Raw genomic sequence first — 115,343 nt, 5'->3', positions numbered from 1 at the left:
AATCTCCCCGACCCTGCTCTCTGACCTCGTGCGCCTGGCCCTTGTGTTGTCCGAACAGATGACCGCCAGCGAGGAAGAAACCCGCCAGCTGATCGCCGTCGTCCAAAAGGAACCACAGCTGATGCTGCGGATTATTGGCGCCTCGGAACAACGCGAAGGCCAAATCGCGCGGATGCTTGCGGTCCGGGAGCAGGTTCCCCCGGACCACCCGGTGGTCCGGATGGCGGTTCTTCTGTTCGGCAGCATCACCCGCAAAACGAGCGCCGCCTACTTCTCGGCGGACAACACCCGCCCGTACCGGGAGATGCTGCTCGACAACGTCGCGGCAGCCCGCACCTTTTTCTCGCAGACCCTGGATATTGACCCCGCCCCCTCCACCGAAGGACCCCAATGAGTTCTGCCGTCACCACCCCGGCAGCGCCCACGCCGCTGCTCCTGACCCAGAAACGGATCTGGATCATATTTTCCGCGCTGATCGCGGGCATGCTGCTCTCAAGCCTCGACCAGACGATCGTCTCCACCGCCATGCCCACCATCGTTGGGAAACTCGGCGGCGTGGAACACCAAGCCTGGATCACCACGGCCTATCTGCTGGCGACCACGATCGTTATGCCGATCTACGGCAAGTTCGGCGACATCCTGGGCCGGCGCAACCTTTTCCTGGTTGCCATCGCCCTTTTTACGCTGGCTTCGGTCGGCTGCGCCTTTGCCACTGACTTCTGGGGCTTCGTGATCTTCCGCGCCGTCCAGGGCCTGGGCGGCGGCGGTCTCATGATCCTCTCCCAGGCGATCATCGCCGACATTGTTCCGGCCAAGGACCGCGGAAAGTACATGGGCCCGCTCGGCGCCATCTTCGGCCTGTCCGCAGTGGCCGGTCCGCTGCTGGGCGGCTATTTTGTGGACCACCTGACCTGGGAATGGGCCTTCTACATCAACATCCCGATCGGCATCGCGGCTTTTACCATCGCGTGGTTCACACTGACCCTGCCGAACAAGAAGGCCGAAAAGCGGATCGACATCCTGGGCGTACTCCTGCTGTCCGCGGCCACCACTTGCCTGATCTTCTTCACCGATTTCGGCGGCAAAAAGGATGAAGGCTGGGATTCCCCGCTGACCTGGGCCTTTGGTGCCGGCACCGTGCTGGCCGCCGTGGCATTTGTTCTCGTGGAGCGCAAGGCCGAGGACCCCATCATCCCGCTGAACCTGTTCAAAAACCGGATCTTCGTGAACTCCACGGCGATCGGCTTTACCCTTGGCCTGGGCATGTTTGCCGCGATCGCGTTTGTCCCCACGTTCCTGCAGATGTCCGCCGGCACCTCCGCCGCGGAATCCGGGCTGCTGATGCTGCCGATGATGGTGGGGCTGATGGGCATGGCAATCTTCTCCGGCATCAGGATCTCCAAGACCGGCAAGTACAAGATGTTCCCGATCCTCGGCGCTGTCCTGACCATTGCCGCAATGCTGTGGCTGACCACGCTCACGGCGGCGACCCCCATCTGGATCATCTGCGTCCAGCTTTTCATCTTCGGTGCGGGCCTGGGCTCCATCATGCAGGTGATAGTGCTGGTGGTGCAGAACTCCGTGCCCGCTGAACAGATCGGCACGGCAACCAGCACCAACAATTACTTCCGCGAAGTGGGAGCCTCGCTGGGTGTGGCCGTCTTCGGTTCCATCTTCACCGCCCGGCTCTCGGAGTCACTGGCCCGGGCATTCACCGGGGCAGGCGCCTCGGCCGAAGAGGCCTCACAGTCCACCCGGACCCTCGATCCGCAGGCCCTGAGCCAGCTCCCGGCCCAGCTCAAGGACGCCATCGTCAACGCCTACGCCGATTCGCTGGCCCCGGTGTTTTGGTACCTGCTGCCGTTCCTCGCGATCGCCCTGGCGCTGGCGCTGACGCTGCGGCAGATCCCGCTCGCTGACACCGCCGGCATGGTAGCCCGGGGCGAAGCAGTGGGCGGCGAGGAAGCAGACCGTTTGGAGGCCGAACGCCGGGCCGGGACCAAAGCCGTTGCGGGTCAAACTGATGCGGCACCGGCAGCGGAACTGCACAGCCTGGACCGCTAGACGCCGGAGCTTAGCTTGCCGGGACGCCGTACCCCTTTGGGTTGCGGCGTCCCTGCGTGCGTGCCGGGCCGGCGGCTGTCAGCGCCGGAAGTGCGCGTCCCCGGCCGCTGGTGCGGCACGTTTGATGCTCTCCAGATGCCCGGGCGGCAACTCGGGAAAATCCTCCGGCCGGAACCAGTCCACGGCGAGGGACTCGTCGTCGTTGACACGCGCATCCCCGGAAATGTAGCGGCACCGGAACACCAGGGTCAGGAAGTGGCAGACGTCGCCGTTCGGATAGGTGGTGGGCCCGACGGAGTCCACCGAGACAAGCCGTTCAGCCGCGGCCACAACGCCGGTCTCCTCCAGGATTTCCCGCAGTATGCCCGCGGCAGCCTCTTCCCCGGGCTCCAGAATCCCGGTGATCAGTCCCCATTTGCCGTTGTCCGCCCGCTGGCCGAGGAGGACCCTGCCGTCGTCGTCGAACACAACGGCCCGGGCTCCGGGAATCCAGAGGCTCTCATGGCCGATCCTGGCGCGAAGCTTGAGAATGAAGTCGGGGGTAGCCATACCCCCAGCCTAGCCAGCGGACGCTGTAGTCCCCGCCTTAGCCGGCAGGCAGGAGCAGCATGGCCGCCGCGGTGCCGGCCAGCATAAACGGTCCGAAGGGAATGCTCGATTTGACCGTCCCGCGCCGCGAAACGATCAGCGCCAGGCTCCATAGTCCGCCGAGCAGGAACGCAGCGAAGGTCCCGGCAAAAACGTGCTGCCAGCCGAGGAACCCCAGATACATTCCGAGTACCCCGGCGAGCTTAACGTCGCCAAATCCCATCCCCGGCGGATACACGGCCCGGAGCAGGAAGTAGAAAACCCACAGCGCCGCTCCCCCGGCCACCACACGCAGTCCGGGCAGCCCGAAGAGTCCGGCACCGCCGTCCGGCACCGCCGCCAGCGCGGGGGCGCCCGCCGCCGCATGGGCGGCCACCGAACCCAGCAGCAGCGCAGCGGCGACCGCGTAGGCCGGAAACACGATCCGGTCCGGTAGCAGATGGTGCCTGACGTCGATGACGGCGAGCCGGACGGCTGTCACCGCCAGGAAGAGGCACGCCAGCAGCACCAGCCAGAAGGCCAGCGGCGCCACTTCCCCCAGCCCGCCGAGTCGTTGGATCATCCTCGGATGCTACGGGAAATTCCGCTGCCGTGGCCGGGCACGCGCGTAAACTGTGGATATGGCCGGATGGGAAAGTTCGTACGCGCGCGGGCCAAGCGGCCCCGGGGACCCCGGGGAGCAGGCCGCCGCGTTCCGTAACCTGTGCCGTTCCTCGCCATGGCGGTGGCAGTCCCTGCGCTTCGAGTACGTGGACCGTCCTCTCGCCGACGGTTCCGCCGCATCCCTTAACGGCAATCCCCAGGGCCTGGTGCGTGCGTGGCTGCGCCGCCCCGGAGCCCTGCGGCTGGAGTCCGCGGACGGGCTGGTCCTGCAAAGCACCACCGGGATCAATGATTCCCGTGACGTGTTCTACGTCAGCTCGACCAGGAAGACCTGGCTGCTGCCGCCCCACCTCGTTACCCCGGTCTACGATGACCGCGGCCTGGTCCGGCGCCGCCCCGAAGCCGCCTACGGCGAGCCAGGCTTCGGCAACGGCCGATTCGCCGCAGCCCTCGACCCGGTGGAACTGGCAGGCAACGCCCCGGTGCCGTTGGAGTTTCCCGCGGCCAACGCCGTGGAGCTTGGCACCATCAAGGACGTGATGCACGAGGGCCGCCCAGCACTGGAATGCACCGTAACCCCGAACCCCGGCTACCGTCCCGGCGACCCCGGGGCGCCGCTGTGCCGGCCAGGGCGCACCCTGGTAAGGATCGACGCCGGCACGGGCGTCTGTGTGGCGAGCCGCTGGCTGGAAGTTGGCGGGCCCGGCCACGAACCGGACGGGTATGGGCATTGGCTCCGGATCCTTGCCGTGGACGAGTACATGCTCGATGACCTGTTCCTCGCCGAGTCCATGAACCTGACGGATGTCCGCAGGCACATTAGTTGGGAAATCCCGGCCGGCTGACGGCGCGTATGACTGGCCGGGTGCGCGCGGCGCGGCTAGGCTTCCCGGATGACTGAACTCGCCCGCTTCTGGCCGCCCTTCGGCCTCACCCTGACCACACCCCGGCTGGTGTTGCGGCCGATCCGGGACGAGGAGATCCCCGCGGCTGCGCAGGCTGCCTTGACCGGCATCCACGAACCGGGCCGCAGCCCCTTCAGCAACCCGTGGGCGGAGGCTCCGGCCGAGGAGCTCGGCCGGAACATGGCCCAGTGGTACTGGCGGTGCCGCGGAAACATGTCCCCGCAGGAATGGACCCTGCTGCTGGGCATCTGGCTCGACGGCGAATTCATCGGCTGCCAGGACATCGAGGCCAAGGATTTCGCCACCCTCAAGACGGTGAGCACCGGTTCCTGGTTGAAGCAGGGCGCGCAGGGCACGGGGCTTGGCAAGGAGATGCGGGCCGCGGTAGCCCTCTACGCCTTCGACTGGCTCGGCGCGGAGGTCGCGGAATCCGAAGCGGCCCTCTGGAACCAGCAGTCCCTCGGCGTCTCCCGTTCCCTCGGCTACGAACTCAACGGCGTTGCGCGCGCCGCCTGGGGAGGCCGGCGCCAGGAAACCCAGAAGGTCCGTCTCACCCCCGCCACGTTCAACCGCCCCGACTGGACGCTGCAGGTCCAAGGCCACGAACCCACGGCGAAGTACCTGGAGATCCAGAGCTAGCCGAAGCGTGGCAGCGGCGTCCCGCCACCGCTTAGACACCTCCCGTCGCTCCGCTGCGGTCGCTGGGCGACCTTCGCTTCGCTTTGGTCGGCGATGCGCTCCTTAGCGGAACACCGCAGCCCCGCGAAGGTGTGACGCTTTCCAGCCGCGCCGGGGGTCCTTCGCGTAGGAGCGCATCGCGACGCGTGCTGCCCCAAAGGTCGCCCAGCGACCGAAGCGGGCGGCAACCGTCGTGTCTAAGCGACGGCGAAGGTGCCGCGGCCCGGCGAACCCAGCCACGGCCCCCCGCACAGGCGAGCCAAAGACCGAGGACTTAGATCTCCGCCCCTTCGAGCAGTTCGGTCACCAACGCGGCGATCGGCGAGCGCTCCGAACGGGTGAGGGTGACGTGGCCGAAGAGCGGGTGTCCCTTGAGTGTCTCGACGACGGCGGCCACGCCGTCGTGCCGGCCGACCCGGAGGTTGTCGCGCTGGGCGACGTCGTGGGTGAGGACAATCTTGGAGTTCTGCCCGATCCGGCTCATCACTGTCAGCAGCACGTTCTTCTCGAGCGACTGGGCCTCATCCACGATCACAAACGCGTCATGCAGCGAACGCCCGCGGATGTGGGTCAACGGCATCACTTCGAGCATGCCGCGGTCCATCACTTCCTCCACGACTTCCTGGCTGACCAGTGCCCCGAGCGTGTCAAAGACGGCCTGCGCCCACGGGTTCATTTTCTCCGCTTCGGAACCGGGCAGGTAGCCAAGCTCCTGGCCGCCCACGGCGTAGAGCGGACGGAAGACAATCACCTTGCGGTGTTCCTGGCGCTCCAGGACCGCCTCAAGCCCCGCGCACAGGGCCAGCGCCGACTTCCCGGTGCCGGCCCGGCCGCCGAGGGACACAATACCGACCGCGGGGTCCATCAGCAGGTCGATCGCCAGCCGCTGTTCGGCTGACCGCCCGTGCAGCCCGAAGACGTCCCGGTCACCCCGCACCAGCCGGACCTGTTTGTCAGCCCCTACCCGGCCCAGGGCAGAGCCCCGCGGCGAGAGCAGCACCAGGCCGGTGTTGGTCGGCAGCTCCGCGGCTTCCGGGATGAAGACGGGCTCGTGGCCGTAGAGCGTCGAGACGTCCTGCTCGCTGGCATCAATTTCCGCGACGCCGGTCCAGCCGGAGTCCTTAACGAGTTCGTTGCGGTACTCGTCGGCCTGCAGGCCCATGGCCGACGCTTTGACACGCATTGGGAGGTCTTTGGACACCACAGTGACGTCCCGGCCTTCGTTGGCAAGGTTCTTGGCGACGGCGAGGATCCGGCTGTCGTTGTCCCCGCCGCGGAAGCCGGCCGGGAGCACCTCGGATGAAATGTGGTTCAGCTCCACCATCAGCGTGCCGCCGTCGTGGCCGAGCGGGATGGGTCGGTCGAGTCCGCCGTGCTGGACCCGCAGGTCATCGAGGAGCCGGAGCGCCTTGCGGGCGAAATAGCCGAGCTCGGGATCGTGGCGCTTGCCTTCCAGTTCGGTGATGACGACTATCGGCAGAATCACTTCGTGTTCCGCGAAGCGCAGCAGGGCCCGCGGGTCAGAGAGCAGCACCGAGGTGTCGATCACGAAGCTCCGGGCCGGTTCCGGTTGTGCTGTTCCTTCCCCGGAAACAGCAAGACCGGCTCCAGCGGCGCTCTGCCCTGTACCGGTCTCTGCGGTGGCTCGCTTGGCGCGAGAGGTAGCTTTCTGTCCCTGGTCGCTCGCAACGTCGGGCAGTTGTTCAGAAATAGCCACATCGACTCCAGCCCCGGGGCGTATGCCCGGAATTGTTAGTGGTGAGGCGGCTCGGCCTTGAGGCCGGACACGGCCTCCCATACACCCGGTGCGAACTTCCGCTCCATGTACTGGCCTCCCCGATCAGCCGGCGGCTTGCCTGCTGATGGGATTAACGTACGTCCCGCGGGCGGCGTTTGGTTGTCCATTCCCCGGCGATTCCTGTTGCCATCGGGTGAACACGGGATGACGCGTCAGGAGCCGTAGCGCCGTTGCCTGCCGGCGTAGTCGCGCAGGGCCCGCAGGAAGTCCACTTTCCGGAAGGCCGGCCACAGGGCTTCGCAGAAATAGAACTCGCTGTAAGCACTTTGCCACATCAGGAACCCTGATAGCCGCTGCTCCCCGGAGGTCCGGATCACGAGGTCCGGATCGGGCTGGCCGCGGGTGTAGAGGAAACGTGAGATGTCATCAACACTGAGTTCCTCGGAGAGTTTCCCGATGTCCGCACCGCGTCCGACGGCGTCGTGCAGCAGTTCCCGGACGGCATCGACGATTTCACGGCGACCGCCGTAGCCGACGGCAACATTGACGTGGAGCTTCTCGCGCGCCGGGGTACGGGCCGTGAGCCGGTTGAGCCGGGCGGCGAGGTAATCGGGGAGCAATTCCGGTGCACCCATGGCGTGGACCGAAATCTCGGCGTCCCCGTCCAGCCTGTCCAGCGTGTTGGCAATGATACCCATCAGCAGGTCCAGTTCTTCGCCGGAACGGCTCATGTTGTCAGTGGACAGCATGTACAGGGTTACCACCTTGACGCCCAGTTCCTGGCACCAGCCGAGGAACTCGTGGATCTTGTCGGCACCGGCCTGGTGTCCCTGGCTGGTTGGAGCGTTGAACTGCCGCGCCCAGCGGCGGTTGCCGTCCACCATGACGCCGATGTGCCGGGGGATGCGTTCCGGGTCCAGGGAGCGCTGTAACTTGCGCTCATAGAAGCCATAGAGGAACCCGGGCATTTCCATCCGGAGTTTCACCTGGCTTCCTTGAAGTACGACGTCAGTGCACAACCTAGGCTACCTGCCGCGGTGCCGGCCGTGGCGCATGAACGTGACGATTCTGCACCGGGCATCTTGTTACTCGAAGGTAACTTACTGCGCCGTAGTTTATTATTGCGGCATGGAAAGCAACAGTCCCGAGCCCCGGCCGGATGAGCCTGCGGAGCGCGGGACCGGCCCGATGGACGACGCTGCCGTGCGACTGGCCGAACTCCTGATGATCAAACCCAAGTGGCGCGGCTGGATCCACACCGTGACGGCTCCGCTGGCACTGGCAGCGGGCCTGGTCCTGGTGCTGCTGGCACCGACGCCGGACCTGAAGATTGCGTCCGCGGTCTACGCCTTCACCGGTGTCCTGTTGTTCGGCATCAGCGCCATCTACCACCGCGGGAACTGGTCAGCGGGCGTAAAGATCGTGTTGAAGCGGCTGGACCATACCAACATCATGCTGGTCATCGCCGGCAGCTACACGCCGCTCGCCTGGGCGCTCCTGGACCGGCCCAAAGCCGAAGTGCTGCTGTGGGTGATCTGGACCGGGGCCATCCTGGGCGTGCTGTTCCGCTTGCTGTGGACGGACGCGCCGCGGTGGCTGTACGTGCCGATCTACATTGCACTGGGTTGCGGCGCGCTGTTCTACCTGCCGGACTTTTTTACCGCCAATGTCGCCGCTGCCGTGCTGATTTGTGCCGGCGGTGCCCTCTACATCACCGGCGCCGTCTTCTACGCGATGAAAAAGCCGAACTTCAGCTATGAACACTTCGGTTTCCACGAGCTCTTCCACGCACTCACGGTTTTTGCTTTCGCTGCGCACTACATCGCCATTGCCATAGCCGTGCTGAGCTAGAGTCCGCATCCACGCCCCGCGGCACCGGGGAGGTGCGCAAGCTGTCTTCGACGACGGCGCCACCCTACGGTGCCGGACCGCGGCTGGGGAGTCGTCAGTGGTTTCCGGGTTCTGCCTTGCCGGTGGTCTCCGGGCTGTCCGCGGGCCGGCCGGATTCACGGGCTGCGGGGGTCTTCGCAGCTCCGTCATTGGCGGCTGCTCCGGCGGCGGCCATGCGTTCCTCCTCCACCTGGGCGCGGTACCGGACCCGGCGGATCCGCCGGACCATGTCCACAATCAGGAGCGCCGTCAGCACCACGATAAAGGCCGTCAGGAGGAACCCGAGCAGGCCGGGCGTGACCTGATCCTGGGAGAGGCCCTCACGCAGTGACGGCGACGGGGCGGGAGCCGGGGAGGTTGCCAGGGCGATAAGCAAGGGATGCACGGTGAGGACCTTCTGTGGGGCTGGTTGGCGGTCCGGCGGGGCGGGACGCGGAGCTGCGTTGGAACGGCTTCCACGACGTCTTCTACACGTCATAGAAAAGCCCTTTAGCTCTATCTTAGCCCGGCGAAGAAGTCCTTTTCCGGCAGTTCCGAGCTAACCCGGGATTGGATCAGCGAGTAGTCCTCCCAGGGCCAGACCCGGCGCTGCATTGCCGGTGTGACGGCGAAGAAGAAGCCTTCCGGGTCAACCTGGGTGCGGTGGGCACGGAGCGCGTCGTCGCGGGCTTCGAAGAAATCCCCGCACTCGATCTGGGTGGTCGTCGGATGGGTGGGCGCCGGCGGGGTGTGGCCTTCCGCGTCGGCTTCGAGCCAGGCAGCGATGCGCTCGGCGTAGGGCGACTGGAGACCGGTTTCCTCCAGCGCCACATGCAGGGCATGGAAACGTTCGGGGCTGAACGCACGGTCGTAGTAGAGCTTGCTCGGCGCCCAGGCTGCGCCGGCCTCCGGGTAGCGGGCCGGGTCACCTGCGGCTTCGAAGGCCTCGACGGCAACACGGTGGGCCATAATGTGGTCCGGGTGCGGGTAGCCACCGTTCTCGTCGTAGCTCAGGATGACTTGGGGCTTGAAGCTGCGGACCAGCCGGACGAGGGGCGCTGCCGCCTGTTCCAGCGGCAGCGTCGCGAAAGAGCCAACCGGCAACGGCGGGAGCGGATCACCTTCGGGCAACCCGGAGTCGACGAAACCGAGCCAGCGCTGGCGGACTCCCAGTACCGCGGCGGCACGCGCCATCTCCAGGTTGCGGGCTCCGGCCATATCGCGTTTGGGGTGCGGCATGGCCGCCATGGCCGGATTCTGGATGTCACCGCGCGAGCCGTCCGTGCAGGTGGCCACCAGGACGTCAACGCCGGCTGCGGCGTACATGGCCATCGTGGCGGCACCCTTGCTGGATTCGTCGTCGGGATGCGCATGGACGGCCAACAGCCGGAGCGGCGCTGACGAGGTGGTGGACGCTGTCATCGTGGACGGCTCCTCTTTCATCTTCAGGGACAGGAATATTGGCGGGCACAACAAGCCGGATCGGCGCCACGGTGAACAGCGCGCCCGATCCACACTAAACTGAAGCAGTGACTTCCAAGGATCAGCCTGCCGCGCCCGCGCCGGTATCTCCCAGCCTAGCCAATCGTTACGGTGGTCAAAAGCCGGCGCTGAGCCGCAAGGCAAAACGCGCCATCCTCGTGCTGGCCCTCGCGGTCGGGCTGGCCTTTTTGGCATGGGTCGCGGCGTCCAACGCGACAGCGAGCGTCACCTCCAAGGACATCGGCTACAGCACCCCGGACGCCACGGTCGCGGAGGTCGATTTTCAGGTCACCAAGGAACCGGGCACGGCAGCGAAATGCGCTGTCAAAACGCTGGATGCCAAGTTCGCCGTCGTCGGCTGGAAGGTCGTGGACATTGCCCCCAATGCCGCCGACGCGGGAACCGACGGCGGGCGCACCACCTCCCACCGCGCCACTGTGCGCACCGAGTCCCAGGCCGTCTCCGGCCTCGTGGACACTTGCTGGATCCCTGACGCAAGCAAATAGCGCAACGTACGGACTCGGTTCGGGAACACGGTGTGATCCAGGCCGCAGCAATCTTTGGTTTATCCAAGGGATTGACTACAATGGATCAATACCTTTGCCCCGCTGAGCTGGTTACTGCGTCCTAAAAGTGGCCACCGTGGCGGGGTCTTTGCTTGTTTGACCATAAAGGAGAAGTCCGTGTCTACCACCAACAGCGCAACTGCAGCTTGGCTTACCCAGGAAGCTTTTGACCGCCTGAAGGCAGAGCTGGACCACCTCTCCGGCCCCGGCCGGGCGGAAATCGTCCAGAAGATTGAGGCCGCCCGCCAGGAAGGCGACCTCAAGGAAAACGGCGGCTACCACGCGGCCAAGGAGGAGCAGGGCAAGATCGAAGCCCGCATCCGCCAGCTGACCGCGTTGCTCCGGGACGCCCATGTGGGCGAATCCCCTGCCGATGACGGAATCGTCGAGCCCGGCATGATTGTTGTTGCCAAAATCGCCGGCGACGAGGAGTCGTTCCTGCTCGGCTCACGGGAGATCGCGGGTGACTCGGATCTTGACGTCTTCAGTGAGAAGTCCCCCCTGGGCGCTGCCATCGTCGGCCACAAGGAGGGCGACAAGCTCAGCTACACCGCCCCGAACGGCAAGGACATCACGGTGGAGATCATCTCCGCCAAGCCGTACGCCGGCTGACCTGCCCTGAACCGCCAGCAGCAAACGACGCCGGCCCTCCCCCACGGGAGGGCCGGCGTCGTTCGTTGCCAGGTTGCCGCTAGTTCGCGCGGGTAGCGGCCCGGGGCGAACGCAAAAGCAGGGCTGCGAGTACTCCGCCGATTGCGCCGCCCAGGTGCGCCTGCCAGGAGATGAACGCCGTCACAGTGGGCAGTACACCGAACAGGATGCCGCCGTAGCTCAGGAAGAGCACCACCGAGAGCAGGATCTGCCACCAGTTGCGGTTGAAAAAGCCGCGCACCAGCAAAAACGCGAGGAGCCCGAAAACCAGGCCCGACGCCCCAACCGTGACGCGCAAACCGCCGATCAGCCACACCGCCGCGCCCGAGGCCAGCCAGCTCAGCGCCAGTGTGGTAAAAAACACCCGCAGCCCTGAGAGCAACACCAGGAAACCGAAGATGATCAACGGAAGTGTGTTGGAGAACAGGTGCGCCAGGTTCGCGTGCAGCAGCGGGAACGTCAGGATGTCCAGGATCCCGTCGGGGCTGCGCGGCCGCAGGCCGAACACGCCATTGAGCGAATGCTGCAGCAGGGTGTTGATGATCTCGATGACGTAGAGCACCAGCACAAACGAACCCACGACCAGCAATCCCGTGCGGGCACGCCCGGCTGTGGTGTCGCCGGCACGCGGCCTGCCGCTGGTGGAGTTAAGCACAGTGGTCCCCTAATGCACAACGATCGGTTGGAAGCCTTCGGCCCGCAGCGCCGCGAGGACTTTCTCGCCGTGCTCGTGGCCCTTTGTTTCCAGGTTCACCGTGATGGACACATCGCCCATACTGATCGAACCGCCCACCCGGGTGTGGTCCAGACCCGTCACGTTGGCGTCGTTCTCGGCGATGATCCGGGCGATCGTCGCCAGTGAGCCGGGACGGTCGTCAAGCATCATCCGGACGGTCATGTACCGGCCGGCGGCGGAGAGCCCGCGCTGGATGACCTTGAGCATCAGCATCGGATCGATGTTCCCGCCGGAGAGCACCACGGCCACGGTGCCGGGATTTTCGATCTTTCCTTCCATCAGGGCAGCAACCCCCACGGCCCCGGCCGGCTCCACCACCATTTTGGCCCGTTCGAGCAGGAAGATCAGCGCCCGGGCGAGGGCGTCCTCGCTGACGGTGACGACGTCGTCGACAAGTTCCCTGATGATGCTGAAGGGCAGCTGGCCCGGCCGGCCGACGGCGATGCCGTCGGCCATCGTGGACACGCGTTTGAGCGGGACTAGGGCGTCCGCGGCGAGCGACGGCGGGTAGGCGGCGGCGTTCTCGGCCTGGACGCCGATGATCCTGATCTCCCGGCCGAGTTCCTTGGCCCTGGCCTTTACGGCCACGGCCACCCCGGCGAGCAGCCCGCCGCCGCCGACGCCCATCAGGATGGTGTCGACCTGGGGCAGCTGTTCCAGGATTTCCAGCCCCACGGTGCCCTGCCCGGCGACGATGTCGACGTCGTCAAAGGGGTGGACGAAAACTGCGCCGGTCTCGTCCGCATAGCGTTTGGCTTCGGCGAGGGCCTCGTCAACATTATGGCCGTGCAGGACCACTTCGGCCCCGTGGCTGCGGGTCGCGGCGAGCTTGGGCAACGCGACGCCGAGCGGCATGTAGATGCGGGCATTGATGCCCAGGCTCTTGGCGGCAACGGCCACGCCCTGGGCGTGGTTGCCGGCCGAGGCCGCCACCACGCCGCGCTTCTTCTCCGCCGGGGAGAGTTTGGCCATCCGGACGTAGGCACCACGGACTTTAAAGGAACCGGCCCGCTGCAGGTTCTCACACTTGAGGAACACCTCGCCGCCGACCATCCCGCCCAGGGCGCGGGAGGATTCAACGGGCGTCCGCGTAATGATCCCGTCGAGCAGCTTCTGCGCCTCCAGGACATCGTCCAGCGTGACGGGCAGGCTCTCGAGGGTGTTCACGAACTAGTCTCCTTCTGTTGGCTCAGTACCGGCATCGTCGCCGCGACCGGCGGCTGCGCCCGGCAGCCGGGCGTCCCTCACGGTGGTATCGGCGCCGGCTGCAGGAACAGGGAAGCCCTGCTGGCCCGCGGTGGCCGACGCACTTTTATGTTCCCACGTTCTGCCCGCAATGTAGCGAATCGACGAGTTTGCTACGGCGAGGATGGGAACGGAGAACAGGGCTCCGGGAATCCCGGCGAGATAGGAGCCTGCGGCGACGGCGAGGATCACGGCCACCGGGTGCAGCGATACAGCCTTGCCCATAACCAGCGGCTGCAGGATGTGGCTCTCCAGTTGCTGGACCAGCAGGACGATGCCCAGCATAATCAAGGCGTTGACCCAGCCGTTGGCGACGAGGGCCAGCAGGACGGCAACGGCGCCGGTCACGAGGGCGCCGATAATCGGGATAAAGGAGCCCAGGAACACCAGCACGCCCAGCGGCAACGCCAGCGGCACACCGATAACTGCCGCACCCACACCGATCCCCACCGCGTCCACAAAGGCCACGAACATCTGGATCCGCGCGTAGCTCACCATCGAGGACCAGCCCACCCGCCCGGCCCCGTCCGTCGCGGGGCGGGCCTGCCTGGGCAGCAGCCGGACAAGGAAGGCCCAGATGCGGTCCCCTTCCAGCAGGAAGAAGATGAGGATAAAAAGCGCCAGGACCATTCCGGCAGCGAAATGCCCGGCGGTGCTGCCGAAGGACAGAGCGCCGTTGAGGATGCTGCTGCTGTTGTTCTGCAAGGCGGCGGTGCCGTCCTGCAGGTACTGGTCGATCTGGGCCGCCGTCAGGTGCAGCGGGCCGTCCGCGAGCCAGACCTGGACTTTTTGGACTCCGGTCAGGGCCTGACTCCACAGTTCGGCGAAACCGGACGTGAGCTGCCGGCCGACAAGTGCCAGGGAACCGCCGATCACACCGATAAAGCCCAGGACGGTGAAGGCGACGGCGAGGCCGTTCGGGACGTGGCTTCTCCGGAGCAGGTCCTTGACCGGGGCCAGCAGCCCGGCGAGGAGGGCCGCAACCATCACCGGAATCACCAGAAAACTGATCCTGCCCAGCAGCCACACGAGGGCACCGGCCACAACAATGATGAGCAAGAGCCGCCAGGACCAGGACGCCGCGATCCGCACGCCGTACGGGATGTCCTCGTCGATTTCCCGGTCCGTGACGGACCGCAGCGGTGCGGCCGGGCCGTGTGTGGTCGGCCGGTTCGGCAAGGCGGCATCGTCAGCTGGCGTCATAGCCCAATGATTCACCAGCGCCGCCCGGATGGGAAACCCGGAGCCCGCTCAGCGCTTGAGGTCCGCGCTGATGCCCCACGTCATCGTGAACGGTTCCCCCGGGTCCAGCCAGCGGAGACCGTCGCCGCTGTTAAAGGCATTGGCCGGCCCGGTCATGGGTTCAAGGGCCACCGCTTTGGTCCGGCCGGGAAATTCGGTAGTGACAAAAACATGGACGTAGCCGCAGTTGGCCTCCTGCCAGAGGGTCACACTTTGGCCGTCCGGCGCGCTGAGGGTGTGGCGGGCGATGCCGCCGTCGAACTCCAGATCCGTGTAGGCAGCATCGATATCCAGTGCCGCGACGGGCCGTCCGGCACGCAGGTCAAAGTCCCCGCTGGCCGGTTCGGTGCTGCGCGGAATGAGCCGGCCGTCCGTCACGAGCCTGGTGCGGGCGCGGACCGTGAGCGTGAGCTCCTCGCCGGGCAGCTCCCCCAACCGGAGATAGGGGTGCGCGCCCAGGACAAAGGGGGCCGGTTCCTGCGAGTCGTTGACGAGGCTCTGCCGCACCACCAGGCCCAGGTCCCCGGCGAGTTCGTAGCGGACCCGGTGGCGGAGCAGGAATGGATAGCCGTGCTGGGGAAAGATCACTGCTTCGAGGGTGACCGAGAACTCCGATTCCTCCACCAGCATGTAAGCGGTGTTGCGCAGCAGCCCGTGGCTGGCGTTGTTGCGCGAGACCTCGGTGATGTCGAGCTGTTGTTTTTTGCCGTTGAGGTACCACAGCCCGTCTTCCACCCGGTTGGCCCAGGGCGCCAGGGTGATGCCGGTGGCACCGGGCGGAATCTCGGCCTCGCCGTAGCTCTCGGTCAACTGGGTGCCGCCGCGGCTGTAGACCCGAAGGCCGGCTGCCAGTTCGGTCACCACGGCCAGGGCGTCACCGCGCCGCAGCTCGTATTGCCTGCCGGAGGCATAACGCCGCGCCCTGCCGCCGCCTGCCGCGGATTCGTTGTGGGGAACGAAGCTCGTCTGATCCATGCGCACCACCGTACAGACCGGCCCGGCAATCCGTATAGCGTGGACCCATGAGCCGCATCACGTTAGCCGCACAGCCATGACCCGGCCGCCGGGCACTGGCGAACTGGCGGCCCGGTTCCACAGCGCGTTCGGGGTGGCCCCCGACGGCGTCTGGCAGGCCCCGGGCCGGGTCAACCTGATCGGCGAGCACACCGATTACAACGAGGGGTTCGTGCTGCCGTTTGCGATCGACAAGGCAGCCCGGGTGGCCGTCCGGATCCGGCCCGATTCGACCCTCCGGCTGCTGTCCACGTTCGGCAACCAGGGAATGACGACGGCCAACGCCGGCGCCCTGGACCGCGGCACGGCCCGAGGCTGGACGAAGTATCCACTCGGTGTTCTCTGGGCACTGCAGCAGCGCGGGCTCCCGGTCCCGGGCCTGGACATCCTCCTGGCCTCGGACGTACCCCGGGGGGCCGGGCTGTCCTCGTCCCATGCCATTGAATGCGCCGTCATTACGGCGCTGAATGAACTTACTGCTGCCGGGCTGGGTGTGGACGAGATGGTGCTGGCCACCCGGCAAGCGGAGAACGACTTTGTCGGCGCGCCGACCGGCATCATGGACCAGACCGCCTCCTTGCGCGGCGCGGCCGGGCAGGCCGTGTTCCTGGACTGCCGGGACCGGAGCTTCCGGCTCGTGCCCTTCGATGCCGAAAGCGCCGGGCTGGTCACGCTTGTGATCGACACCAAGGTGTCGCATTCCCACTCCGCCGGCGGCTATGCCGCCCGGCGGGCCGCCTGCGAACTCGGCTCGGAGGTCCTCGGGGTACAGGCCCTTCGCGACGTCGAACTCGAGGACCTGGCGGAAGCTGCTGGACTTCTGGACGACAAGACGTTCCGTCGGGTGCGGCACGTTGTGACGGAAAACAACCGTGTGCTGCAGATCCTCGAGCTGCTCGGCAGCGCCGGGCCCGCCGCGATCGGGCCGGTGCTGGATGCGTCCCACGCCTCGATGCGCGACGACTTCGAGATCTCCTGCGCCGAGCTGGATCTCGCGGTGCACGCCGCCCGTTCGGCCGGCGCCCTCGGCGCCAGGATGACCGGTGGCGGCTTCGGCGGCTCAGCGATTGCGCTCACCCCGGTGGCGGCCCAACGGCAGGTCCGTGCCGCCGTCGAACAGGCCTTCGGCGCTGCCGGTTTTGCACCGCCGGACATCTTTACCGTGCGTCCCGCCGCAGGAGCCCTGCGCCTGGCCTGACCGGAGCGTAGGCTGGGCGCATGCCAGAAGCAGTCATTGTTTCCACTGCCAGAAGCCCCATCGGACGCGCTTTTAAAGGCTCGCTGAAAGATGAGCGGCCCGACGACATCGCTGCCGCCATGGTCGCCGCGGCACTGGCCCGGATTCCATCGTTCGACGCCGCTGATGCCACCGGCCAGGGCCTGGACGATCTCTATCTTGGCTGTGCTGAGCCCAGCGGCGAAGCGGGTTCCAATATGGCCAGGGTGGTCACCATCCTGGCCGGGCTGGACAACGTCCCGGCCGCCACAGTCAACCGGTTCTGCGCCTCCAGCCTGCAAACGCTCCGCATGGCCTTCCACGCGATCAAGGCCGGCGAAGGCCGGGCATTTGTGGCGGCGGGAGTCGAAGCGGTCTCACGGTACCGGGACTGGGCCGGCGCCGGCGAGACGGACGCAAGCACACATAACCCGCTCTTCGATGCCGCCCGCCAACGCACGGCTGCGCGGGCCGCATCGAATACACCGTGGACGGATCCGCGGCTGGGCGGGCGGATGCCGGACATCTACATCGCCATGGGCCAGACCGCCGAGAACGTCGCCACGACGTACGGCATCAGCCGGGCCGACCAGGACGACTGGGCCGTGCTGAGCCAAAACCGCACCGAGGCAGCCATCGCCGCCGGATTCTATGCCCGCGAAATCACCCCCTACACGCGCAGGGACGGCACCGTGATCGACCGGGACGACTCCCCCCGGGCTGCGGTGACCCTTGGCTCGGTCAGCGCACTGCAGCCGGTGTTCCGCGCTGGTGGCACCGTTACTGCCGGGAACGCCTGCCCGCTGAACGACGGGGCCGCCGCCCTCGTGGTCATGAGCGACCGTCGGGCCGCCGAACTCGGGCTGACGCCGCTGGCCCGGATTCTCTCCACCGGCGTCAGCGCCCTGTCCCCCGAGCTGATGGGACTGGGCCCGGTAGAGGCCAGCAGGCGGGCTCTGCAGCTCGCCGGGCTGGGCATCGGGGATATCGACCTCGTGGAACTCAACGAGGCCTTCGCCGTCCAGGTCCTCGCCAGCGCCAAGGAGCTTGGCATCGACCACAGCAAACTCAACGTCAACGGCGGCGCCATCGCGTTGGGGCATCCGTTTGGTATGACCGGCGCCCGAATGACCACCACCCTGTTGAACGGGCTCAGGGAGCGGGATGCCCAGCTGGGTCTGGCCACGCTCTGTGTTGGCGGCGGCCAGGGCATGGCCGTGGTGCTGGAGCGGCTCAGCTGATGCCCTCGGGCCCGGCGCACAAAAAGCGGCCCCGGCGCACAAAAGCGGGCCCCGCCAAGTGAACTGGCTGGGCCCGCTTTCTGAGCTCACGGCGGCCGGTGTGGCCTGACTCTGTTAGTCGTTGCCGCGCAGGATCGCCAGCAGCCGGATGATCTCCACGTATAGCCATACCAGCGTCACAGTGAGGCCGAAGGCGGCGGTCCAGGAGAAGCGCTGCGGGGCGCCGCTGCGGACGCCGGCTTCAATGCTGGTGAAGTCCATGATCAGCGAGAACGCGGCCAGACCGATCGCCAGCACGCCGATAAAAACACCGAGGGGAATGCCGAAGATCTCCACGCTGGTCCGGAGCCCAAACGGCTCCTGGACCGCGCCGGTCCACATCATCACCATGTTGATGAGCGCGAAGACGGCGTAGCCAATCAAGGCAATCATAAAAAAGCGCATGGCCTTCGGTGTGGCCCGAACCTTGCCGCTCCTGAAGAGCACCAGGGTCACAGCGAACACGGAGAGAGTGCCGATCACGGCTTGCAGTCCGACACCCGGGAACATCCCGTCGAGGATCCGCGTCAGGCCACCGAGGAACAACCCCTCGAGTCCCGCGTAGGCGAGGATCAGCGCCGGTGAGGGCTGCTTCTTGAAGGTGTTGACAAGGGCGAGGACAAAACCGCCCAGCGCACCGGCAATCATCAGCGTATAGGCCAAGCCCTCCGCCACCACGAGCGTGACTGCGGCGCCGGCGATCACGGCGCCAAGGCAGACAGCGGTCTTTATGATGACATCGTCATAGCTCATCCGGCCCGTGTCCGCGGGGCCGGCGGCGGGCCGGTTGTACATGTCCTGGAGCTGGTCCTGCGTCATCGCCTGGGGGGACGCGTTCCAGCCGGACCGGCCGTGGGCGCCCTGCCCGAACGCCTGCGGGGCAGGCGGTGCCTGGGTTGCTCCACGGAAGTTCTTTCCGTTGAAGACTGGGTTTCCGCCAAGTGCCATTGAAGCTGTCCTCCATATAAAGGGGTGTGGTGATCCGGTGGTGAACTGTTCGTGTCAGCTAAGTACACGCTACCAATTCCAACCGCTGACGGGCAGCGTTAGTTCCCGCCAGCGCTTGGCTGCAACCCGACTGTGACCTCCCTGCCGCCGGGCCGCGGGCCGCGGGCACCGTCGACCGACGACTGTTTAGGCATACTCCAGATCAACAAAAGTTTACTTTAGGCCGGGTAAACCACCCCGTCGCCGATGCTTCACGGTTGTTACCTGATCGCGACGTTCTGCCTGCTCCGGAGGGCATTCATTGCCCCGGACGGGCTGTAACATGGGCCAAATAGGGTGACGGATATCACAAGCTGGACATCTCGACCGCATCGCACCAGGTTTTACCTTCCGTCACCTTGACTGTTCGCATCGGTTGCAATGGCGCAACCCACACCACCCCATGTGGAGGTTTTCATTTTGAGAAGCACACCGAGAGGCCTGTCGCAAAGACGGCGCGGCAGATTGCTGAAAGCTGTGGGGGCCGTTTTTGCCGCCGTCGCCGCACTGCTGCTGATCGTCGCGCCGGCATCGCAGGCCACGAGCCCCGCACCGGCACCATCACCGTCGGCAACCACGTCTCAACCGACCGGGACGTTTACCAACAACATCAGCGGATTCCTGCGCGGCGACGACCGCACCCCGCTTGTCGGCGTAGAAATCAGTGCCACCGGCGACGGCTTCACCGGGTCGACGAAATCCGCGGAAAACGGTTCGTGGTCCATTGGTGTCCCGAAGCAGGGAACCTATGAGGTCAAACTCAACGAATCCACCCTCCCGGACGGCCGCAAGCTCGCAGCCGGCCAGGAGAACCCCCGCCAGGTCACCTTTAGCCAGACGTCGAACCTTTCGGTGATCTTCGCCTTCGGTGAAGGCATCGTCGTCCAACAGCAGGACTTTGGCAAGAACCTGGTCAACCGCCTGGTGGCGGGCCTGAGTTTCGGACTTCTGCTGGCCCTCGCATCGGTGGGTCTGTCGCTGATTTTCGGCACTACCGGGCTGACCAACTTCGCACACGGCGAAATGGTCACCCTCGGCGCCGTCCTGGTCTTCGCTTTCAACGCCATGAACCTCCCGTTCTGGCTGGCCGTTGTGCTCGCGCTGCTCGGCGGCGGCCTCTTTGGCTACTTCCAGGACGCTGGCCTGTGGAAGCCGCTGCGCCGCCGGGGCACCGGCCTGGTGCCCATGATGATCGTCAGCATCGGCCTCGCCCTGGCCGTGCGCTACGTCATCCAGTTCTTCTTCGGCGGCGCCACCCAGCAGCTGCCGTACGCACAGAGCACGGAGATCCAGATCGGGTTGATCTCCATTTCCCCCAACAACCTGTGGTCCCTTGTGATCAGCGCCGTGGTGATCGCGCTGCTCGGGATCATCCTGCTCAAGACCCGGCTCGGCAAAGCCACCCGCGCGGTCGCCGACAACCCGGCGCTGGCGGCGGCTTCGGGCATCGACGTCGACTCTGTGATCCGGATTGTCTGGGTCACCGGCGGCATGCTGGCCTCTCTCGGCGGCATCCTGTGGGCCTACTACCGGCCCGGCGTCACCTTCGATATGGGATCGCAGATCCTGCTGCTCATCTTCGCCGGCGTCACCCTGGGTGGCCTTGGCACGGTATGGGGCGCCCTGATCGGATCCATCATCGTCGGTATCTTTGTGGAGCTGACCACCGTGTTCGGCCTCGCCGCCGACCTCAAATACGTGGGAGCACTGTTCATTATGATTATTGTCCTTCTGTTCCGGCCCCAAGGCATCTTGGGCCGGCGCGAGCGCGTGGGTTAGGAGACAGCCATGGACTTCGGATTCATATTTTCCAGTGCTGCCGGTGAACTGTTCAGCCCGACGACGGCGGCATACGCCCTCGCAACCCTCGGCCTTGCGGTTCACTTTGGCTACTCAGGCCTGCTCAACTTCGGTCAAGCCGGCTTTATGGCGGTGGGCGCCTACGGTTTCGCCATCTCCACCCTGACCTTCGGCGCCCCGTTCTTCGTCGGGCTCCTCATCGCCGTGGTGTGTTCAGCCATCTTCGCCCTGCTCCTCGGTATCCCCACCCTCCGGCTGCGGGCCGACTACTTGGCCATCGTGACAATCGCGGCGGCGGAAATCGTCCGCTACATTGTCACAACCAACCAGCTGACCGCCGTCACCGGTTCGGCCAACGGCCTCGCCGCTTTCGAAGGCGACTTCTATGCCATGAACCCTTTCCCCGAAGGTTCCTACCTGGGGATGAACAACCGCGACTTCTTCATCCGGGTTGTCGCCTGGACCGTGGTGGCCCTTCTCTGCCTGGTGATCTGGCTGCTTATGCGCAGCCCCTGGGGCCGAGTCCTTAAGGGCATCCGCGAGGACGAAAATGCTGTCCGTTCGCTGGGCAAGAACGTGTACGCCTACAAGATGCAGGCTTTGATCATCGGCGGCGTCCTCGGCGCCCTCGCAGGCATGATCTTCACCCTCCCCCGCGGCGCAGTCCAGCCGGCGAACTACGGGACCGAACTGACGTTCTTCCTCTACACCTGCCTGCTGCTTGGCGGCCTGGGCACGGTGCTGGGGCCGGTGATTGGCGCCATGATCTTCTGGGTCGTCCTGTCCCTCACACAAGGCATCCTGTATGGCCTGATCGAATCCGGCGCCGTCACCTGGCTCAACACGGTCCAGGCCGGGCAGCTGCGGTACATCCTTGTGGGTGTCGCGCTGATGCTGTTGATGATCTTCAGGCCCCAGGGTGTCCTCGGCAACAAAAAGGAGCTGGCTTTCGCATGAGCACGCAGAGCGATACACCCCGTCCCGCGGATAACCCGGAAGAAATCGACTACATGACGGATTCGCGGCCGATCGCGGCCGGGGAGACTGCTCCGGGCTGCAAAAAGCGCGACCCGATCGTGGTGGCCGAAAACGTCACCCGCAGCTTCGGCGGCATCAACGCCGTCGACGTCGAGTACCTCGAGATCCCCCGGCACAAAATCACCGCACTCATCGGGCCCAACGGCGCCGGCAAGACCACGCTGTTTAACCTGCTGACCGGCTTCGACACACCCAACACGGGCAAGTGGCAGTTCGAAGGCAACAGTCTGGCCGGCGTCTCCTCCTACAAGGTGGCCCGGATGGGCATGGTCCGCACCTTCCAGCTGACCAAGGTGATGGGCAAGCTGACGGTGATGGAAAACATGCGTCTTGGTGCCTCCAACCAGTCCGGTGAACGACTTTCCAAGGCCCTGTTCAAAGGAATCTGGGGCGGCCAGGAAAAGCAGATTACCGCCGACGCCGACGTGCTGCTGCGGAAGTTCAAGCTGGACGCCAAAAAGGACGACTATGCTGCGTCACTTTCCGGCGGCCAGCGCAAGCTCCTGGAAATGGCCCGTTCGCTGATGGTCAGGCCCAAGCTCGTGATGCTTGACGAACCGATGGCCGGCGTCAACCCCGCGCTGACCCAGTCGCTCCTGGACCACATCAAGAACCTCAAGGCTGAGGGCATGACCGTGTTGTTTGTTGAACACGACATGCACATGGTCCGGCACATCGCCGACTGGGTGGTGGTGATGGCCGAGGGCCGGATCGTAGCCGAAGGTCCGCCTGCCGACGTAATGAAGAACCCCGCCGTGATCGACGCCTACCTGGGCGCCCACCACGACGTGGATCTCGGCGATTCGGAAGGCATCAAAGAGCTCGCGGCCGAACTGGGGGCCGACGAGGAGTCGATTGTGGGCACCGACAACGCCGGCATCATCTCCCTGGATATCGTCGGTTCCGAAACGGACGCGCCGGCGGACGGCAACGGTGCCGCGCACGGCAGGCGCAGCGCAGATGAGCCGAACAGCACAGAAAAGGACACCCAATGAGCGCCACCAGTGCGGCCCCCGCCGCTACGCCAGTCCACGACGAGGATTCGGTCGTCAAGGTCACCGACCTGGTGGCGGGCTACATCCCCGGCGTTAATATCCTCAATGGCTGCAGTATCGAGGCCCGCAAGGGCGAGCTCATCGGCATCATCGGCCCCAACGGAGCCGGCAAGTCCACACTCCTGAAGGCGATGTTCGGCCTGGTGAAGGTCCACTCCGGTTCCGTTGTGGTCCGCGGCCAGGACATCACCGGGCTTAAGGCCAACAAGCTCGTCAGCCGGGGCATCGGGTTTGTGCCGCAGAACAACAACGTGTTCGCGGCGCTGACCATCGAGGAGAACCTCCAGATGGGCATGTTCCAGCGGCCCAAGGACTTTGCCGAGCGCTTCGACTTCGTCACCGGCCTGTTCCCGGAACTTGGCAAGCGGCGGGCCCAGCGCGCGGGATCACTCTCCGGCGGTGAACGCCAGATGGTGGCGATGGGCCGGGCCCTGATGATGGACCCGGCAGTGCTGCTGCTTGACGAGCCCTCCGCCGGCCTTTCCCCGGTCAAACAGGACGAGACCTTCCTCCGGGTCCACGAAATCAACCGTGCGGGCGTCTCGGTCATTATGGTCGAACAGAACGCCCGGCGCTGCCTGCAGATCTGTGACCGCGGCTACGTCCTGGACCAGGGCAAGGACGCGTACACCGGCACCGGCCGGGAACTGATGAAGGACCCCAAGGTCATCCAGCTGTACCTGGGTACGCTCGCCGACACCGTCGAGTAGTTCTCCGCAACTCCGCAGCAACAGCAGGGGCCGTCACCAACCGGTGGCGGCCCTTCTGCGCGCCCGGCGCCGCCAGCTCCGCACTCACGGGACCGGCGGGATCCCCGGTCCCGGATGCGACCGCCGGGTACCGGGTGCGGCCGCCAGTCCCCGCGCAACGGCGGCGGCGCCACGCCGGCGCAACGGCTGCGGCCGCCGGGTCCCCGCCGGGGCAACGGGTGCGGCCGCCGGCGTCCCGGCGCAACGGCGGCAGCGGCGCCACGCCGGGCAGCATCGCCACGCCGGGCGGCATTGTTGGCAGCCTTCCTCCCGGGCATACAATAGGCCCCCGCCCATTGGGCGGGGGCCTTTTGCGGCTAGGGAAGGGCGAGCTTACAGCTTGCCGAATTCTTCCTTGACCGGCTTGTAGGTGTTGTCATCCTGGAACTCGTAGATGCCGATGTAGGCCTCTGTCGGGTCGCCGGCGTCGGAGAACGTTACGGGGCCGGACTGGCCGTCGTAGTCGATGTCCTTGCCGTTGCGCAGCAGGGTGACGCAGGAGGGGAAGTCGTTGCACTTTTCGCCGCCTTCAGACACGTCCTTCAGGTGCGCCGCGATGTCAGTTCCCTTGGTGCTCTTGGCTTCCTCTGCTGCCAGTGCGATCAGGTTCACGGCATCGTAGGACTCGCCTGAATAGCTGTAGTCCTTCAGCGCGGGATCGATGGCCAGCAGCTTCTTCTTGAAGTCGTCCTTGGCGAAGGTGCCCGGGATGGTGCCCTGGGCGCCCTTCAGGGTGCCTGCCTGGAAGTCCTTGCTGTAGTCGGACATGTTGCCGTCCACCATGAACATCTGGGTGGGCTTGACGCCCTTGCCCGTCATCAGCGGAACAATGCTCTTGGCCTGGTCAAAGGTGATCAGGGCGATGGCATCCGGCTTGGCCGCAAGCACCTTGTCCACCTGGCTGCTGAACTGCGAATCGCCTTCGTTGAAGAGTTCCTGGGCAACAACCTTGCCGCCGGCTGCCTCAAAAGCGGACTGTACGTTCTTGGCCAGGCCGGTCCCGTACGCGTCGTTCAGGACGATCATGCCAACGGTCTGGGCGCCACAGGTCGCCATGTAGTTGCCGAGGACCTTGCCCTGGAGAACGTCCGACGGGGCGGTGCGCCAGAACAGACCCTTGTCATCCCAGGCGGTGAAGTCCGGGGAGGTATTTGCCGGCGAGAACTGGATGACGCCTGCGCCGGTGATCTGGTTGATGACGGTCTTGGAGACACCCGAGGAAGCGGCACCAATGACTGCGCTGACACCCTGTCCGAGCAGGGCGCTGGTGGACTGCGTGGCGATATCGGTTTTGGTGTCACCGGAGTCGCGGTGGATGATTTCAACGGGCTTGCCCAGCACACCCCCGGCGTCATTGACTTCCTTGATACCAAGGTTGACGCCAGCGATTTCGGGCGGGCCGAGGAACGCCAGCGACCCCGTTGTCGGCAGGAGCGATCCAAGCTTAAGAGCGGTTTCGGTGGTGGTCGTGGAGGCCGGAACGGCCCCGCCGGCTGCGGCGGTCGACTTGGCGCCGGCAGTGGCGCTCGGTGCGGGGCACGCGATGCCTGCAGCGGCGTTGGCCGAAGCGGTTCCGGATCCGGACGACGACGGGGTGGACGAGCCACCACAAGCCGTAGCCAGAAGGGCAACGCCGATGCTAAGCGCGGTCAGCTTAGCGATGCGGGGTGCCGCCTGGGGGAGTGAAGTCATTTACAATCTCCTCGATCTAAAGGTGCGAACGGCCTTTGATGCGAAAGATCAGGTGTTCCTGATTTACCTTCAAGCTAGTGCACTTCCGGCCCGATCCAAAGTGACTACGGTCACATCCTTATAACACTCGTTGCATAGAGGAAATCTGGCCAGGAATCGGCAGGCGCCATAAAGTGTGCCCCAGGTGGGACTCGAACCCACAACACGCGGATTTTAAGTCCGCTGCCTCTGCCAATTGGGCTACTGGGGCGCCCGGTCCATAATAGCCCGCCGGGCGCTGGTCTCAGCGATGCCAAACGCCTCGGCGTAGTGGAAGCTTCCGCTCACCCCGCCCGGCCAGAGTGCCAGCGGCAGCAACTGGAAGTGCGGACCCCAGGCTGCACAGGGTGGCTCAACCCCGAGGGATGTCGATGGCACAAAGCCAAAGCGCGAGTAGTATTCCGGGTCGCCGAGCAGCGCGATGCCCCGCTCCCCCGCAGCGTTGGCCCGGGCAATGGTCTCCTGCATCAGCGCGCTGCCAATGCCGTGGCGCTGCAGTCTCGGCAGCACACCGATCGGCCCCAGTCCCAGCAGGTCCAGTTCGCCCGCGCGCCCGCGGGTGCTGATCACGTGCCCCACGACGGCGCCGTCGAGCTCCGCAACGATGCTGAACTCCGGCAGGAATTCGGCACAGTCAAAGAGCGCACCCACCAAACGGACTTCCCCGGGCCCGCCGTCGGCCGGCAGGCCGCTGACCGGGGAGACGACGAAGGCGGCGGCGGTGAGGGCGAGGATGGCGGACCGGTCCGCGGGCCGCCCTGTGCGGAGCACCAGCTCCGGGGCAGGCGTGTGCTCGCCGTGCGCGGCGGCCAGTTCGTGCAGCGCCTCCAGCGCCCGGTCGGCATCTGCGACGGGGACCAGGATGTGGTCGTGATGGAAGCCGGCGAGGACATTGCAGCTGATTTTTGCGTCCGTGAGGGCGGTGCTGACGGCTGCCGTCAGGCCGATGGCGTCAAGCGAGGAATGTACCTGGAGGGTGATCCAGGCGCCGACGAAGTCGTAGGACAGTCCGAGGGTGTCAGCGTCCTTGCGCGGCAGGACAACGGTCATTCCTTCCGCCTCACGAACGGCGGCTTCGATCGTCCCTTCAAGCGGCCGTCCGTGCGGCCAGAGGGTGTAGACGAACTCGCCTCCGCGCAGTTCCGGGCGCATCGTGGCGAGCAGGGTGTGGAGGTCCGTTGCGGCTGTCATGGAGCCAGTCTAGGGGCCCACCCCGCCGGGGTTGGCCCGACGCCGGCCGGCCCGCACCCTTCCCAGGTGGACCTACGGGCGACCTTCCGGTTAACGACGGCGGCGGCCGCGCCCCGCAGGGGAACGGCCGCCGTCGACGGCAGGTGCTGGCTACTTGGCGTCAGCCGACACACTTTCCTTGCTGCTGGCCGGGCTGGCCTCTGCTGCCGGCTTCTCAGGGGCGGGAGCCGAGGCCGGCTTGGGCGCGGGCGTTGCCGCAGCGACGAATGCGCCGCGGGGGTTGTCCAAGTCGATCAGCTGGGTCGTGTCGCGGCCCATAAAGAAAGCCAGGATCCAACCGAAGATCACCCGGACCTTGCGCTCAACGGTGGGCATGGCGAATCCGTGGTAACCACGGTGTGCCAGCCAGGCAAGCGGTCCCTTGAGTCCGATCCGGCCCAGAAGGTTGATGTTTGCAACACCCTTCCATTCGCCGAAACCGGCGACGGCGCCCAGGTTTTTGTGTTTGTAGTCCGTGAGCGGCTTGTCCCAGCGGGAAGCCCACAGGTTCTTGGCCAGGCGCTTGGCCTGGCGCAGCGCGTGCTGTGCGTTCGGGACGCAGGTACCGTCCGGCAGGCCGCTGCCCGTAAGGTCCGGCACTGCCGCGACGTCGCCGGCGGCCCAGGCGTTCTCGATGATGCCTTCGTCCCCGGCGATGCGCAGGTCCGCGAGGACACGGACGCGGCCGCGGGGTTCGAGCGGGAAGTCGGTGGAGCGGACCATGGGGTTGGCCTGCACGCCGGCGGTCCAGACGAGGGTGTCGGCCTGGAATTCCTGGGCCGCCGTCTTGTCCGGAAGGTTGATCAGCTTCAGGGAACCCTCGGCGTTGTCCAGCGAGGTGTTAAGCAGGACTTCGATGCCGCGGCTGCGCAGGTGCTCAACCACCCAGTCCGCCTGGCTGGCGGTGACCTCAGGCATAATGCGTCCCATGGCCTCGACCAGGACGAAGCGGACTTCCTCCTGGCTGATGCGGGAGTTGTTCTTGACCGCGGCGCGGGCGAGGTCTTCCATTTCGGTAATGCACTCGATGCCGGCGAAGCCGCCGCCGACAACCACGAAGGTCAGGGCGCGGGCGCGTTCGGCGGGATCGGTCATCAACGAGCCGGCTTCGATCCGGTCCAGGACCTTGTTGCGCAGGGCGACGGCTTCCTCAATGGTCTTGAGGCCGATGCCCTTGTCCGCAAGTCCCTTGATCGGGAAGGTGCGGGTGATAGCACCGGCGGCCACCACAACGTCGAAGTAGGGAATCTCGAAGTTCTCGCCGCCGTCAGCCGGGGCGATCACTGCCGTGCGGTTTTCATGGTCGATCGAGGTGACGCGGCCCTGAATGAGCTCGGTCTGCTTGAGGTGCTGGCGGTGCGAGACGACGGCGTGCCGTGCCTCGATGTTTCCGCCGGCAACCTCGGGGAGGAAGGGCTGATAGGTCATGTACGGCAGTGGATCAACCACGGTGACAATGCCACCGGCGTTAGCGATCTTCTTCTGCAGTTTGAGGGCTACGTACAGGCCGACGTATCCGCCGCCGACGACGAGTACCCTGGGACGGTCCTGGAGCTGAGGGGAGAGTGCCATTCCCCAAGAATACCGTACTTTGTGAAAAACTTCACTAACTATGGTTTTCCGTTGGAATCCACCGAATCGAGCACACCGGTATCGGCGGCGGCCGGGCCGTCGGGGCTTCCCTGGCCGGCCGTCCGGGCGCCACGGCGGAGCTGGAAGGCTGCGGCGGCCAGGATGCAGAGGAAAAGCCCGCCGAAGCCCAGCACCACCATGGCCGGCACGGCAGCATCGAGCTCGGACGGGCGCTCCGCGACGGGGACGGTGGGTTCCGGCAGGGTGGGCGCCGCGCTGGAGGGCGCGGCCGGTGCCGGCGCGGGCGCCGTCGGCAGGTTTCCCCGCCGGTGGACCCGGATCCAGTCCGAAATCGTGCCCAGTGGATTGATTTTGGTGTCCGGCACGTCGGCCTTGAGCGCCGCCTCGGCGTCGAGGATCCCGAACCCGTATAACGGATCCTTCCCCGGAGCGCCGGCGTCCTTGGCGGTGGTGACTATTCTGTTGATGACCTGGCTGGCCGTCATGTCCGGCCATTTGGAGCGGATCAGCGCCGCGACCCCGGCCACGATCGGGGTAGCACCCGAGGTGCCGGCCCACTCTGCGTAGCCGCCGCCGGGCAAGCCTCCGATCAGGTTTTCCGCGGGCGCCGCAACGCCGATGCTGATGCCCTGGGATGAGGAGTCAATACTGGCAATTCCCTTGCGGTCCAGCCCGGCGACAGTCAGCACGCCCGGGATGGTGGCCGGCGCACCGACCTGGACGTTTCCGCCCCCGCGGTTACCCGCAGCGGCAACAATCACCACGTCCTTCTGTTCGGCGTACAGGAATGCCGCGTCCCAGCTCTGCGGCCACTCGGGCGAGGTGCTGCCAAGGGAGATATTGATGACGCGGGCGCCGTTATCGACCGCCCAGCGGACGGCCTGGGGTATCTGGTCCTGGTCGGTCTTACCGCCGGGGTTCGGCGATCCGAGCCAGGTGGAGACGGAGAGCAACTGCGCTTCGGGCGCGACCCCCACGATGCCGTCCGGCGCGACGGACGGGCCGGGGCCGGCACTGGGTGTGGCAGTTGCACCGGCAGGCTGATGTCCCCGGCCCGCCAGCATGGTCGCGACCAGGGTTCCGTGCTCGGGCTTCGCGCCGATGCTCTTCTGGCCGTCAGGACTGCCGGCGCCGGAGATGTCGACGCCGCCGGCAAGCACCCCGGCCAGATCTGGGTGTTTACCATCCACGCCGCTGTCAATCACGGCAACCTTGACGTTGGCGCCCCTGGAAACTTCCCAGGCCTTGGTGATGCCGGATTCTGCCAGCCAGTATTCCTTGTCGCGCCAGGGGTCGGCGTGCGCGGCAGGGGCAGCCGTCAGGGTGGCAGCCAAGGCGCCGCCGGCAAGGGCCACGGCCATCAACGCGGAGGCGGTCCGGCGGGGCCGGGCTGTTGCTCTGGTCATTCGGGTCCTATCGGCGGGTCAGCTTTGGGCGCTGCGGTGTGGTGGCGGCGCGGAACGCCGGGCGGGATGCGGGGACGGTGTGAGGCCGGGTGGCGCGTCCGGCCAACGCAGTCAAGCCAAGCGGCCGCTTAGCTGATACTCAAGGCAATTCCATCAAGAATATCGTGTTCGCTGGTCACTGCCGTCCCGACCCTGCCCTGGGTTACCGCGGCCAGCCGATCCACAGCGCGCCGCCAGACGAGGGCACCCGCGCCGATGACATCTACCCGGCCCGGGTGCATGTAGGGCAGGACGGCCCGGTCCGCACGTGACATCTCCAGCAGTTCGGTGCAGGCCCGGCGTATAACGTCGAGCGAAAGTTCGGTGCCGTGGATCGCAGCGGAGGAGTACTCATCCAGCGCGAGCGCATGGGCGGTGATGGTGGTGATGGAACCGGCCACCCCAACGACGGCGGCAGTTTGGTCCAGCGGGACTGCACCGGCGGCCTCATCGAGGGCAGCGTCGACGTCTGCCTCCGCAGCGGCGATCTCTGCTGCCGTGGGCGGGTCGCTGCGCAGGTGGCGTTCGGTCAGCCGCACACAGCCAATGTCAACGCTCCTGGCGGCAATAACACCGCCGGCGTTGCCCAGCACAAACTCGGTACTGCCCCCGCCGAGGTCCACCACAAGGACGGGATCCGCGCCCCGGGAGGGCAGGACGCTGCTCGCGCCCGCGAAGGACAGGGCGGCCTCGCTGTCCCCGCTGATGACCTCAGGTTCGACGGCCAGGAGCCCGCGGATGCCATCAACGAAGACCTGCCGGTTGCGGGCATCGCGGGTGGCCGAAGTCGCCACAAAACGGACTTTGGTGGCCGCGTGCCGGCGGATCTGCTCGGCATAGTCGCCGGCGGCGGCGAAGGTCCGGTCGAGGGCCTCCCGGGAGAGTTCGCCGGTGGCGTCCACGCCCTGGCCGAGCCTGACGACGCGCATTTCGCGTACAACGTCGTTCAGCCGGGGTGCCGGGCCGGCCGTGTCCACATCCGCGATCAGCAACCGGATCGAGTTGGTGCCGCAGTCGATGGCGGCGACGCGGGTCATTTGCCGGCTCCGGCGGTTCCGGTCCCGGTTCCGGTCCCGGGCGTGATGCCGGGGTCCTCGGGACGTGCCTTGCGGACCGGGGCCGGCCGGCCGACGATCGCCGGCAGCCCCTGCGGGCCGTGCCTGCTCAGGTCCTGGGAGGGGGCCTCGCCGCCGGTGTGCCAGGCGCCGTCGCAGTAGCAGCGCTCCTGTGTCCACCATTCGCTGATGGCCGCGATGGCCTCGTCGCCGAGCGGATTCACACCCGGTCCGGCTGCGAGCGACTGGCCCACCAGGACGTGCAGGCATTTGACGCGGGTGGGCATACCACCGGCGGAGATGCCGTCAATTTCGGGCACGGGACCGATTCCGGACCTGGCGCCGATCTCCGCACGGGATGCGAGGTAGGCCCGGTGGGCAGCCCGGTAGTCCAAGGCCAGTTCCGCGTCCGCCACGAGCCGTTCGTTCATCTCGTTCATCAGGCCGGCAGCTTCAAGCCGCGAGACCGCGGACGTGATGACCGGGTGGGTGAGGTAGAAGGTCGTGGGGAAGGGTGTGCCGTTGCTCAGCCGTGGGGACGTGGCCGCCACTAGCGGGTTGCCGCAGACGCAGCGGGCCGGGATCTCCACGACGTCACGCACCGGGCGTCCCAACTGCCGGCTCAGGACATCGAGGTCACGGGCCGAGGGCCGGCCGGTTTCCGCCACGGACCGGGCCGTCTCAGGGGATCCCGGATTCACTGCAGTCGGGGTCTGGTCCACTCGGTTCTCGTCCACGGGCGCGGCACCTTCCTGCCCTGTCTGGATTGTCGGTCCGACGATCCTGCGGCGGGCGCCGCTTTTTTTAGTCTGTTGCCGAGCGCCGGATCGAGTCCCAGAGGGAATCGACCCAAGGCAGCTCGGCCGGGTCTTGTTGGGATTGTGCCCCGGCCGCGCCACTGCCCGCCCCGGCAGGTAAATCGCTGCCGAAGACCCAGTAGCCCGTTTCGCCGGGCATAACCATGTTAATGCGGTCCCGGGCCTGTTGCTTTACATAGTTCGGATCCTGCCACCGCGAGACCTGGCGTTTAAGCTCATTTTGCTGCGACTGCTTGGCGGAGATGTCCGCCTGGAGTTCGGCTATTTCGCCTCGTTTTTCAATGAAGATCTTGACCGTGGGCGCCAGCATGATCGTGATGGCAATCATCACGACCAAAAGCGCCAGCATGCGTCCGGAGAAGGCTTTCGCCGGCACGGGGTCGAGGTGTTCTCCGCCGGCTTCGGCACCGGCCTTGGACGTGCCCGTGCCGCTCGTGGCCGCTCCGGGCACAGCGTTGCGCGGGGCAGGTGTACGGCGTGCAGCGCCGGCCTGCCGTGTCGAGGGTGCAGTGCCGGCGTGCTGGCCCGCGGTGCGGCCGGAACCGCGCCCATCCGCCGCGGCGTTGCTGCCCTCGTGGCCCGCTGATCCGCGGGAGCCGCCGAAATCAGCCTCGATGACGTCGCCGGTGGCCGGAGACTTCGGGGCCGCGGGCGTGGCCCGGGGAACCTTGGGTCGGCGGGTAGCCATCTCACTCCTGTAATGCCAGGTTCTCCCCCGGCTGGCTTGCTGCATTCAGTGCTGGGTCCCGCGGCCCGGGGCACAGGCGAGGGGCCGGGGTGCTGCTCCGCTCGTACGGTGCCACGAGGCCGGTCTCAAAAACAAACCGGTAGCCATGGTCTTTCAACCATAGCCACCGGTTTTGTGTTCCTGCGGTTATTAGCCCTTGAAACGCGGGAAAGCGCTGCGGCCGGCGTAGCGTGCGGCGTCGTCGAGTTCCTCTTCGATCCGCAGCAGCTGGTTGTACTTGGCGACACGCTCGGACCGCGCCGGAGCCCCGGTTTTGATCTGCCCCGCGTTGGTGGCAACGGCGATGTCGGCGATTGTGGTGTCCTCGGTCTCGCCGGAGCGGTGTGAGGTGATGGTGGTGTACCCGGCGCGCTGCGCGAGGGAAACGGCATCCAGGGTTTCGGTCAGGGAACCGATCTGGTTGACCTTCACCAGCAGCGAGTTGGCGGTTGCCGAATCGATGCCGGTCTGCAGGCGTTCGGGGTTGGTGACGAAGAGATCGTCACCGACGATCTGGACCTTGTCGCCGATGGCGTCGGTGAGGGTCTTCCAGCCTTCCCAGTCGTTTTCGTCCAGCGGATCCTCGATGGAGACCAGCGGGTAGTCGGCCACGAGCTCGGCGTAGTAGGCGCTCATCTCCGTAGAGCTAAGGGATTTGCCTTCGAACTGGTAGGCGCCGTCCGTGAAGAACTCGGAAGAGGCGACGTCCAGGGCGAGTGCAATGTCCTGGCCCGGGGTGTAGCCGGCGTTCCGGATGGCTTCCTGGATGAGGTCCAGGGCAGCCCGGTTGGAGGGCAGGTTGGGCGCAAAGCCGCCCTCGTCGCCGAGGCCGGTGGACAGGCCCTTTGCCTGCAGGACCGCTTTGAGCGCGTGGTAGACCTCCACGCCCCAGCGCAGTCCTTCGGAGAAGGTCTCGGCGCCGAGCGGGACAACCATGAATTCCTGGATGTCGACGTCGGAGTCGGCGTGCGAGCCGCCGTTGAGGATGTTCATCAGCGGCACGGGCAGGACGTGGGCGTTCGGTCCGCCGAGGTACTTGTACAGCGGCAGGTCAGCGGAGGCGGCGGCGGCGTTGGCGACGGCCAGGGATACGCCCAGGATGGCGTTGGCGCCGAGCTTGCTCTTGTTGGCGGTTCCGTCCAGGTCAATCATCGACTGGTCGATGCTGCGCTGGTCAGTGGCGTCTAAACCGATCAGGGCCGGGGCGATCTGGTCGATGACCGCGTCGACGGCCTTCTGGACGCCCTTGCCGAGGTACCGGCCTTTGTCCCCGTCGCGGAGTTCAACGGCTTCGTGCTCGCCGGTGGAGGCTCCGGAGGGAACTGCTGCACGGCCGATCTGGCCGTCCGAGAGCAGGACTTCAACTTCTACGGTGGGGTTGCCACGGGAATCGAGGATCTCGCGGGCGTGGATGGCATCGATAAGCGCCATGGATAGGCTCCTTTGGGTGAAGCGATCTGCTGGGAATCTGATGGGATATTAGGCTGGGAATCAAGCTGAAAAACCGACGTCCTCGTCGCTACCAGCCTAGTCGAGAGTGGGATAAGTTACAGAAAGCTATCCGGCGGCGGACGTCATTTTGGCCGATTAGGGTGACCGCGGCGGGTGTTGGCCGTCCTGGAAGCGGCGGTTGGCACCGCGGAGGGCCCGTTCGGCGTCCAGGCCCCGGGCCCGGGCGGCGGCCGCGATTGCGAACAGCAGGTCCCCGAGTTGCTCTTCCGAGGGCGGAACCGCTATCCCTACCGGCCCGGTTGACGGCGGGAAGCCGGACCGTTCGGCGCGGTCCTGGAGTTTTTGCGCCCGTGCCAGCGCGGGAAGGGCTGCGGGGACACCGCCGAGGGCTCCGTTGGCTTCCGGGCTGGCGGCGCCGGCGGGGACGAGCCGTTCCGAGCGCTTAACCGCGTCCCAGGTTCGGACGATTTCCTCAACCGTGGCCGGAAAGGACTCCTGCAGCGAACCGTCCCGGCGGAACACATGCGGGTTGCGCCGGACCATTTTGGCCGTGAGTCCGCGGGCCACGTCGTCGAGGTCGAAGGCGCCGCGTTCCTGGGCGAGCCGGGCATGGAGGACCACCTGAAGCAGGACGTCGCCAAGTTCGGCTTTCAGCTCAGCGTCGCCACCGGCCGTCTCGATGGTTTCGGCCACCTCGAAGGCCTCCTCAAGCAGGTACTCCACGAGGGATTCATGGGTGAGGGCAGCCATCCAGGGGCAGTGGGCGCGCAGCGCGCCAATCGTCGCCGCCAGCGTTTCGACAGCACCGGCCGTCCCGCGGACCCCGGCTGCCGCGGGCCCGCCCAGCGGCGGGCGCGCGGCGTCCTCCAGGCTAGCCAAGGTCGGCGTAAGCCTCGTTGATGTACTCGACGAGGGCTTCCTTCTCCTCCAGCGGCAGGAAAGCGGCCTCGGCCGCGTTCAGCGTCAGTTCCAGCAGGTCATCGAGGTCGTAGTCGAAAGTCTCGACCAGCAGCTCGAACTCGTCCGTGAGCGTCACGCCGCTCATCAGCCGGTTGTCGGTGTTGATGGTGACGTTGAAGCCGAGCTGGTAAAGCATGTCCAGCGGGTGGCTTTCGATGCCCTCGCCGAACCCTGCGACGGCGCCGGTCTGCAGGTTGGAGGAAGGGCAGATCTCCAGGGCGATGCCGCGGTCGCGGACCCAGCTGGCCAGGTCACCCAAGGTCACCATGCCGATGTTGTCATCGAGCTCGTCCCCGGCACCGTCGGCATCGTCGTCTGCTTCGAATTCAACGGTAACGTCCTCGGCGATCCGGACGCCGTGGCCCAAGCGCAGAGCGCGGCCGTCGACCAGCGCCGATTGGATGCTTTCAAGGCCGGCGGCTTCCCCGGCGTGCACCGTCGCCGGGAAGTTGTGCTGGGCAAGGTAGGTGAAGGCGTCCTTGAACCGGGATGGCAGGAAGCCGTCTTCGGCGCCGGCGATGTCGAAGCCGACGGCACCGTTGTTGCGGTGGCGGACCGCCAGTTCCGCGATTTCCTGGCCGCGGTCGGCATGGCGCATGGCGGTGATGAGCTGGCCGACCTGGATGTCGCGGCCGGTCTCGGCGACGGCGTCCACACCGGCCTCCAGGCCGGCCTGCACGGCTTCGACGGCCTCGTCCAGGCTCAGGCCCTGCTGGAGGTGCTGTTCGGGGGCCCAGCGCACTTCACCGTAGACAACACCGTCGTCGGCGAGGTCTTCGACGAATTCCTGGGCGACGCGGAAGAGTCCGGCCTTGGTCTGCATCACGGCGATGGTGTGGTCGAAGGTCTCCAGGTAGCGGACCAGGGAGCCGGAGTCCGCGGATTCGCGGAACCACTCCCCCAGGGCGACAGGATCGGTGGAGGGCAGGGTGTGTCCCGCGGCCTCGGCAAGTTCAATGATGGTGGCCGGACGGAGTCCGCCGTCCAGGTGGTCGTGAAGGGAAACCTTGGGGAGGCCCTTCAGGTCAAAGTCGAGGTCAGGGGCAGCGTCAAGAATTATCTCAGTCACGTTCCAACCTTAGGGTCCGATGCCGTGCAATACCAGCCGGGCCCGGAGCCAGGAATCAGGCTTCGACGTCCGCCGGTGTCTCCCGGGTCTTGGGCGCCGGTGCAGTGCCGGAAGCCTGGCCCGGCGAGCGGGCGGCGCCTGCCGGGGCGGGTCCGGTCTTGGCTTCAGCGTTGGCGGATCGGCCGGCTGCCGTGGCGGCGCCCCGGGCGTCGCGCCAGCGGTGCAGCCAGGTCAGGAGGTGGTCGACGACAATGCCCAGCACAATGGCGAAGGCGATGGCGATGCCGACGCCCAGCAGGGGGTGTTCATGGACCCAGTTGCCGGCGAGGATGCCAACACCGGCCGAATACGCGACCCAGGTGACTGAGGCGCAGATGTCCAGGATGACGAACCGCCGGCGCGGGTAGGCGGTGGTACCGGCAATCCAGTTGACCGCCACGCGTCCGACCGGAATGTAGCGGGCCGTGAAGATCAGCATGGCGCCACGTTTGTCCAGTTCGTAGCGGGCCCAGTTCAGCGCCCGCTGGACCTTGGGCCTGCGCATCCAGCGGAAGCGCTCGACGCCGACGTGCCGTCCCAGCAGGTAGGCCGTGTTGTCGCCGGCAATAGCGCCGACGGCGGCCGCTGCCATCACAAACCACATGTTCGGCTGCCCGGAGGTCACGGAAAGGGCGCCCAGGGCGACGATCAGGGTTTCGCTCGGCAGTATCGGCACAAATCCGTCAATGAAGCAGAAGATCGTCAGAATTGGAAAAATCCACCATTGACCCGCGGCATGGAGAATTGCCTCATTGATAAATTCCACGCGGGCGTTGCTCCTAGGAAAGTGGTGAAAAGCGCTCTTCAGTGTCCCATGTCGGAAACGGATACGCTACGTTCCCGGCGGATGAATCTCCCGGTTTCAGCGCTCAGTCGTTTGGGACCCGGCAGGCGGGGCCGGCAGTCCGGGCTCCACGGGAAGGGTTCCGCGGAGCCTGCGGATGAGGACGTCCACCAGGATGCCCAGGCCGATCGCGCAAATCACGGCGACGATGACCCCGAGCAGGTGGTTCTCCGCAAACCATTGGCCAAAAAACAGTCCCGTTGCGACCGAGTACAAGGCCCAGAGCACCGCGGAGAGCACCGTCAACCCAACAAAGCGCGGACGCGGGAACCCGGTGGCGCCGGCCGTCAGGTTGACCGCCACCCGGCCGATCGGGACGAACCGCGCCACCAGGACCAGGGAGGCGGGCCGTTTGCGCAGCTCGGTGCCGGCCCAGCGGAACGCACGCTGCATACGATGCCCGCGCGACCAGGCCCAGCGCTGCGTGCCGGTGTTGCGGCCGATCAGGTAGGCGATGTTGTCCCCGAGGAACGCGCCCGCGGCCGCCGTCGCGGCGAGCAGCAACGCGTTGGGAACACCGGCGCTGGCCGCCACCGAGGCCAGTCCGACGACCACGGATTCGCTGGGAACAGGCGGGAAGAAGCCGTCAATCACGCAGCACACAAACACCAGGAGGAGCACCCAGGGTTGGCCTGCGGCGGCAAGGATGAAGTCGTTGATTGCCTGCACGGTTTCCTAACAAACAACGGGAGGACTGCTGTTGTGCAAGTGTACTGCCGGCTTGCCCTATCACTTGTGGCGGCCAAACCCGAGGGTTCGGCCCACCGCCGATAGGGCAAACCGGCGGCTAGGCGATGCGGTCGATGATGAGCTGCTGCGCCGGGCGGGAGCCTTCCGGGGCAATCACCACGGCATGTTCGAGGGCTTCCCTGGCCCGTTCGAACTTCTCCGGGGTATCCGTCAGCAGCGTCATCAGCGGTTCGCCGGCTTTGACCGTCGCGCCGGGTTTGGCGTGCATCCGCACCCCGGCACCGGCCTGGACCTGGTCCTCCTTGCGCGCGCGTCCGGCACCAAGGCGCCAGGCTGCGACTCCGACGGCCATCGCGTCGAGCTCCACCAGCACGCCGTCGGCGGGCGCGTAGAGCACTTCGGATTCCCTGGCCACCGGGAGGGTTGCCCGCGGGTCGCCGCCCTGCGCCTCGATCATGCGGTTCCAGACGTCCATCGCCCGGCCGTCCTTCAGCGCCGCCCGGGGATCGGCGTCGTGGACGCCTGCGCAGGCGAGCATCTCCTCCGCCAGCCGGACCGTGAGTTCCACAACGTCCTCCGGTCCGCCGCCGGCAAGGACCTCCACCGATTCCTCGACCTCGATCGCGTTGCCGGCGGTGAGGCCCAGCGGTGTGTTCATGTTGGTCAGCAGGGCCACTGTGTTAACACCGGCGTCCTTGCCCAGGGCCACCATGGTCTCGGCGAGTTCGCGGGCGCGCGCCTCGTTTTTCATAAACGCGCCGCTGCCGACCTTGACGTCCAGCACCAAGGATCCGGTGCCCTCCGCGATTTTTTTGCTCATGATCGACGACGCGATCAGCGGGATGGCCTCGACGGTGCCCGTGACGTCCCGCAGGGCGTAGAGCTTCTTATCCGCCGGAGCCAGCCCGGCCCCGGCTGCGCAGATGACGGCTCCGACGTCCTGGAGCTGCGCCAGCATTTCCTCGTTGCTCAGCGCGGCGCGCCAACCCGGGATCGACTCGAGCTTGTCCAGGGTGCCGCCGGTGTGGCCCAGGCCGCGACCGGACAGCTGCGGGACAGCAACGCCGAAGACCGCCACCAGGGGTGCCAGCGGCAGGGTGATCTTATCTCCGACGCCGCCGGTGGAGTGCTTGTCGGAGGTGGGCTTTACGCTGCCGTCGGGCCGGCGCAGGCTGGAGAAGTCCATCCGTTCACCGGAAGCGATCATCGCCGCGGTCCAGCGTGAAATCTCGGCCCGGTCCATGCCGTTAAGCAGGATTGCCATGTTCAAGGCGGCCATCTGCTCGTCGGCGATCGCACCGCGGGTGTACGCGTCGATCGTCCAGTCAATTTGGGCGGGACTGAGCACACCCTTGTCACGCTTGATGCGGATGATGTCGACGGCGTCAAACGATTCGGTCATGTTCGGTGGTGTCACCGGGGTTCCTCCAGGTGTTGGGGGCCAAAAGCATCGGGAAGGACCTGGCCCATGGTCTTGATTCCCTGCGTGGTCATAAGCTCCATGTCGGGAGCCCTGAATTCATAGAGCAACTGCCGGCAGCGACCGCACGGCATCAGCACGTTGCCGCCGGCGTCGACGCAGTAGAAGGCACGGAGCAGGCCGCCGCCGGTCATCTGCAAATTACCGACGAGGGCGCACTCGGCACACAGCGTCAGCCCGTAGCTGGCATTTTCGACGTTGCAGCCGCTCACAATCCGGCCGTCCGCGGTGAGGGCTGCTGCCCCGACCGCGAACTTCGAATACGGCGCGTAGGCATTGGCCATCGCGGTGACCGCGGCGGCCTTGAGGGCCGCCCAGTCAACGTTGGTGCACTCCATCGTCAACCCTTCACATACGGTATGCCGTCGGCCGCCGGCGGCCGGGACCGGCCAACGATTCCGGCGACCGCAAACACGGTTACGAGGTAGGGCAGCATTGCCATAAACTGGCTCGGCACCGGGGTGCCGATGATCGTCACAATGCTCTGCAGGTTGTCGGCGAAACCAAACAGCAGCGCTGCGAAGAACGCCCCCAACGGATTCCAGCGCCCCAGGATCATCGCCGCGAGGGCAATAAAGCCGCGGCCACCGGAGATCTCCTTCGTGAAGCTGTCGATCGCCACCAGCGTGAAGAACGATCCACCGATACCGGCTACAGCGCCGCCGAGCGTGACGTTCCAGAACCGGGTTGCGTTGACGTTGATGCCCAGGGTGTCGGCAGCCTGCGGGTGTTCGCCGACGGCGCGGACCCGCAGGCCCCACTTGGTCTTGAACAGCGCAATCCACACCACGATCACGGCCACGTACATCAGGTAGCCAACAACGGACTGCTTGAAGAGGATGGGTCCGAGGACCGGGATGCTGGACAGCCCCGGAATTTCGATGATGGGAAGCCGCCCCGGCGAGTTAAACATTTCCTTGTCCGCCTGCATCACGGTGCTGAACAGAAAGCCCGTGAGGCCCGAGATCAGGACGTTGAGCACCACACCGACGATGATCTGGTTGACCACGTACTTGATGCTGAACACTGCCAGCACCATCGAGACGAGGGCTCCGGCCACGGCTGCCGCGAGCAGACCCAGGTACGGGCTGCCGGTCAGGCTGGCAACGATAGCGGCGGTGAAGGCACCGCCAAGCAACTGGCCTTCAATGGCGATGTTCACAACGCCGGCTCGTTCGCACAGCACCCCTGACAGGGAGCCGAAGACAATCGGTACGGCGAGGGTCACGGATCCGGCGATCAGGCCCGCCAGCGAGATGCTGGGGGTCCGGGCGCCGCCGACCACCCAGACCAGGAAGGCCACCACGAACAGGACCGTGAACAGGACAGGCAGCCAGCGCGGGGGCCGCTGGATTTTTGTCTTGAGGAACATCGCGTAGCCGGCCAGGGCCAGCAGGATCACGGACAGCACCAGCCCGGTGAGGTAGGCCGGCGCCTCGATAGCCGGCAGCTGGAAGAAATCCCCGCCGGAGGAGATGCCGAATTTTGCCGTCTCGTGCGGGCCCAGCAGGCCAAAAAAGACGAATGCGATGACGGCCAGGACCAGCAGCGTCACGGGCAGCTTCCAGGTGACCGGTTTGGCGGAGACCGTCGGCTTCCTGTTCGCCTCTGGACGCGGGCGGTCCTGCTCTTGCTTACGGGGTTCTCCCGGGACGGGGGACGTTGTTGTTGTGCTCATGCTGCACCTCCGGTGGCTGCTGCCTGCTGGGACTTGCCGGCGGATACGGCCTTCTTTTTGCGCGGGTTGAGCCCAAAAACGGCCCGGACCAGGGGTGGCGCCGCGATGAACAGCACAATGAGCGACTGCACCACCAGCACAATGTCTATCGGGGTTCCGGTCTGGATCTGCATCTGGACCGCACCGGCGCGGAAGGCGCCGAACAGCACACCGGCGGCGAAGGTGCCCCACGGCGTCGAACGTCCCAGCAGTGCGACGGTAATGGCGTCAAAGCCGTAGGTCGCCGCTACACCGTCGGTGAGTACTTTTTCGGTTCCCGCTACCTGCGCGACGCCGGCCAGTCCGGCGAGGCCGCCGGCGATCGCCATCACCAGGATGGTGGCGCGCGGGACGTTGATGCCTGCGGTGAGGGCCGCATTTGGGTTGGCTCCCACCGCGCGGAACTCGAAACCGATGGTCGAGCGGTTCAGCAGCCACCAGACGAACACCGTTGCCGCGATGGCCAGCAGGAAGCCAAGGTGCAGCCGGTACTGGCTGCCGAAAAGCTGCGGATATACGGCCGACGGGTCCAGCAGCGGTGAGATAGGTGTGGTTTCCCCGGGACGCTGGAACGCCGGTGTGTCCAGGAGGTAGCGCACCAGGTACAGGGCAATGTAGTTGAACATGATGGTCACGATGACCTCATGGGCCCCGGTCCGCGCTTTAAGCACGCCGACCAGGCCGCCCCAGACGGCGCCGCCAACGACGCCGGCAAGCACCACAAGCAGCAGGTGAAGGCCCACCGGCAGCTCCAGCTCGAAACCGACCCAGGCGGCCACGATGCCGGCCATGATGATCTGGCCCTGCGCGCCGATGTTAAAGAGTCCCGCGCGGAATGCCAGGGCGACACCGAGGCCGGCGGTGATCAGCGGAGTGGCGATGGTGAGGGTTTCCAGCAGCGGGGCGAACTGTCCGCCCAAGCCGCTGCCCCGCGGGTTGAATACCGAGCCCTGGAAGAGCGCGACGTAGGAACTTGTCGCGGCTGACCAGACGGCGGCGAGGAAGTCGGCCGGGCGGGCAAAGAAGTAGCTCGACGTCGCCGCGACCTCCTTGTCGGTGCTGGCAATAAGCAGTCCCCCAAGAATCAAGGCAAGGAGGACAGCCAGTGCTGTCACAATGCCGTTTCCGGTGAAGATCTGGCGCAGCACCGAATCCGAGTCCCCCGCAGCTGCAAGGGAGCCGCTCTGGGCCGAGACGGGAACCGCCGATGGCCGCATTGCACCGCCGGCTGTGTCCAGGGATGTGGCCAGGGCTGCGTCATCTGCGGGGGCCCCGGTCTTCGTTTCGGCCACAGCGGCCGGCCCGGTTTCCGGGGCGTCGAGGGGTTCCGGATTCAGGTCCGGATCCGGTTCGCTCGAGCGTCGAGGCTCGTTGTTTTCACTCATGGTCGTCTCCTACGGCGCCGGAGCCGGACTCGGGCACGGTCGGCGCGGCGGGCGCCTGGTTCTTTGCTGGGGGTGCGGCGGGGCTCTCTGCGGGCCCGCCGGGTGCGGGCTTACCCGCGGAATCGGCGTGTGCGTCCTGCGGGGAGAGCCCGGCCATCATCAGGCCAAGGACGTCGCGGCCGGTGCCGGACGGGACAATCCCGACGATTTTGCCCTTGTAGAGCACTGCGATCCGGTCCGCGAGGTCGATGACTTCATCGAGTTCGGTGGAGACGATCATCACGGGCGTGCCAACGTCGCGCTCGGCCACGATGCGCTTATGCAGGAACTCGATGGACCCGACGTCCACGCCGCGGGTGGGCTGGGAGGCGATGAAGAGCCGCAGCGGCCGGGAGAGTTCCCGGGCCATCACCACTTTCTGCTGGTTTCCGCCGGACAAGGTGCCAGCCGCGAGCGAACCCGAGGGAGTGCGCACGTCAAACTCCTCGATCCGGCCCTTGGCGTTCTCCAGGACCTTGGCCGGCCGCATGCTGATGCCTTTGGCGAACGGGGCCTGGTCGTATCGGTCAAGAATCAGGTTTTCGGCAATCGAGAAGGTGCCGATCAGGCCGTCAACGTTGCGGTCTTCCGGCACGAAGCCGACCCCGGCGTTGAGGACTTCCTTGACGCTGCGGCCAATAAGTTCCGCACCGTCGAGCAGGATGGAGCCATGGACCCGGTCCTGGAGGCCCAGGATGGCCTCGGTCAGTTCGGTCTGCCCATTGCCCTGGACGCCGGCGATGGCGAGGATCTCACCGCGGGCGATGTCGAAGCTGATGCCGTCCACCACGTGCTGGCCGCTGGGCGCAATCACCGTGAGGTCCGTCACCTGGAAGGTCGTCTCCTGGGGCTTCGCCGGGGCCTTGTCCAGGGTCAGGTTCACGGCCCGGCCCACCATCATGGAAGCAAGTTCCGTCGTCGAGGCGCCGGGATCGGCGGTACCAACGACCTTGCCCCGCCGGATCACAGTGATGGTGTCCGAGACGGCTTTGACTTCACGAAGCTTGTGCGAGATGAAGACAATCGATGTGCCGTGGCTCTTGAGCTGGCGCATAATGTCCAGCAGCTCATCGGTGTCCTGCGGGGTCAGTACGGCAGTGGGTTCATCGAGAATCAGGACCCTGGCGTCGCGGACGAGTGCCTTGATGATTTCTACGCGCTGCTGCACCCCCACCGGGAGGTCCTCCACCAGGGCATCGGGGTCGACGTCAAAGCCGTACCGGTCCGAGATTTCCCGGATCTTCCGCCGGGTGTCATCCAGGTTCAGGAACCCCCCGGCCGTGGTGGTTTCCGCTCCCAGGGCGACGTTTTCCGCGACCGTAAAGACCGGAACGAGCATAAAGTGCTGGTGGACCATCCCGATGCCGGCGGCCATGGCGTCGCCCGGGCCGCGGAAGGTGACGGGTTTGCCGTCGACCAGGATCTGGCCCTCGGTCGGCTCGTACAGACCGTACAGGACATTCATCAGCGTGGACTTGCCCGCGCCGTTTTCGCCGAGCAGACAATGAATCTGCCCGGGCTCAACCACCACGTCAATGTGGTCGTTGGCTACCAGGGAGCCGAAGCGTTTGGTGATCCCCTTGAGTTCAAGTTTCAAAACTCTGACCAATCTAGAAGTATCCGGCAGTCGTGGCCCGGACGGATGATGGGGCCGCAGGATCAGCCTAGTGCCTGCAGCCGGAGGCGGAGCCGGTCCGCTCAACGAAAAGCGCCACAGCCCGTGCGGTGATGACCGGACGGGCCGTGGCGCTTAGCGGCGGAAGCTAGAGCTTCGGGCTGGCTGCGGATTCAACCTTCAGCTTGCCGTCGGCGATATCCTTTTTGATCTGCTCCAGCTGGGTCTTCACTTCGGCCGGGACCGCGGAGTCCTGGTCGTGGAACGGCGCCAGCTGCACGCCGTCGTTCGCGAGGGTGCCAACGTACGGCGTGTTGGTGAACTTGCCGTCCTTGTCTTCCTTCACAACGGTCTCGACAGCCTCGCCCATCTGCTTCATCACGGAGGAAAGCATAATGTCCTTGTAGTCCGGTGCCGTGAGGAAGCCGTCGGAGTCAACCCAGATGAGCTTAACGTCCTTGCCTGCTGCCTTGGCTTCCTTCAGGGCCGCGCCGGCACCCTTGCCAACCGGACCGGCGACGGGCATCACGATGTCAGCGCCCTGGTCCAGGAAGTTCTGGGTGAACTGCTTGCCCTTGTCCTGCTTTTCGAAGTCACCGGTGAAGGAACCGTCCTGCTTGGCCTTGTCCCAGCCGAGCACTTTCACGGTCTTGCCGTTTTTCTCGTTGTAGTACTTGACGCCGTCGGCATAGCCGTCCATAAAGATGGTGACGGTGGGGATCTTGATACCGCCGAAGGTGGCGACCGTTCCGGTCTTGGTGGTGCCGGCTGCGAGGTAGCCCGCCAGGAAGGCGGCCTGGGCCGTGTCATAAATGATCGGCTTGACGTTGCTGATCGGGGTGTCATAGCCGAAGTCGATAATGGCGAAGTGTTTGTCCGGGTTCGCCGTGGCCTGGGCCTTGGTGGCGTCGCCGAGCAGGAAGCCGACAGTGACTGTCAGGTCGCAGCCGGCCGTGACCATTGCCCGCAGGTTGGGCTCGAAGTCGTTATTGGTCTTGGACTCGGCCTGGTTGACCTTGATGCCCAGATCCTTCTCGGCCTTCTTCAGCCCCTCGTAGGAGGACTGGTTGAATGACTGGTCGTCGAATCCGCCCGAGTCGGACACGATGCAGCCGGTGTAGTTGCTGGCCGAGGCGGAGGCACTGCTGCTGGCTGTCGGTGCGGCCCCGCAACCGGTGAGTAGCAGCGCAGCCGCGCCGGCGGTGGCGACTCCTGCCACCGAACCGCGCTTGAAGGTTGCACGCAGAGAGTTCTTCAATTTTCCTCCAGGAGAAAAGAGTAGGCGCTACGACGGAAGCTCAATGAGTGTCTGTTGGCGGGGTTGCCGCTGAAACGCTGTTTTCACTGATGGATTTCGCAGCACTGCGCCGAAGCGCACTGATGAAAGCAACTTTAGTGTCCTCTAACACGTCCGTGTACCGCAGTTCACAGGGATTTCCCAGATTGTTGAGAACTTGTTACCAAGCGGTAGACAAAAAGCCCCGCACCGGGTGGATTCCGGTGCGGGGCTTGCGGCCTGCGGGCAGGCGGGGTGTGCGGTTAGAGCCGGACCAGCATCTTGCCGGTGTTGGCACCATCGAGGAGGTCCATAAAGGCCTGCGGTGCGTTCTCGAGTCCGTCCACGATGGTCTCGTCGTAGCTGACAGTGCCGTCCGCGATCCAACCGGACATGGTCTGGACAAACTCGCTCATGTGCTGCCAGTAGCCGCCGACCAGGAAGCCCTTGAGGGTCAGCTGCTTGCCGATGGCGAGCATAAGGTTGCGCGGGGCCGTCGCGGGCTCGGTTGAGTTGTACTGCGCGATGGCGCCGCACATGGCGACCCGGCCACCGACGTTGAGCACACTCAGGGCTGCTTCGAGGTGTTCGCCGCCGACGTTGTCGAAGTACACATCGATGCCCGCTTCGCCTGCGGCGGCGGTGAGCTGGTCAACAACGGGTCCGTCGTGGTAATTGAAGGCGGCATCGAAGCCGAGTTCGAGCAGGCGGGCCACCTTTTCCGGGGACCCAGCGCTGCCGATCACGCGGGAAGCGCCCATGGCCTTGGCAATCTGTCCCACCAGCGAGCCGACGGCACCGGCCGCGCCGGAGACGAAAACGGCGTCGCCGGCCTTGAAATCGGCCACCTTGAGCAGGCCCGCGTACGCCGTCAGGCCGGTCATCCCCAGCGCGCCGAGGAACGCGGAGGCGGGTGCCAGGTCCGTGCGGGCCGGCGAGGTGGCTCCGGCGTCGAGCACGGCGTATTCACGCCATCCCAGTGAATGGACGACGGCGTCGCCCACCTTACGGTCCGCGGAGCGGGAGGCAATTACTTCGCCCACGGCGCCGCCTTCCATCGCGACGTCCAAGGCAAAGGGCGCCGAGTAGGACTTGACGTCATTCATCCGGCCGCGCATGTAGGGGTCCACGGAGATAAAGAGGTTGCGGACCAGGACCTGGCCGTCCTGCAGTTCGGGCAGCGCCGTCTCGGCGATGCGGAAATTCTCCGGTACGGGACGGCCGTGCGGCCGGGATGCCAGCTGGATCTCCCGCGTGGCGGCGGGAAGGACTGTGGTTTCGGTGTCGGTGCTCATGCGGCTACCTCCATGATGTTGATGTCGACAGTGATGTTGCCACGGGTGGCATTGGAATAGGGGCAGACTTCGTGCGCCTTGGCCACGAGGGCCTCGGCGGTGGCCCGGTCCACGGCGGGCAGGGCGATCTCGAGTTCTGCGGCGATGCCGTAGCCGGCTCCATCGGCCAGCGCGCCCAGGTGGATCTTCGCGGCGACGGCGGAGTCTGTGAGGTCGGCGTGCTGCTGGCGGCCAACGAGCCGCAGCGCGGAGTGGAAGCAGGCTGCGTAGCCGGCGGCAAAGAGCTGCTCGGGGTTGGTGCCCTCGCCGCTGCCGCCCAGTTCCACCGGGCTTGCCAGCGCGACGTTAAGTTTGCCGTCCTTGGTGACGGCGGTGCCGTCGCGGCCTTCGCCCGAGGCCAGCGCCTCGGCGGTGTATAGAGTCTTCATGCGCGGTCCAATCTGTTGGCGGGAAATTCGGGAAAAATTGTGCGGGCTAGCGGGGTGCCTGCAGTGCGGCGGTGAGCCGGCCCAAGGTGTCACGCAATTGGTCGAGTTCAACAGCCGACAGGCCGGCGGCCGCCGCGAGCCGCTGCGGGATTTCCGCGGCTTTCGCGCTCAGGGCAGCGCCGTCAGCGGTGAGGAAGACCTCCACGCGGCGCTCATCGGCCGAAGAGCGCAGACGCCGCACCAGGCCAAGGGCTTCAAGCCGCTTCAGCAGCGGCGAGAGCGTTCCCGAATCAAGTGCGAGCTCGGCCCCCAACTCGCGCACGCTGCGCGGCTGCGCTTCCCACAGCACCATCATGACGAGGTACTGCGGGTAGGTCAGGCCAAGCTCTTCGAGCATCGGCCGATACGCCGCCGTCGTGGCCCGTGTTGCGGAATACATGGCGAAACACACCTGGCGGTTCAAGCGCGGAGCGTCGATTCCAGCGGCGTCGGGTGCGGCGGTCTGGCTGCCCGCGTCCGCGGAGTGCTGTGTTTCGCTCATGAAATAAACATACTCCACAATTCAATTGTGCACAACTCAATTGTGCGCAATTCAAATACGGGAAAGCTAACTGCGTTCAACCGGCCTGGTGGCCATTCGCTCCCGCCGATCTACCCGGCCCGGAACGAGGTGTCCACCTCCGGCTTTGGAAGCCTGCCGGCTAGAGGTCGCGCAGGGTTCGCAGCGCAGCGGCCGTAAGCACCTTAACACCCAGGCCCAGGGCACGTTCATCCAGGATGTAGTCACCGCGGTGCAGATCGTACTCCTCGCCGCCGGGGGTCTTGGTGCCGAGCCGCATCATGGCGCCGGGAAGGTCGGCCAGGAACCAGGCAAAGTCTTCACCGCCCATGGACTGGGGCGTCAGGACGACTGCGCCTTCGCCGATTTCGGCACGGGCCGCGGCTTCAATCAGTGCGGTTTCGTGTTCGGAGTTCACCACGGGAGGCACGCCTCGGGTGTGTTCCAGGTGCACATCAACGCCGTACGGTGCCGCGATCTGCTGGATGACCTCGTCGAGGATCTCGCCGGCACTGTGCCAGGCGTCGCGGTCCAGGCAGCGCATGGTGCCGGCCATGTAGCCGCTGGCCGGGATTGCGTTGGGCGCGGAACCGGCCGAGATATGGCCCCAGACCACTGACACCCCGCTGCGCACGTCAACCCGGCGGGAAAGCACCGCCGGGACGTTAACGGCGATCTGTGCCAGGGCAAAGACGAGTTCCTCGGTCAGGTGCGGCCGTGAAGTGTGGCCGCCACGGCCGGTCAGTTCGATCTTGATCGTGTCCGAGGCGGAGGTGATGGCGCCGATCCGGGTGCCGATCTTGCCCACCTCAATCCGGGGATCACAATGCAAGGCCAGGATCCGGGGGACCCCTTCCAGGACGCCTTGCTCGATACAGCTCTGCGCACCGCCGGGCATGGTTTCCTCGGCCGGCTGGAAAATGATCCGCACGGTGCCGCGCAGCGGCGACTCCTGGTGCATCCGCTGCAGGACCAACGCCGCGCCGAGCATGGTGGCAGTGTGCACATCATGGCCGCAGGCGTGGGTGACACCGTGGTTCTTCGAGGCGAAGGCAAGCCCCGTCTCTTCGATGATGGGGAGGGCATCAATATCACCGCGCAGGGCCGTGGCGATCGGGCCCTCCCCGATGTCCACCGTCAGGCCCGTTCCGGCGAGGCGCCGCGGCTTGAGGCCAGCTTGCTCGAGTCGCTGCGCCAGCTTGTCCGTGGTGCGGAACTCCTTGAACGAAAGCTCGGGGTGCGCATGCAGGTCCCGGCGGAAGGCGATCAGCTCCGGCAGGAGAGGCTCGAGCCACGGCCCCACCAGTGTGGTGGGTTCAGCTTCAGTAGAGTAGTTACGCACCCAATAACTCTAGCGAGCGCAGATAAAATAGCTGCATCGCGGCCGGTGCGTTACGGATCCCGAGGCTAGAGGACGTCCGTGTCGCCGCTGGCCTTAAGCGCATCAACGGCCTGCTTGACCCGCTGCGAATGCTCTTTGTGCATCACGAGCAGGGCATCCGGGGTGTCAACCACCACCACGTCCTTGATCCCGATCAGGGCGATCACACGCTTGGTGTCGGAGACCACCACACCGCTGGCGTCCTCGGTGAAGACGCGGGCGCCCTCACCGATCACTGTCACGTCCTTAACTTCTTTGGCGCTGTTGAGCCGGCCCACCGAGGCGAAGTCACCGACGTCGTCCCAGCGGAAAGTACCGGGAACGACGGCGACGTCGCCCGCGGCGGCTGCCGGTTCGGCCACGGCGTAGTCAATGGCGATCTTGGGCAGGGTGGGCCAGACCCGGGCCTGGACCTCGTCGCGCTGCGGGGTGTCCCAGGCCTTGGCGATTTCCTGCACGCCGGCGTAGAGCTCGGGCTGGTTGGCTTCGAGGTGTTTGAGCATCAGCGCGACGGGAGCCACAAACATCCCGGCGTTCCAGACGTAGTCGCCGCTGTCGAGGTACTCCTGGGCAACCTCTTCGCTGGGCTTCTCCACGAACTCAACAACGGCCTGGGCACTGGGGGCCCCGTCGACGCCGAGGTTTTTGCCCGACCGGATGTAACCGAAGCCAGTGGAGGGGTGGGTTGGCTTAATGCCGATGGTAACGATCTTGCCGGCCGCGGCCGCATGGATGGCTTCCCGCACGGCTGCATGGAACAGCTCGTCGGGGCTGATCACCTGGTCCGCGGCGAAGGAGCCCATGATGGTGTCCGGATCGCGTTCGTGCAGGATTGCGGCGGCCAGCCCGATGGCGGCGCCGGAGTCCTTCGGCTCGCTCTCCAGCACCAGGTCCGCGTCATCGATCTCGGGCAACTGCCGGCAGACTGCATCCCGGTGCGCCTTCCCGGTTACCACAAGCATGTGCTTGCCGGCGAGCGGCTCCAGCCGGTCGTACGTCGATCTCAGCAGCGTGCTGCCCGAGCCCGTGAGGTCATGAAGGAACTTGGGGGCTGCCGCTCGTGACAGGGGCCAGAGGCGGGTCCCCACTCCGCCTGCCGGAATCACCGCAATAAACCGGCTCAGGGCCGGGCCCTGAGCCGTACCCTGCAGCGCGTCCTGGCTTGTCACTTTGTCTGTAGTCATCACGGCTACTTTAGCCGACACCGGCGCACAGAGCCCTGAACCGGCGCCGGAGCAGGCAACGGGCACCGCTGCGGGCACTGATCCGAAGCAGTCCGGGCCCCGCCCACACTTCTGCCTCACTCCCGCCTCACTCCCGCGCGGAATGTGCCGTTCGTCTCAAAAGCGGACCAAAACCCCGATGGGCGACGTCACCAGCGGGTGGCTGAATTGAATAAGCTGCGAGCGAAGCCTAGATTTAGGCTTGAGCTTACGAGTGCTCTCGCAGCAGGCGTTCCCCCCGCGTGGATCCCATGCCAGCGCCGCTGTGTTGCAGGGAGGTTTATTCAGTGCCGACAAAACCAGCTGGCACCTTGTACCGCGGCCGTGAAGGCATGTGGTCCTGGGTTGGACACCGCATAACTGGTGTAGTGATTTTTTTCTTCTTGTTGGTCCATGTACTGGACACCTCATTGGTGCGTGTATCCCCCGAGGCCTACACCGCCGTGATCGGTGCCTACAAGAACCCCCTGATGGCCCTGGGTGAAACGGGCCTCGTCGCAGCGATCGTCTTCCACGCCTTTAACGGCCTGCGGGTCATCGCCGTCGATTTCTGGAAGAAGGGCGCCAAGTACCAGCGCCAGATGCTATGGACGGTGCTCATCCTCTGGGCAGTCGTTATGGTTGGCTTCTCCATCCGCCACCTGTCCCTCGCCCTTGGAGGCCACTAGCCATGAGTGCAACGCAGATTCAGAGCCCGCGCAGCCCAAAGGTCGGCAGCAACCGGATTGCGCCGCAGTACCGCCGCAACGGCAGTTCAAAAGGCAACTTCGAAATGATCGCCTGGCTCTTTATGCGGCTTTCCGGCGTTGTCCTGGTTGTGCTGATCTTCGGCCACCTTTTTGTCAACCTGATGGTGGGCGAGGGAATCCACGCGATCGACTTCGGTTTTGTGGCCGGTAAATGGGCTGACCCGTTCTGGCAGATCTGGGACCTGGCGATGCTGTGGCTGGCCATGCTGCACGGCACCAACGGTGTGCGGACCATCATCAACGACTACGCCGAAAAGGACGCCACACGACTGTGGCTGAAGATCGTGCTGTACGCCGCCACCACCGCCATCATCATCCTGGGCACCCTGGTCATCTTCACCTTTGATCCGTGCCCTGTGGTCAACGGTGTCCAGCTGCCCGGCGGCTTCTGCCCGGCACCCTAACGGCGCGGCCCGAGCGGCAACCGACCCGTCCCTGCCCGGTGCAGGTACGGCAGGTCCACGAGATGTCACCGGCCCGGCTCCGCCGGACGGTGTTGTAAGCGAATTTTGAGAGAAAGAGCGTCTGGTATGCAGGTCCATAAGTACGACGTCGTCATCGTCGGTGCCGGTGGCGCCGGGATGCGCGCGGCGATCGAATCCGGTCAGCGCGCCCGAACAGCGGTACTGACCAAGCTGTACCCCACCCGCTCCCACACCGGTGCGGCGCAGGGCGGCATGTGCGCAGCCCTGGCGAACGTCGAGGAAGACAACTGGGAATGGCACACCTTTGACACGATCAAGGGCGGCGACTACCTGGTTGACCAGGACGCGGCCGAGGTGATGGCCAAAGAAGCAATCGACGCCGTCCTGGACCTGGAAAAGATGGGCCTGCCGTTCAACCGCACGCCCGAAGGCCGGATTGACCAGCGCCGTTTCGGCGGCCACACCCGCGATCACGGCAAGGCTCCGGTCCGCCGCGCCTGCTACGCCGCTGACCGCACCGGCCACATGATCCTGCAGACCCTGTACCAGAACTGCGTCAAGCACAACGTTGAGTTCTACAACGAGTACTACGTCCTTGACCTCCTGACCGTCGAGGAAGACGCTGTCCGCGAAGACGGCACGCCGTACAAGCAAAAGCGCGTTTCCGGCGTTGTGTCCTACGACCTTGCCTCCGGTGAACTGCATGTCTTCCAGGCCAAGTCGGTGGTTTTCGCCACGGGCGGCGCGGGCAAAGTCTTTAAAACCACCTCCAATGCCCACACCCTCACCGGTGACGGCATGGGCATTGCCTTCCGCAGCGGCATCCCGCTGGAGGACATGGAGTTCTTCCAGTTCCACCCGACAGGCCTCGCCGGCCTGGGCATCCTCCTCTCCGAGGCCGCCCGCGGCGAAGGAGCGATTCTGCGCAACTCCGAAGGTGAGCGCTTTATGGAGCGCTATGCCCCCACCATCAAAGACCTCGCACCCCGCGACATCGTGGCCCGCTCCATGGCCAACGAAGTCCGTGAGGGACGCGGTTGCGGCCCGAACAAGGACTACGTCCTGCTGGACCTGACGCACCTTGAGCCGGCACATATCGACGCCAAGCTGCCGGACATCACCGAGTTCGCCCGCACCTACCTCGGTGTCGAGCCGTACACGGAGCCGGTACCGGTCTTCCCGACGGCGCACTACGCCATGGGCGGCATTCCCACCAATATCAGCGCCGAAGTGCTCCAGGACAACAACACCGTTGTCCCGGGCCTTTACGCGGCCGGCGAGGTCGCCTGTGTCTCGGTGCACGGCTCCAACCGCCTGGGCACCAACTCGCTGCTGGACATCAACGTCTTCGGCAAGCGCGCCGGCATTGCCGCCGCCGAGTACGCCAAGACCGCCGATTTCGTTGATCTTCCCGGCGACCCGGAGGCCTACACACTGGACCTGCTCAACCACGTCCGCACCGCTGACGGCACTGAGAAGGTTGCTGCGATCCGCAAGGAACTGCAGGACACGATGGACGCCAACATGCAGGTGTTCCGCACCGCAGAGACCCTGAACCAGGTCCTGTCTGACATTGCGTCCTTCGAGGAGCGGTACCAGCGGATCAGTGTCCAGGACAAGGGCAAACGCTTTAACCTGGACCTCCTCGAAGCCGTGGAGTTGGGCTTCCTGCTGGAACTGGCCAAGGTTATGACCGTGGCGGCCCTGCACCGCGAGGAATCCCGCGGCGGCCACTTCCGCGAGGACTTCCCCGAGCGCGACGACGAAAAATTCATGAAACACTCCATGGCGTACAAGGATGAGCATGCTCCGGCGGATGGTTCCGCGGAGGCTATTGCGGGCATCCGTCTCTCCACCAAACCGGTGGTCTTTACGCGCTACGAGCCGATGGTGAGGAAGTACTAAGATGACCGCTGAACTCGCTGAGCCAGCTTCCAAGATCGAACTGCCCGCCCACATCGGCGGCGGCGGAGACATTCCGTCCTTCGACGTCCACCTGCGGGTGCGCCGCTACAACCCGGAGGTCTCCGACGAGTCCACCTGGGACGACTTCCACGTCACCATGTACGGCACGGACCGCGTCCTGGACGCCCTGCACAAGGTGAAGTGGGAAATCGACGGCAGCGTCTCCTTCCGCCGCTCCTGTGCACACGGTGTCTGCGGCTCCGATGCCATGCGCATCAACGGCCGCAACCGCCTTGCCTGCAAAACGCTGCTGAAGGACCTGGATACCTCCAAGCCCATCACCGTCGAGCCGATCAAGGGTCTTCCGGTGGAAAAGGACCTGATTGTGGACATGGAACCGTTCTTCCAGTCCTTCCGCGAGGTGATGCCGTTCCTGATCAACCGCGGCCATGAGCCCACCAAGGAACGCCTGCAGTCGGCCGAGGACCGCGAGCGGTTCGATGACACGACCAAGTGCATCCTCTGCGCCGCGTGCACCTCGTCCTGCCCGGTTTTCTGGACCGACGGCCAGTACTTCGGCCCGGCAGCGATCGTCAATGCGCACCGCTTCATCTTCGATTCCCGGGATGACGCAGGCGACATGCGCCTGGAGATCCTCAACGACAAGGAAGGTGTGTGGCGTTGCCGCACCACCTTCAACTGCACCGAGGCATGCCCGCGCGGCATCCAGGTCACGCAGGCAATCGCCGAGGTCAAGCAGGCAATCCTGTCCCGCAAGATCTAGCAACCGCTTCACAGCACAAACGACGACGGCGCCTCCCACCTTTGCGGTTGGGGGCGCCGTCGTCGTCGTCCCACCATCGAAAGGTTCCCGTGTCCCGCTCCGAAAAGGTCTCCTTCCAAGGTTCCACCGGGGAAACCCTCTCCGGCATCATTGATGTCCCCGACGGCGCGGTGAAAGGCTGGGGTGTGTTCTCGCACGGCTTTACGCTGGGCAAGGACAGCCCCTCGGCGTCGAGGATGTGCAAGGAGCTGGCGGACAACGGGGTGGGCATGCTCCGCTTCGACAACCTGGGCCTGGGCGAATCCGCAGGCTTATGGTCGGAGGGATCCTTTAGCCACAAGGTGGCGGACACCGTCAAGGCGGCCGAGTTTATGCGCCTGGCGGGCCGTCCGGTGTCGCTGCTGGTGGGTCATTCCTTTGGCGGGGCCGCTGTGCTGGCGGCCGCGCGGGAGATCCCGGAACTCGACGCCGTTGCCACAGTGGGCGCCCCGTTCTCGCCCAAGCATGTGGCACACGTCTTTGACTCGGCGCTGGACCGGATCCTCAACGAGGGCAGTGCCGAAGTGGACCTGGGCGGCAAACGGGTGGAGATCCGGCGGCATTTTGTGGAGGACCTGGAACAGGCGGACCTGACGGACTGCATCCGGCAGCTGCACAAACCGCTGATGGTGCTGCACTCCCCCACCGACAACACCGTGGGCATCGAAAACGCAAGCACCATCTTCCAGACGGCCCGCCACCCGCGCAGCTTCGTGTCGCTGGAGGGAAGCGACCACCTCCTGACCGGCAAGGGCCAGGCGGCGCGGGCGGCGCGGATTATTTCAGCCTGGGCCGACCAGTACCTCGACGCCACCTCGTAGCCGGGACCGGGCGGCGGGTTTCCCCGGGGTCCACGGGCGTCTTGCCCGGCTGGACCCGGCGGGCGCCCCACCCGGTCCTGGTGCTGGCCGGCTGCAGCTTGAGGTCCTTCTCCCGGACCGACACCCATGCGGCGCTGACAACGTACACCTGGCTGACCAGGTTGAACCAGATGAGCAGGCCGATGATGATGGCGAAGGGCGCCAGGATGGGGTTCTTTCCCGCGCTGGCCAGTAGCTGGGTGCTGAAGATCTGCAGCACTGTGGTGCCGGCCGCTGCGATGAGGGTCCCTTCCAGCAGTGAGCGCCGGGCCGCTTTAAGCCCCGCGGCCAGCCGGAACATAATCAAGGCGGTGCCCCAACCCAGCAGCAGCGGCACCACAATCGTTACGGACGTTGTCAGCGGCCAGGCGATCAGCGGATCGAGGCTCAGCTGCTCGGCCACCCAGTCGGCAGCGGTGCCGAAAACCAGCGAGGCCGCCGAGCTGATCACAAGGGCCACTCCGAGCAGCAGCAGGATGCCCGCGTCGCGCAGTATTTGCAGGACCGGGTTGATAGTGCGGGGACCCCATCCCATCATGCCGCGCACGCCGTCGCGAATGCCGCTGATCCAGCCCAGGGCGGTGAAAACGGTCACCCCGGCGGCGATCACAGCAGTCCAGCCGAGGCCGGAGGGGTTCAGCAGTTTCTTGGGATCCACCAGGCCCTCGCCGCCGTCGACCTGCAGCAGGCCCGGTGCGGCTGTGGCCACACTCTTGATGATTTGGTCCAGCAGCGCGGGCTGTCCGCTTAGGAACAGGCCCGCGAGGGAGAAGCCGGTGGCCAGCAGACCGGTGATGGAGAAGAACATCCGGAACCCGATGCCGGCGCTCATCAGCGGCCCGTGCTGGCGGTTGTAGTGCTGGAACGCACGCAGCGGGCGAAGGGTGTTGAGCCGGGCGATCAGCCACGGCAGCATTGCCAGCAGCGCCGCCGTCCCGCCGCCGGAGCGCCGCGCCTTGCCCCACTCGAGCCTCTTGCGGATGACTTCCAGCCGTAGCCCGGCCAGATCGGTCGGTAGGGGTGGTTCAGCGGGCGTCTGGGGCCCCGTCCTCGCCTCGGTCGATGTCGAATTCGGTCCCAAAGTCCAGTTCTTCCCGTAGCTGCCAGATACCGTTCTGGTCGTGTTCGTAGAGTCCCATGCTAGCGACCGGGAACGTCGCCCGGTAATCCTTGAGCGCCGTTTCGGCCTCATCAAGGCTTTCCGGCGCGACGTCATGGGCCACAGTAACGTGCGGGTGGTACTCGAATGGCAGCTCCCGCTCCAACGGACCTGCCTGAAGCCGCTCGTGCAGGCTCACGCAATCGCCGAATCCATCCTCGACGTTCAGGAAGACCACCGGGGACACCGGCCGGAAGGAGCCCGTCCCGGCGATGGTCACGTGGAAGGGCTCCTGCCTGCTCGCGATGGCCCGGACATGGTTCCGGGTCGCGTCCCAGTCCCGGGTCGTGGTGGTCGTCACCAGCGTGATGTGGGCCGGGATGACACCCGCCATGGGGTCACCGAAGGACGCCCGCCAGCGCTGAAGTTCCTCGGCGATAGCCTCCGGAAACCCCAGGATCACACCGATACTGATGCCCTCGCCGCGGTGTCCATTGCCCTCGGCGTCCTGGCTCCCGGAACCCGTGCCGCTGCCGGCACGCGCCGTGGCACGTGCCGGCTCGTTGGCGGTGACTCTGCTGACGGAGGACATTGCGCTAGCGGACTCCCTGGGCTCCGGCGTAGGGCAGGAACCCCACCTTGGCGTACACGTCGCGCAGGGTGACCGAGGCAATCTCTCGGGCCTTGTCGGCGCCGAGTGCCAGCAGCCGGTCCAGCTCCGCGGGGTCATCCAGCAATTCGTTCGCCCGGTCCCGGATGGGGGTGAGTCGATCTGCCACCACCTCGGCGAGGTCGACCTTCAGGTGGCCGTACATTTTGCCCTGGTACGCAGCGACAAGGGCATCCACACTTTGCCCGGTGATCGCCGAGTAGATGGTCAGGAGGTTCGAAACCCCGGGCTTGGCCTCGCGGTCGAACCGGATCTCCGTCTCCGCGTCCGTGACCGCGGATTTGATCCGCTTGGCGATGACCTTGGGCTCATCCAGCAGGTTGATTAGCCCGGCTGGTGATTCGGCCGACTTGGACATCTTGGCTGTGGGGTTTTGCAGGTCGTAGATTTTCGCCGATTCCTTCTGGATGAAGGGCGCCGGAACGTTGAAGGTCTCGCCGAAGCGGGAATTGAAGCGCTGGGCCAGGTCGCGGCTGAGTTCCACGTGCTGCCGCTGGTCTTCTCCTACCGGCACACCGTGCGGCTGGTAGAGGAGGATATCCGCGGCCTGCAGGACCGGGTAGGTGAACAGGCCGACGCTGGCCTGGTCCGAGCCGTGCCGTGAGGCCTTGTCCTTGAACTGGGTCATCCGGGAGGCCTCGCCGAAGCCGGTGATGCAGTTCAGCACCCAGGCCAGCTGGGCGTGCTCGGGTACCTGGGACTGGACGAAGAGCGTGCACTTGTCCACGTCCACGCCGCCGGCGATGTACTGCGCGGCCGTGACCCGGGTGCGGTGGGCCAGCTCGGCAGGGTCCTGCGGAACCGTGATTGCGTGCAGGTCCGGGATGAAGAAGATAGCGTCGAACTCATCCTGCATCCGGACCCAATTCACCAGGGCGCCGAGGTAATTGCCCAGGTGCAGGGAATCTGCCGAAGGCTGCATGCCGGAGAGGATGCGCTGCCGGACCCCGGTAGTGGGGGCGGCGGAGGCAGGGGCGGCGGTTTCGGTGGCAGCATCGTCGACCGGGGTCACAGTGGAGGGAGAAGTCATTCGTGGGGCCTTAAGACTAGAGCCGGTAGTCCACTACCAGCGGGGCGTGGTCGGAGAAGCGGGTGTCCCAGGACGGTGCACGGTCAACAACGGCTGAGACTGCGGCCGCCGCGAGAGCGGGCGTGGCCATGTGGTAGTCAATGCGCCAGCCGGTGTTGTTGTCGAAGGCCTGTCCCCGTTGCGACCACCAAGTGTAGGGGCCGTCGACGTTGCCCGCCAGGCCCCTGTGGACATCCTTCCAGCCGATGTCCGCGCCAAAGAACCGGTCGAAGTACGCCCGTTCCTCCGGCAGGAAGCCGGCACGTTTGACGTTGCCCTTCCAGTTTCGAATGTCCAGTTGCGTGTGGCCGACGTTGAGGTCGCCCACCACGAGGGCGTGGTCGCTGTGTTTGCCCAGCTCGGGAAGCCGGTTGAGCATCACGTCAAGGAACCGGAACTTGTCGTCCTGCTTTGGGGTCCCGGCCTCGCCGGAGTGCACGTAGGCGCTGACGACTGTCAGCTGCGAGGCTTCGCCAGCGGCGTTGCGGACCGCAAAGTCGGCTTCGACCCAGCGGCCGGCGGTGGCGAAGTAGTCGTCCCCAATGCCCACCCGGGTCTGCAGGGGTTCGGTCCGGGCGGCTATGGCGACGCCGGCGCGGCCCTTGGCTTCGGCTTCCGCGTGCAGGATGAACCATCCCTCGCCGAGCAGCTGACGGACGATCGCGTCCGGCGCGCGGACTTCCTGCAGGCAGAGAATGTCCACTTCGCGGGGCTCAAGCCATTCCGCCATGCCATTCCTATACGCGGCACGGAGGCCATTGACGTTGACCGATGCGATGCGAAGGTTGTCCTTCTTCAATGCCGAACTCACCCGATCCACTCTAGTCGACAATGGTTCCGGCGACAGGTTCGTCGGTGCCGGCGGACTTGATCATGTCCCGGGCGTTGGTGGCAGTGATCTCGATGGTCTCCAGCGCCCGGCGGATCGTGTCCTGATCCGCGGCGGCGCCCTTCTCCCGTTCCTGCTCGACGACGCGGACCTGGACCTGGACGATCTTGAACGAGTGGTCGAGTTTCAGGTCCCGGACTTCATCGGCATCGCGGCGGACCTCGACGCGCCGGGTGCTGCCATGGTCAACACTGCCCGACGACGGCGCGCGGCCGGCCGCGGCGTTGAAGGCGTTCTGCGCTTCAGTGATCTTGGCTCCGGCCTTCTTGGCGGCCTTCTGGATACTGAAGACCACAAAGGAAGCCAGGGCGAGCCAGAAGCCGGCGATGATCGCCACAAGCCAGCCGACGACGTCGTTCTGGTTCGCGGCAAAGATGACCGCGACGACAAAGGCGATGATAAAGACCATCATCCCGGGTCCGCTGATGCGGAGCATGGAGAACTTGGTGCTGTTCGCGGACGGCTTGGAAGACGCGGGGTTGCCCAGAGATTGCATGAGCCTATTATCGCAAATCCCCGCACCGCCCCGGGCCGCTTCCACCCGGGGCGAACGCTCCGGCCCTACTTGAGGAACAGCCGGCGCAGCCGGCCGGTGGTCAGCAGCAGGCCGCAGGCGATCATCACGAGGTAGTAGCCGATGTGCACAGCTGTTGCCGGGGTGAAGGCTCCCACACTGATTTGCCGGAGCAGTTCCACGCCGTGCCACAGCGGCATCGCCTGGATGAGCCACTGGATGCACTGCGGGTAGACGCTGAGCGGGTAGAAGGTGGCGCTGAACAGGAACATCGGCAACATAACGAAGTTGATCCAGTCCATCTGCTGGAACGTCTTCATAAAGCTCGTGATGCCCATCCCGAAGCTCGCGAAACCGAACGCGATCAACACGGCGGCCGGGATCATAAGGACGGCCCACGGCGTGGTGATCAGCCCCATAAGGCCCATAACTGCGGTGAACCCGGTGGCGTACATCAGGCCGCGCAGCAGGGCCAGGAAGACCTCCCCCATGGCGACGTCCAGCGGGCCCAGGGAGGTGTAAAGCATGCCCTGGTACAGCTTGGCGAAGTTCATCTTAAAGAAGACATTCCAGGTCGAGTCGTAGACGGCCCCGTTCATGGCGGACACGGCCAGCAGGGCCGGCGCGATGTAGGCGGCATAGGAAATCTCCCCGCCGCCCGGGCCCTGCACCGGGCCCACAATGGCGCCCAGGCCCACGCCCATGGCAATCAGGTACAGCACGGGCTCGAAGAAGCCGGAGAGCATGACCATCCAGTTGCTGCTCTTAGTGGCCATCAGCCCGCGGGCGACGACGGCGCGCACGTTCCGGGAGTAGAGCGGCCCGAACTTCCGGTTGCGTGCGGCCTCGGTGGCGCTGTGGCTGGTGGTGACGGCGCTCATCCGGCCATCCTCCTGATGAACCGGCGTTTGGTCAGGACCCAGCCGAGCACCGTGAGGGCCAGCAGGAAAACGACGTGCGCGATGGTCAGCAACGGGGCCTCCGGGTAGCCGTAGCTGAAGACCCGGCCAAGTTCGGTGCCGTGCCAGATCGGTGAGATCCAGCCGATCCAGCGCACGGCGAGGGGCAGCGAGTCCAGCGGGAAGAAGGTGCCCGAAAACAGGAACAGCGGCATCACGATAAACCGCATGACCATGGCGAACTGGCCTTTGTCCTGCTTGATCGAAGCCGCGTAGGCCATCAGCGGCAATCCAAAAGCCAAACCCGCGAGGGTGGCTACCAGGATCGAGACCCAGCCCCAGCCGCTCGGCGACGCCCCGAACAGCGCAATGACGGCGAAGTAGATCGCGGACTGCAGCACGAAACGCACAGTGACGGCGATGATCTGTCCGAGGGCAATCTGCTCCGGCGTCAACGGCGACGCGTGCGGCCCGTAGAAGACGCGGCGCCACTTGAAACCGTCCATGATCGGGAAGGTCAATTCGCTGGCGGCCGTCATGACCGCGGCCGAGACCAGCAGGGCCGGAGCAATGAAGACCAGGTAGCTGACGCCGCCGAAGGTTGCGGTGCTGCTGGTGTCTACGAGGCTTGCGAGCCCTACGCCCATGGCGAAGAGGTAGGCGACTGGCTGCCCGACGCCGTACATAACGATGGTCCAGCCGTAGCTCTTCATCACCCGGAGGACGTGCTCGGCGAAGTAGAGCGAGCCCCAGCGCCGGGCGCGGGCGGCCGAGACCTCCGGCGAATGGGCGCGCAGTGCGGGAGCCGGCGTCGTCACCGACCTACTCAACGAGGCTCCTGCCGGTCAGCCGCAGGAAAACGTCTTCGAGCGAGGACCGGCGCACCAGCGACGTCACCGGCCGCAACCCGCGGGCGGAGACATCTTCGAGGGCGGCCTCGCCGTCGTGGGCGTAGATGAGGACACGGTCCGGCAGGGTTTCGAGCCGTTCGCCGATGCCTTCGAGTTCGGCACCGATGGTGGCGTTGCGTTCCGAGCCGAAGCGCAATTCCAGGACTTCACGGGTGGAGTATTCGCGGATCAGGCTGGCGGGCGAACCCTCGGCCATGATCCTGCCCTTGTCCACCACGATCAGGCGGTCGCAGAGCTGCTCGGCCTCGTCCATGTAGTGCGTGGTGAGGATCAGGGTGACACCCTGCTCCTTGAGCCGGAACAGCCGGTCCCAGAGGATGTGCCGCGCCTGCGGGTCCAGCCCGGTGGTGGGTTCATCCAGGAGCAGGATCCGGGGTTCGTTGATTAGGGAGCGTGCGATCGTCAGCCGGCGCTTCATGCCGCCGGAGAGCGCGTCCACCTTGGACTTGGCCTTGTCGGTGAGCTGGGCGAACTCCAGCAGTTCATCGGCCTTGGGCTTGAGGTAGCTCATCGGCAGGCCGAAGTAGCGGCCGTAGACCAGGAGGTTGTCCCGGACCTTGAGTTCCTCGTCGAGGTTGTCCTGCTGCGGGACGACGCCCAGGTGGGCACGCACCTCCGGACCGTTCTGGTCCGGGTCCAGGCCCATGATGCTCAGGCTCCCGGAGGTCCGCCGGGACACCCCGCCGATCATCTTCATGGTGGTGGACTTGCCCGCGCCGTTGGGGCCGAGCAGGCCAAACGCCTCGCCGGCGGGGACGGCGAAGGAGATACCGTCGACGGCGACGACATCGCCGTAGCGCTTCGTCAGGTTCTCGGCAGTGATCACATACTGCGGGGCGGATTCGGCGGGGCGGCTCAATGGTGCGTCCTGTTGAGAGGCTTCCTTGGCTGAGGATTCTTTTGAGACTAGTTCAGGCACCCAAATCACGGTAGTGGAAACCGCCGAACTATGAAAGAGTCTTTTCGTAAAAAAGTCCATCCATTTGCCGAAACCCAACTGACTCGCAGTTCAGGCCGTTTTGAGCGCCCAAAACGGCCTGATCTGCGAGTCAGTTGGGTGGGATGCGGTTCAGTTGACGGCGTCCCCGAGGGTTAGCCGTGCAGCCGGCGTTCCGCGGTTTCCACCACGTTGGCCAGCAGCATGGCTCGGGTCATCGGGCCCACTCCCCCGGGGTTCGGGGACAGCCAAGCAGCGACGTCGGCAGCTGCGGGGTCCACGTCTCCGGTGACGACGGCCTTCCCGGAGCCGTCGTCGACGCGGCTCACGCCGACGTCGAGCACGATGGCGCCCGGCTTGAGGTCCGCCGCCTTGATCATGTGCGGCTGGCCAGCCGCGGCAATCACAACGTCGGCCCGGCGGAGTTCGGCGGGCAGGTCCACCGTGCCGGTGTGGGCCAGGATGACAGTGGCGTTGACGTCCTTCCGGGTGAGCAGCAGCCCCACCGGGCGGCCGATCGTGACGCCGCGGCCAACCACGAGCACGCGCTTGCCGTTGAGGCTGATGCCGTGCCGGGTGAGCAGCTCCACGCAACCCTTGGGCGTGCACGGCAGCGGGGACTTCATCGGCCCGCTGACGTTGGCCACGAGCCGGCCGAGGTTCATCGGGTGCAGGCCGTCGGCGTCCTTGTCCGGATCCATGGCCTCCAGGATGACGTCCTGGTCGATGTGCTTGGGCAGCGGGAGCTGGATGATGTAGCCGGTGCACTCCGGGTTTCCGTTGAGCTCCCGGACCACGGCCAGGAGCTCTTCCTGAGTGGTTTCCGCCGGCAGGTCACGCCGGATGGACGTGATGCCCACCTCGGCACAGTCCTTGTGCTTGCCGCCGACGTACCAGGTGCTGCCCGGGTCGGAGCCCACGAGGATGGTGCCCAGGCCCGGCACGATGCCCCGGGTCTTGAGCGCGGCCACGCGTTCGGTCAGTTCGGCCTTGATGATGGCGGCGGTGGCTTTGCCGTCCAGGATCTGCGCCCGTTCAGCCGTTTGTGCAGTCTCTGCAGAAGTCATGGCCTACCACTGCTCGTGCTGCGGGTACAGCGGGAAGTCGGCGGCGAGCTTGTCCACGCGGGACTGGAGCGCCTCGATGTCGGCGGCGGAGCCGGACTTCAGCGCGGTGGCGATGATCTCGGCGACCTCCGTGAACTCCTCGGCGCCGAAGCCGCGGGTGGCCAGGGCCGGGGTGCCGATGCGCAGGCCCGAGGTGACCATTGGCGGGCGGGGGTCGAACGGCACGGCGTTGCGGTTGACCGTGATGCCGACCGAGTGCAGGAGGTCCTCCGCCTGCTGGCCGTCGAGCTGGGAGTTCCGCAGGTCCACCAGGACCAGGTGCACGTCGGTGCCCCCGGTGAGGACGGAGACGCCGGCGTCGGACACATCGGCCTGGTTCAGGCGGTCGGCGATGATCCGGGCGCCTTCCAGGACGCGCTGCTGGCGCTCCTTGAATTCCTCCGTGCCGGCGATCTTGAACGCAACGGCCTTGGCGGCGATGACGTGCATAAGCGGTCCGCCCTGCTGGCCCGGGAAGACGTTGGAGTTGATTTTTTTGGCCCACTCCTTTTTGGCCAGGATCACGCCGGAGCGGGGGCCGGCGAGGGTCTTGTGCACGGTGGAGGTGACGACGTCGGAGTGCGGGACCGGGCTGGGGTGCAGGCCGGCGGCCACGAGGCCGGCGAAGTGCGCCATGTCGGTCCAGAGCAGCGCGCCGACCTCATCGGCGATCGAGCGGAAGGCCGCGAAGTCCAGCTGGCGCGGGTAAGCGGACCAGCCGGCGATGATGACCTGGGGTTTCTCCGCGATCGCCTGCTCGCGGAGTTTGTCCATGTCGATCCGGAAGCTCTCTTCCTCGACTTGGTAGGCGGCAACCTCGTAGAGCTTGCCGGAGAAGTTGAGTTTCATGCCGTGGGTCAGGTGGCCGCCGTGGGCCAGTGACAGGCCGAGGATCTTTTGCCCCGGGGTGATCATCGCGGAGAGCGCCGCGGCGTTGGCCTGGGCGCCGGAGTGCGGTTGGACGTTGGCGTATTCGGCGCCGAAAAGTTCCTTGACGCGGTCGATCGCGAGCTGCTCGGCGATATCGACGTATTCGCAGCCGCCGTAGTAGCGGCGCCCGGGATAGCCCTCGGCGTACTTGTTGGTCAGGACTGAGCCCTGGGCTTCCATCACAGCGCGCGGGGCGAAGTTCTCGGAGGCAATCATTTCCAGGGTGCCGCGCTGGCGGCCCAGCTCCTGGGCGAGGACTGCGGCGATTTCAGGGTCAAGTTCGGCAAGTGGCTGGTTGCTCACGGCGGACGACAGGCTAAGGGAGGTGGTCACGGGGAACTCCTGGCTAGGCAACGGGAACTGCTTAAAGGTCAGGTTACCGGCTGGTCCGCGACGGCGCCCCTTGATGACGGCCTCCGCGGACGGGGACGTAAAAAAGGTACCGGCACCCCCAAGCGGGTGCCGACGCGGGCCGGCAGCAAGGCGCTGCCAACCGGAAAACATAACCCTCGGCCCAGGCGTACGATCCGTGGTCTTCGTCAGTGCCGCTCCCTGGTGGTTAGCCACCCAACGCCAGTTGCGACGGTTCCAGAGTACCCCAGGGCCGCGGCCCGGGCCCAGCCCGCGAGCGAGCGCGGGTAGGCTTGACTTCCGTGACTGACGACCAGCTGACCACTTCGTATATCCTGACTCTCTCCTGCCCGGACCGCCCCGGAATCGTGCACGCCGTCGCAGGCGCCCTGCTCGTTGCGGGCTGCAATATTACCGACTCGCAGCAGTACGGCAGCCAAAGCACTGGCACGTTTTTTATGCGCGTCGAGGCCACGACGGCGGTCTCCCAGCCGGAACTTTACGCGGCGCTGGAGCCGGTTGCCCAGGCGTTCGAGATGCAGTGGAGACTCAACCCGGCCGGCCGCAAGATCCGGACCCTGCTGATGGCCAGTACCTCAGCACACTGCCTCAACGATCTGCTGTTCCTGCAGCGCTCCGGCACCCTGCCCATCGAGATCCCGGCCATCGTGTCCAACCACAGCGACCTCGCCGGCCTCGCAGAGTTCTACGGCATCCCCTTCCACCACATCCCCGTCACACCCGAGACCAAGGTCCAGGCCGAGGATGAGCTCAGGACGCTGATGGCCCAGCACAACATCGAACTGACGGTCCTGGCCCGGTACATGCAGATCATCTCCGACGAACTGTGCCAGCAGCTGACCGGCAAGGCCATCAACATCCACCATTCGTTCCTGCCCTCCTTCAAGGGCGCCAAGCCCTACCACCAGGCGCACGCCCGCGGCGTGAAGCTCATCGGCGCCACAGCCCACTACGTGACGGCAGCCCTGGACGAGGGCCCGATCATCGAGCAGGAAGTCATCCGGGTGGACCACCGGGGTACCGCCGGGCAGTTTGTCCAGATGGGCCGGGACGTGGAGGGCCGCACCCTGGCCCAGGCGGTGCAGTGGCATGCCGAACACCGGGTCCTGTTGGACGGGAACCGGACGGTTGTTTTCAGCTGATCCCGGACATTGAATAGGGGTATGGTATTTTCCCCGCAAGACCCACTGACCGAGTTCCTGGCCCTGCTCAAGGCCGAAAGCCGCGACGGGGTGCTGGGCCTTGACTGCGGACGGGGCGCGGACGGCCTGCGTTTTGTCCAGTCCGGCATTCATTTCACCGGCGTGGACCGGTCCGAGGAGAACATCCATGCGGCCCGGGCCCACGGGCTGGAGGCTTCGGTCGCAGGGGCCGGCGCACTGCCCTTTGCCGACTCGGCGTTCCCGTCGGTGTGGGCGGTCGAGGCCCTGGCGGGCCTGCCCCCGGCGGAATGGGACGACGTCGTGAACGAACTGGGCCGCGTTGCGGCACCCGGGGCGCCAATCGCCGTCGTACGCCCCGGCGAAGGCGTAACAGTCCTCCGCTCCCCCGCCTGACCCAACTGACTCGCAGCAGGGGTCGTTTTGGGCGCTCAAAACGACCCCTGCTGCGAGTCAGTTGGGGAGGCCCGTGTCCTAGGCTGGAGGCATGGCTCCCATTTACGCTTTCGCCGGGGACACCCCGGCTGTCCATAACTCCGTTTTCATCGCGCCGAGCGCCTCAGTGATCGGCAAAGCGACCCTCGCGGAAAACTCCAGCGCGTTTTATGGCGTATCCGTTCGGGCAGACACCGCCGCAATCAGCGTCGGCGCCGGCAGCAACCTGCAGGACAACGTGGTCCTGCACGCTGACCCGGGCTTCCCCTGCACCGTGGGCGCCCGGGTCAGCGTCGGGCACAGCGCCGTCGTCCATGGCTGCACGGTCGAGGACGACTGCCTGATCGGCATGAGCGCCACCATCCTCAACGGCGCCGTCATCGGGGCAGGGTCACTGGTCGCAGCCGGCGCGGTGGTGCTGGAAGGAACCATCATTCCGCCGCGTTCACTGGTCGCCGGGGTGCCGGCAAAGGTCCGCCGCGAACTCAGCGACGAGGAGTTCGCCGGCGTCCAGCAGAACGCGGCACACTACCGGGAGCTGGCCCGGGCGCACCTCGAAATGCACGGCTAAGGACCCTCATCCAGACGGCTCGGTCCAGGGAGCTCAGTCCAGGGAGATCGGGCCCAATTCCGCCAGCAGATCGCCCGGCCCCGGGTTGCCGGCGGCCGATGACCCGCCGAGGTGCCGGACGACTCCCCAGGCCGCGTTCAGCCCGGTGGTAACGGCGCCTTCGGCCCAGCCCGCAGTAAAGGACACGTCGTCCCCAGCCAGGAAGATGCCCCGCTGCTGCTCCGGGAGCTGATCCTGCTTAAAGTGGCTGAACAGCCTCTGCTGGTAGCGGTAGTGCCCCGGCAGGTTGGCTTTGAAGGCCCCCATGAAGTTGGGGTCCGCTTCCCAGGAGACTGTGATGGGCTGGCCCACGATGTGGCTGGCAATGTCCACGCCCGGGTAGATCTGCGCGAGCGAGTGCAGCATCAGTTCCGTCCTCTGGTCCGCGTCCAGGGCCAGCCATTTGAGCGCGTCGTCATTCCAGGTGTAGGAGAGCAGGATCACCGCAGGCTTCTCCGGCCCGTTGTCCAGCAGGTAGGTGGCCCGGTTCAGCCGGTCCGTAAGCGTCATGGACATCACTTCGCGGCCGGTGGCGGGATCAATGTCCTTCCAGAACGGCCTGTCGACCATCACAAAGGTCTTGGACGACTGCATGTAGTGCGAGCGCTCGATTGCAGTCCACAATTCTGCCGGGAACAAGGTTTCCTCGGTGTGGATCCGCGTCGACAGCAGCCACGACTGGCACGTGCTGATAACAGCGGGATAGGCGGCCTCCCGGCCCCACCGTTCCCGGATCCGGAAATCACTGTTGCCGTCCCGGGCGATCCTGTCCACGGCGCCCCTGGGGGCGCCTGCGTGCAGCGATGCCAGTGACGTCCCGTCGGGCCAGTGCACCATGCCCGACGGCGCATGCTCCCAGAGCGCGTCCGGGAGCCGTTGCGCTCCGCCGGCAATAAGCCGGTGCGCGTCGTCGGCATCGGTGTACACCACACGCAGGATCTCCAGGATGGAGTTGGGGAAGTCCGTGTCCCAGCCACCGGTGCCGAAGCCCACCTGGCCGAAGGCCTCGCGGTGCGCGAAGCCGGCCTTCTTGAACGATTCGCTGCCGGCGATGAATCCGTAAAAGGTCTGTTCGTCCAGCAGCGGCAGCAGCGCGTTCCACAGTTCCTTGATCCGGGCGGTGTCCCGGGCGCGGATGGCCTCCTGCATCTCGCTGAACTTGGCGCCGTCGTTGACGGCAGCTTTCCAGGCATCGGCGACTTCGCGGAAGAACGGCGGCAGGTCCGCGGGCGTGCTGGCGTAGTACTTTTTGCCCGCCAGCTCAATGACGGTGCTGGAGGTAACAGCGGCCAGCGGATTCGGGAACTCCTGGGTTTCCAGCCCGAGCATCTCCACATAGTGGTAGAAAGCCTTCCCCGAGACGGGAAAGCGCATCCCGCCCAGATCGGCCACGACGCCGGCGGCCGAGGGGAAGGTGGCCGTCCGCAGCCGCCCGCCGATCCTGTCCGCCTCGTAGATGACGGGCCGGAGGCCCAGTTTCATCAGCTCGTAGGCCGCCACCAGCCCGGAAAGGCCGGCGCCCACTACTGCCACTTCGGTCCCGTACAGCTCTTCCGGGATGGCGCCCAGTCCGTCCGGATGGGCCAGGTAATGGTCGTAGCTGAACGGGAAGTCAGGGTTCAGCATGGTGATGGGAGCCTGGACTCCGGAGTCCGGAGTTGTGGTTCCCGGGGCGGGCAGTTCTGTGGCGGTTGTCATAAGTGGCTGGCTTTCATCGGTTCGGGACGGAAGTGGTGTCGGCGGGGGCTGCGCCGGATAGTTCACGGTATTCCGCGGAGCTGAGTGCCGCCACCCGGGAGTTCCTGCGGCTGTAGCCGAAGTAGACGGCCAGCCCCACCAGCATCCAGAGCCCGAAGACCACCCAGGTCTCGGCGCCAAGGTTGAGCATCAGGTAGCCGCACATCGCGGCGCCCAGCAGGGGCGTCAGCGGAAACAGGGGAACGCGGAAACTCCTTTTGAGTTCCGGCCGGCTGCGCCGCAGGTAGATGACGGCGACGTTGACCAGGGCGAAAGCGAAAAGCGTGCCGATGCTGGTGGCGTCCGCCAGGGCGCCGAGCGGGACGAGGCCTGCCGTGAGGGCGACGACGACGCCGACAATCAGGGTCCCGGCGACCGGGGTGCCGGTTCGGGGCGAGACACGGCCGAAGATCCTGGGGACCATACCGTCCCTTGCCATCGCGAGCAGGATGCGGGTCTGACCGTAGAGTACCGTCAGCACGATGCTGGCGATGGCCAGCACGGCCCCGACGGCGAATACCAGCCCAACCCAGGGCTGGCCGGTGGTCTCCTCCAGGATTTTCACGAGGGCGGCTTCGGTGCCATCGAACCAGCCCCAGGGACGTGCGCCGATCGCTGCGACGGCGACGAGCACGTAGATGGTTGTAACAATCAGCATCGAAAGCAGGATGGCTCTGGGCAGATCGCGTTTGGGATTGCGGGCTTCCTCGCCGGCCGTGGAGGCCGCGTCGAAGCCGATGTAGGAGAAGAAGACCCGGGAGGCTGCCGCCGAGACGCCGGCAGCGCCCATCGGCATCAGCGGCTCGAAGTGTGCGCCGTTGAATGCCGTGAAGGCCACGGCGCAGAAGAAGACCAGGATGCCCACCTTGATAAGGACGATTGCCGTGTTGATCCCTGCGCTTTCCTTGGCGCCTCGGACCAGCAGCGCCATGGCGAGGACCACAATCAGGATCGCCGGCGCGTTCAGCACTCCGCCGTCGCCGGGAGGCTGCGAAAGAGCATCCGGCAGGGCCAGGCCAAAGACGGCGAGGGCTTCGTTGACGTACTGGCCGGCACCGACTGCGACGGCGGCCACGGAAACAGCGTATTCGAGCACCAGGCACCAGCCACAGATCCAGGCCATGCCTTCGCCCATGGTCGCGTAGGTGTACGAATAACTCGATCCTGCTGCGGGGACCATCCCGGCCATTTCGGCATAGGAGACGGCGGAGAGCAGCGCGGCGAGGCCGGCGATGGCGAAGGAGATCCAGATGGCCGGACCGGCCAGCGGGACGGATTCGCCCAGGATCACCAGGATGCCGGTTCCGAGGGTGGCGCCAACGCTGATCATCGTCAGTTGCAGCACACCGAAGCTGCGGACCAGCCGCGTGCCGCCGTGGCCGGTTTCCGCTTCGCTGACGAGCTGTCCGATCGGCTTGCGGCGGAGCAGCTGCGCCGCAAGCCCGGGCCGGCCTGTTGTGGCCGGCGGCCGTTCTCCCATAAGGGTTGGCACAGTCATCGTCGACGTCCGTTCTGCAGTAGTGGTAATTTCCCCGGCTCCAGCGTAAGCGTGTGAGCCAGCTCTCACGGATGTGCAAAATGACCTAGAGTATTCATTCATGAGACTTTATGCACTACCGTTCCAGATTCGGGGCGCCGATGGCAACCGTGACTGCTGACGGCTCCGAGCGCCTGGGTTTTGTCACCCTGGACCGGTTCCTGCAGCAGCTGCCGCCGGAGCTGGAAGTCCTTTATGACGGCGGCAACGGCTCGGAGCGGCTTCGCTGGGTGGAGCCGAGCGAGCTGGCGGACCCCACCCCGTATCTGCTCGACGGCGAGTTCCTGCTCACCGCCGGCCTTCCGTTCCTGGGCGGGGGCGGACGGGAGGATTTCGCGGACGCCTACGTGCAGCGGCTGGTTGCCGCCCGCGTCTGCGCGCTGGGCTTTGGCCTGGAACCCTATTTCGACACTGTCCCGGAAGCCGTGGTCCTGGCCTGCCGGCGGCACAACCTGACCCTTGTGGCCGTGCCGAAGACTGTTCCCTTCGCCGCGGTCGGACTGGAGTTCTCGCAGCTGCTGGAATCGGACAACGCCACCACGTTCCGGCAGCTCGCGGACACAAACAGGCAGCTGATGCGAGCGGTGCTCTCGGCGCGGCCGGAACACGAACTCCTGGCCGCGCTGGTGCAGCAGGTGCCCGTGTGGGCGGCGCTTGTGGGGTCCGACGGCCGGCTGCGCGCCCGCGGATCCGCCCGAGCGCCGGGAGCGGGCACCACACCGGCCGCGGACATGGCAACGCTGCAGCCCCTGCTGGCGCGGCTGCTCGCCGGCAGCGGCCCGCGTGTGGAGCTGGACTCATTCGGCACGGCCGGGTCTGAGCTGGTCTTCGGCTATCCCCTGCGCAGCACCCGGGACGCCAATCTGGGCGCGCTGGTGCTGGGCACCGGCGCGCCGCTGACTCCGGCCCAGAACAGCGTCGTCTCCACCGCCGTCGGGCTCCTGGAACTGCTGGTACGACAGCGCACCAGCGGTTCGCTGGCCCCGAGCCAGCTCGCGACGGCGCTGCTGCTGCACCCGGAAAGCCTGGCGACGGCAGGCACCCGCCAGCTCAACGGGCTCAAGGACCTCCTGGCGCAGAGCATTTCCTCCACCCGGTCCGGCCAGCTGCGTGTGGTTCTTGGCGTCCGGCCTGCCCCCGCGGCCCCGGACGGCCCGGCCGGCAGGGCCGGTCGTGCCGGCGACAGTCCCGTCCGGGAGCTGCTGGAGTGGCGCAGGATGTTCGATACAAAGCTCGTGGAGATCACCGACGACGGTTTTGCCGCCATTACCAGGCTGAAGGTCGACGACGGCGTGCTGGCCGGTGTGGAGCGGCTCGGCTGGCGCCTTGTGGTCGGGAGCGCGACCGAACTGTCCGGACTGTCAAACGCTTTCCGTCAGGCCTCGTCCCTGCGCGGCCGCGTCGAGGCCACCGGAACCAGCGTCCGGGTCGATGAGGTGACGTGGTCGGTGGAAGGGCTGCTCGGCAAGGAGGCGGGGACCCTCCTGGCCACCCGGCTGCTGGCCCCCGTACTGGCGCTGGAACCGGAGCGCCGGGACAACCTGATTGGGATCCTCCGCGCGTGGCTTGGCGCGAACGGCAGCTGGGATGCCACCGCGAAGTCGACGGGCCTGCACCGCAACAGCGTCCGGCGGCAGATCGGCATCCTCGCCGAGCTCCTGGACCTCGACCTCAACGCCGCCCAAGCCCGGGCGGAGCTCTGGTTTGCCTTGCAGTACGTTCACGATCCCGCCGGCATGATGGCGGCTGACTCCCCCGATCCTGGCGTCACCTAGCGCCCGGTCCGGGTCAGCTGCCCCAGGAGCGGTAGGTCTGCGGGCGGCGGTCACCGAGATAGTCGACGCTGTGCCCGGCCCTGCCCGGCGCGGGCAGTTCCGCGAACAGCAACTGGGCCGCGGTTCCGGCCGACGCCAGCAGCGAGCCATCCGGTGCCGCAATAACACTGCCGCCCAGGAAGTCGCAGCCGTCCTCGGTTCCGGAGTGGTTGGCGTAGGCCACCGTCACGTGGTTTTCCAGTGCCCGCGCCCTGACCAGCAGCTGCGGCACCGACTCGAACCCGGCAGCGAGGGCCGTCGGCACCAGCAGCAGTTCAGCGCCGGCGGCGGCGGCTGCGCGGACGGCCTCCGGAAATTCAACGTCGTAGCAAATCACCATCGAGATCTTCAAGCCGCGGAAATCCACCACCCGGGGACGTGCCCGGGCCGGGACAAATGCCTGGTTCTCCGCCGGGCCGAAGAGGTGCACCTTGGCGTAACTCAGGAGCTCCTCGCCGTTCTCATCGACGAGGGTGGAGGTAATCTGCCATTCCCCTGCCGCCGTGACCGCGGGAAGACTGAAAACCAGCGCAATGCTGTGGTTGCGGGCGATCCCTGCGAGGGCGTTCCGGATGGCCGGCAGCGCAGCAGGGTCGAACTCCGCCCGCAGCCGGAGGGGCGCATACCCCACCGGGAAAAGCTCGGGCGTAAGCAGCAGCCCGGCGCCGGCCGCAGCAGCCGCGCCGGCAGCCGCATCCACCGCAGCGCAATTCGCTTCTACGTCCAGCACGGCAGCATTCGCCTGCATCAGGGCCAGTAGCACCATTACCACCTCAGCGTCCGGGGCCCGCCCTCTGCGGCGGACTCTCGCATTCCCAGCGTAGCGACGCGGCGCCCCTGCCGCCCTGGTGCATTTCGGCCCGGAGGGTGCAGCAGTGGGGCGGAATGCCCCCTCCCTCGCCCCCGGCCCAGGGCACCGGCACTGCGCGGGGCCGGTGGTCAGCCGTTCGCCCCGGCCTCCAAGCTGCCATGCGTTAACTTCTTGACTACAAGATGCAAATACGGCACGCTTCATTTTATGCCACCACCAACTCGCTCAACGAGGAGCCGAACCAAAAACCCGGGATCACAATCCGCGCTCCGGCATTTGAACCAGCAGCGGATCATTGAATGCCTGCTCGCCGGCCCCTCCACCCAGGCCGAACTCGCGCGGCAAACCGGCCTGTCGACGGCCACGGTTTCAAATATTGTCAAGATCATGCAGGACGCCGGACTGGCCTCCACCGAACCGATCACCAGCTCGGGCCGGCGGGCCCTGAACGTCCGGCTCAACAGCAACGGCGCCGTCGCCGTTGGCATCGACTTCGGCCGCCGGCACCTGCGGGTGGTCCTGGCGTCCCTGAGCTACCACGTCATCGCCGAGGAATCGGTACTGCTGCCCTTGGGGCACCACGCCGAGGAGGGCATCAAAGCCGCCGTCGGACTCCTGGATCGGCTCCTGGCGGACAGCGGCGTGGAACGCAGCGCGGTGGTTGGCGCCGGCGTCGGCATCCCCGGCCCCATTGACCGCCGGACGGGGACTGTGGTGCAGGGTGCGATCCTGCCCGAATGGGTGGGGATCAACATCCTGCAGCGCCTCGAGGAAGCCTTGGATCTCCCGGTTTTTGTGGACAACGACGCCAACCTGGGAGCCTTGTCGGAAGTCACCTGGGGTCCGCACACGGGCATCAACAACCTGATGTTCCTCAAGATCGGCTCCGGCATCGGCGCGGGGCTGATCCTGAACGGGATGCCCTACTACGGCAACGTGGGAATCACCGGTGAAATCGGCCATGCGACCATCCATGAGCACGGGCTGGTCTGCCGCTGCGGGAACCGCGGCTGCCTGGAAACCATCGCCTCCACCACCACCATGATCGAGCTCCTGGGCCGCGGCGAGGACAAGCCGTTAACCCCGGAGGACATTGTCCGCAAGGCCCTCGCCCGGGACTCCGCGACCCTGCGGGTGGTGGACGACGCCGGCCTCGCCGCCGGCCGCGCCCTGGGCAACGTGGCCAATCTGATCAATCCCGAAGTGATCGTGGTGGGAGGCCCGCTGGCGGAACTCGGGGAACTGCTGCTGGACCCGATCCGCCGGGGCCTGGTCCGGCACGCGGTACCCGTGGTCGGCGAGACAACTGTCCTGACAATGTCCTCCCTGGGTGGCCGCGCGGAAGCCCTCGGTGCCACCGCGCTGGTCTTCCAGCACGCCGGAATCCGGCGGAATTGAGATTTTTGTTATCGGGCTGTTGCGTTAAAGACTTGACGACAACGCCTGTGATCCAGTTTACTTTTTCATCAGACGGCCCTGCGGTTTGCAGGGGCGGACAACGAAGTCATGCATTGGAGGCGTAAGGGCAGATGACGTCCCTCAACACGCACAGCGATCCGATAATCCTCGAGATGCGCTCCATCACCAAAGAGTTCCCCGGCGTTAAAGCATTGGCCGAGGTGACCCTGCTGGTGAAGGCGGGAGAAATCCACGCGATCTGCGGTGAAAACGGCGCCGGCAAGTCCACCCTGATGAAAGTACTCTCCGGCGTCTATCCGCACGGCACGTACACCGGGGACATCGTCTACCAGAGCGAAGTCCAGGAATTCAAGGACATCCGGGCCAGCGAGCAGGCCGGCATTGTGATCATCCACCAGGAACTCGCGCTGATCCCGGAGCTTTCCATCATGGAAAACATCTTCCTGGGCAACGAACCCACCAGGCGCGGGGTCATCAACTGGGATGAGGCCCGCAGCCGCTCCATCGAACTCCTGGCCCGGGTCGGCCTGCGCGAGGATCCGGACACACCGGTCAAGGAAATCGGCGTCGGCAAGCAGCAGCTCGTGGAAATCGCGAAGGCGCTCAACAAAAAAGTCAAGCTCCTCATCCTGGACGAGCCCACCGCGGCGCTGAACGAATCCGACTCCCAGCACCTGCTGGACCTGATCCTCGGCCTCAAGGGCCGCGGCATTACCTCGATCATCATTTCGCACAAGCTCAACGAGATCGAGCAGATCGCGGATTCCATTACGATCATCCGCGACGGCAAGTCGATCGAAACGCTGGACGTCAAGGCCGACGGCGTCGATGAAGACCGCATCATCAAGGGCATGGTGGGCCGGACCCTGGAATCCAGGTTCCCGGACCACGAGCCCAAGATCGGCCAGACCTTCTTCGAGGTGAAGAACTGGAATGTGGGGCACCCGCAGATCCAGGACCGACTCGTCTGCAAGAACTCCAACTTTTTTGTCCGCCGCGGTGAAATCGTTGGCTTCGCCGGTTTGATGGGTGCCGGCCGCACCGAACTGGCACGGTCCCTCTTCGGCCGCTCCTACGGTCGTTTTATCTCCGGCCAGGTGTACAAGGACGGCAAGGAACTGCACCTCAAGAACGTCAAGCAGGCCATCGACGCCGGTCTTGGCTACGTCACCGAGGACCGCAAGTCCCTGGGCCTGAACTTGCTCGATGACATCAAGGCCACCACGGTCTCCGCCGCACTTAAGAAGGTCAGCAAGCACAACATCGTCGATGCCGACCGGGAATTCAGCGTCGCCGAGCAGTACCGCAAGTCGCTGCGCACCAAGGCGCCCTCCGTGGAAGAAGGCGTCGCCAAGCTTTCCGGCGGCAACCAGCAAAAGGTTGTCCTGGCGAAGTGGATGTTTACCGACCCGGACCTGCTGATCCTGGACGAGCCCACCCGCGGGATCGACGTCGGTGCCAAGTACGAGATCTACGGCATCATTCAGCAGCTGGCCAACCAGGGGAAGGGCGTCATCGTCATCTCCTCGGAACTTCCCGAACTCCTGGGACTCTCCGACCGCATCTACACGATCTTTGAGGGCGCCATCACCGGTGTGCTCGACAAGGACGAAGCCAGCCAGGAAAGCCTCATGAAACTCATGACTTCCGCCCGCAAGACCGCCTGACACTCTGGACCATCCAGAACATTCCGGACCACAAGGACTGACACAATGAACGCGCTCAAGAAGCTCTTTGGCGGCAATACCCGCCAATTCGGCATGATCTTCGCCCTGGTTGCACTGATCGTCTTCTTCCAAATTTTCACCGAGGGACGCACGCTCACCCCGGGCAACGTCATCAACCTCTTCAACGGCAACTCCTACATCCTGATCCTCGCCATCGGGATGGTGCTGGTGATTATCGCCGGCCACATCGACCTCTCGGTGGGCTCGGTCGCGGCATTCGTGGGCGTCAGCGTGGCCCTCATGATCCGTGACTGGGGCATCCCCTGGTACCTCGGCGTCCTCTTCGGACTGCTGCTCGGTGCCCTGATCGGGGCCTGGCAGGGCTTCTGGACGGCCTACGTCGGGATCCCGGCCTTCATCGTCACGCTGGCCGGTATGCTGCTGTTCCGCGGCTTCAACCAGTTCGTCGGCAAGTCCAACACCATCCCGGTCCCCGCCGATTTCCAGTACATCGGTTCCGGTTACCTGCCCGAGTTCGGGCCCAACACCGGCTACAACAACCTGACCCTGCTGCTGGGACTTGCCGGTGTGGCCTTCGTGATCATCAGCGAGATCCGCTCCCGCCGCAAGGCCAAGGCCCTGGGCGCCGAGGTGCCCGAATCCTGGGTGACCGTCACCAAACTGGTCCTGATCTGCGGCGCCATCCTGTACGCCACGTACCTGTTCGCGACCGGCCGGCCCGGCACCTCGTTCCCGATCCCGGGGCTGATCCTTGCCGTCCTGGTCCTGATTTACGGCTTCATCTCGTCCAAGACAATCATCGGCCGCCATGTCTACGCCGTCGGCGGCAACCGCCATGCGGCCGAGCTCTCCGGGGTGCAGTCCAAGAAGGTCAACTTCCTGGTGATGATGAACATGTCCGTCCTGGCAGGACTCGCCGGCATGATCTTCGTTGGCCGCTCCACCGCTTCCGGCCCGTTCGACGGCGTCGGCTGGGAACTTGACGCCATCGCGGCCGTCTTCATCGGCGGCGCGGCCGTCACCGGCGGCGTCGGCACCGTGATCGGCTCGATCGTCGGCGGCCTGGTGATGGCGGTGCTGAACAACGGCCTGCAGCTGCTCGGTGTCGGCGCGGACCTCACCCAGATCATCAAGGGCCTCGTGCTCCTGATCGCCGTCGCCTTCGACGTCTACAACAAGACGCAGGGCAAAAAATCGCTCATCGGAATGATGATGAAAAACTTCGGCCGCAACAACGAGATCAAACCCGACGAGACCACCTCCACCAAAGAGGTCATCGCCAAGGGCGCCTAGTTCTCCCCCTGATCCGCTCCACCACGATTCTCCGCACCCCATCTAAAGAAAGAGAACCAAGCAATGCAACTGATTGGTAAAGCAGGAAAGGCAGCGGCTATCGCCGCTATCGCAGCACTGGCGCTGACGGCCTGCGGCCGCACGGATACCGCCACTACCGGCGGAACCTCCGGGGCAGCGGGCGGATTCCCGCAGGAATCCTCGATCGGCGTCGCACTCCCGCAGAAGACGTCCGAGAACTGGGTCCTGGCCGAGAAGCTGTTCAACGACGGCCTCAACGGCGCCGGCTTCAAGGCAGATGTGCAATTCGCCAACGGCGGCGTGTCCGAGCAGCAGAACCAGATCAGCGCCATGGTCACCAAGGGCGCCAAGGTCATCATCGTCGGCGCCATCGACGGTGCACAGCTGGGCACCCAGCTCAAGCAGGCCAAGGACGCCGGCGCTACGATCATCGCGTATGACCGGCTGCTGCTGAACACCGAGAACGTGGACTACTACGTGGCCTACGACAACTTCAAGGTCGGCGTACTTCAGGGCCAGGCCCTGCTGGACGGTATGAAGGCCAAGAAGCCCCAAGGCCCGTACAACATCGAACTGTTCGCCGGTTCCCCGGATGATGCCAATGCGAAGGTCTTCTTCGACGGCGCCATGAGCGTGCTCAAGCCGAAAATCGACGACGGCACCCTCAAGGTCCTTTCCGGCCAGACCTCGTTCGAACAGGCCGTAACCCAGGGCTGGAAGGCCGAGAACGCCCAGAAGCGGGCCGACACCCTGCTGACCGGCAGCTACGGCTCGGCAACCCTGGATGGTGTGCTCTCCCCCAACGACACGCTGGCCCGCGCAGTCCTGACCTCGGTCAAGGCCGCCGGCAAGCCGCTCCCGGTCATCACCGGCCAGGACTCGGAAGTTGAATCCGTCAAGTCCATCCTTGCCGGTGAGCAGTACTCCACCATCAACAAGGACACCCGCAAGCTCGTTGAGCACGCAATCACCATGGTCAAGGATCTCCAGGCCGGCAAAAAGCCTGAGGTCAATGACGACAAGTCCTACAACAACAAGGTCAAGGTAGTTCCCGCGTTCCTGCTGGAGCCGGTTATCGTGACCAAGGAAAACGTCAAGACTGCTTACACCGACGATCCGGTACTCGGGCCGCTGACGAAGTAGTTCATTCGTTGATCCAGCATTGAGCCCCGGCTCCGCCTGACGGCGGGCCGGGGCTTTTTGCTGCCCTCATGCCAGCGGCCGGCGGCGGGCTTCACAGCAGATCCATAGCTCCGGCGGGTGAACTGCACAGCAGCGAGTACCAGTGTGGTCTCATCCTCCGGCCGCTCGGGCCGGACTGAGTTTTCCTAGGAGTCACGTGAGCGTCGCTCAATGCCTCGGTAGGCACCGTGCTGACAATCAACCCCGCCGGTGGCCAGGGCTTCGAAGGCGGCGGCGAGCCGCTCACCGCTGAACAAGCCACGACCGCGGCCGCAGTGGCCAATGTAAGCACCGTCGTGGGCACCAAGGCACTCCGTTTGCGCAACGCCGAGGCGGCCGCCGCCCAAGGCGGGACAGGAGGCCCGGGCGGGCAAGGCGGCCCGGGCGGCCGGTCCGCCACGACCGTTACCACAAGCCTTAAGGCAGCCATCGACGCCGGGACCCTCGGCGCCCGCAACCAGGCCGCAACGGGCAGCAGTCCAGCAACGGCACCGGCGTTCTCCGTGCCCGTCACCGCCACCGGCATCGGAGCCGAAGTCGATACCGCCGGCAAGGCCCTTGCACTGACCGGCGGCACGGGCCTCGGCGATTATACGGCCGCCTCCACCGGCGCCCTCCTGGGAGCCACCCTGGCCGAGAAGAACGGCCTTACGGTCGGTTCCGCATTCACCATCAACAACCAGACGTTCACCGTGACTGGCCTGTTCGATGCCGGCACGGCCTTCGGCAATAACGCCCTCTACCTCACTCTCCCCACCGCCCAGACCCTCGCGGAACTTCCCGGCGAACTCTCCACCATGATCGTCACCGTCAACTCCCTGGAGAACGTCGACGCCGCCAAGACAGCGCTGCAGGCTGCGCTCGGCACCGATAAGGCGGATGTCAGCCAGGGCCAGCGCAACCTCGAAACCGCTGTCAGCTCACTGGGCAGCGTCAAGAACATCTCCCTCATCGCCTTCGTGGCGGCCTTGGCCACCGCCGGGCTGATCATCCTGCTGATCATGGTCATGCTGGTCCGCGAGCGCCGCCGGGAAATCGGTGTCCTGAAGGCCATTGGCGCACCGAACCGCACCATCGGCCTGCAGTTTGTGCTGGAGGCACTCGTTCTTGTGGCCTTGGGCAGTGTGGTGGGCGCCGCCGTCGCGTCCTTCGCCAGCGGCGGCATCGCCAGCGCACTGATCAGTTCCAACAGCACCGCCGCGGCCACCCCCGTCCCGCGCGCCGGGGCCCGCGGATTCCCCGGCGGCGACCCCGTCGGCGGGGCCAGCCAATTGCTGACCTCCGTGACCGCGAGCGCCTCCCCCGGCGTTATTGCCGCGGGCATTGCCGCAGTCTTTGGTGTCGCCATCGTCGGGGCGCTGGTCCCGGCCCTGCTTACGGCCCGCATCCGCCCCATCGAAGTCCTCCGAGGAGAATAGCCATGATCGAAGTCAAGAACCTGGTCCGGACGTTCAATTCCGGCGACCGCACCATCAAACCCGTCAACGATGTCAGCTTCTCGCTGGAGCAGGGCACCTTGGCCTCAATCGTCGGCAAGAGCGGCAGCGGCAAGAGCACCTTGTTGTCCCTGCTTGGCGCCCTCGACAAACCAACGAGCGGCGACGTGCTGGTCAATGGCGTGAGCCTGGCCGACATGCCGGACAGCAGGCTCACCGAGTACCGGCGTCGGGACATCGGCTTTGTGTTCCAACAGTTCAACCTGATTCCCAACCTTTCCGCGGCGGACAACGTGATGTTGCCAATGGAGTTTGCCGGGGTGCGCAGGGCTGCGCGCCTGGAGCGGGCCCGGGCGTTGCTCGAGCAGGTGCAGCTGGATCCGGACAAGCACGGGCGGCGCATTAACCGGCTCTCCGGCGGGGAGCAACAACGGGTGGCCATCGCCCGGGCACTTGCCAACTCCCCCGCGCTGATCCTCGCGGATGAACCAACGGGCAACCTGGACGAACAGACCGGCGAACACATCATCGAGCTCCTCAGCTCGCTCAGCCGGGACCATAACACCACTATCCTGGTGGTCACGCACGACCGTTCGCTGGCCAACAAGACCGACCGGCGGTTCCGGCTCCAGCAGGGCCGGCTGACGGAGGAGGCGGCCCGCAGCCGGCTCAGCGCCGCGACTCCCGCCTAACGTCAGGGCACGGCCCCGGACGCTGTCCCCGGCACGGGCCGGCGCAGTCCCGCACACCGCCGGCCCGGGTGAGAGGATGGCACCATGACCGCCCACATCGCCACGCCCTGGCTGTTCAGCCAGCCGGACTCCGATCCCCGCACCGCCACCGGTGCCCGGCTGCGCTGGGGGGTCATCGCCACGGGAGGCATCGCCGCGGCGGTGACCCGCGACCTGGAACTCTTGGCCGATGCCGAGCTCTACGCAGTCAGCTCGCGCAGCCAGCCGGGCGCCGATGCGTTCGCAGCCGATTTCGGCTTCGCCCGGGCCTACGGAGACGGTGACGGACGCAGCGGCTTTGAGCGGCTGCTCGCCGACGACGCGGTCGACGTCGTCTACGTTGCCACCCCGCACGCCCACCATCACCGCATCGCGCTGGCAGCCCTCAACGCGGGCAAGCACGTCCTGTGCGAAAAGGCGCTCACCGTCAATGCACGCGAGGCCGCCGAGCTTGTGTCCGTGGCCCGGGTCAAGGGCCTGTTCCTGATGGAGGCCATGTGGAGCCGCTTCCTGCCGGGCATGCAGCGGGCTTTCGAGATCGCGGCGTCCGGCGAGCTCGGCGACGTCAAGTGGGTAGCGGCGGATCTGGGATTCCCGGCACCGTATTCGCCCACCTCGCGCCTATGGGCTCCGAACGACGGCGGCGGCGCGCTGCTTGACCTCACCGTTTACCCGCTGCTCTGGGCCCTGGGCACCCTGGGTTTCCCGGCGACCGTCAGCGCCACGGGCTGGCTGAACGAGGACGGCGTGGACGCCCAGAATGCGCTGACCCTTGGCTACCGGCACGGCGCCCAGGCGCAGCTGACCTCGTCCCTGCTGGCGTACGGCCCGCGGACCGCCACGGTGGCCGGCAGCAAGGGATTCCTGCAGTCCATCGGCTCGATCAACAACCCGAAGGAGCTGCTCGTTCGGGTTGGCTTCGACGAGCCCCGCATCGAGTCCTTCGACGTCGTTGGGCGCGGCTATAGCTATGAACTGCGCGAGGTGACGCGCTGCATCCAGCAGGACCTCGCGGAGAGTCCCGTGATGCCCCTGGAGGACTCCCTCAACACCATGCGGCTCTTCGACGGGGTGCGCTCCCAGCTGGGGGTAAGCTACCCAAACGACGCCCGCTGACGGCGTTCCCGCCGCCCCGGCCTGCATCGATTTTACGGCGGGCTCTGGACTAGCACCCCGAGTGCGGGCTTATCCTAGAGGCAACCATCGGGATTTCGCGGGAGTGGGGTGCAGGCATGGACTCAACATCAGCGCCGTTCCGCACGCGCCGCCCGCTCCGGCGGATGATCTTGGGAAGCCTCGCCGGCGTCGCCTGGCTGGCTGTCTCCGCGTCAGTTGCCACCGCAGACGACTCGGCCGCCTCCGCTCCGGCCTCGGCCGCAACGATCGTGGACGTTGCAGTGGTCCCCCTACCTCCCGACCCGGCCGCCTACCTTCCTGCCCCCGCCGGGGCAGCTTCGGATGCGGTGGCAGACGCCGTGACGGATGCCGCAGCAGCCGCGGATGTGCCGTGGACGACGGTCCCGGCGGCGGACCCTACAGTGGTACTGTCCCCGGTCGTCGAGGTGCCGCCGCTCCCGGTCACTGTCCCCGACCCGGTCCTGGTCCCCGACCCGACCCCCGTCCCGGTCCCCGATCCGACCCTCCCGGTCACTGTCCCGGACCCGGTCCCGGTCCCCGACCCGACCCTCCCGGTTCCCGACCCGGTCACTGTCCCGGACCCGGTCCCCGTCCCCGACCCGACCCTCCCGGTCGCCGTCCCCGCAGCGGGTCCTGTTCCGAACGACCCTTCGGTCGCCGGTCCCGAATCGACGCAGCCGGCCGCAACATCCACCGTCCCCACGGCACCGCCGGCGGCGACGGACCGGACTCCTGGTGACCCGGCGCTTCCCGGTCCGGTGCCGCCGGCTTCGGACCCGGCATCCGCGGCACTCGACGTAGCCCTGGCCGCGCGGGGTCCTGCCCCGTCAGCCGTTCCCGCCGGGTTCTATTCCGGCAGCACCTACCCACCGGCTCTGGATACCGCAACGCGGCCGAGAGCGGACGGACAGAAACCAGACTCCGTTCCCGCATCGGGCTCCGGCCCGGGCGCAAAGGCACCCCAGTCCCCTGCGGGCCAAGCACCCCGCGCCCCTTTTCATAACGAGAAGAATCTACCGACACCCACTGCCCTGCCCGCCGCGCCGGGTTCGGGCTCCGGCAACACCATCTCCTCCGGCGGGCCTTCAGGTGGCGCCGCTTGGCTTCCCAGCCTGTACTTGATCATTCCCACGGCCGCCGCTGAACCGATCCGCGGCCCGCTCCAGCACGCACACCCGGCCGCCGCTGCGGACCCGGGTTCATCTCCCGACTAATCGGCCGTCCCCTACCTCCACTGTGCACGGCCAACCGGGCGCTTGTGAGCGCCCGCCAACAGTCATTCAGGAGATCCCCAATGGACGCCATGGTCCGCTGCCGTCATTGCGGCACCCACCCTTCCGCCGCCCCCGCGCTGACACCGGCAGAGCCCAAACCCGAAGCGAACCCGCCTGCCGGACCGCCAACGCGCCGCAGACCGTCGCCCCGGCCGGCGGGGCGGCATCCGCCGTAGGACGCTAACGCCTTCCGACCAGGCCTTCGTGGGGCCGGGCGACGTCGGTGGGTCCGCTGGGGGACTCACCGGCAATCGCGTTCCGGCAACGTTTGGCCCCGGATGGCAGCCGTCGGTCCGCGGCCGCCATCCGGGGGGCCGTGCCGTCCCGGTATCATTCTTGGGAGGCGCCGCCTTGGCGCACGGGAACGGACGGGGACCAGTGTGACGAGTTCGCCCAATTACGACACCGCAACACTCGTCGGTGGTCGCTACCTGCTGGCCGAGATGATCGGCCGGGGCGGCATGGCTTCGGTCTACTCCGCCAAGGATACGAACCTGGGCCGGGACGTGGCCCTCAAACTCTTTGCGCCGAAGTCCACGGATCCGGAAGACATCCGGCGCCAGGAGGCGGAGGTGCAGTTGCTGGCAACTCTGAACCATCCGGGCCTGGTGACCCTCTTCGACTCCGGTGTCGATACCCGCGTTCCCGGGGAACCCCGGCCGTTCCTGACCATGGAGCTGGTGGACGGGCAGGACCTCCGCGCCCGGATCCGGCACAGCCCGCTGCCGCTCGATGAGATAGCGGTCATCGGGGCCGGCCTGTCAGACGCCCTGGCCTACGTACATTCACTCGGGATCATTCACCGGGACATTAAACCGGCCAACATCATGCTGGTTCCGCTCCGGCCCGGGGAGCCGCTGCGACCAAAACTCACGGATTTTGGGATCGCCCGCATCATGGACGGAACCCGGCTGACCGCCACCGGCACGATGGTGGGCACCGCCGCCTACCTAAGTCCGGAACAGGCCCGGGGCGCGGACCTCGGCCCTGCCAGTGACATCTATTCGTTGGGGCTGGTGCTGCTCGAAGCGATCAAAGGCGACGTCGAGTATCCGGGCAACGCCGTGGAATCCGCCGTCGCGAGGCTGCACCGTGCCCCGGCCATCCCCGATTCGGTGCCGGCCGCGTGGGCCCGGCTCATCCGGGCCATGACGGCGCTGGATCCGCAGAGCCGGCCGACTGCCGCCGAACTTGAGGTGGTGTTGCGTCACGCCCTGATTTCGCCCCGGTCCCTCCCGGGACTCCTCGTTGAAGAACGCACCCGGGTACTTCCGGCACCGCCGGCCCGGCCGCCACTGCCGCCCTCCCCCGGTCACGACGCAGGCCAGGGCCGGCCTGCCGCGTCGAACAACCTCGGCGGCCCCGCCACCGGCACCCGGTCCCTGCACCGGCTCGACCCGGACACCGTGTCCTTGCCGCCGTCGAAAACCGGCTCCCGGCCGGCGCGATCCGCCGTTCCCTTCGGGCGGGCCCGATCCGCGGTTCGCTTCGGGCGGGCCCGGCGCAGCACCCGGATGCTGCTCTTCCTTATACCCCTGGCGTTGGCGGCCGGGATCCTCGCCGTCGGCGTAGCGCTCTCGGCACCGGAACCACCCGCCGTCGTTCCCTATCCGGCCGTGACCGGGGACCTCGGCCAGCACCTGCAGGAACTCCAGGACAAGGTGGAACCATGAAGCCGACCATCCAGCCGGCCCGGGGAAACCGTCCCTGCCGCCCCGGCCCGTCCGCCGCCGGCCGGCTCCTCGGCAAGGTGGTCCTCGCCATCGTGTTGCTCTGCGGCACGGTTTCCGGCTGCGCCGCGGCCCCGGAGCTAAACGGCGATGCCGCCCGGGAACTGCAATCGCAGGTCCTTACCGTGACCGAAGCAGCCGCCGCCAACGATCCGGCAGCGGCCCTGCGGCAACTGGACGGGCTCGTCCAGAAACTGGACGAGGCGGCCGGCCGCGGCGAGGTGTCCTTCCAACGCCACCAGAGCATCCGGAAGTCCATCGATACCGTCCGCACGGACCTCAACGCCAAGCAGGCGGCCGCCGAAGCGGCGCGGGTCGCCGCCGAACAGGAAGCGGCGGCCCAGGCCCAAGCTGCCGCGCAGGCCGCAGCGGCCGCCGCCCAGGCCCAAGCCGCCGCCTCAGCTCCTGCGCCCGCGATCGCGCCTGCAGCGCCGGCGGAACCGCCGGCCGACACCGGCAAGGCCAAGGGAAAGGGCAAGGGCAAGGACTGAGTCAGTCCACTGGACCGTCAGCTCGGCCCGGACGACGCCGGGTCCAACCACGGTGGCCAAGCCGCCCGGGCCGCCCGAGCAGCCCGAGCCGCCCGAGCAGCCCGAGCCGAGACGGCACAACGCCCCGCGTTCCTTTCGGAAGGCGGGGCGTTGTGTGTCGCCGGACGGCTGCTAGCCGAGCATGGAGAGCACGTCGCTGAACTTCGCCGACGGCCGCATGGCGGCGGTGACCTTGGCCTCGTCCGGGTGGTAGTAGCCGCCGAGGTCCACCGGGGAACCCTGGACTGCCAGAAGCTCGCCGATGATAGTGTCCTCACCGGAGTCCAGCGCCCCGGAGACTGCGGCAAACGCTGCGGCCAGCTCGGCGTCGTCGGTCTGGCGGGACAGTTCCTGGGCCCAGAACTTGGCCAGGTAGAAGTGGCTGCCGCGGTTATCAAGCTCGCCGGCCTTGCGCTTAGGGGACTTGTTCTCCAACAGGAAGGTCCCGGTGGCGCGGTCCAGGGTGTCGGCCAGGATCTGCGCACGGGCGTTGTCCGTGGAGGTGGCAAGGTGCTCGAAGCTGACGGCGAGGGCCAGGAACTCACCCAGGCTGTCCCAGCGCAGGTGGTTTTCGCTGAGCAGCTGCTGGACGTGCTTCGGGGCGGACCCGCCGGCGCCGGTTTCGAACAGTCCGCCGCCGTTGATCAACGGAACCACTGAGAGCATCTTGGCGCTGGTGCCCAGTTCCAGGATCGGGAACAGGTCCGTCAGGTAGTCGCGCAGCACGTTCCCGGTCACCGAGATGGTGTCTTCGCCCTTGCGGATTCGTTCCAAGGTAAAGGCCGTGGCATCTTCCGGGGTCATAATGGCGAGCTGCAGGCCCTCGGTGTCGTAGTCCTTGAGGTACTCCTCAACCTTGGCGATCATCCGGGCGTCATGGGCACGGCTCTTATCCAGCCAGAAAATAGCCGGCATGGCCGAGGCGCGTGCACGGGTGACGGCCAGCTTGACCCAGTCACGGATCGGCACATCCTTGGTCTGGCAGGCACGCCAGATATCACCCGGGGCGACCTGGTGCTCGATCAGCACGGTGCCGGCGTCGTCAATGAGCTGGACGGTGCCCGCGGACTGGATCTCGAAAGTCTTGTCGTGGCTGCCGTATTCCTCTGCGGCCTGGGCCATCAGGCCGACGTTCGGGACGGTACCCATCGTGGTCGGGTCAAAGGCACCGTGGGCGCGGCAGTCGTCGATGACCACCTGGTAGATACCGGCGTAGCTGCTGTCCGGCAAGACGGCGAGCGTGTCGGCCTCCTGGCCGTCACGGCCCCACATGTGGCCGGAGCTGCGGATCATGGCCGGCATGGAGGCGTCCACGATCACGTCGGAGGGCACGTGCAGGTTGGTGATGCCCTTGTCGGAGTCAACCATGGCCAGCTCAGGCCCGTCGTTGAGGCCCTTCTTGATAGCCGCTTCAACTTCGCCGCGGATCTCCTCGGGGAGGTCCTCAAGGCCATTGAGGATCGAGGCCAGGCCGTTGTTCGGGCTCAGTCCTGCGGCGGCGATCTGGGCACCGTAGCTGTCAAAGAGTTCCGAGAAGTAAGCGGTGACAACATGGCCGAAGATGATCGGGTCCGAGATTTTCATCATGGTCGCCTTGAGGTGGGCGGAGAACAGCACACCCTCGTCCTTGGCCCGTGCCACCTGGGCCGCGAGGAAGGTGTCCAGGGCGGCCGCGCGCATCACTGTACCGTCGATGACCTCGCCGGCCAGGACGGGGAAGGCCCGCTTGAGGACCTTGACCGTGCCGTCGGCCTTGACCAGCTGGATCTTGACTTTTCCGTCGGCCTCGATGACCACGGATTTCTCGTTGGAGCGGAAATCCTCGGCATCCATGGTAGCCACGTTGGTCTTCGACGCGGAGCTCCAGGCGCCCATGCTGTGCGGGTTCTGGCGGGCGTAGGCCTTGACCGAGAGGGGTGCGCGGCGGTCCGAGTTGCCTTCACGCAGCACCGGGTTGACGGCGGAACCCTTGATCTTGTCGTAGCGGGAGCGGACGTCCGTCTCTTCGTCCGAGGAGGGGTTGTCCGGGTAGTCCGGCAGGGCGTAGCCCTGGGCCTGGAGTTCCGCGACGGCGGCCTTCAGCTGAGGCGTCGACGCGCTGATGTTGGGCAGCTTGATGATGTTGGCTTCGGGCTGCTTGACCAGTGCACCAAGTTCGGCCAGGGCGTCACTGACACGCTGCTCTTCGGTGAGGTAGTCGCCAAACGCGGCGATGATGCGGCCGGCCAGCGAAATGTCGCGGGTCTCCACTGCCACACCGGCCGTCGAAGCGAAGGCTTCGACAATCGGCAAGAACGAATAGGTTGCCAGCATCGGCGCTTCGTCGGTGTGGGTATAGATAATCTTTGCCATTGCTCGGGCGTCTCCCTGAAGGTCTGGGTATTTCCGGAATTTTGTGCCATTTCAACACCCCCTAACTTACCCGAGGGAGCGCGGTTGCCACCTACCGGCGTCGTGCTCCGACGGGTCCGTGACATCCCCGCCGGGTCGTGACAAAAATTGACAAGATACTTTACAGATTCGTCAAAGTGCCGTAGTTTCGTTCCCATCACCGCGGCCGCTACCACCGGCCGTCCCGATCTCCACCGGTTAGGACACCCATGAGAACACCCAAGACTCTGGCCACCAGCCTGCTCAGCATCTCGGCAGCAGCGCTGTTGGCGTTGAGCGCCGCGGGCGCGGCGAACGCAGCCCCGGCATCCGGCAACGCACCGACGGAAGCGTCGGGTGTCACCAGCCACGCCGTTCTCGAAACGGGCGGCGCGGAGTACTGGACGGCGGAGCGGATGCGCAACGCCGCCCCCGGTGACGTGCTGGCCGAAAAAGCGGTGCAGCGCGGCGCCGGGTCAAAGGCCGCGCTGAACCGCCCGGCGGCTGGAGCGCCGGGTACCGTCGAGGCCCTTGCCCCGAAGAAACAGGGGGCGGATATCCAGACCAAGGCGAACGCCAGCGAAACTCCGGTCAAGCACATCGGCAAGGTCTTTTTTACGCTCGGCGGCACTAACTACGTGTGCTCCGGCAATTCGGTCTCCGCCACGAACAAAAGCACCGTCTCTACGGCCGGCCACTGCATCAACGAGGGCCCGGGTGCCTTCGCCACCAAGTTCACGTTTGTCCCGGCCTACCTCAACGGGTCCGCACCCTACGGCATGTGGACGGCCAAGGCCCTCTACGCCCCGACACAGTGGAGCTCCGGCGGCGACATGACGTACGACACCGGCTTCGCGGTGATGAACACCCTCAACGGCCAGAAGCTTGCGGATGCCGTCGGTGCCTCGGGCGTGAAGTTCAGCGCTGCCCGCGGCCTGGCCTACAAGGCATTCGGCTACCCCGCGGCCGCACCCTTCAACGGTGAGTCCCTCAAGAGCTGCAGCGGCACCGCCGTCAACGACTCCTCCAACCCGCAATTCAATACCCAGGGCATTCCGTGCAACATGACCGGCGGTTCCTCGGGTGGCCCGTGGTTTATTGGAACCAGCTCCACCGGCTACCAGAACTCTGTCAACAGCTACGGCTACGGCAGTAACTCCACCACCATGTTCGGCCCGTACTGGGGATCCGTCATCCAGCAGGCCTACAACACCGCGGCCGCTTCCTAGGACAAGCAGCCACACCCACACCAGCGCGGGGTCATGCGCGGTCCATCTCCAGCAGCGGGGATGGGCCGCCGTGGCACCGCGTTGCCGTATCCGGGGGATTGGCCTGATGATGGACGCAAGGATGGACGGCGGCGATGGACGCGGCGATGGATCCGGCCGGCGGGACATGCCCGCCGTACAGGCCCAGGACTGGACATAATCCCATTGTGCCCAGCCCGTGCCGCGAAGAATGGACATGTCCCCCGGAAAGGGAGGACATGTCCATTCTTGGTGAAGCCGGGCCCGCAGAAAGCGTGCTCGCGATCCCCAGTGGAACGCGATCCCCTAGTGGAAGAAGTGCCGGGCGCCGGTGAAGTACATCGTGATGCCGGCCGCATTGGCCGCGGCGATGACCTCATCGTCCCGAACCGAGCCGCCTGGCTGCACCACGGCGCGGACGCCGGCGTCGATCAGGATCTGGAGCCCGTCTGCGAACGGGAAAAACGCGTCCGACGCCGCCACGGCACCACGGGCACGTTCCGGGGCACCCGTGGCGTCGGCGTTCGAGGCGCCGCCCGCGCCATCAACCTCGGAGTCCACGCTCACGCCGAGTGAGTTGGCCCGCTCGACGGCGAGCTTGCAGGAATCGAGCCGGTTGACCTGGCCCATGCCGATGCCCACGGCGGCGCCGTTCTGTGCCAGCAGGATGGCATTGGATTTGGCGGCCCGGCAGGCGGTCCAGGCGAAGGCGAGGTCCGCAAGCGTCCCGGGATCCGCGGCGTCACCGGCGGCGAGGGTCCAGTTGGCCGGGTCATCACCCTCGGCGTCTACCTTGTCCGTGGCCTGGACCAGCATGCCGCCGGAAACCTGGCGGAACTCCGTCGGGTAACGGCCGTAACCTTCGGGCAGGGCCAGGAGGCGGATATTCTTCTTCTTGGACAGGATTTCCACCGCTTCGTCCTCGAAACCCGGGGCAATCACTACCTCGGTGAAGATGCCGGCGACGGTCCGCGCCATGCCGGCGGTGACGGTGCGGTTGGCCGCGATCACGCCGCCAAATGCGGAGACCGGATCGCAGGCGTGCGCCTTGGCGTGCGCGTCCGCAATCGGGTCGGCGGCGGAGGCGGAACCCACAGCCACACCGCAGGGGTTGGCATGCTTGATGACCGCAACGGCGGGCTCAGCGAAGTCGAACGCAGCGCGCAGGGCGGCGTCAGCGTCGACGAAGTTGTTGTAGCTCATTGCCTTGCCGTGCAGCTGGTCGGCCTGGGCGATGCCGGCCGGGGCGGCCTTGTCCACGTAGAGGGCGGCCTGCTGGTGCGGATTTTCGCCGTAGCGCAGCACCTCGGACCGTTCCAGGGCCAGTCCGGCGTAGGCAGGCCAATCGATGACGCCGTCGCCGTCCTCGTCGAGGAACTGGCTGGCAGTCCAGCCGGCCACGGCAGTGTCATAGGCGGCGGTGTGCGCGAAGGCCTTGGCGGCGAGCCGGCGCCGGGCCTTCAGGTCAAAGCCGCCGGAGGCGGCGGCAGCAACGACGTCGTTGTACGAGGAGGGGTCCACCACAATGGTGACGGCGGCGTGGTTCTTCGCGGCCGAACGCACCATCGCCGGGCCCCCGATGTCGATCTGCTCAACGACGTCGTCCTGCGCAGCGCCGGACTTCACGGTTTCCACGAAGGGGTAGAGGTTCACCACCACCAGGTCGAACGGCTCGATGTCCAACGACGCGAGCGTCTCCATATGGGCCGGGACGCGGCGGTCGGCGAGGATGCCGCCGTGCACGCGCGGGTGCAGGGTCTTGACGCGGCCGTCGAGCATTTCCGGCGAGCCGGTGACTTCCTCGACTTCCTGCACCGGAATGCCTGCGGCGGCAATCTTTTTGGCGGTGGAGCCGGTGGAGACAATCTTGACGCCGGCTTCGTGCAGGCCCCTCGCGAGCTCCTCCAGACCGGTCTTGTCGTAGACCGAAATCAGGGCCCGGCGGATGGGGACACGGTCGATGGATACACGGTCAAGCGGCGTGAAGCTCACAAAAGTCTCCGTCTTATATCGCGGCTGGGCCGCGGGTGGTGGGGATGGGCACAGTTTATCGTGTCGGGCCGCCGGGACTTCCCGCGCGCCGGAGTTATGAAGCGCAGCGCAGCGGCGGAGGGCCACGTAGAATTTCCCAGGAGGCTTTAATGAATACATACACCACTGTGCCCAGCGGCGAACAGGTGGTCCAGGAACTGCCGTGGCGCTGGCGTGTGCAGGGCCGGATCTTTCTGATCGGCGGCCTGGGCTTTATGTTCGATGCCTGGGACGTCACGCTCAACGGCATCCTCATTCCGCTGTTGTCCAAGCACTGGTCCCTGAGCCCCGGGGAGGCCGCCTGGATCGGAGCCTCGAACCTTATCGGCATGGCCCTGGGCGCATTCGTCTGGGGCACCATCGCGGACACCATAGGGCGCAAAAAGGCGTTCACCGCCACGTTGTTGATCTTCTCGGTGTTTACGGTGTTCGGCGCCTTCTCCCCCGACTTCCTCTGGTTTGTGGTGTTCCGGTTTATGGCCGGCTTCGGTTTGGGCGGCTGCATCCCGGTGGACTATGCCCTGGTGGGCGAATTCACGCCCCGCAAACAGCGCGGCAAGGTCCTCACCGCGATGGACGGCTGGTGGCCGATCGGGGCCGCGTTGTGCGGATTTGTGTCCGCCGGGCTGGTGGCGCTTTACGGGGACTGGCGGCTGACCATGCTGGTGATGGTGCTTCCGGCGTTGCTGGTGTTCTGGGTCCGCCGCAGCGTCCCCGAGTCCCCGCTGTTCCTGATCCGCAACGGCCGCCGGGAGGAAGCCGCCAAGGTGATAGACGACCTCGTCGCCGCGACCGGGGCCGAGCCCCGCGCCTACAGCCTGCCCGAGGCACAAGACGCGCCCCGGCTCTCCGCCGGCAGCGCCTGGACCCAACTGCGCGCGCTCTGGCAGTACAACTGGAAGATCACAACGGCGGCGTGGTCCCTGTTCTTCAGCATCCTGCTCGTCTACTACCTGTCGCTGACCTGGATGCCGAGGATCCTGATCGGCGCCGGCTTCGAGGAGTACAAGGCCTTCCTCACCACCGCCTCCATGGCCGCCGTCGGGCTCCTGGGTGTGGTGGTGGCCGCGCTGCTGGTGGAACGGGTGGGACGGAAGTGGATCCTGGCAATCACCGGACCGCTCTCCGCGCTGACCCTGGTGATCGTGGCGTTTGTGGTGGACATCCCGACGGCGGCCGTGTTCTGGCTGCTGGTCTTTGGCTTTGTGGTCCAGGTAGCCATTCCGGTGCTTTACACCTATGTTTCCGAGCTGTATCCGACCGAACTGCGCGGCTCGGGCTTTGGCTGGGCCTCGACGTTCTCCCGGCTCGGCGCAGGGTTCGGTCCGCTGATTTTCGCGGCGTTCCTGTGGCCGGAGCTGGGTCTGGCGACGTCATTCGCCCTCGCCGGCGGGTTGGTGCTGCTCAGTGTGCTGTGGATGGCGTTCTTCGCTCCCGAAACGAAGCAGCGCCAGCTCGCCTAGCTCCCGCTCGCCTTCCCCCGCTCCGTTCCCACTCCCCCGTACCACCGTTCCCAACTGACTCGCAGCTCAGGTCGTTTTGGGGGCTCAAAACGACCTGAGCTGCGAGTCAGTTGGGCTGCCAGCCGCGGCCGGCGAGGGCAGTCAGCACCTTGGCGACGGCGGCGCGTGCGTCGTTCTCCATGTGCCGTTTCGAGATTCGGACCAGGATCCAACCGGCGCCGTTGAAATCCTCTTCCCTGGCGATGTCCCGGACGATCTGCGCCGCGGCTGAGTGCACGGCTCCCTCGTACTCCACAGCAACCCGGTGCTCCGGATAGGCCATATCCGGTTCACGTACGATACCGGAGCCCAGGACCGTGACCGCGTTCAGTGTCGGCTCCGGCAGGCCAGCGCGACCCAGTGCGAGCCGAAGCCTCGTCTCCGGGCCCGAGTCCGCGCCGATCCTGGCCTGCTCCAAGGCGAGCCGGGCCTTGCGGATGCCGGGCGTACCCCGGTGCCGGTCCAGCATCTCAGCGAGTTGCTCCGGACTGGCATAAGGCGCGGACCGGTTCTCAAAGGCAGGCCGGGGATGGCGCAGCAGATGGTCCGCTACCACTGTCAGTTCGTCGATGCTCATCTTTCGGGCACAGTCCAGCCACGTCCTGGTCCGGGTGGTGACCAGGACGCCGTCGAGCCGGGTGATTTCGTCGTCGAAGAACTGCCCGACGTGGCCGATCACGCCCCTGCGCCGCGGTATTGCCATCGTGTCCGGCCGGGAGATATGGATGCCTGGAGCAGAGGAGCCCGGCAGGAATCCCGGGAAGTCCCAGATCAGAAAGGCTGTCGCATGGGATGCTGCGGAGAATTGCGTCACAAGGGTGAGGGGACGAGCCTGCAGATCCAATGCGGCGGACGGTTTTGACGGCAGCCGGATCCCGCGGCTCGGAACATCCAGGGAGCGATGCCTGAGCCGGCGCCGGCTGGCTCCGGCATCAAGTGCCTCCTGGAGTGTAAAGGGCGCCAGTCCGAGCGGCGCCGGAAGCGGCCGCGGTGTCTTCATCGACCCATCGTCGCAAAGCCGAGGACTTCGCCGGAGGGTTATCCACAAGCCATGGCGGGTGAACCCAACTGACTCGCAGCTAAGGCCGTTTTGAGCGCCCAAAACGGCCTTAGCTGCGAGTCAGTTGGGGGCGCTAGTTGGGGGGGCGCTACTTGGGGGGCGGGGGCGCTAGTTGGGTCGAGGGGCGGCGAGGGCGGCCAGCGTGGCGACCAGCAGCCGGCGCTCCACGACCTTGATCCGCTCGTGCAGGGATTCCTCGGTCTCGCCGTCCGAGACCGCCACGGCTTCCTGGGCGATGATCGGCCCGGTGTCCACGCCGGCGTCGGCCCAGTGCACCGTGCAGCCCGTGACCTTGACGCCGTAGGCGAGCGCATCGCGGACCCCGTGGGCGCCGGGGAATGAGGGCAGCAGGGCCGGGTGGGTGTTGAGGTATTTGCCGCCGAACGAGTCAATGAACTCCGCGCTGACAATCCGCATAAAGCCTGAGGACACCACGACGTCGGGCGAATACGCGGCGACAGCACCGGTCAGCGCGGCGTTCCAGTCAGCCCGGTCCGGATATGCCTTGAAGTCCACCTCGAAGGTCGGGATGCCGGCGGCGGCAGCACGCTGCACCCCGTAGGTTCCGGGCCGGTCCGCCCCGACGGCGGCGATCCCGACGTCGAGATCGCCCGCCGCGACAGCGTCGATGACGGCCTGGAGATTGGACCCGGTGCCGGAGACGAGGACTACGATGCGCATGGTCCTAGCTTATGGGGCCGCTCGCGTAGGCTGGAAAACATGAATCCCCCGAACGACTCCGCCTCCGGCCCGGGCGGCCAGCACCCGCTCAGCGACGCAGCCAAAGCCGCGCAGGCAAAAACCCATCTGCTGTTCCGGAGCTTTATCGTGGCGGTGCTGGGATCGTTTTTCGTCTACCAGCTGGATATCAGCTACCTCTGGCTCAGCGGACTCCTCACGGCCGTTGCCGCCGTACTGGGAATTATGGTGCTGGTCCGCTACGCCAGGCTCAAGGAATCCAAGCTGGTGCTGTTCGGGACGATTTCCGGTCTGGTGGTCGTGGCCATCCAGGTGGTGCTGCTGCTGACCTCAGTGCTGTTCTTCAACCAGGTCCGGGACTACCAGCAATGCAGCCGCCACGCCCTCACCCAGTACGCGTCGTCCATCTGCCAGACCCAGCTGGAAAAATCGCTGCCCCAGTTCCGCTAAACACGGCGCCCGGTTACCGGGATGCCGTCTCCAGCTCCGATTCACGCAGCGTCTGCTGGCGTTCCAGCCACGGTCCCGCGGCAGAGCCGATGACGACGCCGACGGCGACCTCCACGGCCAGGAACACCGCCATCCGAAGCGGGTCGGGACCAATCTCGGTGAGCCGTCCGATCCCGGCGGATCCCCCGGCCAGCCAGGCCAGGCCGGCACCGAGCAGCCCGGCGATGCTGCCTACCATCGCGCCGAGCACCAGTGTGGAAGCCGTGGCCGTGAACCAGCGGGCGTGGATCTTGATGGAGAGCCATTCGTCAAAGTGGTTTTCGCCTTCGCGCAGGAACCACCACCCGGCCAGCGTGCCGGCGAGGACCGGCACCACCAGCGCAGCCGCCGCATAGTCCAGCGTCCCGGCTGGCAGCGCCGCGAACACCGGGATCGACGGCAGGGGTCCGACGGCGGTGCCGAGCGCCCCCGCTTGGGAGCCGATGCCAAGGGCGACGCCCGCCCCGGACGTCCAAGCGAGCGCGACCACCGCCAGGTTGGGCAGGAATCCGAGCTGCGCGATGGTCAGGGCGGCACCCCCGAAGGGTCCGGCCTCAAGCCCCTCGTAGACCGCGATCACGAGGTTCCAGTGGATAAACAGGGTAACGGCAAGCAGGACGCAGCACATCGCCAGGCTGGCTGTCAGCGCCACGAAGCCGGCTTTGACCGCGGAGCCCAGGTAGGAACCGGCCCAGCGCGAGTGTTGACTGGTCCGGGAGAGCCAGGCGACGGCGTCGACGCCGATCAGCCGGCTCCAGGAACCGGCCTCGCGGCGGGCTCCGACCACCATGCCGGTGCCGAACGGGATCAACGGGATAAGCGCGGCGGACCACAGGCCCACGCCGACGTCGGCGGTGCGGCAAATGAAGCCGGTGGCCAGGCCAAAGCCTGCGTACACCAGCGAGGACCCCAGCAGCGCCTGCCAAAGCTGGTCAGTATAGGAGGCCCGGGCGAGCCGGCGGCCGGCGCGCCAGGCAAGCAGGAACGGGATCAGCGTCAACCCCAGCGGGGTAAGGGACAAAACGCCGGACTGAGGTTGGGCTGTCGCGCCCATGCCAACGGTGTCCAGCAGTAGCGGAACACCGTGGATAAGCAGCCAGGACTGGCCTGAGAGGCGGGCCAGCACGTCGGTGGCGCCGTTCTGAAATCCCGCGGTGGCCCACACGACAAAAATCGGGGCGGCCACCATCAGGGCGGAAATGACGGCTGCCTGCGCGGACTCGAGGGCTCCCTGCAGCCATAGCGGCATCGGAAGTCCACGTTCCCCGGTCTGATCAGCGCGCAGTTTCATCGTGTTCCATGGTGCCACGCGCGCGCCCCCCCTGCCGGTGCGACAGGCGCAACTGCCGCACTTCACTGCACTTCCGCCCGCTGACGACGGTTCATCCGGCATTCCACACCGACACGAAGCAGCGCTTTTTTCCTGTCTCGGCCGTAAAATTGGAGTGTCCGCAATCAGTGGTTGGAGGCACAAAATGACTACCGCATCTCCACATGCACACGGCGTTCACTTCGGACGGACAGATGTCCAGAACGTCGGCATGGGTGTTGGTACCGTCCTTATCGTCGTGGGCATCCTGGGATTCATCCCGGGCATCACCACGCAGTACAGTTCCTTGGCGTTCTTCGGACCCGGATCCACGGCCCTGTTCCTGGGCCTGTTCCAGGTATCGATGCTGCTGAACATCGTTCAACTCGCGATTGGCGCCACCGGCTGGGCCATGTCCCGGAACCCCGTGGGTTCCCGGAACTTCCTGATGGGCTTTGGCCTGCTGTACATCATCCTTAGCGTCTACGGGCTCATCGTCGGGGTGGGTTCGGCGGCCAATTTCCTGTCGCTGAACGCCATCGATGCCTGGGCCTTTATGATCCTGGGCCTGGCAATGGCCGGCGCCGGTTGGCTGATGTCCAGGCATCTGGCCGAAGACGCAAATACCCGGTAAACGAACCACCGGGACCAAGGGAGCCGCGAATGAGTACCGTTTCATAGTAAGCAGAAAATTCGTTCTACCTGCTGGTGCAGCCACTGCGTAAAAGCGCAGTTGCTGCACCAGCTTCTGTGTGGCGGCGTCCGGGCGGGATGCATCGAGCGGCGGAGGGTGCGGGTCGCAAAACCTCGCTTCTGTAAATATTTTCATTTTACTTAGGGCAAAATCATTGACCCGCTAAAAATCTTCACTATAGTTATGTGAGTCAGCTCACCAAGTGAAGGACATCGAATGACCACCGAAAGCGCCACGGGCAGCGTCCCGGTAGCTACCAGTGCACTGCTTGCCACCGTCGGCAACAAGGTGCGCTCCATGCGCAAGGAAAAAGGCATGACGCTCGCTAAGCTTTCGGAGATCACGGGCCTCAGCCCGGCAATCGTCAGCCAGATCGAACGCGGCCTGGCCAACCCGTCCTTCACCACCCTGGCGCAACTGGCCCACGGCCTGGACATCCCGGTCGGGAAATTCTTTGTCGGCCAGGAAAAGCCCAGGTCCCCGGTGGTCCGCAAAGCCGATCGGCGCAACCTGAAGGGCGTCACCAAGAAGTCAGTAGGCGAGGCGGTCTATGAGCTGCTCACGCCTGATCTTAACGGCGCTCTCGAGGCCCAATGGATTGTCAGTCCGCCCGGCCACGACACCAGCGCCACTCCTTTCCGCCACAGCGGCGAGGAGTTCGGGCTCATCCTCTCCGGCCGGAAAGACATTTTCCTGGACGGGGAATGCTATTCGCTCGAGGCCGGCGATTCCATCACTTTCGCCTCGGACACCCCGCACTGGTACAAAAACAGCTACGAAGAGGTATGCGTAGCAATCTGGGTTAACGCACCTCACGCGTGGTAGCGGCGCCGACCCCAAGCGGCCCCTACCGTCCCACCCACTGTCGCTGTCTGACCCTGACCGCCGACAGTCCTTGCCACATTCGCAGCCACCGACCGTAATCCCCGGACGGCGATGCGTCATACCCTCCCACGCCCCCAAGGCGTAAGCGTAAGGACACTTCCATGCTTGAAACACCCATGCTGAACACTCCGCAGCCCGACGACGACGTCGCGGCAACCACCCGCCCGGCCGCCAAGAAGTTCGCCCCTGAAGTCCGCAGGGGCCTGCTGAGCCTGGGCCTCGGCAACGCCCTGGAATGGTACGACTGGATGGTCTTCGGCCTCCTCTCGGCGTTCATTGGCCCGAACTTCTTTCCAAGCACCGACCCCCTCTCCGCGACCCTGAACACACTCGCCGTCTTCGCCGTCGGGTTCGCGTTCCGGCCGCTCGGCGGCGTGCTGCTGGGCACCCTGGCCGACCGGATCGGCCGGCGCCGGGTGATGCTGCTCTCCATCATGCTGATGGCGGGCACCACCCTGGTCATCGCCGTCACGCCCAGCTACCAGGAGATCGGCGCTTGGGCCGGGATCATCCTCGTCATCTGCCGCGTCCTGCAGGGCATCTCCACCGGCATCGAGGCCCCGCTCTCCACCTCGCACGCCGTGGAGCTGGCTCCGGAAGGCCGTGAAGGCTACGTCGCCGGGATCATGTCCTTCTACGTCAACATCGGCATCCTGCTCGCCTCACTGGTCAGCTTCCTCTGCAGCCTCACGCTCGGCGGGGCCGTGATGGGTGACTGGGGCTGGCGGGTGCCGTTCTTTATCGGCGCTGCCTTTGGCTTTGTTGTCCTTTACCTTCGCCGCGCCTTGCCGGAAACCATGAACCCGGAAGAGCTGGCCAACAACTCCGCCGGCGCAGTCTGGACCGGGGTCCGTAAACACTGGCTTTCCGTGCTGGCGATCGTTTTTGTTGTCGGCGCGGCCCAGGCCTACAACTACGCCTGGAACGTGGGGCTGCCCAGCGCCGCCCGCAGCAACTTCAAGGAAGATCCCACGGCTGTCTTCGCCCTCACCACCGTCCTGGGCGTGATCCTCGTGGTGGGCAGCTGGATCATCGGGAAGCTGGCTGACGGCCGGTCCATGTCCCGCTGGTTCCTCGTCACCCGGATCCTGGCCATTCCTTCCGTCTTCCTCATGCTGATGTACGTCCAGCCCGGCATCGGCGGGTTCGCCGCGGTCCTGCTCGGCGGTTCCCTCGTCCTGGTGCTGAACATGACCCTCTACAACGTGGTCAGCACCTCGCTGATGCCCAAAAACTGCCGCGGCACCGGTGTGGCGCTGGGCTACGGCATTGGCGTCGCGCTCTTCGGCGGCACCGCGTCCTTCCTCCTGGTCTGGCTGCAGTCCGTCGGCGCCGGCTGGGTCTTCCCGGTGTACGTCGCGGTCCTCTCCGTCCTGTCCATCGTCCTCTACCTCGCCGCCCGCCGTGCCAACGGCATCTTCGTCGGAAACTAAGGATCCCTCCATGAATTCCATGACTTCCCTTGAACTCAGCACCACGACGGCGGACCTCACCGCCCCCGTGATCTCCCGCTCCGATGTCCTTGTGGTGGGCGGTGGCCCCGCAGGTGTCGCCGCCGCCGTGACGGCAGCCCGGGCCGGCTCCTCCGTCACCCTGCTGGAACGCTACTCCTCGCTCGGCGGGCTCGCCTCCGGCGGGATGGTCCTGGTCCTCGATGACATGATCAACGGCCAGGAAATCACCGTCACGGGCATCGTCTCCGAATACGTCGAACGGCTGCAGAAGCTGGGCCTGGCCATCGTCCCGCCCGCGGAGGACCGCAAGGCCTCCGAGGAACTGTGGAACAAGTGGGGCCGCTTCGGTACCTTCGACTTCCACACCCACGTCACACCGAAGCCCATCTGCTACGCAGCGGCCTTTGATCCCGACGGCTGGAAGCGGATCTCCAACGACCTCGTCCGGGAAGCCGGCGTGAACCTGCGCCTGCACTCCTGGTTCTCCCGCCCGATTGTGGACAACGGCGTGATAAAGGGTGTCATCTGCGAGACCAAGTCCGGCCCGCAGGCCTTTATGGCCGACGTTGTCATCGACACCACCGGCGACATCGACGTCGCGTCCCGGGCCGGCGCCAGCCACATCAAGGACAGCTACCTCACCACCTTGGTCTTCCGGCTCGGCAACGTCGATACCAACGCCGCCGAGGCGTTTGAGCAGGCCAACCCCAAGGAAGCCCGAGCCATCAACCGCACCATCAAGCGCCTCCTCGGCGGCGCCTGGGAGCTGTGGTGGCTGAAAACCCCGATTGACGGCGTGGTCTGGTGCAATGCCCCGCACATGACCGGCTACGACGGCGTCGACCCGGCGGACATGACCGCGGCCGAGTTCGCGGCCCGGGACAAGATCTCCGAGGCCGTGGACTACGTCCGCGCCAACCTCCCCGGCTTCGAGAAGTGCTACATGCTCGACGTCGCCTCCCAGATGGGTGTTCGGCAGACCCGCCTGCTGGAGGGCGAGTACGTCATGACCAAGGATGACGTCACCACCCGCCGGCACTTTGCCGATACCGTAGCCCGCGGCCGGGACTACTACTACCCGTACCGCTCGCTGCTGCCGAAGGAAGTGGACCAGCTGCTTGTGGCCGGACGCCACTATTCCGCGACCCCCGAGGCGCAAAAGATGTCCCGCGAGATCCCGCCCTGCATGGCCATGGGCCAGGCCGTCGGCGTCGCCGCCGCGCTGGCCGTCCGGAACGGCACCCTGGTCCGCGACGTCTCCGCAGCGGAAATCCAGCAGGGCATGCGCGTCCACGGCGCGGACCCGGGCGACGTCCCGTCGTCGAACGCCACCCTGGACCTGGATTCGGTGGTGGCGGTATGAGCCTGGCTATCGATGACCTGCCGGGCGCGGCAGCCGCGCCCGGGACGGCACCAGCGCCCGCCGGCACGCCCTTGCCGCTGGACGGAATCAAGATCGTGGACTTCACCCAGGTGTTTATGGGCCCGTCCTGCACCCAGCTCCTCGGCGACTACGGCGCTGACATCATTAAGGTCGAACGCCCCGGCGCCGGGGACATCTCGCGCAACTCGTTCCCGGACAAGGACGGCCAGGACAACCCGATCTTCCTGTCCATCAACCGGAACAAGCGCAGCATCTCCGTGGACACCCGCACCGAGGAGGGCAAGGCAGTGCTCCGCCGCCTGCTTTCCGATGCCGATGTGGTGGTCAGCAACTTCCGCTCCGGCGTGATGGAGCGGATGGGCTTTGGCTATGAGGAGCTCAAGGAACAGAACCCGGGCATCATCTGGGCCTCCGGAACGGGTTTTGGCCCCATCGGTCCTTACTCGCACAAGGGCGGCCAGGACGCGATCGCCCAGGCCTACTCCGGTGTCATGTGGCGCCGCGAATCGGACGACCAGAAGCCCTCGATCTACCCCACCACGCTGTGTGACTACATCACCGGCATGCACCTGATGCAGGGCATTCTGCTGGCGCTGCGCACCCGCGAAACCGCCGGCGTCGGGCAGAAGGTGGAGGTGACCATGTACGACTCCATGCTGCACCTGCAGATGCAGGAGGCGTGTATGCAGCTCAACCGCGGCTACGAGGTCAACTGGGGTGCCATGCCGCTCAGCGGCGTTTTCGAAACCACCGACGGCGCAGTGTGCATGGTGGGCGGTTTCACGCCGGACCCGCTGGCGCGGATCTCCGAAGCCCTGGGCCTGGCCGAGGACCTCACGCTCCGGCCCGAGTTCGCCAATCTGGAGCAGCAATTCCAGCACAAGCCGGAGCTGCAGGCGATCTTCCGCGAGCGCATCGCCACGAACAGTACCGAATACTGGACCACAAAGCTGGAGGACCAAGGCCTGCTGAACGCCCCGGTGCACACCTTGGAGCAGGCCCTCGCCGACGCGCAAACGCACGCCAACGGCATGATCGTGGAGGCCGAGCACCCCGGCGTCGGAACTGTGCGGATGCTCAACGCACCGATCCGGCTCTCCGCGACCCCGCCCACGGTTCGCCGGCCCGCCCCGCAGCTTGGCCAGCACAACGTGGAGGTGCTGCTGGAAAACGGTTTCGACGCCGACGCCATCAAACGCCTGCAGCAGCTGGGGGTGCTGAAGTGACGTCCGTTGCAGAAGCTGGGGAGACCAGGGTGGATCAGGTCACCTTGGTCATCGAGAACCACGTTGCCACTGTGGTCATCGACCGCCAGCACGTGCTCAACGCCGTCGACAGCACCGCCCAGGCACGGCTCAACGCGATCTGGGCGCAACTGGAAGCAGATCCGGACGTCCGCGCCGTCGTCATCACCGGCGCCGGCACCCGGGCGTTCTGCGTCGGAGCGGACATGTCCACCGCCGCTGCGGACAAGACCGGGCTGCAGTATTGGGCCGGCCTGGACCCGAACGGCTTCGGCGGCCTCAGCCTGCGCACCAGCCTGGACATCCCGGTTATCGCCAAGGTCAACGGCTATGCGCTTGGCGGTGGGATGGAGATCGTGCTCGGCGCGGACGTCGTGGTCGCCGCGGACACCGCGCGCTTTGGCCTGACTGAACCGCGCGTCGGGCGTTTGGCGCTAGACGGCGGCATCCACCAGCTGGTGCGGCGTATCCCCTACACACAGGCGATGGGCATGCTCCTCACCGGACGGAAAGTGCCGGCCGCCGAAATGCAGTCCATGGGCCTGGTCAACGAGGTGGTCCCCGCAGGGGACCTCGACGCCGCGGTGCAGCGCTGGCTGGACCAGATCCTCGCCTGCGCCCCCACCTCCGTGCGGGCAGTCAAGCAAATGGTCACCCGGACCGGGCACCTGACTGCCACCGAGGCGCGCGGCCAGCGGCTGCCGGCCCTCATGGCGGCACTTGACAGCGCGGACTCGACGGAGGGTGTACGCGCCTTCCAGGACAAGCGCGCGCCGGTCTGGCCGGGACATTAGAGATGCAGCCCTTTGAGCGACCAAAAACTAAGGAGAAGCAGATGCGGCAGTCACTGGCACCCGGAGTGTGGGGTGTTCTCGCAACGCCATTCCAGGGCAGCACCCTGGATGTCGACACCGACAGCCTCGCCCGTCTCGTGGCCTACTACGAATCCATCGGCGCTACCGGCCTGACCGTCCTGGGTGTGTTCGGCGAGGCCGCGGCCCTGACCCCGGCGGAACGCGGCTTGGTCTTGGAAGTCGTTGTCGAGGAAACGACCCTTCCCCTGGTGGTGGGCGTAACCTCGCTGTACACCGGCACGGCTGTCGAGGAAATACGGGCAGCCCAGGCCGTGGCCGGCGAGCGCCTCGCAGCCGTGATGGTGCAGGCCAACTCCGCTAACCCCGCCGTGGTCAGCGCGCACCTGAACGCGATCCATCAGGCAACCGGCGCCAACGTGGTGCTGCAGGACTATCCGCTGGCCAGCGGAGTCAGCATCAGCACCGAAGCGCTGATCTCGGTGGTGCAGGCATGCGGCCACGTCATCGCCGTCAAGGCCGAGGCGCCGCCCACCTCCGTGGCCATCGGACGGCTCAGCCGGGCCCTCGAAGTGTCCGTGTTCGGCGGGCTCGGCGGCCAGGGGCTGCTGGACGAGCTGCAGTCCGGTGCCGCCGGTGCCATGACCGGATTCTCCTACCCCGAGGCCCTGATCGCCTGCGTCCGCGCCTGGCAGCGGGACGGGTACGAGTCGGCCCGGGACGCACTGCTGCCCTACCTGCCGCTGATCAACTTCGAGCAGCAGGCCCGGATCGCGCTGTCCGTCCGCAAGGAGTGCCTGCGCCGGCGGGGCCTCATCGCCGACGCCGGCGTCCGCGCCCCGGCCGCGCCGTTCCCGGAAACCCTCCGGCTGAGCATGCTCACGCACCTGGCGGAGGCCGCGGCGGCCCTTGACGCACAGCCCCCCGAACCGGCCACGGTGCCGGCCACGGTGCCGGCCACGGACATACACACAACGGCAGGGAGTTTCTGATGGACCTCGGAATCAGCACAAAGACCGCATTTGTGGCCGCGTCCACCGGCGGCCTGGGGCTTGCCATCGCCCGAGCCCTCGCCGCCGAAGGCGTGCGTGTGGCCGTCACCGGCCGGCGCCAGGTCCGCGCCAAGGAAATCGTGGCCGAACTGACGGACGCCTACGGGCCGGGCGCCGTCGCGATCGAGGCGGACCTCGGCACGGCCGAAGGGGTGGCGGCCGCCGTCGAGCAGGCCGTGGCGGAACTCGGCCCTATCGACATCCTTGTGCTCAACGGGCCCGGCCCCAAGCCCGGCGCTGCGGCCACCCTCAGCGCGGACGACCTCGCGGCCGCCTTCGACCTCCTGGTCAAGCCGCACCACGCGCTCATTTCCCACGTGCTGCCTGGCATGCGGGAACGGCGCTGGGGACGGATCCTCGCCGTCGGCTCCAGCGGTGTGGTGGCGCCGCTGACCAACCTGGCAGTGTCCAACACCGGACGCGCAGCGCTGGCCGGCTACCTGAAAACCCTCGCCGCCGAGGTCGCGCTGGACGCCGTCACGGTGAACATGCTCCTTCCCGGCCGGATCGCCACCGACCGCGTGGCCGAACTGGACCAAGCCGCCGCCAAGCGCCGCGGCAGCACCGTCGAGGAAATCCAGCTCGAGTCCCGCAAGACCATACCCGCCCGCCGCTACGGCGAACCCGCGGAGTTCGGCGCTGCTGCCGCGTTCCTCTGCAGCGCTCCGGCCTCGTACATCACCGGCATCGCGCTGCGGTGCGACGGCGGCCTGATCCGCAGCCTCTAACCGACCGCTTCCAGACCTCCGAACTCTTCCCGACCACCCGAAGGAACACCATGACTTCCACGGCAACAGACTTCACCACCCCCGCAGAGACCTCCGCCGACCGCGAACTCATCACCGCCCGGCACCTCATCAACGGCCAATGGCTCGGCAGCGCAGACACCGAGCGGTTCAACCCGGCCCGGCCCGGCGAGCTCGCTGCCCTCTCCCCCAGCGGCACCGCCGCGGACGTCGACGCCGCCGTTAGCGCAGCCGCCGCCGCGCAGCCGGCCTGGGCTGCACTGCCGGCCCCCTCCCGCGGCGCGATCCTGCTGGCCGCCGGCAACCTGCTCCTGGACCGCCAAGCCGCCATCGCCGGGGACCTGGTCCGTGAGGAAGGCAAGACCCTCGCCGAGGCCAAGGGCGAGGTCAAGCGTGCCGCCGACGTGCTGCGCTTCTTCGGCTCCCTCGGCTGGGCCGCGACCGGCGAAGTCCTCCCCAGCGGCCTGCCGGACACCACCATCACCACCAGGCGCGAGCCGCTAGGCGTCGTCGGGCTGATCACGCCCTGGAACTTCCCCATCGCCATCCCGGCGTGGAAATCCGCCCCCGCGCTGATCAGCGGCAACGCCGTGGTGATCAAACCGGCCGAGCTCACTCCGCTCTCCGCCACCCACCTCGCCCGCGCGCTGCAGGACGCCGGGCTGCCCGCCGGGGTGTTCAACGTGGTGCACGGCAAGGGCCGGGTGGTGGGCGACGCCCTGGCCCGCGACCCGCGGATCGCGGGGCTGTCCTTCACCGGTTCGACGGCGGTGGGCCTGGGCCTGCAGGAGATCCTGAACGCCCGCCGGGCCCGGGTGCAGCTGGAGATGGGCGGCAAAAACGGTGTTCTGGTGCTTGACGACGCCGATGCCCGCAAGGCCGCCAAGGTGGTCGCCGCCGGAGCGTTCGGGCTCACCGGCCAGGCCTGCACCGCAACGTCCCGCGTCTACGTCACGCCCGGCATCCGCTCGGAATTCCTTGCCGCACTGACGGAGGAGGCCGCGGCGTACACGCCCGGGGACGGACTGGACGCTGCGATGGGTGCCGTGGTGAGCCGGCAGCAGTTCGAGCAGAACCAGGCGGCGGTGCGCTCCGCCGTCGAACGCGGCGCCACGCTGCTGGCCGGTTCATACGACGGCGACCCCGCCGGGCCGCTGGTCTTCCCGGCGGCGGTGCTCACCGAGCTGCCGTTCGATGACGCCGCCGTGTCCGAGGAGATCTTCGGCCCGGTGGTGGCCGTGCTGGAGGTCGCCGACTACCAGGCCGGACTCGCCGCGATCAACGATTCCCGCTACGGCCTCACCGCCGGCATCTGCACCGATTCGCTGGCGTTCGCCACGGACTTCGCCGCGCGGGCGCAGGCCGGCGTTATTAAGGTCAACCGTCCGACGGCGGGCCTGGACCTCAACGTGCCGTTCGGCGGCGTCAAGGACTCCTCCACGAACACATTCCGCGAACAAGGAAAGTCGGCCCTGGACTTCTTCACCTGGGGCAAGACCGTCTACACGGGGGTGTAGCCCGCCATGACGTACGTGATCGCCCAGCCCTGCGTAGATGTCAAGGACAAGGCGTGCATCGACGAGTGCCCGGTGGACTGCATTTACGAGGGTGAACGGGCGCTGTACATCCATCCCGCCGAGTGTGTGGACTGCGGCGCCTGCGACCCGGTCTGCCCGGTCGAAGCGATCTACTATTCGGAGGACGTTCCGGATGAGTGGGCCGACTACGTCCGGGCCAACGTCGAGTTCTTCGAGGAGCTCGGGTCACCACAGGGGGCCGCCACGGTCGGGAACCTGGGCCGCGACCACCCGGTGGTGGACCGGGAACCCGTACCGGCCCGCTAGGTCCCGGCGTGCGGAGCCGGCGCGGTGTTGTCGCGGGCCCGGACCCGCAGCACAAAATCGCAGCACAAACCCGCAGCACAAACCCGCAGTCACTTGCAGGACCCGGCCGTCAAGCGCCCCGCTTGACGGCCGTTTGTGTCGAATTGCCTGCGCCGATGGCCGCCCGACTGCGAGAATGGCCCGATGAGCGCCATCATCCTGGGCTGGGACCCGGACCCTCGGAACGACTGGAATGACGCAACAGTTCGCGGCCGTGTCGCCGAGGCCGGCCGGTGTTTTGTGCCGTGGCGCGTCAACGGTGCGTGGAACTTGTCCGCTGGCACCGACGCTTGGCTTTTTCTGCAGGGGCCTGGCGGCCGCGGACTGATCGGCCATGGTGTTGTGGTCTCCGAGCAGCAGGACGCGGCGCAACGGGCGGCGGCGCAACAGGAATCCGGGCAACAGGAATCCGGGCAGGCGGTAGCCGGGCAGGCGGTAGCCGGGCAGGTGGCTGCCCGGATACCGGGCACCGTGCAGGACGATGCGCCGGTGTTTGTGCACCTGGCCGTCGATGCGCTGCTGCCGCCCGGTGAGCACATCGCCGTCGCCGTCCTCAAGGCTGCGGTTCCCGGGATCGAGTGGGAGGATGTCGACGCATTCGGGCTGGGCGTTGAACCGGCGGACGAAGCGGCGCTCAGGGCCCTGTGGCGCGACGCCGGGCCTCCGGCGGGCGCGGACCCCACCCAACACCCTCCCGGCACCTACCCGCAGGGCGCCGTTACCCGGGCGGAGGTGAACCGCTACGAACGTGATCCCGACGCGCGGCGGGCCTGCATCGCGCTCCACGGCACAAGCTGCGCAGCATGCGGCTTTTCCTTCGAACTCACCTACGGAGACGTCGGCGCGGACTTGATGCCCGTACACCACCTTGTCCCGGTGTCCCGTCTCGGCAGCCGCTATGAACTGGACCCCCTCACAGACCTCGTCCCGCTCTGCGGCAACTGCCACGCCGTGGCCCACCGGGGCGGGAGCACGGCCCGGACCGTCGCCGAATTGCGCCGGATCATCGCCGGCGCCGGATTCCTGCGTGACTCCGTCGTCACCGCCGAACAACTTGAGTCCCAGCGGCAGGCCCGGGAACTCCTCGGGCCGCCGGAAGCTTAACCAGGGAAAGCTGTCGAGCTGCTGTAGGTCCGGCCGCGGAGCATGCCCACTCTTGGCCCCGGCCCAAGCGCATCCCCGCCCCAACCGTTGGACATGCCCACTCTTGGCGGCGACCCGGGCGCATCTGCGGCCTATGTCCACCCCTCACCCCGGCCGCGGAGCATGCCCACTCGGACGCGTGCGAGGCAAAGCGACCACACCCCGTTAACCCACTCTTTTCTCCCCCGCAACGCGCCCTACCCCGTGCCGAAAGCCTGCCCCCGCAGTGTTGAGGGGTGAGGATCGCAATTGTGGCTGAATCATTCCTGCCCTTGATGAACGGCGTAACAAATTCCATCCTGCGCGTCCTGGAGCATCTTCAGGAGCGCGGGGACGAGGTGCTGGTAATTGCTCCGTCGACCCAGGACACCGGAGCCCCCGACGAGGTCTATGGAGCGAGCATCCACCGGCTGCCCTCGGTCCCGCTCGCCGGCTACACGAACGTCCGGGTGGCCATGGGCGGTGTTTACCGGGTCAAGCGAATCCTTGCCGAGTATGCACCGGACGTGGTCCACCTGGCGTCACCATTTGTCCTTGGCTGGCGGGCCGCGCAGGCAGCGCACCAGCTGGGGATCCCCACTATCGCCATCTACCAGACCGAGGTCCCCAGCTATGCCGGCCGCTACGGTGTGCCGTTCCTGGAGAACTGGGCGTGGAGCAGGGTGGAGAACATTCATCTGCTGGCCTCACGCACCCTCGTCCCCTCCAGCTTCGCACTCCAGCAACTCCGCGGCCGCGGCATCCCACGGATCGAGATGTGGCGTCGCGGCGTGGACACCCGGCGGTTCTCCCCGGACAAGCGCGACGCCGGCTGGCGGGCTTCCGTTGCCCCGGCCGGCGAGCGCCTCATCGGCTACGTAGGCCGGCTGGCGGCCGAGAAGCAGGTGCAGGACCTGGCGGTGCTGGCCGACGTGCCAGGCACCCGGCTGGTCATTGTGGGCGACGGACCGCAGCGGCAAGCCCTCGAGGACGCCCTGCCCAACGCCGTATTTACCGGCTTCCTCGGCGGTGAGGAACTGGCTCGGGCGGTGGCGTCCTTTGACCTTTTTGTCCACCCCGGCGAGTTGGAAACGTTCTGTCAGACCATCCAGGAAGCCATGGCCTCCGGCGTTCCGGTGGTCGCCACCGGCCGCGGCGGCCCGCTGGACCTGGTGGAGAACTCCCGCACCGGCTGGCTCTACGAACCCGGTGACCTGGTGGCGCTCCGGGACCGGGTGGTGGACCTGATGGGCGACGACGCCAAGCGCCGTGCGTTCGCAACCACTGCACATGCTTCGGTCCAGGGCCGTACATGGTCCATGCTTGGCGCCGAACTTGTCGCGCACTATCAAGCGGTCCTCGCCGCCGCGGAGGACCCCGGCACCTCCCACACCTCCACATCGCACGGCACCCGCGAACACGGCACCCGCGAAAGAGCCGCCTGGTAAGAATTTACTGACCAGCTGCGGAGCCGTGCTCCCGCCGGCTTCCCGCAGCGGCTCCCGCCGGAGGCAGCCGGTGCGGGCAGGTGCGGGCAGGTGCACGCAGGGTGAAACGCCGGTGTCCCCGGCCTGGTGTTGGTACCCCGGTGATGCCCCTATGATTTTCTGAGGGCAAGACTCGTCGATGGAATACAGGTGGTCGCAGATGTTCACGGTGAAAGCCGCGTGACGGCGTCCGCGTACCCGGCACCGAGCCCCGAAGCCATTCTGGAGGCGGGTCCTGACGCCCTGCTGGTGGTGGCCGAGGACGGCACCATCTTGATGGTCAACGCAGCCGCCGAACGTATGTTCGGCTACTCCCGGGACGAACTGCTGGGACACGACCACCGTGTGCTGCTCGCCAAAGGATTCCGGAGCGGATTTCACCGGCTGTTCTTTGTGCTCCGCGAGGACGCCTGGCCGCCCCCGGTCGAGGCCTACGCCGTCCGGCGTGATGGCAGTGAGTTCCAGGGCGAGCTGACCTATTCCCTGCTTCCGCAAGACGCCGGGACCCCAGCCGCGGGACCGGCCAGCATGGCCGTCACCATCCGGGACACCTCCCGCCGGGTGCAAACGGATGCCGGGCTCCGCGAAGCCATGTCGCTGCTCAGTGCCACACTGGAATCCACTGCTGATGGCATCCTGGTGGTCAGCGCCGAAGGCCAAATCGCGGGAGTCAATAACCAGTTTGTCTCCATGTGGGGGATCCCCCGGAACCTGCTGGCCAGCCAGAACGACGAAGCCGTGATGGGCTACGTGCTGGACCAACTCAAAGATCCTGCCAAATTTGTCGAAAAGGTCACCGCGCTCTACTCCGACCCTGCCGCGGAAAGCCACGATGTCCTGGACTTCCGTGACGGCCGGACCTTTGAGCGCTATTCCCGGCCACAAACGGTTGCCAATCAGGTGGTGGGCCGCGTCTGGAGCTTCCGCGACGTCACCGCTGCCCGGCTTGCCCAGGAACAGATCACCAAGGCTATGGCCGATCTGGCCGAGCAGTCGGCCCAGCTCAAGGCCCTCGCGTTCCAGGACCCGCTCACCGGCCTCTCCAACCGCAAGCTCTTCAACGACCACCTCGCCGCCGCCCTGCTCGGGCCGTACGGGACCGCCGTCGACCTCCTGCTGCTGGACCTTGATGATTTCAAGGAGGTCAACGACATCCTGGGCCACCACGCCGGAGACCAGATGCTGATCGAAGTGGGCCGGCGGCTGCGCGGCTGCGTACGCCCGAACGACGTTGTAGCACGCCTGGGCGGTGACGAGTTCGTGGTCCTGCTGGTCGGCTCGCTGGACCCCGACGAGGTGGCCGGCCGGATCGTCGAGTCCTTGAAGGTACCGGTCTGGATTGACGGGACCATGCTGCGGCCCAGCCTCAGCCTGGGCCTGGCCTCCATCAGCGACGACGCCGTTGGCGCCTCGGAACTGCTGCGCCGGGCCGACGTCGCCATGTACGCGGCGAAGGCCGCCGGAAAGAACCGCTACCTGCGGTTCCGGCCCGAAATGCTGCAATCCCTCGTGCAGCGCACCGAGCTGGAGACCGGCCTTCGACTGGCAGTGGACAGTGGCCAGATCACAGTGCTCTACCAGCCGATCATCTCGGCCACGCTGGGCGCCGTGGTTACTGTTGAGGCCTTGGCCCGCTGGGTGCGCGACGGCGAGACCATCCCGCCGGAGCGCTTCATCCCGGCCGCGGAACGCAGCGGTCTGATTGTCGAGATCGGTACCGAGGTGCTGCTGAAGGCCTGCACCGAGCTGAAGCCTTGGCTGGCGGAGGATTCCGCACGTCGCCTGGCCGTCAATGTGTCCGGCGTTCAGCTCCAACATGGGGATTTTGCCGAACTGGTCCAGGCGGCTACCGCCTCGTGCGGGGTTGATCCGCGGCAGCTGATCCTGGAAGTCACCGAGAGTGTCTTTTTCGACGACGACGGCCACGTAATCCAGCAGCTCAACGCCCTACGAAACGCCGGGGTGGGGGTGGCGCTGGATGACTTCGGCACCGGCTACTCCTCGTTGGGCCGGTTGCAGGAGCTTCCGGTGGACACCCTCAAAATCGACCAGTCCTTCACCGCCATGATCCAAACGGGTACCGAAAAGCTGCCGATCCTCAGCTGTATGGTCACCATGGCCCACGGCCTCGGGCTGACCGTTACAGCGGAGGGCGTCGAGACAGCCGCGCAGGCCGAATACCTGATGGGGCTGGATTGCGAGTCCCTGCAGGGGTTCCTCTTTTCCGGCGCGGAGGCGCAGTCCGCGCTGAATTCGGCGATTGCGCGTTCTACCGAGGTCTTCGGCACGCTCCGGGGCGGCCGGGTCTCCGAAACCCGCTGAGCCGAACGCCGGTGTGGGTGGCACCGGCGGCAATTCCGCAGGAAAAGCCGCGATCTGCCCGGCCCCGGGGTGCTGGACACTGGCGTCGGGGACCATATGATTCAGTGAAACGCATTGCCCGCGGCAAGACCGTCGGACACCATCACCATCCGAAGCTTTGGGGGCCGGTATCGCCGTGGGACCTGGGATTGAAGAGACCTTGCTGGAGCAGGGGCCCGATGCCTTTATGCTGTTGACCGCGGACGGAACCATCGTGTTCGTCAACGCGGCGGCGGAGCGGCTCTTTGGATATCGGCGGGAACAACTGCTCGGCGGCGGGCACCAGATCCTGCTCTCCGACGACGAGCGCGGCGGTTTCCTGCGTGTGTTCGGCAGGCTGGGCAGGGGCAACCCAGCCGCGACGCTCCCGGTCGCGGCGGCAGGCCGACACCAGGATGGCCGCGAAATTTTCCTGGAGATCACCTGCTCACTGGTTCAGCACGACGGCGGCGCGGCCATGGCGGTCGCCCTCCGCGACGGAAGCCACCGCCAGGACACCGATGCCGGCCGGCGCCTGGCCGTCTCGCTGCTGGATGCCACGCTGGAAACCACCGCCGACGCGATCCTGGTGGTCTCCAACGACGGGCAGATCACCGGGGTCAACGATCAGTACCTCAAGCTGTGGAGCATGCCACCGAATCTCGTTGCGGCTTCCGACCCGATGGCCCTGATCGACTTCATCGCCGGGCAACTGGCAAACCCGGACTACTTCCGGGGAAGAGTTTCCCTGCTGTATGCGGACAAGCTGATGCAAAGCAACGACCTCCTGGAGTTCAGCGACGGCCGCACCGTGGAGCTCAACTCACGGCCGCAGGAGGTCGCAGGCGCGGTTGTTGGACGGATCTGGAACTTCCGGGATATCACTTCGCGCAGCCGAGCCCAGCACCAGGCGCGGCGCGCCATGGAAGAGCTCGCCGAACAGGCGGCCAAGCTCAAGGAACTGGCCTTCCGCGACCCGCTTACCGGCCTGGCCAACCGGATGCTGTTCAACGAACGCGCCGCCGCTGCGCTGCTGACCAGCGAACCGGTGCACGTGCTGCTGCTGGATTTGGACGACTTCAAGGAAGTCAACGACGTCCTGGGCCACCACGCCGGGGACGAGATGCTGGTGGAAATCTCCCGGCGGCTGCAGGGATGCGTCGGACCCCACGGCACCGTCGCGAGGCTGGGCGGGGACGAGTTTGTCGTGTTGCTCGTGGGCTGCCGGGACGCCGACGCTGTAGCCCAGCGGGTCGTCGGGGCCCTGAACGCCCCGGTCTCGATTGAAGGGACCCTGATGCGGCCGGGCCTGAGCCTCGGCGTCGCCTCAAGCGATGACGGGACCGCCACCTCCTCAGAACTGCTGCGGCGGGCTGACCTCGCGATGTACGCGGCCAAGGAAGCCGGCAAAAACTGCTACGTCCACTTTCGTCCGGAGATGCTCACGGCACTGCTGGAGCGCACCCAGCTCACCGCTGGGCTTCGCCGGGCGGTGGAACTGGGACAGATCAGGGTTCACTACCAGCCGGTGGTCTCCAGCGAACAACTTAAAGTCGTGCAGTTCGAGGCCCTGGCCCGCTGGGAATGGCAGGGCCAGCTGATGGCCCCGGACGGTTTTATCGAGATTGCCGAGCGCAGCGGACTGATCCGGGAGATCGGAGCCGAAGTGCTGCGGCGCAGCTGCGCAGAACTCTCAGGGTGGCTTGCGGAGGATCCGGCCCGGTCCCTGGCGGTGAACGTCTCCGGCGTGCAGTTGCAGCACCGGGACTTCGCGGAGCGGGTCCTGGACATCGCGGCGTGTGGCGGCACGGATCCGCACCAGCTGGTCCTGGAGGTCACGGAGAGTGTGTTCTTTGATGCCCACTCCCACGTCATCGAGCAGCTGGAACGCCTGCGCGGTGCCGGGATCAGGGTGGCACTGGACGATTTCGGGACCGGCTACTCCTCGCTGGGCCGGCTACAGGAGCTCCCGGTGGACGTGGTCAAAATCGACAAGTCCTTTATTTCCATGCTGCGTTCCGGGGCCGAGAAGCTCCCCATCCTGACGTCCATGATTAACATGGCCAGCAGCCTGGGGTTGAAGGTCACCGCCGAAGGCATCGAAACGCCGGCGCAGGCCAGCTACCTGATGGAACGTGGCTGCGACGCCCTGCAGGGCTTCCTGTTCTCCCGGCCGGAGCCCGAAGCCCGGCGCGAACTCGCGATCCGCCGCTCCATGTCCGCCATCGAGGCACTCGAGGCGGCACCCGAGGCGGAGCCGCTCCCGGTCTAGCCGTGCGTTCCGCCGGCCTGCAAAGGCCTGCGCCGACACACTCCGCCCCCGCGTGGGCCGAATCAGGCTACCGTGCCGTCGACCGCCTATGATTCAGTGAGGGCAGCGTCGCGTGATCTTCACACGGCCCCTGCCATCCGTATCGGTCGCTTCGAGGGCAGACAAAACAGCATGGACCCAGGGTTTGCACAATCACTTCTGGAGCACAGCCCGGATCCACTGCTGCTGCTCGATCCGGACGGATCAATCTCCTTCCTGAACCACGCGGCGGAGGAGCTCTTCGGCTACTCCCGGACGCAGCTGTTGGGCGCTGATGCGTCCTTGCTGCTGGCCGAAGTATCCCGTGAGGAGTTCCATGGCGTGCTCGCCGGGCTGGACGCCGCAACACCCCGCTCCGCAGCGCCCTTCGCCGGCTCCGGCCGCCGCTTCGACGGAAGCGCGCTTCCGGTCGAGATCACCTGCTCGCTGATCCCCGCGGCCGCAGGCTCATCAGTGTCTGCTGCGCCGTCCGTCGCATTGGCGGTCCGCGGCACCGGCCCCCGGAACGGGCTGCCGCCCAGCCGCCCAGGCTACGTCTCCGGAACAGCTCAGACGGCGCGGAGCCGCCCGGGTGCCACCGCCTCCGTTCGTATTCCCTCCGCCGTCGCCGAGCACGACGACGAGCTCAGGGCCGGCACGCTGCGGGACCCGCTCACCGCGCTGCCTAACGGCACCCAGTTCAACGACCGCCTGGCCGCTGCCCTGCGCCGTCCGGACCCGGTGGATGTGCTCCTGCTGAACCTGGACGATTTCAAAGGCCTCAACGACATACTGGGCCGGTCATCGGCCGATGAACTCCTCGTCGAGGTCGCGAACCGGCTGCGCAACTGCGTACGCCCCCACGACACAGTTGCCAGGCTCGGCGGAGATGAGTTCGCGGTGCTGCTGACCGAGTGCCTCAACGCCGACGCGGTGGCGAAACGGATCGCCGATTCACTGTACGAACCACTGCGCGTTGGTGGCTCCCCTGTCCGGCCGGGCGTCAGCATGGGCCTGGCGTCCAAGTCCGCGCACACGCTGGACGGAGCCGAGCTGCTGCGGCAGGCCGATGCGGCCCTGAATGCCGCCAAATCAGATGGAAAAAACACCTGGCTGCGCTTCCGTCCGGACATGCTGCACGCCCCGGGCCACAGAGCCGAAGGCGAGGCCGGGCTCCGGCAGGCCGTGGAATTGGGCCAGATCTCGGTGCATTACCAGCCGGTGGTGTCGCCGGGGATCGGATCAGTGGTCCAGTTCGAGGCCTTCGCGCGCTGGGAACTGCACGGCCGATTGGTGCCGCCGAACCAGTTCCTGCCGGTGGCTGAGCAAAGCGGCTTGATCCGTGAAATCGGCGATGAGGTCATGCGCCGTGCCTGCGCGGAAATCCGGCCCTGGCTGGCCGGCGATGCCAGCCACAGCGTCGCGGTAAACGTCTCCGGCCTGCAGTTCCAGAACCGCGAGTTCGGCACGGATATTCTCGCGATCGTGGCCGCCACCGGCGTGAGCCCGCGCCAGCTGACGCTGGAACTGACCGAAAGCGCGTTTTTTGACGCCGGCAGCGATGTGCTCCGCCAGCTCCGGCAGCTCCGGGACGCCGGGGTCCGGGTTGCGATGGACGACTTCGGAACGGGCTATTCGTCGTTGCGCCGGCTCAAGGAGCTGCCGCTGGACATCGTCAAAATCGACCGGTCCTTTATATCGATGGTCGCCACCGGCCTGGAACACCTGCCGTTCTTCGACACCATGATCAAGGCCGCCCACGACCTCGGCCTGACGGTCACCGCGGAGGGCATCGAGACGCCCGCGCAGGCCAAATACCTGATGGACCGCGGCTGCGATGCACTCCAGGGGTACCTTTTCGCCAAGCCCGCCCCGGCCAGTGAACTGGCCGGAACCATGGAAAGCGCCCTGGCCGCAATCGACAGGGTCGACGCCGCCCGGTAGACCCGGCGCGGTGACGCCCCGCCGGGTGACGCCCGGTTGAATCCGGTTACACCCGGGGATCGAGTTCCTCGAGCGGCTGGGTCACCATGGCCTCGCTGCGCTCCCACAGTCCGCGTGCGAGCTGCGCGTCGTAGGCCTGTTTGTTGGCCTTGGCCAGCGCCCGCTTGGCGTAGTAGGCCCCCGGCATCCAGTCCCGCCCCGGCGTCGACGTCGCGAGCCAAACAAGCGTGTCTGCGCCCTGTTCGGGGCTGAGCAGGAAACGGTTGAGGATGGATTTGTACGCGTGCCGCATGGGGCTGGTCGACTCGGCCGCGAAGTTGGTGGCCACCACGCCCGGGTGGAAGGCCGCCGTGGAAATTCCCGCGGCACCGTAGCGGGTGTTCAGTTCGCTGGTGAAGAGGATGTTGGCCAGCTTGGCGGTCCCGTAGGCGCGGTTGGTCGAGTAGCTTCTGGCCGCGTCCAGGTCCGTCAGGTCCAGTCTGCCGAAACCGTTGGCGGCGCTGGCGGTGTTGATCACTGTCGCCTTGCTGGCCGTGAGCACGTCCAGCAGCTCGGTGGTCAGCAGGAACGGTGCCAGGTGGTTGATCTGGAAGGTCTTTTCGTGCCCGTCGACGGTGAGCTCACGCTTGCCCATGATCCCGCCGGCATTGTTTGCCAGGACGTCGATCTGCGGGTACTTCGCCTTGAGCTGCTCTGCAAGCCGGCGCACCTGCGCCAGGACGCCAAAATCCGCGACGAAGTAGTCAGCACCGATCTCCGTTGCTACCCGCTCGGTCTTCTCCGCGGAACGTCCGACGACGACCACCCGCTCCCCTGCTTTGGCAAGGGTCCGGGCAGCGGAGGCGCCGATCCCGTCACTGGCGCCGGTGATAACGATGGTGCGCTGGGTCATGGGAATCCTTTGAGCGAAAGCGGGAAGCGGGCTTTTGGAAACGAGCCCACCGAACCACAACGATGCCGGCACCGCCAATGTTCCCGTGGGTGGGTGGGGGTGTTTTTGGGTGGGGTGTTAAATGCGGGAGGACCCCCAACGTGGTTG

The 115,343-nt window shown here is 66.3% G+C and carries 102 protein-coding genes, 1 tRNA gene and 1 pseudogene (1 of these 104 running past the window's edge); 50 read left to right on the top strand and 54 right to left on the bottom strand.

Features of this window, described 5'->3' with window-relative positions; all coding sequences use genetic code 11:
* Together QK287_RS02930 and QK287_RS02925 are read left to right on the top strand one after the other, a co-directional pair.
* Positions 1–394, top strand: partial view of a TetR family transcriptional regulator gene (locus QK287_RS02930; RefSeq protein WP_282359414.1) — the 3' portion only. The gene continues 287 nt to the left of window position 1, outside the view; only the last 394 of its 681 coding nucleotides appear in the window; its start codon lies off the left edge, out of view; its stop codon occupies positions 392–394.
* Positions 391–2,064 carry an MDR family MFS transporter gene (locus tag QK287_RS02925; RefSeq protein WP_282359156.1) on the top strand — a complete coding sequence of 558 codons (1,674 nt, stop codon included), beginning with the start codon at positions 391–393 and terminating at the stop codon, positions 2,062–2,064. The genes QK287_RS02930 and QK287_RS02925 overlap by 4 nt, the downstream gene beginning before the upstream one ends.
* A gap of 78 nt (positions 2,065–2,142) precedes the next feature.
* On the opposite strand, the gene QK287_RS02920 is transcribed toward QK287_RS02925, so the two are convergent.
* Together QK287_RS02920 and QK287_RS02915 are read right to left on the bottom strand one after the other, a co-directional pair.
* Positions 2,143–2,613 (bottom strand): NUDIX domain-containing protein, encoded by a 471-nt coding sequence (locus QK287_RS02920; RefSeq protein ID WP_282359155.1) that lies wholly within the window; start codon positions 2,611–2,613, stop codon positions 2,143–2,145.
* Between the two features lie 37 nt (positions 2,614–2,650).
* The gene (locus QK287_RS02915; RefSeq protein ID WP_282359154.1) at positions 2,651–3,214 is read right to left on the bottom strand and encodes an A24 family peptidase; all 564 of its coding nucleotides are present in this window, start codon (positions 3,212–3,214) and stop codon (positions 2,651–2,653) included.
* Between the two features lie 58 nt (positions 3,215–3,272).
* Here QK287_RS02915 and QK287_RS02910 point away from each other — a divergent pair, with 58 nt between their 5' ends.
* Both QK287_RS02910 and QK287_RS02905 read left to right on the top strand, forming a co-directional pair.
* Positions 3,273–4,100: a hypothetical protein gene (locus QK287_RS02910; RefSeq protein WP_226773519.1), complete on the top strand. Its 828-nt coding sequence runs from the start codon at positions 3,273–3,275 to the stop codon at positions 4,098–4,100.
* A 48-nt stretch (positions 4,101–4,148) separates the two neighbouring features.
* A complete protein-coding gene (locus QK287_RS02905) occupies positions 4,149–4,799 on the top strand; it encodes a GNAT family protein (protein WP_282359153.1) in 651 nt (216 codons plus the stop codon).
* A gap of 313 nt (positions 4,800–5,112) precedes the next feature.
* Here the strand turns inward: QK287_RS02905 and QK287_RS02900 are convergent, their stop codons facing one another.
* On the bottom strand, positions 5,113–6,555 hold the full coding sequence (locus QK287_RS02900; protein ID WP_226773521.1) for a PhoH family protein: 1,443 nt from the start codon (positions 6,553–6,555) through the stop codon (positions 5,113–5,115).
* 233 nt (positions 6,556–6,788) lie between these two features.
* On the bottom strand, positions 6,789–7,550 hold the full coding sequence (locus QK287_RS02895) for an isoprenyl transferase (protein ID WP_226773529.1): 762 nt from the start codon (positions 7,548–7,550) through the stop codon (positions 6,789–6,791).
* Between the two features lie 214 nt (positions 7,551–7,764).
* Between QK287_RS02895 and QK287_RS02890 the strand changes: the two genes are divergently transcribed.
* The gene (locus QK287_RS02890) at positions 7,765–8,427 is read left to right on the top strand and encodes a hemolysin III family protein (RefSeq protein WP_226773530.1); all 663 of its coding nucleotides are present in this window, start codon (positions 7,765–7,767) and stop codon (positions 8,425–8,427) included.
* 94 nt (positions 8,428–8,521) lie between these two features.
* Here the strand turns inward: QK287_RS02890 and QK287_RS02885 are convergent, their stop codons facing one another.
* Both QK287_RS02885 and mca read right to left on the bottom strand, forming a co-directional pair.
* Positions 8,522–8,851, bottom strand: coding sequence for a hypothetical protein (locus tag QK287_RS02885; protein ID WP_282359152.1), 330 nt, complete (start codon positions 8,849–8,851; stop codon positions 8,522–8,524).
* 110 nt (positions 8,852–8,961) lie between these two features.
* Complete coding sequence (mca, locus tag QK287_RS02880; RefSeq protein ID WP_226773523.1) at positions 8,962–9,867, bottom strand: mycothiol conjugate amidase Mca; 906 nt, start codon at positions 9,865–9,867, stop codon at positions 8,962–8,964.
* Between the two features lie 107 nt (positions 9,868–9,974).
* Here mca and QK287_RS02875 point away from each other — a divergent pair, with 107 nt between their 5' ends.
* Positions 9,975–10,433 (top strand): DUF4307 domain-containing protein, encoded by a 459-nt coding sequence (locus QK287_RS02875; RefSeq protein ID WP_226773524.1) that lies wholly within the window; start codon positions 9,975–9,977, stop codon positions 10,431–10,433.
* 177 nt (positions 10,434–10,610) lie between these two features.
* Positions 10,611–11,105 carry a transcription elongation factor GreA gene (gene greA / locus QK287_RS02870; protein WP_226773525.1) on the top strand — a complete coding sequence of 165 codons (495 nt, stop codon included), beginning with the start codon at positions 10,611–10,613 and terminating at the stop codon, positions 11,103–11,105.
* 79 nt (positions 11,106–11,184) lie between these two features.
* On the opposite strand, the gene QK287_RS02865 is transcribed toward greA, so the two are convergent.
* From QK287_RS02865 to QK287_RS02850, 4 genes are read right to left on the bottom strand one after another with little or no spacing between them, the layout of a single operon-like run.
* Positions 11,185–11,799 carry a rhomboid family intramembrane serine protease gene (locus QK287_RS02865; RefSeq protein ID WP_282359147.1) on the bottom strand — a complete coding sequence of 205 codons (615 nt, stop codon included), beginning with the start codon at positions 11,797–11,799 and terminating at the stop codon, positions 11,185–11,187.
* Positions 11,800–11,808: 9 nt separating this feature from the next.
* Positions 11,809–13,047, bottom strand: coding sequence for a threonine ammonia-lyase (gene ilvA / locus QK287_RS02860; protein ID WP_226773527.1), 1,239 nt, complete (start codon positions 13,045–13,047; stop codon positions 11,809–11,811).
* A 3-nt stretch (positions 13,048–13,050) separates the two neighbouring features.
* Positions 13,051–14,328, bottom strand: a complete 1,278-nt coding sequence (locus QK287_RS02855; RefSeq protein ID WP_282359145.1) for an AI-2E family transporter — start codon at positions 14,326–14,328, stop codon at positions 13,051–13,053.
* 48 nt (positions 14,329–14,376) lie between these two features.
* Positions 14,377–15,342, bottom strand: coding sequence for an aldose 1-epimerase family protein (locus tag QK287_RS02850; RefSeq protein WP_282359143.1), 966 nt, complete (start codon positions 15,340–15,342; stop codon positions 14,377–14,379).
* Between the two features lie 76 nt (positions 15,343–15,418).
* Between QK287_RS02850 and galK the strand changes: the two genes are divergently transcribed.
* Together galK and QK287_RS02840 are read left to right on the top strand one after the other, a co-directional pair.
* Positions 15,419–16,579, top strand: coding sequence for a galactokinase (galK, locus tag QK287_RS02845; RefSeq protein WP_282359142.1), 1,161 nt, complete (start codon positions 15,419–15,421; stop codon positions 16,577–16,579).
* A 20-nt stretch (positions 16,580–16,599) separates the two neighbouring features.
* On the top strand, positions 16,600–17,838 hold the full coding sequence (locus QK287_RS02840) for an acetyl-CoA C-acetyltransferase (RefSeq protein ID WP_282359141.1): 1,239 nt from the start codon (positions 16,600–16,602) through the stop codon (positions 17,836–17,838).
* 114 nt (positions 17,839–17,952) lie between these two features.
* Here the strand turns inward: QK287_RS02840 and QK287_RS02835 are convergent, their stop codons facing one another.
* Positions 17,953–18,825, bottom strand: coding sequence for a Bax inhibitor-1/YccA family protein (locus QK287_RS02835; protein WP_282359139.1), 873 nt, complete (start codon positions 18,823–18,825; stop codon positions 17,953–17,955).
* A gap of 516 nt (positions 18,826–19,341) precedes the next feature.
* On the opposite strand from QK287_RS02835, the gene QK287_RS02830 reads away from it, so the two are divergent.
* The 4 genes from QK287_RS02830 to QK287_RS02815 are packed head-to-tail and all read left to right on the top strand — an operon-like array spanning position 19,342 to position 23,467.
* Positions 19,342–20,643 (top strand): branched-chain amino acid ABC transporter permease, encoded by a 1,302-nt coding sequence (locus QK287_RS02830; protein WP_226775037.1) that lies wholly within the window; start codon positions 19,342–19,344, stop codon positions 20,641–20,643.
* Positions 20,644–20,652: 9 nt separating this feature from the next.
* Complete coding sequence (locus QK287_RS02825; RefSeq protein ID WP_226775038.1) at positions 20,653–21,621, top strand: branched-chain amino acid ABC transporter permease; 969 nt, start codon at positions 20,653–20,655, stop codon at positions 21,619–21,621.
* Positions 21,618–22,697, top strand: coding sequence for an ABC transporter ATP-binding protein (locus tag QK287_RS02820; protein WP_282359136.1), 1,080 nt, complete (start codon positions 21,618–21,620; stop codon positions 22,695–22,697). The genes QK287_RS02825 and QK287_RS02820 overlap by 4 nt, the downstream gene beginning before the upstream one ends.
* Positions 22,694–23,467: an ABC transporter ATP-binding protein gene (locus QK287_RS02815; protein WP_226775040.1), complete on the top strand. Its 774-nt coding sequence runs from the start codon at positions 22,694–22,696 to the stop codon at positions 23,465–23,467. Before QK287_RS02820 ends, QK287_RS02815 begins: the two co-directional genes overlap by 4 nt.
* 372 nt (positions 23,468–23,839) lie before the next feature.
* On the opposite strand, the gene QK287_RS02810 is transcribed toward QK287_RS02815, so the two are convergent.
* From QK287_RS02810 to QK287_RS02695, 24 genes are all read right to left on the bottom strand, one after another.
* Positions 23,840–25,198 carry an ABC transporter substrate-binding protein gene (locus QK287_RS02810; protein ID WP_226775041.1) on the bottom strand — a complete coding sequence of 453 codons (1,359 nt, stop codon included), beginning with the start codon at positions 25,196–25,198 and terminating at the stop codon, positions 23,840–23,842.
* Positions 25,199–25,374: 176 nt separating this feature from the next.
* Positions 25,375–25,448, bottom strand: a tRNA-Leu gene (locus tag QK287_RS02805).
* A complete protein-coding gene (locus QK287_RS02800; RefSeq protein ID WP_282359133.1) occupies positions 25,439–26,428 on the bottom strand; it encodes an N-acetyltransferase in 990 nt (329 codons plus the stop codon). The genes QK287_RS02805 and QK287_RS02800 overlap by 10 nt, the downstream gene beginning before the upstream one ends.
* Before the next feature lie 150 nt (positions 26,429–26,578).
* Positions 26,579–28,039: an FAD-dependent oxidoreductase gene (locus QK287_RS02795; RefSeq protein WP_282359131.1), complete on the bottom strand. Its 1,461-nt coding sequence runs from the start codon at positions 28,037–28,039 to the stop codon at positions 26,579–26,581.
* A 38-nt stretch (positions 28,040–28,077) separates the two neighbouring features.
* A complete protein-coding gene (locus QK287_RS02790) occupies positions 28,078–29,466 on the bottom strand; it encodes a S8 family serine peptidase (protein WP_282359128.1) in 1,389 nt (462 codons plus the stop codon).
* 128 nt (positions 29,467–29,594) lie between these two features.
* Positions 29,595–30,542: a Ppx/GppA phosphatase family protein gene (locus tag QK287_RS02785; RefSeq protein ID WP_282359127.1), complete on the bottom strand. Its 948-nt coding sequence runs from the start codon at positions 30,540–30,542 to the stop codon at positions 29,595–29,597.
* A complete protein-coding gene (locus QK287_RS02780) occupies positions 30,539–31,228 on the bottom strand; it encodes a DUF501 domain-containing protein (RefSeq protein ID WP_282359413.1) in 690 nt (229 codons plus the stop codon). The genes QK287_RS02785 and QK287_RS02780 overlap by 4 nt, the downstream gene beginning before the upstream one ends.
* Before the next feature lie 136 nt (positions 31,229–31,364).
* Positions 31,365–32,066, bottom strand: coding sequence for a septum formation initiator family protein (locus QK287_RS02775; RefSeq protein ID WP_282359126.1), 702 nt, complete (start codon positions 32,064–32,066; stop codon positions 31,365–31,367).
* A gap of 189 nt (positions 32,067–32,255) precedes the next feature.
* Complete coding sequence (gene eno, locus QK287_RS02770; RefSeq protein WP_282359123.1) at positions 32,256–33,536, bottom strand: phosphopyruvate hydratase; 1,281 nt, start codon at positions 33,534–33,536, stop codon at positions 32,256–32,258.
* A gap of 156 nt (positions 33,537–33,692) precedes the next feature.
* Positions 33,693–34,307 carry a MazG nucleotide pyrophosphohydrolase domain-containing protein gene (locus QK287_RS02765; protein WP_253033636.1) on the bottom strand — a complete coding sequence of 205 codons (615 nt, stop codon included), beginning with the start codon at positions 34,305–34,307 and terminating at the stop codon, positions 33,693–33,695.
* A gap of 121 nt (positions 34,308–34,428) precedes the next feature.
* On the bottom strand, positions 34,429–35,586 hold the full coding sequence (locus QK287_RS02760; RefSeq protein ID WP_226775048.1) for an adenosine deaminase: 1,158 nt from the start codon (positions 35,584–35,586) through the stop codon (positions 34,429–34,431).
* 55 nt (positions 35,587–35,641) lie between these two features.
* Positions 35,642–36,391, bottom strand: a complete 750-nt coding sequence (locus tag QK287_RS02755) for a DedA family protein (protein WP_282359119.1) — start codon at positions 36,389–36,391, stop codon at positions 35,642–35,644.
* Positions 36,392–36,487: 96 nt separating this feature from the next.
* Positions 36,488–37,138 carry a DedA family protein gene (locus QK287_RS02750; RefSeq protein WP_282359118.1) on the bottom strand — a complete coding sequence of 217 codons (651 nt, stop codon included), beginning with the start codon at positions 37,136–37,138 and terminating at the stop codon, positions 36,488–36,490.
* Positions 37,139–37,256: 118 nt separating this feature from the next.
* Complete coding sequence (locus tag QK287_RS02745) at positions 37,257–38,561, bottom strand: thymidine phosphorylase (RefSeq protein ID WP_226775062.1); 1,305 nt, start codon at positions 38,559–38,561, stop codon at positions 37,257–37,259.
* 11 nt (positions 38,562–38,572) lie between these two features.
* Positions 38,573–38,977: a cytidine deaminase gene (locus QK287_RS02740; protein WP_226775051.1), complete on the bottom strand. Its 405-nt coding sequence runs from the start codon at positions 38,975–38,977 to the stop codon at positions 38,573–38,575.
* 2 nt (positions 38,978–38,979) lie between these two features.
* Entirely contained in the window at positions 38,980–40,317 is a 1,338-nt protein-coding gene (locus QK287_RS02735) for an ABC transporter permease (RefSeq protein WP_282359115.1), read from the bottom strand.
* Entirely contained in the window at positions 40,314–41,741 is a 1,428-nt protein-coding gene (locus tag QK287_RS02730; RefSeq protein WP_282359114.1) for an ABC transporter permease, read from the bottom strand. Before QK287_RS02730 ends, QK287_RS02735 begins: the two co-directional genes overlap by 4 nt.
* Positions 41,734–43,377 (bottom strand): ABC transporter ATP-binding protein, encoded by a 1,644-nt coding sequence (locus QK287_RS02725; RefSeq protein ID WP_282359113.1) that lies wholly within the window; start codon positions 43,375–43,377, stop codon positions 41,734–41,736. Before QK287_RS02725 ends, QK287_RS02730 begins: the two co-directional genes overlap by 8 nt.
* A gap of 166 nt (positions 43,378–43,543) precedes the next feature.
* A complete protein-coding gene (locus QK287_RS02720; protein ID WP_226775055.1) occupies positions 43,544–44,653 on the bottom strand; it encodes a BMP family ABC transporter substrate-binding protein in 1,110 nt (369 codons plus the stop codon).
* A gap of 281 nt (positions 44,654–44,934) precedes the next feature.
* Positions 44,935–45,966: an NADP-dependent oxidoreductase gene (locus tag QK287_RS02715; RefSeq protein WP_226775056.1), complete on the bottom strand. Its 1,032-nt coding sequence runs from the start codon at positions 45,964–45,966 to the stop codon at positions 44,935–44,937.
* Positions 45,963–46,394: an organic hydroperoxide resistance protein gene (locus tag QK287_RS02710; protein WP_226775057.1), complete on the bottom strand. Its 432-nt coding sequence runs from the start codon at positions 46,392–46,394 to the stop codon at positions 45,963–45,965. Before QK287_RS02710 ends, QK287_RS02715 begins: the two co-directional genes overlap by 4 nt.
* 46 nt (positions 46,395–46,440) lie before the next feature.
* Complete coding sequence (locus tag QK287_RS02705; RefSeq protein ID WP_226775063.1) at positions 46,441–46,833, bottom strand: MarR family transcriptional regulator; 393 nt, start codon at positions 46,831–46,833, stop codon at positions 46,441–46,443.
* A gap of 262 nt (positions 46,834–47,095) precedes the next feature.
* On the bottom strand, positions 47,096–48,295 hold the full coding sequence (locus QK287_RS02700; protein ID WP_226775058.1) for an amidohydrolase: 1,200 nt from the start codon (positions 48,293–48,295) through the stop codon (positions 47,096–47,098).
* Between the two features lie 65 nt (positions 48,296–48,360).
* Positions 48,361–49,518 carry a sugar phosphate nucleotidyltransferase gene (locus QK287_RS02695; protein WP_226775059.1) on the bottom strand — a complete coding sequence of 386 codons (1,158 nt, stop codon included), beginning with the start codon at positions 49,516–49,518 and terminating at the stop codon, positions 48,361–48,363.
* Positions 49,519–49,844: 326 nt separating this feature from the next.
* On the opposite strand from QK287_RS02695, the gene sdhC reads away from it, so the two are divergent.
* From sdhC to QK287_RS02670, 5 genes are all read left to right on the top strand, one after another.
* Positions 49,845–50,225 carry a succinate dehydrogenase, cytochrome b556 subunit gene (sdhC, locus tag QK287_RS02690; protein ID WP_226774028.1) on the top strand — a complete coding sequence of 127 codons (381 nt, stop codon included), beginning with the start codon at positions 49,845–49,847 and terminating at the stop codon, positions 50,223–50,225.
* A 2-nt stretch (positions 50,226–50,227) separates the two neighbouring features.
* Complete coding sequence (locus tag QK287_RS02685) at positions 50,228–50,710, top strand: succinate dehydrogenase hydrophobic membrane anchor subunit (protein ID WP_226774029.1); 483 nt, start codon at positions 50,228–50,230, stop codon at positions 50,708–50,710.
* A gap of 126 nt (positions 50,711–50,836) precedes the next feature.
* Positions 50,837–52,636, top strand: coding sequence for a succinate dehydrogenase flavoprotein subunit (gene sdhA / locus QK287_RS02680; protein WP_282359101.1), 1,800 nt, complete (start codon positions 50,837–50,839; stop codon positions 52,634–52,636).
* Position 52,637: 1 nt separating this feature from the next.
* Positions 52,638–53,420 carry a succinate dehydrogenase iron-sulfur subunit gene (locus tag QK287_RS02675; RefSeq protein ID WP_226774031.1) on the top strand — a complete coding sequence of 261 codons (783 nt, stop codon included), beginning with the start codon at positions 52,638–52,640 and terminating at the stop codon, positions 53,418–53,420.
* An 89-nt stretch (positions 53,421–53,509) separates the two neighbouring features.
* On the top strand, positions 53,510–54,280 hold the full coding sequence (locus QK287_RS02670) for an alpha/beta hydrolase (protein WP_226774032.1): 771 nt from the start codon (positions 53,510–53,512) through the stop codon (positions 54,278–54,280).
* Here the strand turns inward: QK287_RS02670 and QK287_RS02665 are convergent.
* The 10 genes from QK287_RS02665 to glyA all read right to left on the bottom strand — a co-directional run bounded on the left by QK287_RS02665 (position 54,237) and on the right by glyA (position 63,676).
* On the bottom strand, positions 54,237–55,400 hold the full coding sequence (locus QK287_RS02665) for a YihY/virulence factor BrkB family protein (protein ID WP_282359100.1): 1,164 nt from the start codon (positions 55,398–55,400) through the stop codon (positions 54,237–54,239). The two genes, QK287_RS02670 and QK287_RS02665, sit on opposite strands and share 44 nt — an antisense overlap.
* Positions 55,345–56,010 (bottom strand): 2'-5' RNA ligase family protein, encoded by a 666-nt coding sequence (locus QK287_RS02660; RefSeq protein WP_282359098.1) that lies wholly within the window; start codon positions 56,008–56,010, stop codon positions 55,345–55,347. The genes QK287_RS02665 and QK287_RS02660 overlap by 56 nt, the downstream gene beginning before the upstream one ends.
* 4 nt (positions 56,011–56,014) lie before the next feature.
* The gene (gene trpS / locus QK287_RS02655) at positions 56,015–57,118 is read right to left on the bottom strand and encodes a tryptophan--tRNA ligase (protein ID WP_282359096.1); all 1,104 of its coding nucleotides are present in this window, start codon (positions 57,116–57,118) and stop codon (positions 56,015–56,017) included.
* Between the two features lie 16 nt (positions 57,119–57,134).
* Positions 57,135–57,968 (bottom strand): exodeoxyribonuclease III, encoded by an 834-nt coding sequence (locus tag QK287_RS02650; protein ID WP_226774036.1) that lies wholly within the window; start codon positions 57,966–57,968, stop codon positions 57,135–57,137.
* Positions 57,969–57,978: 10 nt separating this feature from the next.
* Positions 57,979–58,542: a hypothetical protein gene (locus QK287_RS02645; protein ID WP_226774037.1), complete on the bottom strand. Its 564-nt coding sequence runs from the start codon at positions 58,540–58,542 to the stop codon at positions 57,979–57,981.
* A 65-nt stretch (positions 58,543–58,607) separates the two neighbouring features.
* Entirely contained in the window at positions 58,608–59,441 is an 834-nt protein-coding gene (locus QK287_RS02640) for an ABC transporter permease (protein ID WP_282359093.1), read from the bottom strand.
* Entirely contained in the window at positions 59,438–60,289 is an 852-nt protein-coding gene (locus tag QK287_RS02635) for an ABC transporter permease (protein ID WP_226774039.1), read from the bottom strand. Before QK287_RS02635 ends, QK287_RS02640 begins: the two co-directional genes overlap by 4 nt.
* Positions 60,282–61,289 carry an ABC transporter ATP-binding protein gene (locus QK287_RS02630; RefSeq protein WP_282359092.1) on the bottom strand — a complete coding sequence of 336 codons (1,008 nt, stop codon included), beginning with the start codon at positions 61,287–61,289 and terminating at the stop codon, positions 60,282–60,284. Before QK287_RS02630 ends, QK287_RS02635 begins: the two co-directional genes overlap by 8 nt.
* Before the next feature lie 173 nt (positions 61,290–61,462).
* Positions 61,463–62,374 (bottom strand): bifunctional methylenetetrahydrofolate dehydrogenase/methenyltetrahydrofolate cyclohydrolase, encoded by a 912-nt coding sequence (locus QK287_RS02625; protein ID WP_226774040.1) that lies wholly within the window; start codon positions 62,372–62,374, stop codon positions 61,463–61,465.
* A gap of 3 nt (positions 62,375–62,377) precedes the next feature.
* Positions 62,378–63,676, bottom strand: coding sequence for a serine hydroxymethyltransferase (gene glyA / locus QK287_RS02620; protein WP_282359090.1), 1,299 nt, complete (start codon positions 63,674–63,676; stop codon positions 62,378–62,380).
* Positions 63,677–63,996: 320 nt separating this feature from the next.
* Here glyA and purU point away from each other — a divergent pair, with 320 nt between their 5' ends.
* The 3 genes from purU to QK287_RS02605 all read left to right on the top strand — a co-directional run bounded on the left by purU (position 63,997) and on the right by QK287_RS02605 (position 65,881).
* A complete protein-coding gene (gene purU, locus QK287_RS02615) occupies positions 63,997–64,857 on the top strand; it encodes a formyltetrahydrofolate deformylase (protein WP_282359089.1) in 861 nt (286 codons plus the stop codon).
* 21 nt (positions 64,858–64,878) lie between these two features.
* Positions 64,879–65,271: a class I SAM-dependent methyltransferase gene (locus QK287_RS02610; protein ID WP_253033423.1), complete on the top strand. Its 393-nt coding sequence runs from the start codon at positions 64,879–64,881 to the stop codon at positions 65,269–65,271.
* A gap of 91 nt (positions 65,272–65,362) precedes the next feature.
* Positions 65,363–65,881: a gamma carbonic anhydrase family protein gene (locus QK287_RS02605; RefSeq protein ID WP_226774043.1), complete on the top strand. Its 519-nt coding sequence runs from the start codon at positions 65,363–65,365 to the stop codon at positions 65,879–65,881.
* Between the two features lie 33 nt (positions 65,882–65,914).
* Here QK287_RS02605 and QK287_RS02600 read toward each other — a convergent pair whose 3' ends face one another.
* Both QK287_RS02600 and QK287_RS02595 read right to left on the bottom strand, forming a co-directional pair.
* Entirely contained in the window at positions 65,915–67,618 is a 1,704-nt protein-coding gene (locus tag QK287_RS02600; protein WP_282359085.1) for an NAD(P)/FAD-dependent oxidoreductase, read from the bottom strand.
* A 13-nt stretch (positions 67,619–67,631) separates the two neighbouring features.
* The gene (locus QK287_RS02595) at positions 67,632–69,155 is read right to left on the bottom strand and encodes an amino acid permease (protein ID WP_282359083.1); all 1,524 of its coding nucleotides are present in this window, start codon (positions 69,153–69,155) and stop codon (positions 67,632–67,634) included.
* A 140-nt stretch (positions 69,156–69,295) separates the two neighbouring features.
* Between QK287_RS02595 and QK287_RS02590 the strand changes: the two genes are divergently transcribed.
* On the top strand, positions 69,296–70,969 hold the full coding sequence (locus QK287_RS02590) for a PucR family transcriptional regulator (RefSeq protein WP_282359082.1): 1,674 nt from the start codon (positions 69,296–69,298) through the stop codon (positions 70,967–70,969).
* Positions 70,970–70,982: 13 nt separating this feature from the next.
* Here the strand turns inward: QK287_RS02590 and QK287_RS02585 are convergent, their stop codons facing one another.
* A complete protein-coding gene (locus QK287_RS02585) occupies positions 70,983–71,774 on the bottom strand; it encodes a nitrilase-related carbon-nitrogen hydrolase (RefSeq protein ID WP_226774047.1) in 792 nt (263 codons plus the stop codon).
* 252 nt (positions 71,775–72,026) lie between these two features.
* Here QK287_RS02585 and QK287_RS02580 point away from each other — a divergent pair, with 252 nt between their 5' ends.
* From QK287_RS02580 to QK287_RS02535, 10 genes and pseudogenes are all read left to right on the top strand, one after another.
* The gene (locus QK287_RS02580) at positions 72,027–73,217 is read left to right on the top strand and encodes an ROK family transcriptional regulator (protein WP_226774048.1); all 1,191 of its coding nucleotides are present in this window, start codon (positions 72,027–72,029) and stop codon (positions 73,215–73,217) included.
* 131 nt (positions 73,218–73,348) lie between these two features.
* A complete protein-coding gene (mmsA, locus tag QK287_RS02575) occupies positions 73,349–74,905 on the top strand; it encodes a multiple monosaccharide ABC transporter ATP-binding protein (protein WP_226774049.1) in 1,557 nt (518 codons plus the stop codon).
* A gap of 45 nt (positions 74,906–74,950) precedes the next feature.
* Complete coding sequence (mmsB, locus tag QK287_RS02570) at positions 74,951–76,219, top strand: multiple monosaccharide ABC transporter permease (RefSeq protein WP_282359080.1); 1,269 nt, start codon at positions 74,951–74,953, stop codon at positions 76,217–76,219.
* A gap of 63 nt (positions 76,220–76,282) precedes the next feature.
* On the top strand, positions 76,283–77,383 hold the full coding sequence (locus QK287_RS02565; RefSeq protein WP_282359079.1) for a sugar-binding protein: 1,101 nt from the start codon (positions 76,283–76,285) through the stop codon (positions 77,381–77,383).
* Between the two features lie 206 nt (positions 77,384–77,589).
* Positions 77,590–78,840: pseudogene (locus QK287_RS02560) on the top strand (FtsX-like permease family protein); the annotation flags it as partial.
* 2 nt (positions 78,841–78,842) lie between these two features.
* Positions 78,843–79,550 carry an ABC transporter ATP-binding protein gene (locus QK287_RS02555; RefSeq protein ID WP_253033425.1) on the top strand — a complete coding sequence of 236 codons (708 nt, stop codon included), beginning with the start codon at positions 78,843–78,845 and terminating at the stop codon, positions 79,548–79,550.
* 84 nt (positions 79,551–79,634) lie between these two features.
* Entirely contained in the window at positions 79,635–80,705 is a 1,071-nt protein-coding gene (locus QK287_RS02550) for a Gfo/Idh/MocA family oxidoreductase (protein ID WP_282359076.1), read from the top strand.
* Between the two features lie 116 nt (positions 80,706–80,821).
* On the top strand, positions 80,822–81,940 hold the full coding sequence (locus QK287_RS02545) for a hypothetical protein (protein WP_282359074.1): 1,119 nt from the start codon (positions 80,822–80,824) through the stop codon (positions 81,938–81,940).
* 440 nt (positions 81,941–82,380) lie between these two features.
* Positions 82,381–83,673, top strand: coding sequence for a serine/threonine-protein kinase (locus tag QK287_RS02540; protein ID WP_282359073.1), 1,293 nt, complete (start codon positions 82,381–82,383; stop codon positions 83,671–83,673).
* Positions 83,670–84,221, top strand: coding sequence for a mucin-associated surface protein (locus QK287_RS02535; protein WP_282359072.1), 552 nt, complete (start codon positions 83,670–83,672; stop codon positions 84,219–84,221). Before QK287_RS02540 ends, QK287_RS02535 begins: the two co-directional genes overlap by 4 nt.
* Before the next feature lie 171 nt (positions 84,222–84,392).
* On the opposite strand, the gene QK287_RS02530 is transcribed toward QK287_RS02535, so the two are convergent.
* Positions 84,393–86,612 (bottom strand): NADP-dependent isocitrate dehydrogenase, encoded by a 2,220-nt coding sequence (locus QK287_RS02530; protein ID WP_282359071.1) that lies wholly within the window; start codon positions 86,610–86,612, stop codon positions 84,393–84,395.
* A gap of 248 nt (positions 86,613–86,860) precedes the next feature.
* On the opposite strand from QK287_RS02530, the gene QK287_RS02525 reads away from it, so the two are divergent.
* Complete coding sequence (locus QK287_RS02525; RefSeq protein WP_282359070.1) at positions 86,861–87,859, top strand: hypothetical protein; 999 nt, start codon at positions 86,861–86,863, stop codon at positions 87,857–87,859.
* A 324-nt stretch (positions 87,860–88,183) separates the two neighbouring features.
* On the opposite strand, the gene purH is transcribed toward QK287_RS02525, so the two are convergent.
* Entirely contained in the window at positions 88,184–89,869 is a 1,686-nt protein-coding gene (gene purH / locus QK287_RS02520; RefSeq protein WP_282359069.1) for a bifunctional phosphoribosylaminoimidazolecarboxamide formyltransferase/IMP cyclohydrolase, read from the bottom strand.
* A gap of 149 nt (positions 89,870–90,018) precedes the next feature.
* On the opposite strand from purH, the gene QK287_RS02515 reads away from it, so the two are divergent.
* Complete coding sequence (locus tag QK287_RS02515; protein WP_282359067.1) at positions 90,019–91,371, top strand: MFS transporter; 1,353 nt, start codon at positions 90,019–90,021, stop codon at positions 91,369–91,371.
* A gap of 106 nt (positions 91,372–91,477) precedes the next feature.
* On the opposite strand, the gene QK287_RS02510 is transcribed toward QK287_RS02515, so the two are convergent.
* Positions 91,478–92,410 (bottom strand): hypothetical protein, encoded by a 933-nt coding sequence (locus QK287_RS02510; protein WP_226775969.1) that lies wholly within the window; start codon positions 92,408–92,410, stop codon positions 91,478–91,480.
* Positions 92,411–92,578: 168 nt separating this feature from the next.
* On the bottom strand, positions 92,579–93,151 hold the full coding sequence (gene purN / locus QK287_RS02505) for a phosphoribosylglycinamide formyltransferase (protein ID WP_226776296.1): 573 nt from the start codon (positions 93,149–93,151) through the stop codon (positions 92,579–92,581).
* Positions 93,152–93,190: 39 nt separating this feature from the next.
* Here purN and QK287_RS02500 point away from each other — a divergent pair, with 39 nt between their 5' ends.
* Positions 93,191–93,619, top strand: coding sequence for a hypothetical protein (locus QK287_RS02500; protein WP_226776297.1), 429 nt, complete (start codon positions 93,191–93,193; stop codon positions 93,617–93,619).
* A 13-nt stretch (positions 93,620–93,632) separates the two neighbouring features.
* Here QK287_RS02500 and QK287_RS02495 read toward each other — a convergent pair whose 3' ends face one another.
* Positions 93,633–94,949, bottom strand: coding sequence for a DUF6350 family protein (locus QK287_RS02495; protein WP_226776298.1), 1,317 nt, complete (start codon positions 94,947–94,949; stop codon positions 93,633–93,635).
* A 184-nt stretch (positions 94,950–95,133) separates the two neighbouring features.
* Here QK287_RS02495 and QK287_RS02490 point away from each other — a divergent pair, with 184 nt between their 5' ends.
* The 15 genes from QK287_RS02490 (at position 95,134) to QK287_RS02420 (ending at position 114,304) form a co-directional block, all read left to right on the top strand.
* On the top strand, positions 95,134–95,601 hold the full coding sequence (locus tag QK287_RS02490; RefSeq protein WP_226776299.1) for a DUF4383 domain-containing protein: 468 nt from the start codon (positions 95,134–95,136) through the stop codon (positions 95,599–95,601).
* 276 nt (positions 95,602–95,877) lie between these two features.
* On the top strand, positions 95,878–96,486 hold the full coding sequence (locus tag QK287_RS02485; RefSeq protein ID WP_226776300.1) for a cupin domain-containing protein: 609 nt from the start codon (positions 95,878–95,880) through the stop codon (positions 96,484–96,486).
* A 176-nt stretch (positions 96,487–96,662) separates the two neighbouring features.
* Positions 96,663–97,979 (top strand): MFS transporter, encoded by a 1,317-nt coding sequence (locus QK287_RS02480; RefSeq protein ID WP_226776313.1) that lies wholly within the window; start codon positions 96,663–96,665, stop codon positions 97,977–97,979.
* Between the two features lie 10 nt (positions 97,980–97,989).
* A complete protein-coding gene (locus tag QK287_RS02475) occupies positions 97,990–99,363 on the top strand; it encodes an FAD-dependent oxidoreductase (RefSeq protein WP_226776301.1) in 1,374 nt (457 codons plus the stop codon).
* Positions 99,360–100,610, top strand: coding sequence for a CoA transferase (locus QK287_RS02470; protein WP_226776302.1), 1,251 nt, complete (start codon positions 99,360–99,362; stop codon positions 100,608–100,610). Before QK287_RS02475 ends, QK287_RS02470 begins: the two co-directional genes overlap by 4 nt.
* A complete protein-coding gene (locus QK287_RS02465; RefSeq protein ID WP_282359062.1) occupies positions 100,607–101,422 on the top strand; it encodes an enoyl-CoA hydratase-related protein in 816 nt (271 codons plus the stop codon). Before QK287_RS02470 ends, QK287_RS02465 begins: the two co-directional genes overlap by 4 nt.
* 41 nt (positions 101,423–101,463) lie before the next feature.
* The gene (locus QK287_RS02460) at positions 101,464–102,432 is read left to right on the top strand and encodes a dihydrodipicolinate synthase family protein (RefSeq protein WP_282359060.1); all 969 of its coding nucleotides are present in this window, start codon (positions 101,464–101,466) and stop codon (positions 102,430–102,432) included.
* The gene (locus QK287_RS02455) at positions 102,432–103,220 is read left to right on the top strand and encodes an SDR family oxidoreductase (RefSeq protein WP_282359059.1); all 789 of its coding nucleotides are present in this window, start codon (positions 102,432–102,434) and stop codon (positions 103,218–103,220) included. Before QK287_RS02460 ends, QK287_RS02455 begins: the two co-directional genes overlap by 1 nt.
* A 50-nt stretch (positions 103,221–103,270) precedes the next feature.
* Entirely contained in the window at positions 103,271–104,755 is a 1,485-nt protein-coding gene (locus QK287_RS02450) for an aldehyde dehydrogenase family protein (RefSeq protein WP_226776306.1), read from the top strand.
* A 6-nt stretch (positions 104,756–104,761) separates the two neighbouring features.
* Positions 104,762–105,082, top strand: a complete 321-nt coding sequence (fdxA, locus tag QK287_RS02445; protein ID WP_282359057.1) for a ferredoxin — start codon at positions 104,762–104,764, stop codon at positions 105,080–105,082.
* A gap of 183 nt (positions 105,083–105,265) precedes the next feature.
* Positions 105,266–106,225, top strand: coding sequence for an HNH endonuclease (locus tag QK287_RS02440; protein WP_282359056.1), 960 nt, complete (start codon positions 105,266–105,268; stop codon positions 106,223–106,225).
* Positions 106,226–106,500: 275 nt separating this feature from the next.
* Positions 106,501–107,691 carry a glycosyltransferase family 1 protein gene (locus QK287_RS02435; RefSeq protein WP_226776309.1) on the top strand — a complete coding sequence of 397 codons (1,191 nt, stop codon included), beginning with the start codon at positions 106,501–106,503 and terminating at the stop codon, positions 107,689–107,691.
* 219 nt (positions 107,692–107,910) lie between these two features.
* Positions 107,911–110,052, top strand: a complete 2,142-nt coding sequence (locus QK287_RS02430) for an EAL domain-containing protein (protein ID WP_282359411.1) — start codon at positions 107,911–107,913, stop codon at positions 110,050–110,052.
* Positions 110,053–110,227: 175 nt separating this feature from the next.
* The gene (locus QK287_RS02425; protein WP_226776310.1) at positions 110,228–112,342 is read left to right on the top strand and encodes an EAL domain-containing protein; all 2,115 of its coding nucleotides are present in this window, start codon (positions 110,228–110,230) and stop codon (positions 112,340–112,342) included.
* Positions 112,343–112,513: 171 nt separating this feature from the next.
* Positions 112,514–114,304, top strand: a complete 1,791-nt coding sequence (locus QK287_RS02420) for a bifunctional diguanylate cyclase/phosphodiesterase (RefSeq protein WP_226776311.1) — start codon at positions 112,514–112,516, stop codon at positions 114,302–114,304.
* Positions 114,305–114,350: 46 nt separating this feature from the next.
* Here the strand turns inward: QK287_RS02420 and QK287_RS02415 are convergent, their stop codons facing one another.
* Positions 114,351–115,196: an SDR family NAD(P)-dependent oxidoreductase gene (locus tag QK287_RS02415; protein WP_282359055.1), complete on the bottom strand. Its 846-nt coding sequence runs from the start codon at positions 115,194–115,196 to the stop codon at positions 114,351–114,353.
* Between the last annotated feature and the right edge of the window lie 147 nt (positions 115,197–115,343).

This window comes from Arthrobacter sp. AL05, from assembly GCF_029960715.1.
In the GTDB taxonomy this organism is placed as follows: Bacteria; Actinomycetota; Actinomycetes; order Actinomycetales; family Micrococcaceae; genus Arthrobacter.
Note: the sequence above shows the minus strand (reverse complement) of the source record. Positions and strands in the feature narration are given on the sequence as shown.

What these genes read in the sequence shown, in the direction of transcription:
- QK287_RS02415 (WP_282359055.1), bottom strand. Translation starts at nt 115,196, where the DNA reads ATGACCCAGCGCACCATCGTTATCACCGGCGCCAGTGACGGGATCGGC.
- QK287_RS02455 (WP_282359059.1), top strand. Translation starts at nt 102,432, where the DNA reads ATGGACCTCGGAATCAGCACAAAGACCGCATTTGTGGCCGCGTCCACC.
- QK287_RS02565 (WP_282359079.1), top strand. Translation starts at nt 76,283, where the DNA reads ATGCAACTGATTGGTAAAGCAGGAAAGGCAGCGGCTATCGCCGCTATC.
- trpS (WP_282359096.1), bottom strand. Translation starts at nt 57,118, where the DNA reads ATGACTTCTCCCTCCACTGTGACCCCGGTCGACGATGCTGCCACCGAA.
- QK287_RS02740 (WP_226775051.1), bottom strand. Translation starts at nt 38,977, where the DNA reads ATGGAGTGCACCAACGTTGACTGGGCGGCCCTCAAGGCCGCCGCGGTC.
- QK287_RS02790 (WP_282359128.1), bottom strand. Translation starts at nt 29,466, where the DNA reads ATGACCAGAGCAACAGCCCGGCCCCGCCGGACCGCCTCCGCGTTGATG.
- QK287_RS02660 (WP_282359098.1), bottom strand. Translation starts at nt 56,010, where the DNA reads ATGTCCTCCGTCAGCAGAGTCACCGCCAACGAGCCGGCACGTGCCACG.
- QK287_RS02515 (WP_282359067.1), top strand. Translation starts at nt 90,019, where the DNA reads ATGAATACATACACCACTGTGCCCAGCGGCGAACAGGTGGTCCAGGAA.
- QK287_RS02795 (WP_282359131.1), bottom strand. Translation starts at nt 28,039, where the DNA reads ATGGCACTCTCCCCTCAGCTCCAGGACCGTCCCAGGGTACTCGTCGTC.
- eno (WP_282359123.1), bottom strand. Translation starts at nt 33,536, where the DNA reads ATGGCGCTTATCGATGCCATCCACGCCCGCGAGATCCTCGATTCCCGT.
- QK287_RS02475 (WP_226776301.1), top strand. Translation starts at nt 97,990, where the DNA reads ATGAATTCCATGACTTCCCTTGAACTCAGCACCACGACGGCGGACCTC.
- QK287_RS02590 (WP_282359082.1), top strand. Translation starts at nt 69,296, where the DNA reads ATGGCAACCGTGACTGCTGACGGCTCCGAGCGCCTGGGTTTTGTCACC.
- QK287_RS02685 (WP_226774029.1), top strand. Translation starts at nt 50,228, where the DNA reads ATGAGTGCAACGCAGATTCAGAGCCCGCGCAGCCCAAAGGTCGGCAGC.
- QK287_RS02705 (WP_226775063.1), bottom strand. Translation starts at nt 46,833, where the DNA reads ATGTATTCCGCAACACGGGCCACGACGGCGGCGTATCGGCCGATGCTC.
- QK287_RS02500 (WP_226776297.1), top strand. Translation starts at nt 93,191, where the DNA reads ATGAATCCCCCGAACGACTCCGCCTCCGGCCCGGGCGGCCAGCACCCG.
- QK287_RS02600 (WP_282359085.1), bottom strand. Translation starts at nt 67,618, where the DNA reads ATGACAACCGCCACAGAACTGCCCGCCCCGGGAACCACAACTCCGGAC.
- fdxA (WP_282359057.1), top strand. Translation starts at nt 104,762, where the DNA reads ATGACGTACGTGATCGCCCAGCCCTGCGTAGATGTCAAGGACAAGGCG.
- QK287_RS02490 (WP_226776299.1), top strand. Translation starts at nt 95,134, where the DNA reads ATGACTACCGCATCTCCACATGCACACGGCGTTCACTTCGGACGGACA.
- QK287_RS02530 (WP_282359071.1), bottom strand. Translation starts at nt 86,612, where the DNA reads ATGGCAAAGATTATCTATACCCACACCGACGAAGCGCCGATGCTGGCA.
- QK287_RS02710 (WP_226775057.1), bottom strand. Translation starts at nt 46,394, where the DNA reads ATGAAGACTCTATACACCGCCGAGGCGCTGGCCTCGGGCGAAGGCCGC.
- galK (WP_282359142.1), top strand. Translation starts at nt 15,419, where the DNA reads ATGACCCGGCCGCCGGGCACTGGCGAACTGGCGGCCCGGTTCCACAGC.
- QK287_RS02485 (WP_226776300.1), top strand. Translation starts at nt 95,878, where the DNA reads ATGACCACCGAAAGCGCCACGGGCAGCGTCCCGGTAGCTACCAGTGCA.
- QK287_RS02785 (WP_282359127.1), bottom strand. Translation starts at nt 30,542, where the DNA reads ATGACCCGCGTCGCCGCCATCGACTGCGGCACCAACTCGATCCGGTTG.
- purN (WP_226776296.1), bottom strand. Translation starts at nt 93,151, where the DNA reads ATGCGCATCGTAGTCCTCGTCTCCGGCACCGGGTCCAATCTCCAGGCC.
- QK287_RS02495 (WP_226776298.1), bottom strand. Translation starts at nt 94,949, where the DNA reads ATGAAACTGCGCGCTGATCAGACCGGGGAACGTGGACTTCCGATGCCG.
- QK287_RS02625 (WP_226774040.1), bottom strand. Translation starts at nt 62,374, where the DNA reads ATGACTTCTGCAGAGACTGCACAAACGGCTGAACGGGCGCAGATCCTG.
- QK287_RS02925 (WP_282359156.1), top strand. Translation starts at nt 391, where the DNA reads ATGAGTTCTGCCGTCACCACCCCGGCAGCGCCCACGCCGCTGCTCCTG.
- QK287_RS02580 (WP_226774048.1), top strand. Translation starts at nt 72,027, where the DNA reads ATGCCACCACCAACTCGCTCAACGAGGAGCCGAACCAAAAACCCGGGA.
- QK287_RS02840 (WP_282359141.1), top strand. Translation starts at nt 16,600, where the DNA reads ATGCCAGAAGCAGTCATTGTTTCCACTGCCAGAAGCCCCATCGGACGC.
- QK287_RS02695 (WP_226775059.1), bottom strand. Translation starts at nt 49,518, where the DNA reads ATGACTACAGACAAAGTGACAAGCCAGGACGCGCTGCAGGGTACGGCT.
- mmsA (WP_226774049.1), top strand. Translation starts at nt 73,349, where the DNA reads ATGACGTCCCTCAACACGCACAGCGATCCGATAATCCTCGAGATGCGC.
- QK287_RS02745 (WP_226775062.1), bottom strand. Translation starts at nt 38,561, where the DNA reads ATGACCGAATCGTTTGACGCCGTCGACATCATCCGCATCAAGCGTGAC.
- QK287_RS02735 (WP_282359115.1), bottom strand. Translation starts at nt 40,317, where the DNA reads ATGAGCACAACAACAACGTCCCCCGTCCCGGGAGAACCCCGTAAGCAA.
- QK287_RS02820 (WP_282359136.1), top strand. Translation starts at nt 21,618, where the DNA reads ATGAGCACGCAGAGCGATACACCCCGTCCCGCGGATAACCCGGAAGAA.
- QK287_RS02610 (WP_253033423.1), top strand. Translation starts at nt 64,879, where the DNA reads ATGGTATTTTCCCCGCAAGACCCACTGACCGAGTTCCTGGCCCTGCTC.
- QK287_RS02480 (WP_226776313.1), top strand. Translation starts at nt 96,663, where the DNA reads ATGCTGAACACTCCGCAGCCCGACGACGACGTCGCGGCAACCACCCGC.
- QK287_RS02910 (WP_226773519.1), top strand. Translation starts at nt 3,273, where the DNA reads ATGGCCGGATGGGAAAGTTCGTACGCGCGCGGGCCAAGCGGCCCCGGG.
- QK287_RS02555 (WP_253033425.1), top strand. Translation starts at nt 78,843, where the DNA reads ATGATCGAAGTCAAGAACCTGGTCCGGACGTTCAATTCCGGCGACCGC.
- QK287_RS02765 (WP_253033636.1), bottom strand. Translation starts at nt 34,307, where the DNA reads ATGGCTGCCCTCACCCATGAATCCCTCGTGGAGTACCTGCTTGAGGAG.
- QK287_RS02810 (WP_226775041.1), bottom strand. Translation starts at nt 25,198, where the DNA reads ATGACTTCACTCCCCCAGGCGGCACCCCGCATCGCTAAGCTGACCGCG.
- mca (WP_226773523.1), bottom strand. Translation starts at nt 9,867, where the DNA reads ATGACAGCGTCCACCACCTCGTCAGCGCCGCTCCGGCTGTTGGCCGTC.
- QK287_RS02675 (WP_226774031.1), top strand. Translation starts at nt 52,638, where the DNA reads ATGACCGCTGAACTCGCTGAGCCAGCTTCCAAGATCGAACTGCCCGCC.
- QK287_RS02730 (WP_282359114.1), bottom strand. Translation starts at nt 41,741, where the DNA reads ATGAGTGAAAACAACGAGCCTCGACGCTCGAGCGAACCGGATCCGGAC.
- QK287_RS02815 (WP_226775040.1), top strand. Translation starts at nt 22,694, where the DNA reads ATGAGCGCCACCAGTGCGGCCCCCGCCGCTACGCCAGTCCACGACGAG.
- QK287_RS02855 (WP_282359145.1), bottom strand. Translation starts at nt 14,328, where the DNA reads ATGACGCCAGCTGACGATGCCGCCTTGCCGAACCGGCCGACCACACAC.
- QK287_RS02835 (WP_282359139.1), bottom strand. Translation starts at nt 18,825, where the DNA reads ATGGCACTTGGCGGAAACCCAGTCTTCAACGGAAAGAACTTCCGTGGA.
- QK287_RS02715 (WP_226775056.1), bottom strand. Translation starts at nt 45,966, where the DNA reads ATGAGCACCGACACCGAAACCACAGTCCTTCCCGCCGCCACGCGGGAG.
- QK287_RS02510 (WP_226775969.1), bottom strand. Translation starts at nt 92,410, where the DNA reads ATGAAGACACCGCGGCCGCTTCCGGCGCCGCTCGGACTGGCGCCCTTT.
- QK287_RS02470 (WP_226776302.1), top strand. Translation starts at nt 99,360, where the DNA reads ATGAGCCTGGCTATCGATGACCTGCCGGGCGCGGCAGCCGCGCCCGGG.
- QK287_RS02440 (WP_282359056.1), top strand. Translation starts at nt 105,266, where the DNA reads ATGAGCGCCATCATCCTGGGCTGGGACCCGGACCCTCGGAACGACTGG.
- QK287_RS02645 (WP_226774037.1), bottom strand. Translation starts at nt 58,542, where the DNA reads ATGCAATCTCTGGGCAACCCCGCGTCTTCCAAGCCGTCCGCGAACAGC.
- QK287_RS02535 (WP_282359072.1), top strand. Translation starts at nt 83,670, where the DNA reads ATGAAGCCGACCATCCAGCCGGCCCGGGGAAACCGTCCCTGCCGCCCC.
- QK287_RS02775 (WP_282359126.1), bottom strand. Translation starts at nt 32,066, where the DNA reads ATGGCTACCCGCCGACCCAAGGTTCCCCGGGCCACGCCCGCGGCCCCG.
- QK287_RS02420 (WP_226776311.1), top strand. Translation starts at nt 112,514, where the DNA reads ATGGACCCAGGGTTTGCACAATCACTTCTGGAGCACAGCCCGGATCCA.
- QK287_RS02890 (WP_226773530.1), top strand. Translation starts at nt 7,765, where the DNA reads ATGGACGACGCTGCCGTGCGACTGGCCGAACTCCTGATGATCAAACCC.
- QK287_RS02895 (WP_226773529.1), bottom strand. Translation starts at nt 7,550, where the DNA reads ATGGAAATGCCCGGGTTCCTCTATGGCTTCTATGAGCGCAAGTTACAG.
- QK287_RS02825 (WP_226775038.1), top strand. Translation starts at nt 20,653, where the DNA reads ATGGACTTCGGATTCATATTTTCCAGTGCTGCCGGTGAACTGTTCAGC.
- QK287_RS02460 (WP_282359060.1), top strand. Translation starts at nt 101,464, where the DNA reads ATGCGGCAGTCACTGGCACCCGGAGTGTGGGGTGTTCTCGCAACGCCA.
- QK287_RS02905 (WP_282359153.1), top strand. Translation starts at nt 4,149, where the DNA reads ATGACTGAACTCGCCCGCTTCTGGCCGCCCTTCGGCCTCACCCTGACC.
- mmsB (WP_282359080.1), top strand. Translation starts at nt 74,951, where the DNA reads ATGAACGCGCTCAAGAAGCTCTTTGGCGGCAATACCCGCCAATTCGGC.
- QK287_RS02585 (WP_226774047.1), bottom strand. Translation starts at nt 71,774, where the DNA reads ATGGTGCTACTGGCCCTGATGCAGGCGAATGCTGCCGTGCTGGACGTA.
- QK287_RS02450 (WP_226776306.1), top strand. Translation starts at nt 103,271, where the DNA reads ATGACTTCCACGGCAACAGACTTCACCACCCCCGCAGAGACCTCCGCC.
- QK287_RS02595 (WP_282359083.1), bottom strand. Translation starts at nt 69,155, where the DNA reads ATGACTGTGCCAACCCTTATGGGAGAACGGCCGCCGGCCACAACAGGC.
- QK287_RS02920 (WP_282359155.1), bottom strand. Translation starts at nt 2,613, where the DNA reads ATGGCTACCCCCGACTTCATTCTCAAGCTTCGCGCCAGGATCGGCCAT.
- QK287_RS02640 (WP_282359093.1), bottom strand. Translation starts at nt 59,441, where the DNA reads ATGAGCGCCGTCACCACCAGCCACAGCGCCACCGAGGCCGCACGCAAC.
- QK287_RS02800 (WP_282359133.1), bottom strand. Translation starts at nt 26,428, where the DNA reads ATGACAGCCGCAACGGACCTCCACACCCTGCTCGCCACGATGCGCCCG.
- QK287_RS02605 (WP_226774043.1), top strand. Translation starts at nt 65,363, where the DNA reads ATGGCTCCCATTTACGCTTTCGCCGGGGACACCCCGGCTGTCCATAAC.
- sdhA (WP_282359101.1), top strand. Translation starts at nt 50,837, where the DNA reads ATGCAGGTCCATAAGTACGACGTCGTCATCGTCGGTGCCGGTGGCGCC.
- QK287_RS02915 (WP_282359154.1), bottom strand. Translation starts at nt 3,214, where the DNA reads ATGATCCAACGACTCGGCGGGCTGGGGGAAGTGGCGCCGCTGGCCTTC.
- QK287_RS02550 (WP_282359076.1), top strand. Translation starts at nt 79,635, where the DNA reads ATGACCGCCCACATCGCCACGCCCTGGCTGTTCAGCCAGCCGGACTCC.
- QK287_RS02525 (WP_282359070.1), top strand. Translation starts at nt 86,861, where the DNA reads ATGAGAACACCCAAGACTCTGGCCACCAGCCTGCTCAGCATCTCGGCA.
- QK287_RS02545 (WP_282359074.1), top strand. Translation starts at nt 80,822, where the DNA reads ATGGACTCAACATCAGCGCCGTTCCGCACGCGCCGCCCGCTCCGGCGG.
- QK287_RS02850 (WP_282359143.1), bottom strand. Translation starts at nt 15,342, where the DNA reads ATGGATCAGACGAGCTTCGTTCCCCACAACGAATCCGCGGCAGGCGGC.